This is a genomic window from Bacillus sp. (in: firmicutes) (genome assembly GCA_017656295.1).
In the GTDB taxonomy this organism is placed as follows: Bacteria; Bacillota; Bacilli; order Bacillales; family JACDOC01; genus JACDOC01.
Window position 1 is genome coordinate 57,672 of the sequence record JACDOC010000006.1, and the last position, 89,816, is coordinate 147,487.

An 89,816-nucleotide genomic window follows, 5' to 3' on the forward strand; every position below is an offset into this window, starting at 1 on the left:
TATCACATTGCATCAAGCCATTCAACAAACGTTGCAGGAAGCCGTTAAGCTTGGGGGAACAACCATTCGGACGTATAAGAATACCCAAGGAAAAATCGGTACGTTTCAAACTCGATTGTTAGCATACGGACGAGTCGGAGAGCAGTGTCAAAAGTGTGGCCGACCGATCGAAAAAATAAAAGTAGGGGGACGGGGAACTCATATTTGTACGTTTTGTCAACGATAAAAAGTTTGAACGTGGTCAAAGCTCCTTCCATATACTTTATATTGACATTTCATAGGAAGGGGCTTTTTCGATGACACCAATCGTTTCACTGATCATGTTGGCATTTGCCGTGAGCCTAGATAGCTTTAACGTTGGCCTAACGTACGGCATGAGAAACATGAAAATACCCCTAAAATCTGTATTAATCATTGCCCTTTGCTCCGTAGGCTCACTTTTAACGGGTATGTTTGTAGGGAAAATGATTGGTGCGTTTTTTTCGTCAGAAATAGCTGATCGAGTTGGCGGATTAATTCTTGTTTTTCTTGGACTTTGGGTACTGTATCAATTGATTCATCCGAACAACGATAAAGAGGAAAAAGAGCGTATATTATTGAATTTTGAAATTGCCTCCCTTGGCTTAGTGATTCACATTTTAAAAAAACCGTTATCTGCTGATATTGACCAATCCGGAACGATTACGGGCTTAGAAGCATTTCTACTAGGACTCGCTTTGTCCCTCGACGCTTTTGGAGCAGGCGTAGGTGCCGCCATGTTAGGTTTTTCCCCCTTATGGCTGGCGATTTATGTGAGTTGTATGAGCACATTATTTGTTTTAACGGGCCTCTCGATAGGTCGTACGGTATCTGAAATCGCGTGGATGAAGAAACTATCTTTTTTACCAGGTCTTTTATTAATTTTTCTAGGTCTTATTAAAATGTAGATATGTTTTAAGGAAGGATGGAGTAATGGTTTTGGTAATTGGTTTAACAGGTGGTATCGCAAGTGGAAAAAGCACGGTGTCCAATATGTTACGAAGTCGAGGATTTACGATTATTGATGCAGACATCACTGCACGGGAAGTGGTTCAAATAGGGGAACCAGCGTATAGAGAAATCGTTAATACATTTGGAAAAGACATTTTACTTGAAGATCAAACGATAAACCGTCAAAAATTAGGGGAAATTGTTTTTTCGGATCCTACTGAACGGGAGAAGTTAAATCGAATCGTCCATCCAGCTGTTCGAAAGCGAATGCTAGAGTTAAAGGAAGAGGCAATTCGAGAAGGCAAACAGACCGTAATATTTGATATTCCTTTATTGTTTGAAAGTAAACTTACTCATATGGTCGAAAAAACGATCGTTGTCTATGTTTCTCCAGATGTGCAGCTACGAAGATTGATGAAACGAAACAACTTCACGGAAGAAGAAGCGAAAGCTCGTATTTCAGCCCAATTACCATTAAAACAAAAGGCGGAATGGGCCGATGCCGTCATTTATAATGATGGATCATTAATTGAAACAGAACGGCAATTAGACCAAATCATTGCAGGATGGAAGTTAATACCATGATATTTCTGTAAAACCTGGCATAAGCCAGGTTTTTATTGCGTACAAGGAAAAAATGTATTACAACTTAAAATTCAGAATAATAAAAAAATAATAAATAAGCAAATTAATCATTACACATTTTTGAAAATATGTTATACTAATTACGACTGGAATACCTAAAAAGTATAACGTTAATATAGGGGGAAGCCGAAAATGAAGGCAAGAATTGCAATTAACGGCTTTGGTCGTATTGGAAGAATGGTTTTTCGTAAAGCAATTTTAGACGGAAATTTAGAAATTGTAGCTGTCAATGCCAGCTATCCAGCAGAAACGTTAGCCCATTTAATTAAGTATGACACAAATCATGGTAAGTTTGAGGCAGACGTTCAAGCAGATGAAAACGCCTTAATTGTAAATGGTCATAAAGTGAAATTGCTCAATCATCGTGACCCACGTGAATTACCATGGAAAGAGCTTGATATTGATATTGTCATTGAGGCGACAGGAAAATTTAATTCCCGTGACAAAGCGGTCTATCATTTACAAGCAGGAGCTAAAAAAGTGATTTTAACGGCACCTGGAAAAAATGAAGATGTAACCATTGTGATGGGAGTAAATGAAGACGTATTAGACGTGACCAAACACGATATTATTTCGAATGCATCTTGTACGACTAACTGTCTAGCTCCTGTAGCGAAAGTATTGGATGAGCAATTTGGCATTGTGAATGGTTTAATGACCACTGTTCATGCTTATACAAATGATCAGAAAAACATTGACAATCCACACAAAGATTTACGTCGTGCGCGTGCATGTGCTCAATCCATTATTCCGACAACTACTGGAGCAGCTAAAGCTTTATCAAAAGTTTTACCTCAATTAGAAGGCAAACTACATGGTATGGCGTTACGAGTCCCAACTCCAAATGTGTCCCTTGTGGACTTAGTTGTCGATTTAAAACGTGATGTAACGGTAGAGGAAGTAAATGAAGCATTTATTCAAGCTGCTGATAGTAAATTAAAAGGAATTTTACAATTTACGACCGAACCACTTGTTTCCATCGATTTTAATACAAATCCACATTCAGCGATTATCGATGGACTATCTACGATGGTTATGGAAGGTCGAAAAGTGAAAGTATTGGCATGGTACGACAACGAATGGGGTTATTCTTGTCGTGTCGTGGATTTAGCGAACTATGTGGCTGAACAAATGAAAACAGTTGTTCATGTAGGATAATTTATATTCACAGGTTAGATGATCTTTTCCCTAATAGCTTATTTCTGTCGATATTCTGTGTTCCTGATTATATATATGTTAGTAGGCTAATTATTTGGTAAGCTCAAATAATTAGCTTTTTTTTTCTTAAACGATGCAAGATGACAAAGTCTAAGATAACGAACCGAGAAAAATGAAGTGTTATTGATTTTTTTACTGATTTCAATTCGAAGAAAATTTCTAGAAAAAATTTAAAATCAATTATTGCAAAAAAAAATTAAACAAAGTATACTATGACTCGTGAACTTCTTAACTGTTTGTAATTGGGAAATAACTACTTAAAGGGTTAGGACCTCTTCGGACTAACTTTCCCCCGTGGTAGTTATGTTACAGGCAATCAATTTGAAATCTTTGATTAAAAAATATTAGATCAAAGGGGGAAGCGATCGATGGAAACAATGGGTCGTCACATAATTTCTGAACTTTGGGGTTGTGATTTTGACAAATTAAACGATATGGAACAAATTGAAAAAATCTTCGTTGATGCTGCTCTAAAATCTGGTGCGGAAATTCGCGAAGTAGCATTCCATAAGTTTGCTCCACAAGGTGTTAGTGGTGTTGTCATCATTTCAGAATCACATTTAACTATTCACAGTTTCCCAGAGCATGGATATGCAAGTATTGACGTGTACACTTGCGGCGATTTAGATCCAAATATTGCTGCTGACTATATCGCAGAAGCACTTGGAGCCCAAACACGTGAAACAATCGAAATTCCTCGTGGAATGGGTCCAATTCAAGCAAAAGAATCGAAAGTAAAAGCATTATAATGGAAAAGAGGTGTAGCAATACGCCTCTTTTTTTTGTTGTGCGCCCGGCATGGGTGTAATCTATAAAGTGAAAGTCCCGAACTGTGAAGGCAGAAGTAGCAGTTAGCTTAACGCAAAGGTGTCCGTGGCGACGCGGAATCTGAAGGAAGCGGGCGGCAAACTTCCGGCCTGAGGAACACGAACTTCATATAAGGCTAGGTATCACTGGGTGAGTTTGCAACAAAAGACAAAGCCCTAGTCGCCCTCTCCTACTCGATTACAGGAAGTTAAACTTGTGATTTTACGTCGTTTTTTATAAGATGAAATTATAAGATTGAATCGGAGCTGATGGTATGAAATGTCCTTCTTGTCAACATAATGGAACCCGTGTGGTGGATTCACGCCCTGTTGATGAAGGGAAATCGATACGGCGGCGACGTGAATGTGAAGAATGCGGGTATCGATTTACTACCTTCGAACGAGTGGAGGAATTACCATTAATTGTCGTAAAAAAAGAAGGTACGCGCGAAGAGTTTAGTCGGGAAAAAATTTTACGTGGTTTAATTAAAGCGTGTGAAAAACGGCCGGTAGCACTTCAACAATTAGAAGAAATTACGTTAGATATTGAAAAAGGGCTTCGGAATCAAGGGGTTACCGAGGTAAAAAGTGAAGTGATCGGAGAGCTCGTGATGGACCGTTTATCCAAAGTTGATGAAGTTGCTTACGTTCGTTTTGCTTCTGTTTATCGGCAGTTTAAAGACATTAACGTCTTTTTAGATGAACTGAAAGAATTAATAAAAAAGGAGCAATCTAATTAAGAGCTAGAGGCGAACTCTTAGCTCTTTTTTTCGACTGTCTTATTTTTTCGTAAGAAAGGTTGAAAGCAAATGTCATTATCTCATCATTGGAATGAAGTTCAGCCTGTCGATGTGTATCGAGTAAAAGTGAACGGTATTTTAACGGAATACGACCAAAAAGTGATTACGTATTTATATCAACCGCTCATTGGACCGATTTGCTTAAGTTTATACACAACCCTTTGGAGCGATGTACAAGTCCATACAATGTGGGGACGCGAATGGACTCATTACCATCTCATGAATATGATGAATGTAAGCTTAAAGGAAATCTATGAAGCCCGGTTAAAGTTAGAAGGAATTGGTTTGTTAAAAACGTTTGTCAAAGAAACAGAAGAACAAAGATTTTTTATTTATGAGTTGCAGCCACCATTAGATCCTGAACGATTTTTCTCAGACGGAATGCTTAACGTCTATTTGTATCAAAAAATTGGGCGAAACCATTTTATGAAGGTCAAATCACTGTTTTTAGCAGAAGATCTTCCACAACGAGAGTACGCCGATATTACCCGTTCCTTTCAAGATGTGTATACGTCTGAAAAAATGAGCAAAGTTGATGAAGAAGCATTAACATCCAGTCAAGCGGAACAAGGGACTATTTTTTTTGAGCGTAAAAAAGGAACCTCTCCTGCATTAGATGACCGTCACTTTGATTTTGATTTACTGTTGGCTGGACTAACCGAGGCGATGGTTCCACGCCGTTCCATCACTCCACGTGTGAAAGAGGCAATTATTAAGCTATCTTATTTATATCAAATCAATGCGATTGACATGAAAAACATCGTCTTAAGTTCGGTGAATGTTGATCAAACGATTGATATTGAAGCGCTTCGAAAAGCCGCCCGTGATTGGTATCAATTGCATCACGAAAACCAGCTACCGGAACTAGTTGACCGCGTACAACCGGTTGAGCATCGAACAGAAGCTACACCGAACACGGAGGAGGAACAGCTTATTTCTTATTTAGAAACAACCTCTCCTCGACAATTGTTAATTGACATATCAGGTGGTGCCACACCAGCAAAGTCCGAATTAAAAATTATTGAGGATGTCATGTTTCAACAAAAATTACTTCCTGGCGTTGTCAACGTATTAATTCATTATGTGATGCTGAAAACGGATATGAAACTCACGAAAGGGTATGTCGAAAAAATAGCGTCCCATTGGGCGCGAAAAAATATTCGAACGGTTCGGGAAGCGATGGAATTAGCAAAAAAAGAGCATCGACAATATTTAGATTGGGCGGAAGGGAAGAAAAATCATTCAACGAAACGAAAACCAGTCCGAACGGAAAAGCTACCGGACTGGTTTGTAGAAGAAAAGAATAGGAATACCCAAACCTCGTCAGAACCGGAACTTGATGACTTTGATTACGAAGCAGAAAAGCGTAAACTAGAAGAAGAGTTGCGGCGTCCAAAAAATTAGGGGGTGTAACCTTGGAGCGAATTAACGAAACCCTACAAAAATTGGCGAAAAACGAAAACTTTCAACAACGCTACCAATCCCTTAAACAAGAAATTCTGCAACATCCAGATATCATTGATTTTGTAGAAAAATATGAAAACGATCTAACATCCAGCATTCTGGAAAAAAGTTTGGTGAAGTTGTACGAATATATCTCACAAACGAAAGAATGTCGCCGGTGCGAAAGCTTAGAGTCGTGTGTGAACATGATGAAAGGCTATCAACCTGAACTGATCTTTAATGGGCGAACGATTGAATTACAGTATCAACGCTGTCCACAAAAAGTAGTGTACGATGAACGAAAAAAGACAGAAAAATTAATCCGGAGCATTTATGTTCCCAAAGACATTTTAGAGGCTTCCTTTAAAGAAATTGATTTAGAAGGCGTTTCCCGCTTAAAAGCCGTCAAGATGGCGAAAGAATTTTGCGATCAGTTCGAACCAGGTAAAAAGATGAAAGGACTGTATATTTGGGGACGCTTCGGTGTTGGGAAGTCATATTTGTTAGGAGCGATTGCCAATCGTTTAGCGGAAAAGCAAATTGCTTCGGTCATCGTTTACGTCCCTGAGTTTTTCCGTGAAATGAAACAATCGTTAAATGATATGTCGTTAAATGACAAATTAGATGCAATCAAGAAAGCACCAGTATTAATGTTAGATGATATTGGGGCTGAATCGATGTCTAGTTGGGTAAGAGATGATATTTTAGGAACTATTCTCCAATACCGAATGCTCGATCATCTCCCAACGTTCTTCTCTTCTAATTTTAATTTTGACGATTTAGAGCACCATTTAACTTATTCTCAAAGAGGGGAAGAGGAGCGTATAAAAGCGGCCCGTATTATGGAACGAATTAAATATTTAGCTCAGCCGATCCAGTTAGAAGGACCGAATCGTCGCTTTATGTAAGCCGATTCGGTTCATTATTTTTTGCTCACTTATTTCGGGGATAAGTGAAAAAATTCAGAAAGAAGTGAACAAACTCTTGAGGAAAGTGGACACATAACTATTAAAAGTGGACACACCCCCAGAGATAACTGGAGACTTTTTAGTAAAAGGCTATGTTATATGTCATTATTGATTTTTAGCAAGTTATTCACACGGCGGCGACTCCAGCGGGAACAAGAAGCCGCAAGACCCTTACTTGAGCGTAGCGAGGGAAGCGGCTTGCCCGCGAAAAGCGTCCGCCTACAGCGAAATGTATAAAAAAACAATGAAATTTACATTCAGCACAGATTGTTCATTTTATCTCCTTTTTTAGAAAACCTATTGAATTTTTTATAAAATACTTTTCTGTTGGCTTTTCACTTCTATTTTCTCCCTATTGTCCATATATATAAAGCAGGGATTTTGTAGAAGGGGGGAGCCGAAGGTTGGTAGAGATGGTTTTTTCTCGATATCAAGATGCTTTGCAGCTTCAAACATATATGGAAAGGGAGCATATTCCCACTACGATTCACGAAACGTTATTTCAACAAAAGCGAACATATGTCTTAAGCATTTCTTTTCATAAATATCAGCAAAAGAAAGTGGAGCTGGCTATCTATCAATTTCTTGTTGAGCAGAAACGAAAAGAATGGATCAAAGAAATTATCACTAATTGTTTTTATTTTAAAGAGGAAGAAGAAATCCGACATATTATGGATATTGTGTTTTCTATGTGGATGGACGAACGAGAAGAATTAACGAGCTTAATCGAGCGGGTCGATGAAACAAAACTTTTAATGGATGCCATTTCGACACTGTTTCAACAACAAGAACCGGTTGTTTTTTCTTCCTTTGTGAAGTTTCGACTGAAAAAATATTACAACCGACTTATAGAATATGTGGAAGTGGCCATTGATGAATACAAAATGGAACAAGAATATCAAATGTTTATTCAAATGTTGAGAGATTACTTAGTGGACCGAGAACCCCGGATGAGAGTGATTCATTTGTACAATGAGCAACATTGGCTCTTTTACGATGAAAATTATCAATTGCTGTCCAAAAAAGAAATTCATGATTGCGTCGATCGGAGGCTATTAACGAATCATCCTATATATATCGACTCGGCCACGATTGCACCCCTTTTATCAATGGCCCCCCTTCGTATATACGTATATACCGATGACCAAGAAGACGGCTTAATACGAACAATCCAAAACATTTTCGAAGAAAGGGTCTGTATTTTAAAGAAAGACGAATTTTGGGAACAATACGCCACGAATCGCATGAATGTCTCTGGAAATTAAACGTTCTGTCCCCTTGATTTTCTTATCTTAACCATCTATAATAACGTACATAAATATTCCATACGCTAGAGGTTATGATGAGGACAAGGGTATTCATTGGCGGTTTCCAGAGAGGGAAGCCTCGGCTGCAAGCTTCCTAACACGGCATGAATACTTACCACCTCTGAACTTCAACTGTGAACGCTGACATCTACTCTTCAGCTAGTAATAGTTGACGGGTGCTGCCGTTATCAGAACTGGAGGCATGTTGCTTTATGGGGAGCAATGTGTAAAGAAGGGTGGAACCACGGGTGTAACTATAACTCGTCCCTCGTTTTTAGAGGGGCGAGTTTTTTATTTTTTAATAATCAAAAAAAGGAGTGAGAACTGATGTCAGAAATGATTCAAATTACATTCCCTGATGGCGCAGTGAAGGAGTTTCCAAAAGGGACAACAACGGAAGAAATTGCAGCATCCATTAGCCCAGGGTTAAAGAAAAAAGCGATTGCCGGAAAAGTGAACGGTCGCTTACTAGATCTCCGTACACCGATTATGGAGGACGGTTCACTCGAAATTATTACACCTGATCGTGAAGAAGCGTTAGAAATTTTACGCCATAGTACAGCTCATTTAATGGCTCAAGCCATTAAGCGTTTATACAAAAACGTGAAACTTGGTGTCGGACCCGTTATTGAAGGTGGCTTTTACTACGATGTCGATTTAGAAGAATCGCTAACACCAGATGATTTGCCGAAAATCGAAAAAGAAATGAAGAAAATTGTGAAAGAAAATCTAGAAATCGTTCGTAAAGAAGTCACTCGCGAAGAGGCGAAAAAACTTTACGAGGAAATTGGTGATGAGTATAAATTGGAGCTTCTTGAAGCCATTCCTGAAGGCGAAACGGTCTCCATTTATGAACAAGGTGAATTTTTCGATTTATGCCGCGGCGTTCACGTTCCATCCACAGGCAAAATTAAAGAGTTTAAGTTGTTAAGCATTGCGGGAGCGTACTGGCGTGGAGATGCAAACAACAAAATGCTTCAACGTATTTACGGTACCGCATTTTTCAAAAAAGATGATTTAGAAAATCACTTAAAAATGTTGGAGGAAGCAAAAGAACGCGATCACCGTAAACTAGGTAAAGAGCTTAACTTATTTATGAACTCGCAAAAAGTAGGACAAGGATTACCGCTATGGCTTCCGAAAGGAGCTACGATTCGACGTATCATTGAACGTTATATTGTCGATAAAGAAGAAAGTATTGGTTATCAACACGTATATACTCCAGTTCTAGGTAGTGTCGAATTATACAAAACAAGCGGTCACTGGGATCATTACAAAGAAAATATGTTCCCGGTAATGGAAATGGACAATGAAGAACTTGTGTTACGTCCAATGAACTGTCCGCATCATATGATGATTTATAAAAACGGCATTCATAGTTACCGAGAGCTACCAATTCGTATTGCTGAACTTGGTACGATGCACCGTTACGAAATGTCTGGGGCATTAACGGGTCTCCAACGTGTTCGCGGCATGACATTAAACGATGCTCACATTTTCGCCCGTCCTGACCAAATTAAAGAGGAATTTAAACGAGTGGTTCAACTTATTATCGAAGTGTATAAAGATTTTAACTTAAGCGAATACTCGTTCCGATTATCGTATCGTGACCCAGAAGATAAAGAAAAATATTATGATGACGATGAAATGTGGAACAAAGCGCAAGGTATGTTAAAAGAAGCGATGGACGAACTTGGATTAGAGTATTACGAAGCGGAAGGCGAAGCAGCGTTCTACGGACCGAAATTAGACGTTCAAGTTCGTACAGCTCTTGGAAAAGATGAAACGTTATCAACTGTTCAATTAGACTTCTTGCTACCGGAACGATTTGATTTGACTTACATCGGTGAAGACGGTAAGCCGCATCGTCCAGTCGTTATTCACCGCGGTGTTGTGTCTACAATGGAACGTTTCGTCGCCTTCTTAATCGAAGAATATAAAGGAGCGTTCCCAACTTGGTTAGCACCAATTCAAGTACAAGTCATTCCGGTTTCACCTGAAGTGCATTATGACTATGCCAAACAAGTACAAGAAGCGCTTCAAAAAGAAGGAATTCGTGCGAATTTAGATGCTCGTGACGAAAAAATTGGTTACAAAATTCGCGAAGCACAAATTCAAAAAATTCCGTACATGCTCGTTGTAGGTGACAACGAAATTCAAGAAAAAGCGGTAAATGTCCGCAAATACGGTGAACAAAAATCCGAAACGGTTCCTTTCGAACAATTCTTAGCTTCGATTAAAGAAGAGGCGAAGAAATAAGGGGAAATTAACTAAATTAGTGGTTTCGATCGAATAAATGGCGGTAGGAAGGCCTTTTTCTTGAAAAAAGGCACTATCCTACCGTACTCTTGTACTGATATGGTGATAATTTGCACCTCTTTTCGCTTGTACAAATTGGTTATAAAAATTTTTAATAGGATATTGCCAACCGTTCTATACTATGGTATTATCTATTTTGTTGTATAAAAAATAGCTCTGTTGACAACTCCTTTAGTTTATGATATATTTTAGAAGGTCAAATTGAATACAGTTTGTGGAAAAGAAGAAGCACCCCGCTTCTCACCTGATTGACGCATAAAAGCTGTTGGCAGGTTTTTGATGTAATTCCATTGAAGTAGGAAGTATGTCATCAATGAAATGCGGGTGTGTTGTACCCGCATTTTTTTGTTGAATTAGCTTTTATGTGGCAAAGGAAGCGGAAAACAATACTTGACCCAAACCGTGTATTCGGAAAAAACGTGGAGGTGGCTAATTATTAGCAAAGATATGATCGTCAACGAGGGTATTCGTGCCCGCGAAGTTCGACTCATCGATCAAAATGGTGAGCAATTAGGAATTAAGTCACGTAACGAAGCATTAGAGATTGCAGCTAGAGTTAACCTAGACCTTGTTCTAGTAGCTCCTAATGCCAAACCTCCTGTTGCTCGGATTATGGACTATGGTAAGTACCGTTTCGAACAACAGAAGAAAGAAAAAGAAGCTCGCAAAAAGCAAAAAGTGATTAACGTCAAAGAAGTACGCTTAAGCCCAACGATTGAAGAGCATGACTTCAATACGAAGTTACGTAACGCTCGTAAGTTCCTTCAAAAAGGAGATAAAGTGAAAGCGACGATTCGCTTTAAAGGGCGTGCGATTACACACAAAGAAATCGGTCAACGCGTACTAGACCGTTTCGCTGAAGCTTGTGAAGATATCGGAACAATAGAGTCCAAACCAAAAATGGATGGACGTAGCATGTTCTTAGTTTTAGCACCAAAAAATGAAAAGTAATGTTTTGAGGAGGAATACCACATGCCAAAAATGAAAACTCACCGTGGCTCTGCCAAGCGTTTCAAAAAGACAGGTACTGGAAAATTAAAGCGTTCTCACGCTTACACTAGCCACCTTTTTGCAAACAAAACTCAAAAACAAAAACGTAAGCTTCGTAAAGGAACTCTTGTTTCTAAAGGTGACTTCAAACGTATCCGTCATATGTTAGACAACATTAAGTAATTCGAGATTCATATATTTTAGGAGGGAATTATTATGCCACGTGTAAAAGGCGGTACAGTTACTCGCAGACGTCGTAAAAAAGTTTTAAAATTAGCGAAAGGTTATTTCGGTTCTAAACATACATTATATAAAGTTGCTAACCAGCAAGTAATGAAATCTTTAATGTACGCTTACCGTGACCGTCGTCAGAAAAAACGCGACTTCCGTAAGCTTTGGATTGCACGTATCAATGCAGCTGCTCGTATGAACGGACTTTCTTACAGCCGTTTTATGCACGGTCTTAAACTAGCTGGTATCGAAGTTAACCGCAAAATGCTTGCTGATTTAGCTGTAAACGACGAAAAAGCATTTGCTGAATTAGCAAACGTTGCCAAAGCACAACTTCAAAAATAATTGATGCGACTCGGGGCTAACACATCGTTAGTCCCTTTTTTATATCTTATGAATCGGAGGGAAATTGACCGAATTTTTAATTGACTTACTCGTTTAAAATTAACGCTATAGCAGTGGAATTCCTTAGGAGGACCTATCATGAACGATTGGATTCTAATGTATCTAATTTTTATAAATAGTATAGGGTTTTTACTAATGGGCTGGGATAAGTGGAAAGCGCGCCTGCAGAAGTGGCGAGTGCAAGAAAAAAAGTTATGGTTAGTCGCTTTTTTAGGTGGAGCGATTGGTGCTTCAGTTGGTATGTATTTATTTCGACATAAAACGAAACATGCAACGTTTCGATACGGACTTCCAATCCTTTCCGTTGTAGAAGGAATCCTGTTTACGCTTTTTGTTTTGTCATAACAGCTCGGACGATTGTATATGTTGTAATAACGTGCCCAGCACGAAGAACATCCGAGAAAGGGCGTGATCGCCATCGACGGCCAATGGAGTGATCAATTGCTATTCTTTCTTTCCATCGTGCAGTCTTCCGGTTGGCTCGCACCAATTGTATTTATTTTATTCCATCTATTGCGGCAATTTCTTTTTATTCCGGTGGCTCTTGTTTGTATGGCTGGAGGAATTCTTTTTGGTAGCTTATTTGGAACGCTCTTTTCACTGATAGGATTAACGTTTGTGTCAATCATTTTTTATTTGGTTGTACGACATATGCCAACAACCGTCAATCGCCTGTTTCGCATGAAAGAAAAATGGTTCGGTCGTCACGCACAATTAACGGTCGGGCAAGTAGCGGTGTTGCGTCTAATTCCTTTTATTCATTATCACTTACTAAACGGCTGTTTATATGAACGAAAAAAAGATTTCCATTCCTTCGTGATGTCCTCGTTTCTCGCCAATATTCCGCTCGCTGTGTTTTATACCGTTTTTGGTCAATATATCCGCCAATTTTCCCTAACTATGATGGCATTACTATTCATTTCCTTCTTCGTTTTATTTATCGCTTTAAGAGAAAAAGTACGTGTGTGGACATTAAAAGAATTTCTTGAATCATCGTCTTCCTAATGGTGTAAAGGAATAGTTAAAGAAAAAATGAGAAAAGGAGCTGTCCGAAAAGTAGTATTTAATCCCGAAATCTAAAAAAAGCAAACCCAAAGAATGCTGTAAAATCAACATTCTTTGGGTTTTAATTTTGGCGGAATTTCAACTAAAATGGACTTTTTAGACAGCCCCTTTGTTATGACCGATGTTTTTGGAGGAGCTCTTTCACAGGGCTTTTCCAATCTATTTTTGCATTCGGATACGCCCGTTGAATTTCTCTTTCAAGAAATACAAAATCCTCATAGGTCAATCCTTTTAAGTCGTCCACTTTTTTCGGAAAAACAAAGATGGAAACGACGTCAAAGGCGTGTTCAGTTGTTCCTAAATACTTTTCCCCTTCAAATAACGCCCCTTTATAAGTGATGTGAAAATTTTTCCGAACATTATTTGGGTCATCGTAAAAATAAAACTTCTTTTGTTCGTAAGCTAGCTCTAATTTTCGCATCGGATGGGTAATAAATTTGATGCCACGGTACAAAAGATAAAGGATTGCTATAAAAAGTAGGAAAGGTAATAATCGAAGGAATAGTGCCATGTTAAAAACCTCCGAAAAAGTGCATGGTCCTTAGTTTTTATTTACTTTACGAATCAAATCAAAAAAAGTTTCATTCATTTGCTATAATTTTTTTTGAAGGAGGAGACAATGAATGAATGTTTCGGAATTATTTACAATGCAACAAGAACTTGACCGCTATATAGAAGAAGGTCATCAACTGGTAGAAAAAGACTTGTTTGATCAAAAAGTGTTAGCTCTACTTGTTGAAGTAAGTGAATTAGCGAATGAAACTAGATGTTTTAAATTTTGGAGTACAAAAGGCCCGTCTCCACAAGAGGTCATTTTAGAAGAATATGTGGATGGACTTCATTTTATATTGTCTTTAGGTATAGAAGTTGGTTTTCATCGTACGATGAAGGATGTCCCATCTTTTAAAGAAGCAGTGGAACCGGTGGAACAATTCCTTCGAGTATATGAGGCAATCCATCAATTCCGAAAAGAAAAGTGTTTGTCGGTATACGAGCATTTGTTAAGCGAATACTTGGCTCTAGGAAAAATCTATGGATTTACACCGGAAGGAATTTATAAGGCTTATGTGGCAAAAAATAAAGTAAATTTTCAACGCCAACAACAAGGGTATTAAAATTGTGAATTTTCACCTGATTTTGTATAATGAGACTGCAGAATAATTAGGGAGGCTAAATAATGGTGAAATTAGATGAGACGTTAATGATGCTCAAAGACTTAACCGATGCAAAAGGGATTCCGGGTAATGAAAAAGAAGTCAGAGATGTGATGAAAAAGTACATAGAGCCATTTGCCGATGAAGTTACAACGGATGGTTTAGGAAGCTTAATTGCTAAGAAAGTTGGTGATGAAAACGGACCGAAAATTATGGTGGCAGGCCACTTAGACGAAGTTGGTTTTATGGTTACGCATATCGATGACAAAGGTTTTTTACGATTTCAACCAGTAGGTGGTTGGTGGTCACAAGTCATGCTTGCCCAACGCGTGACGATTGTGACGAAAAAGGGTGACGTTACTGGTGTCATCGGTTCAAAACCACCTCACATTCTTCCGCCTGAAGCACGCAAAAAGCCGGTTGAAATTAAAGATATGTTCATCGATATCGGAGCTTCTAGCCGCGAAGAAGCGATGGAATGGGGCGTTCGACCGGGGGATATGGTTGTTCCGTACTTTGAATTTACGGTCATGAACAATGAGAAAATGCTGTTAGCCAAAGCATGGGATAACCGCATCGGTTGTGCCATTGCGATTGATGTGTTGAAAAACTTAAAAGACGAAAAACATCCGAATATCGTTTACGGTGTCGGTACCGCTCAGGAAGAAGTCGGACTTCGTGGTGCCAAAACATCTGCACACATGATTGAACCAGACATAGCGTTTGGTGTAGATGTCGGTATTGCAGGAGATACGCCTGGCGTAACAGAAAAAGAAGCATTAGGAAAAATGGGGAAAGGTCCGCAAATTATTTTATATGATGCGTCGATGGTCTCTCATAAAGGGTTACGCGACTTTGTCACAAGCGTTGCCGATGAATTAAACATTCCGTATCAATTCGATTCGCTTCCTGGGGGCGGAACGGACTCTGGAGCTATTCATCTAACAGCCAACGGTGTACCTGCGCTTTCTATCACAATTGCGACCCGTTACATCCATTCCCATGCAGCGATGTTACACCGTGACGATTACGAAAACACAGTAAAACTAATTACCGAAGTGATCAAACGTTTAGATGCGGATAAAGTCAAGGAGATTACGTTTGACTAATCTAAAAAGGCGGTGTAGAAACTAGTGGGGTTACTTGAGTAAAGAGGAAAAGTAAATATTAGGTCATTAGGAATTAAACTAACAATCAAATAATAATGCAAACAGCTATAGAAAAACGCTCGGAATGTGGATTTACCCCTGTCAAGTAGACAGTAGAAAAAAGCATCCTCTTCAGCTTTGGCAATGGTAGTTGGTATGCCTGGAGCTTGTCAAGGAAAGCACTTGACAAAGCTTCAGGCAACCAACTAAGTAGTCTGTAAGCTGAAGAAGGAGTCAATCTAATCATTATTGATTTCTTAGGCAACTTTAGCTCGATACGTTACTGGGCTAAGGTTGCCTAATTTTTTTTGAATTCTTTTATGATTATAATAGTAAATATATTTATCTACTGCTTAAATGACTTCCTCTGGGTTCTCGAATTTATTTAAATACATACACTCTGTCTTAAAATGGCTATAAAAGTTTTCTACACACGCATTGTCTAAACAATTGGCTTTTCTGGACATACTTTGAGTAATACCATTTAGTTTAAGGGCTTCGTGGTATTCGCGAGATGTATACTGATAACCCTGATCACTGTGTAGAATGGTTTTATCAGTCACATCTCTTTTTTTGTTTGCCTTTTTTAATGTTTCCATCACAAGTTCTAAATCATTTTTGTAACTGATTTTGTAAGCCACGATTTCTTTATTCCATAAATCACAGATGACGGATAGATATAAACGTTGATTGTTAAACATTAAATAGGTCACATCGGTAACCCAATTTTCATTTGGTTTTTCAGCAGTAAAGTTCCGGTTTAATACATTTGACACTACGATTCTTTCACTACCTTTACGATACTTCTGTTTTTTCTTGCGGATTTTTGCCTGTAGCTTCATTCCATTCATTAAACGGTAGATTCGTTTATGGTTAACCTTTATTTCATAATCCTCCCTAATGGTAGCTGTAATCCTTGGACATCCGTAAGTACCATTTGATTCTTTATAAACTTCAATTATATAATTTTTTATTACTTCGTCTTCCTGTTGCTTTGGAGTAATCGTATCTTTTCGTTTTAACCATTTATAATAACCACTTCTAGAGACTTCAGCCAATTCACATAGTAAGATCACTGGATATATGGTACTTAACTCATAAAGGAAAATGGAAAGTTTTTGTTAAAACAATTATATATTATGTGAAGGATTGTACTTAAACTAACAATGTGAAACCTTATTGTTATATAAACGTAATCAATTATAGACGAATACTTTTACAAAGAAAGGTCGATAACGATGCCGCAAAAAGTTAGAGACATAATGAAATATAGAAAAATTTCCTTAATGTGTTTATTTGCTTCTTTGTTTATTAGTACATTAAATCTTTATCTGTTCAAAACTAAGTTTTTAACTATTCTAGGCTTTTTACTAATGTTCATTTTTTTTATCATGTCTTTTATCTTATGGAGATGCCCAAAATGCAAAAAGAGACTGCCATTGCGATTTAATAAAGACACTGATGTTAATGATATATACCGTTGTCCTTATTGTCATACGAAGTTTTTAGATGGCTACATTATTGATTAATTAGAACTTTTACTTTTGGTAGAACTTTGTCTTTCACAATTCCCGCCAACAATTCGTTTTGCTCGTAAAGTATTGCAACTCTTAGTTACCCATGCCTCGTTTTATTTCACCACAGATGAATGAATGTTAATTCGTACTTCCATAGAAATCAAACAAGACCGGTATAGAGCCTAGTTTTGCTCGATGTACAACGATGTGTCGTGCACAAAGTCAGAAATACATTAAATAAAGTCAGAAAGAAAGACCAAATAGAAGTGGCAGAAGATTTAAAGCTCATTTATCGTGCCACGACAAAAGAAGCAGCGATACAAGCATTTCATGAATTCGAGAAAAAGTGGTCCAAAAAATACGCAAGAGAAGTACAATCATGGGAAAAAGATTTAGACGTTTTACTCACGTTTATGAAATATCCACTAAGCATACGAAGTGTCATATACACGACAAACGCGATCGAAAGAACCATTAAAGACATACGTAAACGACTAAAGACGATGAACAGTCTTTCAAGTATAGAAGCTGCGGAGAAAATCACGTACTTGACCATTCAAGACTATAACGAAAAATGGTCGAATAGAAAATTACGAGGTTTTTCAAACGCCTATCAAGCCCTACAAGAAATGTTCGAAGAAAGATACTAAAATTTGTAAGTATGTAAGGATATATGAAAGGACGTGCGTTTCCCACTAGGAGACTGAATATTCAGTCTTCTAGTGGGAAACAGATAAATGAATTTATTATCAAATAAAGCATAATCTGAGGATACTCTATAGAACCTTACACAAAATTCTTGAACGGTACCATTATTTCTCCCCCACTATACGTTGCTGAGATTATATTTCCTTGTTGTTTATTCAAAAAAAGTTTTTGATGAAACTTCTCCGTTAGCTGTATTTTCAATTAAAACAAACTTACGACCGTTATAATTGATCACAAATAACCCTCTTTCATTCTGAATTTTGAGTTATTTTACCACATGTTTTATCCTTTTTCAGCTATCAAATTTATTATCTTATGGTCAACTAATCTGCATTTTTGTTGAGGAAGAAATTTAACTAACTTAAACACGATTATCGTTGATTTAACAACAAAAAAAGCAAACCAAATCGTATGCGAATTGGTCTGCTTAATACAGTGTTATTTCGTATATTTACCCTATAAGTAAATCGGTGTAGAAACCAACTTCCTTTGATCCTATTGTTTTACCGCTTGTTCAAGCGTAGAAAGCATCATGTCTTTTTGCTGTTCCGTTGAATGGTTCCAGAGCGCTTCAAATAGAACTCCTAAACCCGGAAGCGTTTTTTCTTCCCCTTGCTGAATGGCATCCTCAATTGTGTCTTCTAGTTGTTCTTTTGTGTTGTTGGCTACATTTTGCATAATCGCATGCCGTAAATTTAAATCCATCTTAATTTCACCTCGCTATTATGTATTTCACATTTATTTTTTGCTAGTATTTCGTTTATTATGTATAAAGAAACGTTCAAAGCAAAGGAGAATTCGACTTGAAACGAATTGCATCAGTCAAAAACCCACAAGTGAAACAGTGGAAAAAGTTATTAACAAAAAAAGAGCGGGAAAAAACAGGCTGGTTTCTTATCGAAGGATTTCATTTAGTTGAAGAAGCATTAAATAGTGATATCCACATTGTGGAAATAATTGTAGAAGAGAATAAACAACTTCCGCCAAATTGGAATGTAGCGGACATTCCTATGACATTTGTAACCGAAGAAATTATGATAGCGATTAGCGATACGGAAACGCCACAAGGCATCGCGGCTGTTTGCCAACAATTCACAGAAAAAACGATCGACTGGGAAAATGCGAATGTCCTGTTAATTGACGCAGTACAAGACCCAGGAAATATAGGGACGATGATTCGGACAGCGGATGCAGCGGGGATCGATGCCGTTATCCTTGGAGAAGGGTGTGTTGATTTATATAATCCAAAAGTGATTCGTTCTACTCAAGGGTCGATATTTCATTTGCCGATTTTCAAAGGGAACTTATATGAGTGGATTGAAACGTTAAAAGAACATCATGTGCACATATACGGTACGTCGCTAGAGAACGGTGAAAATTACAAACTAGTGGAACCGAAACATCCATTTGCTCTTCTTGTCGGAAATGAAGGAAGTGGAGTGAGTAAAGATTTACTACAATTAACGTCAAAAAACTTGTACATTCCGATTTACGGAAAAGCGGAATCATTAAATGTGGCTATAGCGACAGGAATTTTACTTTATTATTTACGTGGATAAAGGTTGCATCGGATGAACGGTTTCCCTATAATATAAAAATAGTTAAATAAGGAAAACAACGATGATAGAGAAGAGTAGCTTGCCATTCGCCATCCAGGGAGAAAACGCCGTAGACTGGGAGCGTTTTTATGGTAGAAGCAAGTGAATTCACCTCTGGAGTTGACACTTGGACCATTCTAGTCAGAGCTAGAATGTAAAGGTGTTCCGGATACGTCCGTTATCTCAATGAAGTGAACAGCGTTTTTCGCTGTTAACAAGGGTGGTACCGCGATTTCACTCGTCCCTTACGCAGGGGCGAGTTTTTTATTTTTAATAAAGGAGGAAATGTCGATGAAAGAACGTTTACAAGAGCTACAACAAGAAGCGCTTGAAAAGATCAAGCAAGCAAGTGATTTAAAGGCGCTTAACGATGTTCGTGTTGCTTACCTTGGTAAAAAAGGCCCGATTACGGAAGTACTTCGCGGCATGGGAAAATTATCACCAGAAGAACGCCCAATCATGGGAGCACTTGTGAATGAAGTCCGGCAGACGATTCAATCCGCATTAGAAGAAAGACAAGTGAAACTAGAACAAGAAGAAATCGAGAAAAAATTAGCCTCTGAAGCCATTGATGTAACGCTTCCGGGTCGCCCTGTTCGAGTAGGAAATCATCATCCGCTTACGAGAGTCATTGAAGAAATTGAAGACTTATTTATTGGCATGGGGTATACCATTGCAGAAGGTCCAGAAGTGGAAAAAGACTACTACAACTTCGAAGCTTTAAACTTACCAAAAGGACATCCAGCCCGCGATATGCAAGATTCTTTCTATATTACGGGTGAAATTTTACTTCGCACGCATACATCACCGGTACAAGCGCGAACGATGGAAAAGCATGAAGGTCGTGGCCCGGTAAAAATCATTTGTCCGGGAAAAGTGTATCGTCGCGATAACGATGACGCTACCCACTCTCATCAATTTACCCAAATTGAAGGACTTGTGGTTGATGAAAACATTCGTATGAGCGACTTAAAAGGAACCCTTCAAGCGTTTGCGAAGAAAATGTTCGGGGAAGATCGTGAAATTCGCTTCCGCCCAAGCTTCTTCCCATTTACTGAACCATCTGTAGAAGTGGACGTATCCTGTTTTAACTGCGGTGGTCATGGCTGTAACGTATGTAAAGGAACCGGATGGATTGAAATTTTAGGTGCTGGTATGGTTCATCCGAACGTGTTAGAAATGGCCGGGTTTGATTCGAAAAAATATACTGGATTTGCGTTCGGTATGGGACCTGAGCGAATCGCTATGTTGAAATACGGCATTGATGATATTCGTCATTTCTATCAAAATGACATTCGTTTCTTACAACAATTTAATCGCGCGTAAAGGGAGGGAATATTACATGTTTGTATCATACAAATGGCTACAAGAATACGTAGATTTAACGGGGATTACGGCAAAAGAGCTTGCGGATAAAATTACCAAAAGTGGCATTGAGGTTGAAAGTGTCGAATTGTTAAATAAAGGAGCGAAAGGCGTAGTCGTTGGGCATGTACTCGAGCGTGAACAACACCCGAACGCTGATAAATTAAGTAAATGTTTAGTCGATATCGGTGAAGAAGAACCTGTGCAAATTATTTGTGGAGCGCCAAACGTTGCGAAAGGTCAAAAAGTAGCTGTCGCTAAAGTAGGAGCGGTTCTTCCAGGTAATTTTAAAATTAAGAAAGCAAAGCTTCGTGGGGAAGAATCACATGGGATGATTTGTTCCCTTCAAGAGTTGGGAATTGAATCTAAACTGGTTACGAAAGAATTTGCAGACGGTATTTTTGTTTTCCCAAGCGATGCACCGGTTGGGGCAGATGCATTAGAACAATTAAACTTAGATGATGAAGTGTTAGAATTAGGGTTAACACCAAACCGTGCGGATTGCTTAAGCATGATTGGGGTGGCCTATGAAGTAGCGGCCATTTTAGGTCGGGAAGTAAAATGGCCAAAAGTGGAGTTGCAAGAAACAAGCGAAAACGTAGAGGACTACATTTCAGTAAAAGTAGAAGCGACAGAAGATAATCCACTATATGCAGCGCGCATTGTAAAAAATGTCAAAATTGGTCCATCTCCGTTATGGATGCAAACAAGACTGATGGCTGCAGGTATTCGCCCGCATAACAATGTTGTCGATATTACAAACTACATTTTATTAGAGTACGGCCAACCATTACATGCATTCGACTACGATCGTCTCGGTTCCAAAGAAATTGTTGTACGTCGGGCAAAAACAGGTGAAAAAATTGTTACTCTTGATGAAGTGGAGCGCACGTTAACGGAAGAAAATCTTGTCATTACAAATGGTACAGAACCGGTCGCACTTGCTGGTGTCATGGGTGGAGCAAACTCCGAAGTACAAAACGATACGACAACGGTATTAATCGAATCGGCTTATTTCAAAAATACGACGGTACGTAAAGCGTCAAAAGACCATGGTTTACGTAGTGAGGCAAGTACACGGTTTGAAAAAGGCATTGACCCGGCACGCACAAAAGAAGCATTAGATCGTGCTGCTGCTTTAATGGCTCAATATGCAGGTGGAGAAATCATTCGTGGTGTCGCAGAAGTGGATCTGCTAGAACAAAAGGAAGTTGTTGTGACGATTACACTTGATCGAATTAACAGCGTATTAGGGACCAACATTTCAACAGAAGAAGTAAGCAGCATTTTATCGAACCTACAATTTGCTTTCACAGAAGATAACGGATTGTTTAAAATTACGGTACCTTCTCGCCGGCCAGATATCTCCATTCCAGAGGATATTATTGAAGAAGTAGCGAGATTGTACGGCTATGATCACTTACCAACCACATTACCTGTGGCAGAAACGCAGCCAGGAACATTAACTCCATATCAAGCAAAACGCCGGAAAGTGCGCCGCTATTTAGAACATGTGGGACTTTTCCAAGCGATTACGTATTCGTTAACAAGTGAAGAGAAAGCAACGAAATTTGCATTGGAAACAGCGGAGCCTATTCGTTTGGCAATGCCGATGAGTGAAGAGCGGAGTGTCCTTCGTCAAAGCTTAATTCCTCACTTGTTAGAAGTTGTTAGTTACAACCGAGCCCGTCAAATGGACAATGTGGCTGTGTATGAAACGGGAGCAGTTTACTTAGCAAAAGGAAACGATGAATTGCCAGAGGAAAAAGAACGATTAGCTGGTGTGATCACTGGTGTGTGGCATGCGCACTTATGGCAAGGTGAGAAAAAACCGGTAGACTTCTATGTCGTAAAAGGAATTTTAGATGGATTGTTCGATATGCTTGGATTACAGAATCGCATTGACTATACTCAAGCGAAACTTGATGGAATGCATCCAGGCCGTACGGCAGAGATTTTACTAGACGGAAAGGTGATCGGCTTTGTTGGACAGGTACACCCTCGAGTCCAAAAAGAAAATGATTTAAAAGAAACGTACGTCTTCGAGTTAGCGTTAACCGATGTATTACATGCTGAGGTCGAAGATATTCGTTACGCACCGATTCCACGCTTCCCGTCCATGACACGTGATGTTGCGTTTGTGGTGGATAAATGTGTCATTGCTGGAGACATCCAAAAAACGATTGTCAAGACAGGCGGCGAATTGTTAAAAGAAGTAACGATTTTCGACGTTTATGAAGGGGATCGTCTACCAGAAGGTAAAAAATCCATTGCCTTCTCTCTCCGTTACTTTGACCCTGAACGTACGTTAACTGACGAAGAAGTGACTGCTTTACATGAACAAGTGGTTCAAGCGGTAGAAGAGCAATTTGGGGCTACATTACGTGGGTAAACTTTCATTTAGTGAATGGAAAACTCATGAAAATAGAAACAGAACTTAAAACCAAAAGGCCAATTCATTAGAAATTGGCCTTTTGATTTATAAAAATAATTCAGTTAATAATTGTCAGAGAAGAATAAGGGGGGCTAGAAGTAGTATAGTGATAAAATTAGTCAATAATATTATTTCACAAGTCGCTTTGCTTTCTCGGTATTGGCAAAATGTAGTTTGCAATACATGCGTAATGCTTCTTCCCCTTGTTCCCGAAGAAGCCTAGCGGCCGCTTCGTCCACTTGTTTGCCAGCCCCCTTAGGTAAAGAAAATCCTGCTTTTTCACTCAAGCGATGCATCTCCTTTAAAAAGGCGTACCGAGCAATAATGGAGGAAGCAGCGACAGATAAATGGAGCTGTTCTGCCTTCATCCGAAAATGAACGTTCGTAGTAACAACCTCTTTTTGACCCTTTACATAAGAATAATATTTGTCTTGATCAATGAATTGGTCAATTAAAATTCCTTCTGGTTGTTCTGGCGCGATTTTTTTCAATAAATGGACGATTGCTTGGTTATGTAGAATAGCTTTCATTTTCGTTTGTGGATAACCTCGTTGTTGCAACGTATTATACTTTTCATTTGACAAAATTAATAAACTATATGGGACAATCGAGATAAGTTTTTTGGCGATTTGTACAATATAATCATCCGTTAAATGTTTCGAATCTTTGACACCTATTTGTTGTAAGATAGGGATTTGCTCTTTTTTTACATAAGACGCCACAACGGTTATTGGGCCAAAGTAATCACCGGTGCCTACTTCGTCGGACCCAATAAAAGAACGATGATAAAATGCGTCAGTAGCTGATGCATCTGTTCTCTCTTTGGTGATTGTTTCGTCCCATCTTTTTGCTTCCTTATCACCTAATGCTCCTTGAAACAATACTTTACCCGAACGATAGGCGGTGATGACACATTGTGGAAGCCTAGCGACAAACACACTACCCGGTGGAAGTTTAGAGGATAGATAATCTTTGTAAAATCGTTCCATTTCTTCAATCGTTTCTGACGATACGTGTAACACTTGATTAGACATAGGCATCTCCTTTTTCATGAGTTATTTCTAATATAGAGTTTTCTTCCCAATTTTGAAAGAAACATGTTATCATATTGTTTAGGATTTTTAGAAATGGAGGCTTTCAATTTGTCTGATGAGCAAAAGAACCGTATATCCGTTGACATTTATGGTCAAAACTACGTTATTGTTGGAGCGGAAAGCACTCATCACCTTCGGCTCGTCGCCTCACTTGTCGATGAAAAAATGCGCGAAATCAGTGAAAAAAACCCAACGTTAGATATTAGTAAACTTGCTGTATTAACGGCGGTGAATGCCGTTCATGATTATATTAAATTAAAAGAACAATACGAAGAATTACAAAAACAACTAAAACAAATAAAGGACTGAAGCAGTCATGTTAGATGTCGTCATTTTGTTATTACTATTGTTTGGATTTTTTATCGGTTTTCGTCGCGGATTTATTCTACAAACCATTCATATGGTTGGCTTTTTCGTTTCTTTTATCGTTGCTTACCTTTATTACGATGATTTAGCATCCATTCTTAAATTATGGGTTCCTTATCCGGTGATGGCAACCGATGGACCATTGCAAATGTTGTTTGCAAATGATCATATAGAAACTGCTTATTATCGAGCTATTGCCTTTGCCATCATTTTCTTTGTGTTTAAAATTTTGTTGCAAATCATCGGCTCGATGCTTGACTTCCTTGCCCATTTACCGATTTTAAAACAGGCAAACATATGGGCCGGAGGGATGCTCGGCTTATTAGAAGTGTATTTCATTTTGTTTATTGTATTATACATTGTTGCGTTAGTGCCAATTGAATCGATTCAAGCAACGCTGCAACAGTCAGTACTTGCTGAAGCCATGATTAAACACACTCCATTTATTTCCTCAATGGTGAAACAATGGTGGCTTGAATACGTTCCAATTCGTTGATCGGGGTGTCCCCGATTCTTTTTTTTCAAGCGGGACAGGAGGTAGTGATATGGTAACAAAAAAAGATGTGATTCGGCTTCTCGAACGTATTGCGTTATATATGGAATTAAAAGGTGAAAATCCGTTTAAAATATCCGCTTTCCGAAAAGCCGCGCAAAGTTTAGAAACCGATGCCCGAAGTTTAACAGAAATTACGGATTTTACGAAGTTACCAGGAATCGGGAAAGGAACGGCTGCTGTAATCCAAGAATACATCGAAACTGGTTCGTCTGAGGTGTTAGAAGGGTTACAAAAAGAGGTTCCAGAAGGATTGATTCCTCTGTTGCAATTACCTGGAGTCGGCGGGAAAAAATTGTCCAAGCTGTATCACGAGCTTGGGGTGATTGATGCTGAAACGTTAAAACAAGCGTGTGAAGAAGGAAAAGTTCAGAAGCTAGCTGGATTTGGTAAAAAAACGGAGGAAAAACTATTAGCTGCGCTGGAGCAATTTGGAAAGCGACCGGAACGTTTACCGATTGCCTTCATGTTACCAATTGTCGAAACATTGGAACGGAAACTTAAGCAATTCGACGGTATTGAGAAGTTTTCTCGAGCCGGGAGTATACGCCGGATAAAAGAAACGATTAAAGATATCGATTTTATCATCGCAACAAAAGAACCAGAAAAAGTTAAAGAACAACTTCTACAATTGGAGCGCATTAAAGAAGCAGTATCGAACGGTCCGACAAAAGTTTCGTTAACGTTTGCTTACGACTATGACGTTAATGTCGACTTTCGCCTCGTCGCACCGGAACAATTTGCGACTGCTCTTCACCATTTTACTGGATCGAAGGAACATAATGTTAGAATGAGACAACTTGCGAAAGAGCGTGGCGAGAAAATAAGCGAATACGGAGTAGAAGATATGAATACTGGACATATTCAAACGTTTTCTTCTGAAGAAGCTTTTTTCAACCATTTCTCTTTGCCATTCATTCCTCCAGAAATGAGAGAGTCCGGGGAGGAAATTGAACGAATTCTTGAACAACCGGCTTATCTTTCTTTATCCGATATTCGTGGAGATTTACACATGCACTCGACTTGGAGCGATGGGGCTCATTCGATCGAAGAAATGGTAGAAGCTTGTCGAAAACGAGGTTATCAGTATTTGGCCATTACTGATCATTCCCAATTTTTAAAAGTGGCGAGCGGTTTAACGAAAGAACGTTGGTACAAGCAACGGGAAGAAATACAACGGTTGAATGAAAAGTATGATGATATAACGATTTTAACGGGAATTGAAATGGATATTTTACCAGATGGGTCCTTAGACTTTGAGGATGACGTCATTCAAGAAATGGATGTAGTTATTGCTTCCATCCATTCTCATTTTCAACAACCCAAAGAGAAAATTATGGAACGGTTAAAAACTGCCCTTTCTTCCCAACATGTAGATATTATTGCCCATCCGACAGGACGTCTCATTGGACGAAGAGATGGTTATGATGTAAATATCGACTTACTCATTCAACTAGCCAAAGAAACGAATACGGCGTTAGAATTAAATGCGAATCCACATCGCCTTGATTTATGTGTAGAGCATTTACAAAAAGCGCAATATGCTGGAGTTAAAGTGGTGATAAACACCGATGCACATCATATTAATCATCTATCCTTCATGGAACTTGGCGTATCTGTCGGAAGAAAAGCATGGTTAAAGAAAGAAACGGTTCTAAATACGTACAATATAGACGAATTAAAGAATTTTCTAAAACGCCATGATGAACAGTAAGGGGGGACACGGAAACAATGAATGAACGACTTTTACACACATTAGAATTTGATAAAATACGTGAACAGCTGTTATCGTATGCTTCTTCAACACTTGGAGAAGAAAAGGTAAAACAATTAGTACCTTCTTCTTCGTTTGAAGAAGTCAAACGATGGCAAGATGAAACGGACGAAGGCGTCACTATATTACGTTTAAAAGGACATATGCCACTCGACGGCATTTACAACGTTCGACCATATGTCAAACGAGCACAAATTGGTGGAATGCTACACTCGATTGATTTAATGGAAATCGGAAGCACGATACAAGCCGCCCGTAGTGTAAAAAATTACATTGAAGGACTTATTGAAGAGGAGCACTCCCTTCCGTGCTTACATGAGGTTGTTCAGGCGATTCATCCACTTCCAGCTGTAGAGCAACGTATTAAACGGACGGTTGACGAAAATGGGGAGATTCTCGATTCGGCTAGCGACTTGTTGCGGCAACTGCGACAACAAATTCGTCAAACTGAAAGCCGTGTTAGAGAAAAGTTGGAAAGTATGATTCGTTCATCGAATGCGCAAAAAATGCTTTCCGACGCCATCATTACGATTCGTAACGACCGCTTCGTCATTCCGGTCAAACAAGAATATCGGAGTCATTATGGTGGAATCGTTCATGACCAATCGTCTTCGGGACAAACGTTATTTATTGAACCTGAGGCGATTGTATCTTTGAATAATCAATTGCGTGAAGTTCGGTTAAAGGAACAACAAGAAATTGAGCGTATTTTAATTGAGTTGTCTCAATTAGTCGGTGAACATGCGGAAGAAATTTTACGGATGGTAGATGCGTTAAGCAAAGTTGATTTTATTATGGCAAAAGCGCGTTTTGCTCGAGCAATGAAGGCATCGAAACCGGTGCTAAACGACGAAGGAATCATTCAATTATGGAAAGCGCGCCATCCGCTTTTACCTTACGAAGAGGCGGTACCGAACGACATTGAACTAGGAAAAGATTTTACAACTATAGTCATTACGGGTCCAAATACCGGAGGAAAAACGGTTACGTTAAAAACCATTGGTTTATGCACGCTAATGGCCCAAGCTGGTTTACAAATTCCCGCCCAAGACGGCTCGGAAATAGCAGTTTTTCAACATGTGTTTGCTGACATTGGGGACGAACAATCCATTGAACAGAGTTTAAGTACATTTTCTTCTCACATGGTGAATATTGTTGATATTTTAAAACAAGTAGATGACCAAAGTTTAGTTCTATTTGATGAACTAGGAGCAGGAACCGATCCACAGGAAGGGGCTGCACTAGCGATTTCCATTTTAGATGAAGTCACCCAGCGAGGGGCACGAGTGGTGGCGACAACGCATTATCCCGAATTGAAAGCGTATGGTTACAATCGATCAGGGGTTATGAACGCGAGCGTGGAATTTGATATCGATTCATTAAGTCCAACGTATAAATTGTTAATTGGTGTTCCTGGACGAAGCAATGCGTTTGAAATTTCGAAACGTCTCGGTTTGGATACGAATATCATTGAGCGAGCTCGCAATCATGTCAGCATCGAATCGAACAAGGTTGACAAGATGATTGCTTCTTTAGAAGAAAGTAAACGAAAAGCAGATGAAGAATGGAAAGAAATTAATGAGTTGTTAAAAGAAGCAGAAAAAATTCATAAAGATCTCAAGCAACAAATGATGGAATTTTACCGCCGGAAAGATGAATTATACGAAGAAGCAGAAAAAAAAGCGGAACAAATTGTTGAGAAAGCGAAAGAAGAAGCTGAAGCCGTCATCCGTGATTTACGGAAACTGCGCCTTGAAAAGAGGGCTGATATTAAAGAACATGAACTCATCGACGCCAGAAAACGATTAAAAGAAGCAATGCCAGTATTGGAAAAATCGAAACAAACGTTGGAAAAGAAAAAGAATCAACGCACTCTCCAACCTGGAGATGAAGTGAAAGTATTAAGCTTCGACCAAAAAGGGACGCTATTGGAACGAGTAAATGAGCACGAATGGCAAGTGCAAATCGGGATTATGAAAATGAAAGTGAATGAGTCGGATTTAGAGTTTATTAAGTCAAAACCAGCCGTTGAGACAACACCTTTAGCAACGGTGAAAGGAAAAGATTATCATGTTGGACTGGAACTTGATCTTCGTGGTGAGCGTTATGAAGACGCGTTAATCCAGGTAGAAAAATATATTGACGATGCCCTATTAGCTGGATATCCAAGAGTATCCATTATTCACGGAAAAGGAACCGGTGCACTCAGACAAGGAGTTCATCAATATTTAAAAAATCATGCTCGAGTAAAAGGTTTTCGCCTTGGCGACGCTGGGGAAGGCGGAAGCGGAGTGACTGTCGTGGAATTAAAATAGGTAAAAGGGGAACTAAACGATGAATCCATTTTGGGAAAATGAGTTTATCCAAACCGCAGGATATTATAGTGTAGTTATTTTATGTATGATTATCTTTTTGGCGATTTTTGAACTTGTCACCAAATATCGGAACTGGGAAGAAATTAAAAAAGGAAATATGGCGGTAGCCATGGCTACGGGTGGAAAAATTTTTGGCATTGCCAATATTTTTCGTCACTCCATTCAACAACACGATACCCTCTTTACGATGATTATGTGGGGAGTTTTTGGATTTGTTCTTTTATTAATCGGCTACTTTATTTATGAATTTTTAACCCCCAAATTTAAAATTGACGAAGAAATTGAACAGGACAACCGAGCGGTCGGGTTCATTTCAATGGTCATTTCCATTGGCCTATCTTACGTCATCGGAGCAGGAATATCATAAGGGGAGAACATAATGGAAAAATTAGCAAAAATTCTACTTGTATTGTGCGGATGCTTTTTTCTAATTGGTGTCATTTACTTAATATTTTTTGCATAGGTCAGCTTGCGAGAGCAAGCTGATTTTTTTATAGAAAGGCTCTACCCTGAAATAACTGTGGATAACTTTTGCTGTTATTTCATTTATCGATGTGCCAATTTTTATTGGCATGGTTGTCTGTTAAACGATACTGTTGATATTTATACATTACGCTTGTGGCAGACGCTTTCCGCGGGTAAGCAGCAAGCCGCTTCCCTCGCTACGCTCAAGTATGGGTCTTGCCTGTTTTGCTGTTCCCGCTGGTTCGCCGCCTTTCGCTTCAGTGAACAACTTGCTAAAAATCAACAATGAAATATAACATAGCCTATGGAAAAAATAACCCCTCACTGATTTAAATTGTATCGATGGTTTGGATATAATATAATTATGTTAAGAATATAAAAATTCTGAAAAAAGGAGGGGCCATATGGAAAGAAGACCTTGGTTACAGCATTATCCACCGGAGATACCTGCATCATTAGAATACGAAAATATTCCTTTACAAACTTTTTTAACAAGGGCAGCTGAACAATTTCCGCATCATGTTGCGATCCACTTTTTAGGAAAGGAATTAACGTATCATGAAGTGTATAATTCCGCTTTAAAACTGGCGAATTACTTAAAAAAGCTTGGTGTTGAAAAAGGTGACCGTGTAGCGATTATGCTTCCAAACTGTCCGCAGTCGGTGATTAGTTATTACGGTATTTTGTATGCAGGCGGAATTGTTGTGCAAACGAATCCGTTATATACGGAGCGGGAATTAGAATATCAAATGAACGATTCCGGAGCAAAAATAATCATTACACTCGACTTATTATTTCCGCGAGTGGCGAAAGTGATGCAAAGCTCCCCTTTAGAGCATGTAATTGTAACCGCTATCAAAGACTATTTACCATTTCCAAAAAACATCATTTACCCTTTTATACAAAAGAAACAGCAAGGAATATCTGTTCAAGTAGAGCCGAGTGCCCGACATCATCTGTTTGCCCGTATCATGAAAGAAGAAATCTCGCAACCGTTATCAATCTCCATCGATCCAGAAGAAGATTTAGCCCTTCTTCAATACACCGGTGGGACGACCGGATTTCCGAAAGGGGTTATGCTCACCCATAAAAACTTAGTAGCGAATGCGACGATGTGTGCTGCTTGGCTGTATAAGACGAAAAAAGGAAAAGAAGTCATTCTTGGCATCTTGCCATTTTTCCATGTATACGGTATGACGACGGTGCTTATTTTAGCAGTCATGCAAGGAAATAAAATGGTGTTGCTTCCAAAATTTGATGTAAAAACAACGTTAAAAACAATTCAAAAACAACGTCCTACATTGTTCCCGGGGGCCCCAACGATTTACATCGGCTTATTAAACCATCCGGATATCTCGAAATACAACTTATCTTCTATTGAAGCGTGTATTAGCGGTTCAGCCCCATTACCTGTAGAAGTACAGCAAAAATTTGAACAAGTAACCGGTGGAAATTTAGTCGAAGGATATGGATTAACAGAAACCTCTCCTGTAAGCCATGGGAATTTCATTTGGGAGAAAAAACGAAAAAAAGGTAGTATCGGTGTGCCATGGCCGGATACGGATGCTATGGTGATGTCTTTAGAAACAGGAGAACCATTACCTCCAAACGAAATTGGAGAAATTGCAATCAAAGGTCCACAAGTGATGAAAGGGTATTGGAATCGTCCAGAAGAGACGGCGCAAGTGTTAAAAGACGGTTGGTTATTAACTGGTGATCTAGGATATATGGATGAAGACGGATATTTTTATATCGTCGACCGGAAAAAAGACATGATTATTGCAGGTGGCTTTAATATTTATCCACGGGAAGTGGAGGAAGTGTTGTATGAACATCCTTCCATTCAAGAAGTCGTTGTTGTAGGGGTTCCAGACCCGTATCGGGGAGAAACTGTAAAAGCGTATGTCGTTTTAAAAGAAGGAAAAACGGTGTCGGAAGAGGAATTAGATCAATTTGCTCGCAAACATTTAGCTGCTTTTAAAGTACCACGTTTATATGAATTTCGAGACGAATTGCCAAAAACAGCTGTTGGTAAAATTTTACGACGAGCATTGGTAGAAGAAGAGAAAAAGAAAAATGAAGCGAGCGAGCGGCAAGCCTAACTCTTTTTGGTTCCCATTTTGAACGAGTTATTAGATTCTTCTTGACACTCGTACAGATGGGTTTTATCATTAAGATATGAATGAATAATCATTCATTTATTTCAGCAACTGTGGTAGGTGGACATGTTTGAAACGAAATAAACCAAAATACAAGCAAATTATCGATGCAGCCGTTGTTGTCATTGCAGAAAATGGATACCATCAATCGCAAGTGTCAAAAATTGCAAGAAAAGCAGGGGTTGCCGACGGTACGATCTACCTTTATTTTAAAAATAAAGAGGATATTTTAATTTCACTTTTTCGCGAAAAAATGGGGATGTTTATTGAAAAAGTAAATGAAGTTATAGCAGGAAAACAAACTGCAGCGGAGAAGTTATTAGTGATGATTGAAAATCATTTTAAAATTATGTCTGAAGATCGTCACTTAGCCATCGTTACGCAATTAGAGCTTCGACAGTCAAATAAAGATATTCGATTAAAAATTAACGAAGTACTTAAAGGTTATTTAAACGTGGTCGATCGTATTTTAAAAGAGGGAATCGAAAATAATGAATTCCGTCAAGATTTAGATATTCGTCTCGCTCGACAAATGATTTTTGGGACCATCGATGAAACCGTTACCACGTGGGTGATGAATGATCAAAAATATGATTTAACTGCATTAGCACCTGCTGTTCATAAGCTCATTATTTCTGGCTGTGGCGGTTCTTAAGACAAAGAGAAGGGGATGGGAATAGAACATGAGTTATTTAAAAATGACAACTGACGAACATGTTGCGATTATTACGATTTTACGTCCACCTGCAAATGCCCTTTCATCCGAATTAATTCGAGAGCTTTCTAGATTGTTAGATGACATTGAACAAAACGATGATGTTCGTGTCGTTTTATTGCATGGTGAAGGACGCTTTTTTTCAGCCGGAGCAGATATCAAAGAATTTACTGTTATTTCATCTGGGGAAGAGTTTGCTAGAAACGGACAACAAGTATTTGAACGGATGGAAAAATTTTCGAAACCGATTATTGCAGCCATTCACGGAGCTGCACTCGGTGGTGGCCTTGAGTTAGCAATGGCTTGTCATGTTCGATTTGTTAGCGAAAATGCCAAATTAGGCTTACCGGAACTACAATTAGGTATCATTCCAGGGTTTGCAGGGACGCAACGCCTTCCGCGATACGTTGGTTTGGCAAAAGCAGCGGAAATGTTATTTACAAGCGAACCGATTTCTGGAGTGGAAGCGGTTCAATGGGGCTTAGCCAACAAAGCGTTTCAAGAGGAAGAGTTGTTAGATGAAGCGAAAGCGTTTGCGAAAAAGGTTGCTAAGAAAAGCCCAATCTCACTAAAAGCGACGATTGAATTATTAAATTACGCGAAATCCTCTTCTTTTGCTGAAGGGGTTGAAAAAGAAGCCCAATTGTTTGGCGAAGTATTTGGTTCCGAAGATGCGAAGGAAGGCATCCAGGCCTTTTTAGAAAAACGTTCTCCACAATTTAAAGGAAAATAATTTTTTTCACATAAATTTTCTTAATCTTCCAAACGTAAAAAAAGTTTGGATAATATCGAAAATCGGGAGGTTTCGTTATGAACATCTATGTTCTTCTAAAAAGAACGTTTGATACGGAAGAAAAAATCACGATTTCAAATGGAGTAATTGTTGAAGATGGAGCAGAATTCATCATCAACCCTTACGATGAATACGCGGTTGAAGAAGCGATTCAGCTTCGTGACAAACATGGTGGTGAAGTAACAGTTGTGACGGTTGGAAATGAAGAAAGCGAAAAACAACTTCGAACTGCCTTAGCGATGGGGGCTGATAAAGCTGTACTTATTAACATTGAAGATGATGTGGAAGAAAGCGACCAATTTACAACAGCGAAAATTTTATACGAATATTTAAAAGATAAAGAAATCGATTTAATTCTTGCCGGGAATGTGGCGATTGACGGCGGCTCAGGCCAAGTTGGACCACGGGTGGCGGAATTGTTAGGCATTCCATATGTAACGACAATTACAAGCATTGATATTAATGGTAAAGAGGTTTCTATTATTCGGGATGTAGAAGGGGACTCCGAAGTGATTGAAACATCATTGCCACTTCTTGTAACGGCACAACAAGGGTTAAATGAACCTCGTTACCCTTCTCTACCAGGCATTATGAAGGCGAAGAAAAAGCCGCTCGAAGTATTAGAACTAGACGATTTAGATTTAGATGAAGACGATGTAGAAGCGAAAACGAAAACGGTTGAAATATTCTTACCGAAAGCAAAAGAAGCTGGAAAAATTTTAGAAGGTGAATTAGAAGACCAAGTAAAAGAGCTTGTACACCTTCTTCATACAGAAGCAAAAGTGATTTAATCGGGTGAAACTAAAAGCGCAGGAGGTAACACAATGGGAAAGAAAGTGTTAGTGTTAGGAGAGGTACGTGACGGATCATTACGTAACGTTTCATTTGAAGCGATTGCAGCCGCAAAAACGATTGCCGACGATGGAGAAGTTGTCGGCGTATTAATCGGAGATGCGGTTAAGTCATTAGGGCAAGAATTGATTCAATACGGAGCGGACCGGGTCGTTGTTGTCGAAGACGAGAAATTAAAGCAATATACTTCTGACGGATTTTCGCAAGCGGTGATGGCTGTAATTGATCAAGAAAAGCCTGAAGGAATTGTCTTTGGCCACACGGCACTCGGTAAGGATTTGTCTCCGAAGATTGCAAGTAAATTAGGCGTTGGGTTAATTTCAGATGCCGTTGCATTAGAAGTAGTAGACGGTGAAGTTGTTTTCACTCGCCCAATTTATTCCGGAAAAGCGTTCGAGAAAAAAGTAGTGAAAGATGGTCTTATTTTTGCGACGGTTCGTCCAAACAACATTACACCGCTCGAAAAAGACGAATCTCGTAGTGGGGATATCATTTCTATATCAGTGGAGATTAAAGATTTACGGACCATTATTAAAGAAGTTGTACGAAAAACGGCAGAAGGTGTTGATTTATCCGAAGCGAAAGTGATTGTCGCAGGTGGTCGTGGAGTAAAAAGCTCCGAAGGATTTGAGCCATTAAAAGAGCTAGCAAAAGTTTTAGGTGGAGCTGTTGGTGCTTCCCGTGGTGCTTGCGATGCAGACTATTGTGACTACTCGCTACAAATTGGACAAACAGGAAAAGTCGTTACTCCAGATTTGTACATTGCTTGTGGTATTTCAGGTGCAATTCAGCACTTAGCCGGAATGTCCAACTCAAAAGTCATTGTCGCGATTAATAAAGATCCAGAAGCAAACATTTTTAAAGTAGCTGATTACGGAATTGTCGGTGACTTATTTGAAGTTGTTCCGATGCTAACGGAAGAATTTAAAAAATTAAAAGTCGCCTCTTCCTAATTTACAAAGAGGGCTCATAAATGGAGCCCTCTTTTTTTGGGTTCCAAGAATCCGTCATTGTGCATACATAAAAAAATGTAGGGTAAATTACATTCGAGACAAATTGTTAGCATCTTAAGGTAATCAGTGGTATACTTTCCGTAGAATTTTTTAATGTAGGAGGTATTTTATAATGGCAATTGTACATGCGACTGATCAAAGCTTTACAACAGATACAAATCAAGGACTTGTTTTAGTGGACTTTTGGGCTCCATGGTGTGGACCTTGTAAAATGATTTCCCCTGTTCTTGATGAGATTGACGCAGAAATGGGCGATAAAGTAAAAGTCGTAAAAGTGAACGTAGATGAAAACCAAGAAACTGCAGGTAAATTTGGTGTCATGAGCATTCCTACCCTATTCGTAATGAAAGACGGTGAAGTGGTAGACAAAGTGATCGGTTACCAACCGAAAGAAGCATTAGTTGAATTATTAAACAAACATATGTAAGAAAATTAAACCCCCGATTGTTCGGGGGTTAATTTTTGTCTATTCCTTAAAAAAATTGTTTGACATTGAGAATCATTATCGATATAATAATCAAGGGAATGATAATCATTATCAACAACATATGTTATCGATACATAGGAGGCATTCAGTGATGAAAAAACGTGAGTTAAAACGAATTTTTATGAGCTTTATTGCGGCAAGTGCAGTATTAGCCGCTTGTAATGGTGAAGAACCAAGCAAACAAAATGAACCTACTGAACAAACTGAACAAGCTAACGAACATGAGCAAGCGCAGTCAGAAGAATCATTATCCATTGACCAAGAAGTAACGGCTTATAAAGAAATGAAAGCAGAATTAGAGAAAATGAAAGAAGGTCAAGAAGTTGATTGGGATTTTGTTTTAAATACGTACCAATCTGATCTTCAGCCAAATGTGAATGCGATAAATGGTGATCTTGACACAACGATTCAAGCAGCAATTTCTGCAGGAACAAATGGAAAAGTAGATGAAAACATTGCACGTCAATTAATTGATAAAGTGACACAATCTTATTTTTATCAAAAACAAAAAAGCTTACAAAAAGAAGCAGTAGCTCTAACGAATGAACAAAAATTCGAGGAAGCTAAGCATACATTCGAACAAATCAAACATTTAATCAATGAAGTATTTATTCCAACGGCTGAAAAGCGTGATAACTATTATGAATTACAAGGTGAAAGCAGCTTAGTCGAAAACATTCAAAACGGTGTTGCCCTACAAGAAGAAGCATTAGCAAATGAAAACGCGGATGACTTTGCAGTTTATTTACAAATAACGGATAAATCTATTTACAAAAGCTACTATTTAGCAGTTAATTCTTATGCTGAAAAGATTGCTAAAGGTATAGAAGAAGGAACAGACGAAGCAGAGTTAAAAATTATGCAAGCAGAAGCGTACGGATTCTATCAAGCGATTAAAGGTTCCCTTTCTTCTGGAGATGAAGAAGCAGCGATGAAGCTTGATGAATTGTTCTCTTTAGACAAAACTCAACCAAGTACTATTAATGCTGATGAAGTGAATAAACTATTTATCCGTGCAATTTCTGGGAAAGTTAAAGGTTATCACGGTAAAGTACCGGCTGCTCTTGATGAAGGTGTGATAACTGAAGCTCGTGTTGAAGCCCTTGAAGGAAATATGTTCTTAAAAATGTTAGAGATGCCGTTAAAGGACATACTAGGGGAAGAAAAAGCTCAAGAAGCTTTCCAACATGCAGAAGAGTGGTATAAAGCTGTTGAAGCAGGCTCTAAAGAAGAAGCAAACACACATAGCAAAGCCATTTTACAAATCGTAGATGAATTACTTTCTTAATGAAAAAGCCGCGATGTTGCGGCTTTTTTCATATGGAGAAAAGGCCGATAATGTGAGTTTCGGACAAATGTGCTACAATGGGCGAAGAGAACTGAAACAGGACGTGAACGAGCATGAAAGTACTTGTCACCGGAGGAGCAGGATTTATCGGTATGCATGTCGTACAACGACTCCTTCGAAAAGGTGTCGAGATGATTGTCATAGATTGCCTAGATTCTTATTACTCGGAAGAGCGGAAAAAACAACATTTACAGGTGATACGTAGTGTGTCACCGTTTCGTTTTTATCCTACGAATTTATTGAACCGTGAAGAAACTTTTCGTATCGTACAACAAGAGAAGCCAGATGTCGTGATTCACCTAGCTGCATTACCCGGGGTTAGTTATTCATTAAAAGAACCGTTACAATACGTGGACTATGATATCAAAGCAACCATCAACATATTGGAAGCGTCTGGGAAAGTTGGTGTCCGGCATGTAATTTTTTCCTCTTCTTCCTCTGTATATGGAAATTTAGGAGTTGTCGGTCCAAAGAAGGAAGAAGAAGCTAACGGTCACGTGATTTCCCCTTATGCAGCTGCGAAATGGGGAGCCGAATCGTTTTGTCACGTGTACGCGAACTTGTACCAATTTCGATTAACGATCTTACGTTTGTTTACGGTATATGGTCCTTGGGGACGCCCCGACATGGCCATTGCGAAATTTTTAAAGCAAATTCTTTCTGGTGAAAAGATTACATTGTTCGGAACGAGCCAAAAAAGAGATTTCACGTATATTGACGATGTCGTCAATGCTGTGGAAGCTGTGATGGACTATCAAGGAAATGAAACCGTGTTTAATATTGGAAATGGTCAACCGGTATCAATGACGGATGTTGTTCGTTTATTACAAATTCATTTTCCATCGATGATGGTTGAACAAATGGAAAAAAGAGCTGGGGATGTTCAGCAAACGTGGGCGAACATTGAAAAAGCACAACAACATTTGATGTACATGCCAAAAACAACGTTTCAAGAAGGATTGGAGAAGACCATTGAATGGGCTAAAGCAAATATACACTTACTGTAAAAAGCATTGGAAAAAAGGAATCGGGGGACTCATTCTTTTTGTCTTTATTTTTTATATTGTTCCTGACATTCAATGGGACCAGATTAGGGAAGCGATACGGACTGTGTTTCAACACCCCGTTTTTCTTCTAAGTGTTGTATTATTGTACGCATTTTCGTTTTATTTGAAAGCGTGGGCGTGGAAACTATTGCTTCCCGTCCCTGTTTCTTTTTTTACTTGTTTATACGGTTTATGGTATAGCTTGTTTTTCAATCACGTGCTACCAATCAAAGTAGGGGATGTCGTCCGATCGTATCTCCTTTATGAGCGAGAAGAACATGTCTCCTTAAAACAAGCACTTACAACCGTCATTTTTTTACGACTATTAGATTTATTATCGCTCTTTATCCTTGTTGGTGTCGGTATACTCATATTAGCTAAGAAAGTAGGAATCATCGTCTTTCTGATTGGAACAGGGATAGGCATATTGATTTTGCTCTTCTCAAAAAATATAAGAAAGTGGTTGGCAAGGTTTTCAAACTTGAAGATGTTTTGGTCTATTCGACATGCATGGAGCATTTTTGGTCTAACGTTTTTCAGTTGGATTTGTGAAGCGGGAATCGCTTTCTTTTCTATTTTTCTCGTATTGAACGAATGGTATCCTTTTCTATCAATTTGGGTGAATAGTTTTACGATTATCGGTCAATTATTTCAAATCACTCCAGGGGGATTTGGAAATTACGAAACGGTTATGGCCTTTAGTTTGTCCCGTATGGGGATAGGTTGGGAAGACGCCATTACGGTTGGTATCGTTAGTCATAGTATTAAATATGTGTTTTCATTTACAGTCGGTATCTGGGGATGGATTCGCTATCCACTTTCTTGGAAAACGGTCCATCAATGGATTCGAGGGAGGAAAAAGTCATGAAAAAAGCATCGCGTTTTGAAAAAATTGCCGCTCGTTGTTGGAATTTATTAAACGAAGGAAAGCCGTTTACGCCGATTTTTGTAACGGGCGTTATGGTGATTTTTCATTGGAAGGACTTATTCCAATCGGCTGAAATGCTAACCGGATTTCTGCTTACTTTACCTTTATTTGTCATTTATTATTTGTACGATTTTCCGTTATTTTTACGAAATTATCTTTGGATTCCGTTATTTTCGTTTTTAATTATTTGGGGTTATACGAACGTGTCGCTATTACTTTTAGGAATGGCTCTTTATTTTTTCTTTACCGTCTTTTTTTGGGGGACGTTATATTACCACTTACGAATCGGTACTTCGTGGTTAAACTTTACTCGATTTTGGAAGCTTGTGTTGAAAAATAGTGATTCAACGAGTGGAAACGCCCAAGAACAATTACCGAAAATTTTCCTATTACTTTCCGTATGGGACTATGGATATGAGGTCACAGCTCAAGGGGAACCATTATCGTTTGTGGGATTCATCTTTTTTTACGTAGCGATATTACTTTTCGCATGGGTGTTACACCATTATTTATTTGATTGGAAACCGACACCGTATACGTCATTCACGGAAAAGCCAACGGCTATCGATCAACCGAGTGTGCAAACAGAAAAAGTCGTTGTTATTGTGGTCGATGGAATGAGAAAAGATCGATTTGAGGCAGCTCATACTCCGTTTTTAGATCGTTTGAAACAAGAAGGAACCGAATTTACGAATATGGAAACGGTATATCCGGCACGAACGGTCGTCTGCTTTTCATCGATGTTTACAGGGACATATCCATTTGAACACGGCATTCGTTCAAATATGGTATGGAAATTAGGCATCAAAGTGGAAAGCATTTTCGATTCGTTACGAAAAGTCGGAAAAAAAGGGCGGTTACTAGGAATTGCTCATCTAGTGGATGCGATGGGCGAGGATGTGGAAACCGTGACAGCGGTAATGCATAATGATGTCGCGGATAAGAATATTATGAATAGAGCTCGCCAAATAGTTACCGAACAGAATCCTGATCTACTCGTTGTTCAATTAATTGGTACAGATCAAACTGGACATTCACGCGGAGTGTTTTACGATGAGTACTTACAAAAAATTAGTGAGGCAGACGAACTCATTCATGACTTTTATCATTGGTTGAACGAACGGTGGGGGGAAGAAAATATTACGTACATTATTTGCGCTGACCACGGTCAAGCAGATGGCATTGGTGGGCATGGCCATTTAGATGAAGGGGAACGCTATGTTCCGTTTATTATGTACGGACCAAGTATTCGTAAAGGCGTAAAGGTGGATAAAAAGCATAGTTTAGTTTCATTAGCTTCTACCATTTCTTATCTACTTGGCGCGCCGTTTCCTAGCCATGCAAGAGGTCCGGTATTAGTAGAGGCGTTTAAGAGAAAGGATGCAGCAAATGAAGAGGCAAACCGTAATCGTATTTTTACCCGCTTATAATGAAGAACAATCGATTGGGGATGTGATTCGTCGCATCCCTCGTCATATTCATCCGCTTGTGGATGTTAAAGTGTTAGTGATTGATGATGGATCGAAGGACCGAACCGTTGAAGTTGCAAAACAAGCTGGGGCCGACCGAATCGTGCAGTTGGAAACGAATCAAGGGTTAGGAGCTGCAGTTCGCCGTGGGCTGAAGGAGTGTTTATTTATGGGTGGTGACATTGGTGTGATGATTGACGCTGATGGGGAATATCCACCCGAGCAAATCCCTGACATACTTGATCCGATTTTTCGAGGAGAAGCCGATTATGTTATGGGATCCCGCTTTTTAGGGACCATTAAAGGGATGAAGCTCCATCGGCGGGTAGGCAATTATTGCTTTACGTTTTTACAATCGTTGTTGTTACGAACATGGATATACGATGGACAGTCGGGAATGAGAGCGTTTTCTAAGCAAGCGTTACAACATGGAGAAATTATACATGATTATAATTACGCCCAAGTGTTAACATTAAATCTTGTTCGAAAAGGATTTCGTGTAAAAGAAATCCCAATTCACTATCATGTCCGGACTACAGGAGAGTCTTTTATCAAATTTAAGGCGTATATAACGAATGTATTGCCAGCAGTTTGGAAAGAGATGCGCAGAAGGGTGGAAAAGGTACCGATTGATTCAAATGCGCATGTGATAACATTGGACGAAGAAAATTCAGATTTGTCACAGAAAGTACATTGACATCTTCGTTGATAATTATTATCATTATCAATGTAGGAGGATAGGAAAGATGCTAAAACGTTCAATTTTTTATATTTTAATATTAATATTCATTCTCAATCATATACTTCCAAGGTCGGCTTATGCATACTCCTATGGGAATCCAGGGGAAGAACCGATGGCAGAAGCCTATAAAGAGCTTGAAAAATATGTAGAGAATGACGATTGGCAAAGTGTAAAAACCGTTTATGAGACATACAAAAAAGAATTTGATTTATACTTTACGAACACTCAGCCAGACATTGAACAGGCGTTAGAGAAAAAAGATGCCGACCTTCTATTAAAAAGCTGGCAGGCTGCTATGCGCTTAAACATTGAGCGTCGCCTTCATTTTGCTCAAGAACAATTTGACGATTATGGTCAAGCAAAATTATTATTAGCGAAAGCACGTGGTACGTTTACGGTCCTTGAACCGATATTATTAGAACAAGGGAAAGAAGATGTGGTGAACGATATATATGCCGACTTTGATGTCGCTTTAGAAGCGCTTGGAAATCCAGGGCTTTTCGGAATAGGTAGTAAAGAAAGTGACCGGGATACATTTGACGAGCGCGTTAACGAAATTATTGAAACTTTACGACCTTTGTTCCCAATCGTCTCTGAAATGGATGATGATCGTCACTTAACAGAGGAAAACTTAGATTTTCTCAAAGGATTTGGGGAAGAAGGCTCATCGACGTTTTGGGTATATTTTACGGGAATTTTAGTTCTCGTGTTTATCGGTTTAATTGTTTGGAATAAACGACGTCAAAAGTCCTAATGGAACTTGAAAAGGTGGGAAGAATGTATGGACTTTCAAGCGTTTCTCATCACGTTACGTGAATCGTTAGAAGCAATTTTAATTGTGGGACTCATTTTATCTTATTTAACACGTTTAAATGCAGATAGATATAAAAAATGGGTATTTGTCGGAGTCTTTTTAGCATTGCTTACCAGTTTTTTAGTTGCTTTATTGTTTCAAGTCGTGTTCACAGGGTTTGCTAGTTTCGGTTCGGAAATTTATTTAAAAGTGTCCATTATGTTTGCTTCTGTTTTTTTACTCTCTCACATGGTGCTATGGATGAAAAAGCAATCTAAGGGCATAAACACCGAAATGGAGAAAAAAATTAACGCGGCTCTTACCGCAGGTAGTATTTCTGCCATGATTATTCACTCGTACTTAATTGTTGTTCGAGAAGGAGTCGAAACGGTCTTTTTCTTCGCAGCGATTAGCGGTGGAGAAGTAACGAAAGTCTTTCAAAGCTTTGGAGCGTTAAGTGGTTTGTTAATGGCCTTAATTTTAGGATATTTATTTTTCTCCGGTACGATGAGATTTTCATTAAAAACATTCTTTAATGTGACTGGCTTACTCATTATGTTTATTGCGGCTGGATTACTTGTCCAAGGAATTGGTATTTTGCAAGACTTGGGCGTTATGGGATCGTTCTATACAAACGCAGATGGGCGACCGAAACCAGTGTACAACATCATTGAGTTTATGCCAGAGCACGTCCAAGATGAAATGCATTATGAGCGGGATACTGGAAAAGAAGTGCTGATTAGTGGCCAAGTAGGATTATTTATGAGCGCTATGTTTGGCTATAGCCATAACCCATCTTTAGAGCAGTTACTCGCTTATTGGTTATATTTCCTATTTGTTCTTTTATGGATGAAACTCATTAATGATGGTAAAATAAAAAATCCAATGACAGTTCTGGCCAACCTCAAAAAAAATACGAAAGAAAATAATCAAAAAGAAATGAAAAACATTGATTCAATTAATGTTTAAAGCTAGTTCCCTCTTTTCAAAAAGACTCGCAACCTGTTGCGGGTCTTTTCTTCACGAAAAAAATGTTAAAGGATAGATGATCATGCGCACGAATGGTGTCCTATGGTGGGTGGTCACTGGCTTACTTGGTTTTTTATTTTTTTGGCGTCTTCAATATTTAGATCACCTTCCTTCCACATGGGATGAAGTGGATTATACGCTAGGGATCAACGAATATGATGTGCTATCGATGCAACCGCATTTTCCAGGGTATCCGTTTTTTATTCTTGGGGGGATGCTCTTTTCACGTTTGGTAAATACCCCTTCGGAAGGATTAGCACTGTTTAATTGGTTTGTCTTGTTAACAGCGTCCTTTCCGATTTATCGCCTGTCGTGCCATTACCTTCCTCCTTTTCCTTCATTTGTTGTAATGACGGTTACCCAATCTCTCAGCTATAGTTGGATTGTCGCAGCACAGCCGATGTCGGACGGAGCAGCACTTGGCGTCCTTTGGTGGTATATTTACTCCTTGTTACAGGCATACCAATCGACTACTTCGTATCAACGATTGTTACCGATTCTCTTTTTTTCTTTATTAATGGGAATACGCCTATCGTATGCGCCATTTGGTATTGGACTCGTATGGTTATGGATGCAAGATGCCAAGCAAAGAAAAAATGGAATGTTGATGTCTATTAGCCTCTTTATCCTAGGTCAAATGTTGTGGGTTGTTCCAGTGGTGAAAAATGTCGGTGGAATTTATTCCCTCCTCTCGATTGGTAGTAGTTTTATTCACGGCCATTTTAACGAATGGGGCCGCGGGAATCCAACCGAATCGTTGTTATTTGGAGAACGGATGTTTCGCTACTTTATTTCCAATTGGTTATGGGAAGGTTTTTCATCCCACTCAACTTGGCTTCTTATTTTTCATATTGTTGTCATTCTTATTTTTTTAGGTGATTTTTTTCGAAAAGGTCGACGCATCCGAATGCCATTTTTGTTGCTTATCATGATCATCACTTATGGATGTTGGTCTTTTTTTGGACAAAACATCGAAAAAACAAGGCATTTACTTCCGCTTCTTTCGTTAACGTATTGGTGGTTATGTTTGCATATTGTTTCCAAACGTATAATTGGATACATTCTTATCGTTACCTTAATGTTAGGACAAATGTCCGTTGGCGAGTATTGGTTAAACGAGCAAAAACATGAAGTACCACCAGTGGTGCAAGCATATGAATACCTTACGTCTCTTGAAGGTGATATAGTCGTTTATACATGGGAAGAAACGCGTGTGTTTGACTATATGAAGGCGCCATTTCATCATAAAAGGTTACAGTCTTTTAATTCATTTCTGCACGACATAAAAGGTAAAGAAAAAGAAAGGATCATCTTAACGAATAAAGTACTTGAGGGTTTTGTTACCCAAGGTATCGACGTGAATGGTAAAGTAAAGAAGATGAAAGCATTTGAAACTGACCCTATTTTAGACCCTGTATATCATTATATTGTTTTGTACGAATGGGTACCTGGAGGTGAGGACGATGAATGAACGATTAAAGCAGAAGCTAGCCCTTCTTCCTGACCAACCTGGATGTTATTTAATGAAAGATCGGCAAGGGATTATCATCTATGTCGGAAAAGCGAAAGTGTTAAAAAATCGTGTCCGTTCGTACTTTACCGGTAGTCATGATGCAAAAACACAACGGCTCGTCAATGAAATTGAAGACTTTGAATATATCGTTACTTCGTCCGATATTGAGGCTTTAATTTTGGAAATGAACTTAATCAAAAAGTATGATCCTAAATATAACGTTATGTTAAAGGACGATAAAAGCTACCCTTATATTAAATTGACAAATGAAAAACATCCGCGCTTAATAACGACTCGTAAAGTAAAAAAAGATGGAGGAAAATATTTTGGACCTTATCCAAATGCTGGGGCAGCCAACGAAACGAAAAAGCTACTCGACCGCTTGTATCCGTTAAGAAAATGTTCGAATTTACCGGATCGCGTATGTTTGTATTATCATTTGGGGCAATGTTTAGCCCCATGTGTGAAACCGGTCGAGAGTGAGGAATATAAACGTATTACGGATGAAATTACCCGCTTTTTAAATGGTGGTTACAAAGAAATAAAAGAGCAGCTACAACAAAAAATGTACGAAGCATCGGAGCAATTGGAATTTGAGCGGGCGAAAGAATACCGAGACCAAATCGCTCATATTGAAGCGGTGATGGAAAAACAAAAAATAACAATGAATGATTTTACCGATCGCGATGTATTTGGATTTGCCGTTGATAAAGGATGGATGTGTGTCCAAGTCTTTTTTGTTCGTGGGGGAAAACTGATTCAACGGGATGTATCTATGTTTCCGATTTACGATGAACCAGAGGAAGAATTTTTAACGTTTCTCGGGCAATTTTATTCACGTGCCCATCATATCAAACCAAAAGAGATCTTTTTGCCGCAAACTGTGGATGGAGAGCTAGCTAGTAGACTGTTAGATGTAAAAGTTGTCAAACCGAAGCGGGGACAAAAGAAAGAACTCGTTGATTTAGCAACAAAAAACGCTGAAATTTCGTTAAAAGAGAAATTTTCTCTAATTGAACGGGATGAAGAGCGAACCATTAAAGCAGTAGAACGGCTCGGAGAACAGTTAAACATCTATACACCCCATCGCATCGAGGCGTTTGATAATTCTAACATTCAAGGTACGGATGCCGTATCAGCGATGGTCGTATTTATTGATGGACGTCCAGCGAAAAAAGAATATCGGAAATATAAAATTAAAACGGTAAAAGGACCAGATGATTATGATTCGATGCGCGAAGTGATTCGTAGAAGGTATCAGCGTGTATTAAAAGAGGGACTTCCTTTACCCGACTTAATCGTCATCGATGGAGGAAAAGGACAGGTAGAAGCGGCCCGGGATGTGTTGACGAACGAATTAAATTTATCCATTCCGGTGGCTGGACTAGTAAAAGATGAGAAGCATCGTACATCTGACGTCATTTTCGGAGAACCGCTAGAAGTTGTCCCATTAGATCGAAACAGTCAAGAATTTTATTTATTGCAGCGTATTCAAGACGAGGTTCATCGATTTGCGATTTCCTTTCACCGACAGCTGCGTGGAAAAACGTCGTTTCAATCCAAATTAGATGAAATCCCTGGAATAGGATCAAAGCGGAAAAAACTGTTATTACGTCACTTCGGCTCACTGAAAAAAATGAAGGAAGCTACCGTAGAAGATTTTGTACAAATTGGTATTCCTCATAACGTAGCAAAAAACCTATTTGATGAACTTCAAAAAATGAATTGATTAAATATTTTTTTATGTGTTATAATGATGAAAATTTTATAAAGGGAACAGTGAAGATAGAGGTGCGAACTTCAAGAGTAGAAGCATGGAGAAGAATGAGCTTCGAGGAAATGCTTTGAAAGGGGAGTTCGCCGAAGTGGAAAAAGACTCATTTCTTTTTCTGCTGGTTCTGCGTTTAAGAAATGTAGGACTGTCAAGATGGTATCATCTTGGAGAGCTATCTCACTTGTGTTTTCATTATTATCGTTTTTGTTAGGAAGCACAGGTAGGAGAATAGTTCTCTTACCTGTTTTTGTTTTATTTTAAAGTAAATGAAAGAAGGGATTGTGTATGGGAATCATCGTACAAAAATTTGGTGGTACGTCTGTAGGTTCAACGGAACGAATTCGTCATGTCGCTCAAAGGGTAATTGAAGAGAAGGAACGGGGCAATGACGTTGTCGTCGTAGTGTCAGCGATGGGAAAAACAACCGATCAATTAGTTTCCTTAGCTAAGGAAATTAGTACATATCCAAATAAGCGAGAATTGGATATGCTCCTTTCAACAGGTGAACAAGTAACCATTGCTTTGTTAACGATGGCTCTTCATGAGTTAGGGTACAAAGCCGTTTCGTATACCGGTTGGCAAGCAGGAATTCAAACGGAAGCGGTTCACGGAAACGCAAGAATTACTCATATTACAACAGAACCCATCCTCAACGCCTTGAATGAAGGAAATATTGTCGTCGTTGCTGGATTTCAAGGTATCACTTCTGAAGGGGCGATTACGACATTAGGTCGGGGAGGTTCGGATACGACTGCTGTTGCCTTAGCCGCTAGTTTATCTGCTGAACGATGCGATATTTACACCGACGTAACGGGAGTATATACATCTGATCCAAGGTATGTGAAAGCAGCTCGCCAGTTAAAAGCGATATCTTATGACGAAATGTTAGAGCTGGCGAATTTAGGAGCAGGGGTTCTTCATCCACGAGCCGTCGAGTTTGCGAAAAATTATCGTGTACCATTGACGGTTCGCTCAAGTATGGAACAAGTTGACGGAACATATATCGAGGAGGTAAATACGATGGAATCGAATTTAATTGTACGTGGAGTAGCTTTTGAAAAAGAAATTACAAGAATAACCGTTCATGGACTAACGAACCAAATAACCTCTCTTTCATCCATTTTTACAACATTGGCCAATCACCATATCAATGTCGACATCATTATTCAAGTGCAAACGGATGAAAATACAACGAACCTTTCTTTCTCAGTAAAAGACGAAGACGTGAGAGAAACGTTGGCAGTATTGAATGAACATCAATCTTCATTAGGATTTGAAAAAATGGAAGCGGAAAGTGGATTAGCGAAAGTATCTATTGTCGGTTCAGGAATGATTTCTAACCCTGGTGTAGCCGCCAAAATGTTTGATGTTTTAGCCCAAAACGGCATTCAAATTAAAATGGTTTCGACATCTGAAATAAAAGTTTCCGTCGTAGTAGATCAGAAGGAAATGATACGTGCAGCCGAGATTTTACATGAAGCATTCGGTCTGGATAAAGTAGAAGAAACAATAGCCGCTTTATAACAAAGAAAGCTGACATCCTCGCTTAAAAGCGGTGGAATGTCAGCTCCTTAACGATACTCAATCATCCGTTACATCTTTTCGGTCCCAACGAACGGTAAAACGGACTTTTTGCTTACTCAATAATTTTTCTTCAAAGGTTTCAGCAATGGCTTTTTTTTGCGATTGAATTTGTTGGGCGAGAAATCCAGCTTCAATTTTAAAACTGTTTTCTTTGTTGATTTCTAAACGACGTTTGACAATAGACCCGGATAGCTCAAATAATAACTCATCTTTTTTTTCATAAATAATGGACAACTGTCCCCAGCCGGCTTCTTCAAAAAACGTTACTATTTCTTCAATGGACGTTAATGGAAACTTTCGAGCGATATTTTTGCCAGCCCAATATAAAATGCCGTCAGCTTCTTGTCCTAATAAATCTGGTAAAACAAAATCTCTTATTAATTCATAACCAAAAACAGGTAATTGTTCTTCATGGATGTGTTTCATTTCATTTGAGCTCATTCAATGTTTCCCCTCTTTCTATCCTAATAAATTATAAACGGTTTTGCTAGTTTATGATAGTGGGAAGTAAATGATTAAGTTCATACATTATTTGACAATAGTTAAATGAAAATGGTTTGTAATTTAAAAAAATTTGAAAATATAGTCGAATTCATGTATACGTTTTCTTGACGCTTCCAACTGATGGGAGTAAAATGAACATGTCACATTATTGTTAAAAAATTTGAAACGGTGCAACTGGAGGAAAGGAGCAGTCGTTGCCAGTTTCATCTTAAGGGGGGTAATTCATGGCTGGAAATCGTGAATTTTACAATCGTAGGTTGCATTCATTGCTAGGTGTAATTCCAGTAGGGGTGTTTTTAACGCAACACTTAGTAGTGAACCACTTTGCTACGCGTGGTGAAGAAGCTTTTAACGAAGCTGCTCATTTCATGGAAAGTCTTCCATTTCGCTATGCATTAGAAATTTTCGTTATTTTCTTACCACTTTTATATCATGCGGTCTATGGTTTATACATTGCCTTTACCGCAAAAAACAATATCGGTAATTACGGATTTTTCCGTAACTGGATGTTCTTCTTACAACGTATTACAGGCGTTATTACATTAATTTTTGTTACATGGCACGTTTGGGAGACTCGCGTAGCAGCAGCGTTTGGACAAGATGTAAACTTTGAAATGATGGAAAACATTTTATCGACCCCAGGGATGATAGCATTTTATGTAGTTGGAGTTGTTTCAACTGTTTTCCATTTTGCAAATGGATTATGGTCATTCTTAGTTAGCTGGGGAATCACTATTTCTCCTCGTTCCCAAATGATTGCTACATATGTTACATTAGGTATTTTCATAGCTTTATCTTGGGTAGGAATTCGCGCTATCTTCGCATTTGTATGATAGATTATCGGTTTTGATGCAATTCGGACTTTCGTTGGAAAAGGAGTGAGTCACGGATGAAAAAAGGCAAAGTCATCGTCGTCGGTGGCGGATTAGCTGGCTTGATGGCAACAATTAAAATTGCAGAAACAGGAACGCCGGTCGAGTTGTTCTCATTAGTACCTGTAAAGCGTTCTCACTCTGTATGTGCACAAGGTGGAATTAACGGTGCAGTGAACACAAAAGGGGAAGGAGACTCTCCTTGGGAGCACTTTGACGATACCGTATACGGTGGGGATTTCTTAGCAAACCAACCTCCAGTAAAAGCAATGTGTGAAGCAGCCCCTGGTATCATTCATCTATTAGACCGTATGGGAGTTATGTTTAACCGTACTCCAGAAGGATTGCTCGATTTCCGTCGCTTCGGAGGTACCCAACACCACCGGACGGCGTATGCTGGGGCAACAACAGGTCAACAGCTTCTTTACGCACTAGATGAACAAGTTCGTCGTCATGAAGTGGCTGGTCTTGTTACAAAGTATGAAGGGTGGGAATTTTTAGGCGTTGTTCTTGATGACGCTGGAGTTACTCGTGGTATTGTTGCGCAAAACTTAACCAATATGGAAATTCATTCGTTCCCAGCTGATGCGGTTATTATGGCGACTGGTGGACCTGGTATTATTTTCGGTAAATCAACGAATTCGGTTATTAATACTGGTTCAGCAGCTTCTATTGTATATCAGCAAGGAGCGTACTACGCTAACGGTGAGTTTATCCAAATTCACCCAACAGCCATTCCAGGGGACGACAAACTTCGTCTCATGAGTGAGTCTGCTCGTGGTGAAGGTGGTCGTGTTTGGACATACAAAGACGGAAAGCCATGGTATTTCTTAGAGGAAAAATATCCTGCTTACGGAAACCTCGTACCGCGTGATATTGCGACACGTGAAATTTTCCATGTATGTGTAGACTTAAAGCTGGGTATTAACGGGGAAAACATGGTTTATCTTGACCTATCCCATAAAGATCCAAAAGAATTAGATGTTAAGCTTGGTGGAATTATTGAAATTTATGAAAAGTTTATGGGGGATGACCCACGAAAAGTGCCGATGAAAATCTTCCCAGCTGTTCATTATTCAATGGGTGGATTATGGGTTGACTACGATCAACAAACGAATATTCCAGGATTGTTCGCAGCCGGTGAATGTGATTATTCACAACATGGAGCTAACCGTCTAGGAGCAAACTCCTTACTTTCTGCCATTTACGGTGGTATGGTCGCTGGACCGAAAGCTGTAGAGTATATTCGTGGTCTTGAGAAAAGTGCAGATGCTATGCCTTCTTCTCTATATGATACGTATCGTAAACATGAAGAAGAAAAATGGAACCAAGTTCTTTCATTAGATGGTAACGAAAATGCTTACTTGTTACATAAAGAGCTTGGTGAATGGATGACAGATAACGTAACGGTTGTTCGTTACAATGACAAACTATTAAAAACGGATGAAAAAATTCAAGAATTAATGGAGCGTTGGGAAAACATCAACATCAACGACACTGCAAAATGGAGTAACCAAGGTGCTACGTTTACACGTCAATTAAAGAATATGCTTCATTTAGCACGTGTAATTACAATTGGTGCTTACAATCGTAATGAAAGTCGTGGTGCTCATTATAAACCAGAATTCCCTGACAGAAACGACGAGGAATGGTTAAAAACAACAATGGCTAAGTTCAACCCAGAGAAAAACGCACCAGAATTCCATTACGAAGATGTTGACGTTTCACTCATTCCTCCTCGGAAACGTGACTATACTAAAAAGAAAGGGGAAAAGTAATGATGAGTGAGAAAAAGACTGTCCGTTTTATCATTACTCGTCAAGACAATCCGGACTCAGCCCCTTATGAAGAGGAGTTTGAAATTCCTTATCGTCCTAATATGAATGTTATTTCCGCATTAATGGAGATTCGCAGAAATCCAGTTAATGCGAAAGGGGAAAAAACAACACCAGTCACATGGGATATGAACTGTTTAGAAGAAGTTTGTGGTGCATGTTCCATGGTCATTAATGGGAAGCCAAGACAATCTTGTACAGCGCTTGTTGATCAATTAGAGCAACCAATTCGTTTAGAACCAATGCGTACGTTTCCGGTGATTCGTGATTTGCAAGTAGATCGTAGTCGAATGTTTGATTCGTTAAAGAAAGTAAAAGCATGGATTCCAATCGACGGTACGTACGACTTAGGACCAGGTCCGCGTATGCCAGAGAAAAAACGTCAATGGGCGTACGAATTATCTAAATGCATGACCTGTGGGGTATGTTTAGAAGCTTGTCCAAACGTAAACAGTAAATCCAACTTTATTGGACCAGCCCCTCTTTCGCAAGTTCGTTTATTCAATGCGCATCCAACTGGTGCAATGAATAAAGATGAACGCTTGGAAGCAATTATGGGTGATGGCGGTCTAGCAAACTGCGGTAACTCACAAAACTGCGTGCAATCATGTCCAAAAGGAATTCCATTAACGACTTCGATTGCTGCACTGAACCGCGAAACGACGTTCCATATGTTCCGTAAATTTTTCGGAAGCGATTATACCGTGTAAAAAAGAGCCGGGAGTATTCTCGGTTCTTTTTTTGTTTGTTCGATGCGTTAAATGAACCAAGTGCCAAATGCTTTTGTTGTTAAAAATAGTACCTTTTTTGATAAAAAGAGGATATAATAATAAGAAAAGAATGAATATTCATTCATTTTGGAGGGAGTCTATGAAACAAATTTCGTACATTCCTAACTTTGAAGAATGGAGAAAAGAATTTCAATTTTTTCATCGTGTCAAAGTTCGCTTCTCGGAAACAGATTTGTTTGGTCATTTAAATAACACCGTCCCGTTTGTTTATTTTGAAGACGCACGTATCGAGTTTTTTAAGCATCTTGGCTTTTTGAATCGTTGGTTAGACCCCGATATTGAAGAAATGCCTGTCGTTGCCGACCTACAATGCGATTTTCACAGACAAGTGTATTTTGATGAACAGTTGCGCATTTATGTAAAAGTCGCTAAGGTAGGTACCTCATCAATTGATCTACATTATTTAGGGACAAAAGAAGATGGAACGGTTTGTTTTACTGGAAGGGGAACGATTGTTCAAATTTCACGACGTACAGGGAAGAGCGTCCCTTTAACTGCTAAAGAAAAAGAAAAATTTTTTCATGTAAATTCTGTCTCAGTGAAATAGGGAATTAGCACAATTTAAAGAAAAACCCTCAAATCGCCTTTACAGTAGTAACTTTCATTGCAAAGTTTTCATATGATAACGTGACGAAGACAATACCCATCCCGCGGTTCAAAGCTGTCGAAGGCAAGGAGGGTTATAATAGTTGAAGGACAATGAATACGCACACAAACCTTTACTAACAAAGAGAGAGAAAGAAGTTTTCGAACTGTTAGTTCAAGATAAAACGACTAAGGAAATAGCCAGTGAGTTGTTCATTAGCGAAAAAACGGTTCGGAATCATATTTCAAATGCAATGCAAAAGCTTGGGGTCAAGGGACGTTCACAAGCTGTCGTGGAACTTCTCCGTATGGGAGAATTAAAATTATAACATAAGCCGGCTTCTACTTTTTGGGAGCCGGTTTTGTTATTTAACATATTTTACGCAACTATTCTTGAAATTTTGTTCAAAAAAAGAGAAAATGACAAGTAGAAAGTTGGAGAGAAGGATGATATAGGAGTTGTTCGATGGTGGTAGAGCATAATCATGAGGTAGTAGCTGATATTGAAAAAGATTTACGCTACATAGCAGGGATTATTAAACAAAAGGGAAGAGAAATTTTAAGTCATTATAAAATTACACCACCCCAATTTGTGGCACTACAATGGCTTTTTGAAGAAGGAGATATGACAATTGGTGAATTATCCAATAAAATGTATTTAGCGTTCAGTACAACGACGGATTTAATCGATCGTATGGAAAAAAATGCATTAGTTAAACGGGTAAAAGATGAGAACGATCGTCGTGTTGTACGTATTCACCTTCTTGATGAAGGAGCAAGAATTATCGATGAAGTGATTAAAAAGCGACAAGGTTATTTAGCCGATATATTGAAGCATTTTTCTGAAGATCAAGTGACAAGTTTAAAAGAAAATTTAAGTAAACTACATCAAGAAATGAGAGAAGAATGAGGCGAGATGCTTGAAACAACCAATAGGAATTATTGATTCAGGTGTTGGCGGATTAACTGTCGCCAAAGAAGTGATGCGTCAATTACCAAACGAATCTATATTGTACGTGGGAGATACGGCAAGGTGTCCATACGGTCCACGCCCCGTACATGAAGTACAACGTTTTACTTGGCAAATGACCAATTACTTATTATCCAAGCAAATTAAAATGTTAATTATTGCTTGTAATACCGCTACAGCGGTTACCTTACACGAAATACGTTCCCGATTAACGATTCCAGTCATTGGTGTCATTCATCCCGGAGCGAGAACGGCTCTTAAAACAACGAAAAATGGTCATATAGGCGTCATCGGGACGGTAGGGACCATTCGGAGTAAGGCGTACGTACACGCGTTAAAAGAAATAAACAGAAATGTAAAAATCGTTTCGCTTCCTTGTCCAAAATTTGTTCCGCTAGTCGAAAGCGGTGAATATCAAGGTTCGATAGCTAAGAAAATTGTTGCAGAAACGTTAATGCCTTTAAAAGGAAGCTCCATTGATACGTTAATTTTAGGGTGTACTCACTACCCTTTACTGGGCCCATTAATCTCAAATTATATGGGACCGAACGTTAGTGTGATTAGCTCAGGGGAAGAAACCGCACGTGAAGCAAGTACGATTTTATCGTACCATGGCATGTTGAACGAAAGTGATGAACCACCAACGTACCAATTTTTTACCACAGGGTCAGCCCCTTTGTTTGCAAAGATTGCTACTGATTGGTTACACATTAACAATATTGATGTTACGACCATTCATTTAGGAAAGGATATCCGATCCTAAATGGATGGTTTTTTGTTTTTATCGTAATTGTCTTTTTTCGGTCTAATTTAATAAAAGGCTCGTATACATGTAGTACAAACAGTCTTAGGAGGGATGAGTATGTCCAAACAAGTGTCAACAATCATCCTAGTGCTTCTATTTTCATTAGTGGCATCAGGTTGTGGATTGTTCGGGGACCAAGAAAGTTTAGATCCACCACAGGACGTTTCCTATCTAGAAGAAGTCGATGAATTAGAATCATTAGATGAAGAAAGCAAAGCAAACGAAACAACCGAAGAAGAAACGTCGGCTACCGAAACGGTAATGACTGAACTATATTTGATTAATGAAGAAGGATTAGTCGTAGCTCAGACGCTTCCGTTACCCAAAACAGAAGGAGTGGCCGCCCAAGCGCTCGAATATTTAGTCGATGATGGACCTGTCATGAATATTTTACCAAATGGATTCCGTCCAGTATTACCTGCAGGGACTGAAATGAGTGTCGACGTTAAAGATGGAGTAGCAATTGTTGATTTTTCAAAAGAATTTCTGAACTATCATCCAGACGATGAAAAGCGAATTTTGCAGGCGATTACATGGACGTTAACCCAGTTTGATTCCATTGATAAAATTGAACTTCGGGTGAATGGCCAACCATTATCGGAAATGCCAGTGAATGGAACACCGATTTCTGAAGAAGGATTGAGCCGAAAAGACGGGATCAATTTAGATATTTCCGGTATTGTTGATATTACGAATACCAATCCGATTACTGTTTATTACCTTGCCCAAAATGGGGATCAATTCTATTATGTTCCTGTGACGAAACGAGTGGAGAGTGGAAAAGGTCACCTTGTAGAAGCAGTTGTTAAAGAACTAGTGAATGGGCCGCCGTTAACGACGAATTTGGTGACAATGTTTTTGCCTGATGTAAAGTTGGTGGAACAACCACAAATTCAAGATGGCACAGTAACGTTAAACTTCAATGAAGCGTTATTTGGTGGATTTGGTGAGCAAATCGTTTCTGAGCAATTACTCCATTCTCTTGTTCTTTCATTAACAGAAATCGAAGGAATTGAAAGTGTTGTTGTCACGGTGAATGGACAAGGGGATTTACTGACGGAAACAGGTAAATCGCTATCCGAACCTGTCAGCCGACCAGACACGGTCAATACCATTGGTCTTTAATTGATGATGACCTTAAAAAACGGGGACTTTTTCGAGTAAACTTTTGAAAAAGCGCTTAAGAAATTCATTTTTTTGATATACTATAATAGGGTGAAAAGAGGTTGGCCAATAGCCACCTCTTATTTCTTGTTAAATGAAGGAGGATTTTGTTCGTGCGTGTTGATGGTAGACAAACATTGGAATTACGACCGATACATATACAAGCCGATTTTTTAAAACATCCAGAAGGAAGTGTACTTATTACGGTTGGAGATACAAAAGTGATTTGTACAGCGAGTATTGATGACCGAGTGCCACCATTTATGCGTGGGGAAGGAAAAGGCTGGATTACGGCTGAATATTCCATGTTACCAAGAGCAACAGAGCAACGAAATGTTCGGGAATCTTCCAAAGGAAAAGTGTCCGGACGGACGATGGAGATTCAGCGCCTTATTGGTCGAGCGTTACGGGCGGTAGTTGATTTAGAAGCGATTGGTGAACGGACAGTTTGGATTGATTGTGATGTCATCCAAGCAGATGGCGGAACAAGAACGGCTTCGATTACAGGAGCATTCGTAGCCATGACGATGGCTCTTCATAAGCTACAAGAAGAAAAAGAATTAGAGAAATTTCCGATTAAGGACTATTTAGCCGCTACTAGTGTAGGGGTGTTAAAGGAATTAGGAGTCGTTTTAGACTTAAATTACGAAGAAGATAGTCAAGCAGAAGTAGATATGAATATCATAATGACGGGTGCAGGCGAATTTGTTGAATTACAAGGTACAGGCGAAGAAGCTACGTTTACGTTTGCTCAACTACAGCAAATGTTAGACGCCGCTCAACAAGGGATTAGCCAACTAATTCAAATTCAAAAAGAAACATTAGGAGACATTGCGGTAAAAATTGAGGAGAACAAAGCTAAGGAAGTGGAATAATCGTGGAAAAAGTCATTATTGCCACAGCCAATCGGGGGAAGGCCAAAGAATTTGAACAAATGTTCCAAGCGTATGGAATCGATATACTTACTTTATTAGATTTAGAAGAACCGATTGATATTCAGGAAACAGGGACGACGTTTGAAGAAAATGCGCTCATAAAAGCGAGGGAAGTAGCCACTCGCTTAAACATGCCGGTCATTGCGGATGATTCTGGACTTGAAGTGGATGCGTTGGACGGAAGACCTGGTGTTTACTCCGCAAGATATGCTGGAGAACAAAAAGACGATCAAGCAAACATTGAAAAAGTACTAAGGGAACTAAAAGGTGTGCCGTTTGAACAGCGGACCGCTCGCTTTCGTTGTGCACTAGCCGTAGTTTTTCCTTCAGGAGAAGAATTTACCGTCCATGGCACTTGTGAAGGATATATTACGGAGCAACCTAAGGGTACAAACGGCTTCGGCTATGATCCAATTTTTTATGTACCTGAAAAACAATGTACTATGGCTGAACTTCCATCAGAAATAAAAAATAAAATAAGCCATCGTGCGCATGCGTTACAGCAATTTAAAAAGCGAATGGACAAATGGTTTGGGGGAAAAGGCGAATGAAGGTTATTGTCGTCAGTGATAGTCATGGCTCAACAGAAACATTAACCGAAATTGCCGAACGGTATCAAAACGAAGTGGACGTCATGTTCCACTGTGGGGATTCTGAACTTTCAAAGGAGCATCCAGCGATTTCCCCATTCATTACAGTGAGAGGAAATTGTGATTTCGAAACAAGCTTTCCGAATGAGTTGATACATTCTATTAACGGGTGTAAATTTTTAGTAACTCATGGTCATCTTTATCAAATAAAGACGACGTTAATGAAGCTTTATTATCAAGCACAAGAACAAGGAGCTCACATTGTCTTATTTGGTCATTCGCATCAGTTAGGGGTTGAAAAAATTGGAAATCACATCTTTTTAAACCCTGGGAGCATTCTTCTTCCGAGAGGTCGAAAAGAAAGAACGTATGCGTTGATCGAAGGTGATCAAAACACGTTAACCATTCGCTTTTTCACCGATGATCACGAAGAACTAGGTGAGCTAAAAAGAAAATTTTCTTTAACATAAAGGAGGGAGCAGCTTCCCTCCTAAAATGATAAAAAATATATTGACGTTATGAAACAGAATTCATATAATAAATAATGTCTTGAACAATAAAAACTGTGTCCCAGTAGCTCAGCTGGATAGAGCAACGGCCTTCTAAGCCGTCGGTCGGGAGTTCGAATCTCTCCTGGGACGCCAGTTTAAAAAGCGCTATGTGACCAGTAAATCATTGCTGATTTACGGTGACGTAGCGTTTTTTATTTTGATTCCAATCGGTTAGTGAAATTTGAGAAAAATTAGAAAATACCAATTGATTTTTCAGAATAATTTGACTAAAATAAAAATATCGTTTATGTGAAATCGGTTTCATAGATAAGGAGAAATCGTGATCAGTTTTTCTCCTTTATATATGAAATCGATCTTACAAAAAACAATTGGGGGGATTGATGTGAGAAAATTTTTACCATTACTCGTCGTTTTTCTTCTTATGTTAGGTGCATGTAGTTCAACAACAAATCAAACAGATGAACAAACTTCACCGTCGAACACGAACGAAAATGAAGAAACAACTCAAAACGAGACAAATGAACAAGAAAAAGTAACGATTGTCTATGCACGTGGAAAAGATGCGACAAAAGCGACAGAAAAAATTATTGAAGCGTTTGAACAGAAGTTTCCTCATATTGAGGTTGAATTCCGAGAAATGCCTTCAGATACCGGTGCACAGCATGATGCTTATGTAACGATGTTAAATGCCCAATCAGACGAAATTGATGTGATGGATTTAGATGTAATTTGGCCAGCTGAATTTGCCCAAGCTGGTTATGTTCAACCACTTGACGTGTTTATTCAACGGGACGGAATTGACTTAAGCGAATATAACCAAGGGGCTTTAAGCGCAGCGAACTTTAATGGAAAACAATGGGCGATGCCTAAATTTATCGATGCGGGTCTATTATTCTATCGAAAAGACATTATTTCTGAAGATGAAGTGCCTAAAACATGGGATGAACTCATTGAAGCGGCGAAAAAATATCAAGGAGCAGAAGGAACGAAATTCGGTTACTTACTTCAAGCGAAACAATATGAAGGGTTAGTATGTAACGCTGTTGAATTCATCGCCTCTTATGGTGGTCAAATTATTAACGAAAAAGGTGAGGTAGTCGTCAATAGTCCAGAAACGATTAAAGGTCTTCAAAAATTAGTTGAAATTGCTAATTCTTCGTTTGTGCCTGATAATATTACAACTTTTACGGAGCCTGAATCACATACTGCTTTTATTGAAGGACAATCTCCGTTTATCCGTAACTGGCCATATCAATATGCTTTAGCAAACGATCCAGAACAATCAAAAATTGTAGATAAAGTTGGCGTAGCTCCCCTTCCTGCAGGAGACGCAGGATCAGCAGCGGCTCTTGGTGGATGGATGACCGCCATTAGCAAATTTTCCAAACATAAAGAAGAAGCTTGGGAATTTGTAAAATTCATGACTGGTCCTGAAGGTCAAAAAATTTCTGCTATCTACGGTGGATTAGCACCAACACTACCTAAACTATTCGAAGACGAAGAAATTTTAGAAGCGAATCCATTCTTTGCTAATGAGGGATTTGTTCAAGGGTTAAACGCAGCTGTTTCTCGTCCGGTGGCACCAAACTATCCGGAAATCTCTGATATTATTCAACGTCACGTTTCCATGGCGATTGCCGGACAAGAAACGGTGGAAGAAGCCGTACAAAATATGGAGAAAGAGATGAAAGAAAAATTGGAACTATAATCCGTTCCTCTTTATAGTCGCCAATTCCTTAGAAACATCCAATAGCATCAGGCTATTGGATGTTTCCACTAATGAAAGGAATGATCTAGGTGGTAAATAGTAAACGCTCTGAAAAGATATTTGCTTATTTACTTGTTGCTCCTTCTTTGTTACTCATCTTTCTGATCGCCATATGGCCTGTTATTCAATCGTTTTACTTTAGTCTTTTTGATCTCCGTTTAAACGATCCAACGAAATCAAGCATTCATTGGAATCATTCACTTGATCTCGAACAATATTTATCAAGTTACCCCTTTTTAATTTCGGCTCTTGACAATGAAATTAAGCAAGCAAGTGGTGAAACAAAATCATTACTTGAAGATGTACAACAACACTTACAAGATGTGGATCAAAAGATTCAAGAAGATCAAAAAGCAAAGGAAATGTATGACCGGGTGTATGATAAGGTGTTTAATTTGGAACCTGTACCAGAGGAAGAGCGGTTTATAACAATAGAAAAAGAGATAGCCATAGAATTTGATCAAGCGGTTCAACAAATACAGGAAAAGCTTCTCCCATTAGAGGGAAAAGAAATACTTCTTCAAGAAAAGCGGGTCATAGGATTAGCAACCTCTCTTCAAAATGTCGTAGTGAAGCCAAATTTTATTGGACTCAAACATTATAAAGATAATTTTCAAGACACTCGAATGTGGAAGGCTATTGGGGTCACAACGGTATTTACGGTGATATCGGTGGCAGTGGAGTTAGTCCTTGGACTAGGAATCGCATTGCTTATTAATAAAGCATTTTTTGGAAGAGGACTAGTTCGCGCGAGTATTTTAATTCCATGGGCGATTCCTACGGCTGTTTCCGCTTTAATGTGGCGTTATTTATATGATGGTCAAAATGGAATTGTAGCCAAATACTTTGAGGATATCGGCCTTGTGGAGCGAATGAGTGAGTTGTTAACAACAGGACTAGGAGCGATGTTTGCGGTCATTTTTGCCGACGTTTGGAAGACAACTCCGTATTTGGCGTTATTATTGTTAGCAGGACTACAAACGATACCAAATTCGCTTTATGAAGCGGCATCTATTGATGGGGCAAGTAAGTGGAAGCAGTTTGTCCATATTACGTTACCATTACTTAAACCTAGTATTCTCGTTGCCTTATTGTTCCGTACACTCGATGCGTTTCGAGTATTTGACTTGATTTATGTGTTAACAGGTGGCGGTCCCGCTAACTCAACCGAGACAATCACCATATTGGCGTATAAAGTGATGTTCTCGCAAACGAATTTTGGAGAAGGTTCTGCTTTATCAGTCGTTGTCTTTATTTGTGTCGCTATCATTTCTATTATTTATATTAAATTGTTAGGTGCTGACTTAGTGAGTGACACTGGCAAAAAATAAGAGGTGAAGTCAGGTGAAGAAAAAGGTTGGTCCCTTATTTTATTTATTTCTCATAGCCTTTGTCTTTTTCGTTATGTTTCCGTTTTTATGGATGTTGCTAAGCTCGGTTAAACCTTTAACAGAACTATTTGGCGAAAAAGCATTTAAATGGTTTACAGCACACCCAACACTTAAAAACTATCATTCTGTCTTTTTTAATTATCCGTTTATGAAGTATATGTGGAATAGCTTCGTCGTCTCTTCCATCACTACCGTTTATACAGTATTTGTCGCTTCCTTTGCCGCATACGCAATTGCGAGATTACATTTTAAAGGAAAATCAATCATTTTAGGAATTGTACTGTCGGTCTCGATGTTTCCACAAATCGCCACGATTTCTCCTATTTATATGTTTCTTAAAAATATGGGGTTAACGAATAGCTATTTAGGATTAATAATCCCGTATACAACCTTTGCGTTACCGTTATCCATTTGGTTGTTAGTAACGTTTTTTAGAAAAATTCCGAATGATTTAGAAGAAGCAGCGAAAATCGATGGTGCTTCCATGTTCCAAACGTATTGGCGGGTGATTTTACCATTAGCTATACCAGGAGTATTTACGACGGCCATCCTTGTATTTATAGCTGCTTGGAATGAGTTTCTTTTTGCTTTAACGATTAATACGGCGGATGATTATAAAACCGTTCCTGTTGGTATTGCGATGTTCCAAGGTCAGTACACCATACCGTGGGGAGAAATTGCAGCTGCAACAGTAGTAGTAACTGTACCGTTAGTCATCATGGTTCTTTTATTCCAACGTCGAATCGTTTCTGGATTAACTTCCGGTTCGGTAAAAGAATAATATTGTTGACTTCCCAAATGGAATCGTTAAGCAACCGTTGGTAGATCCGAAAGCATTACCAACGGTCCTTTTTCATTGGCTATGTTATATGTCATTGTTGATTATTAACAAGTTATTCACACGGCGGCCGACTCCAGCGGGAACAAGAAGCCGCAAGACCCTGGACCGAGCGTAGTGAGGGAAGCGGCTTGCGGCTTGCCCGTGGAAAGCGTCCGCCACAAGCGTAATGTATAAATATCAACAGTATCGTTTAACAGACTTTTCATTAAATGAATAAAAAAATGAAATTATAAAATACAAGTTGACGAACGAATGATAGTAGCCTATAATAATACATGTTTCAATTGCATGAATTAATTACGTCCCAGTAGCTCAGCTGGATAGAGCAACGGCCTTCTAAGCCGTCGGTCGGGAGTTCGAATCTCTCCTGGGACGCCAGTTGAAACATGAATACTACTTATACATATATTGATGCTTTTCCAAACGGAGAAGCATCTTTTTTTATAACATGAACTGCATTTTGTTTTTCAAAAACGACCATGATACACTATTATTGGATTACACGAAAAGGACGGATATATATGACGAAAGGACGCTCGAAGAACCGTTCAAACAAAATCATTCCCTTTCCAGGGTTAAAAGAGCGACTTCTTCAAATTGGGACGGAAAAGTTAGAGAACAAGGAAGTAGAGGAAGCGATTCGTCTATTAAAGCAAGCGAAGGACATCAAACCAGTTGATGAACAAATACAAATCGCGTATGTAATGGCACTTTTTGAAGGGAAATATTATGAGGAAGCTAAAGCGGAATGTAAAGATTTACTTCACCGTGGAGTGGACGACTACCTTCAAGTTGTAGAGCTTTATTTAATGATTTTAATCCAATTAAATGAATACGAAGAAGTTGTATCTACCATTCACGCTTTATTAGAAGAAGCGGACCTTTCAATGGAGCAACGGACGCATTTTTTTCATCTGTTACAGTTAAGTGAAAAAGTATGGAAGAATCGTCAACCGGATACAATGGTAAAAATTAATTCATTGATGCTTCATCAACAAGACGTCGTTGAACAAACAATGCAAATCGCCCAGTTAAAAGGTCAAAATTTAGAACCATATATCGAACAGTTAGAAAGTATGTTAAAGCAACCAGATGGGCATCCTTGGGTAAAAACGCTTATCTTACTATTATTAAAAGAACATCATTATAAAAAGGAAATGACTGTCACGAAATTTTCGAAAACAAAGCGCGTAATTCCGGTTGAACTTCCGGAATTTACCGAACAAGATTGGCTTCAACCGATTAGAATTGGTATTGAGCAACTGTATGAACATGAAAATCCTACTTTTTGTCAGGAATTATTGGCGATGCTGGAGAGGCATGGTTTTATCATGTTTCCATTTTCTTTATCACCAACCAAACCTGCTATTTGGATTGCTGCTTACGTATGGCTTGGGAATCAACTGTATGGAATCGAACTTTCAATTGAAACCATTACCGAGCAATTTCACATAAATGAATCTGAATTGAAACACGCGATTTCTTTTTTGCAACAACTAGAGGAGTGGATTGAGCCAACAAATTCACCGTCTAACTAGTTGAAAGAACGGTGTTGTATGTTATAATGAAATGGTTGTAATGTGTCTTTACAATTCATTTTCTTACAAATGACAAAGACTTGGCTTTCTTTACTTAGCAAGTCTAGTTACGTGTTTTTACACAAATACTAATTATAGATTGTTGGAGGGAAACGTGGTATGTCAGTTAAATGGGAAAAATTAGAGGAAAACCGTGGCGTTCTTACAGTTGAAGTTGACGCTGAAACGGTAAATAACGGTTTAGATCAAGCGTTCAAAAAGGTAGTTAAACAAGTTTCTATTCCGGGATTCCGTAAAGGGAAAGTTCCTCGTCCAATTTTTGAAAAACGTTTCGGTGTAGAAGCTCTATACCAAGATGCATTAGACTTCATTCTTCCAGAAGCATATGCAAAAGCAATCGAAGAAGTCGGCATTGAACCAGTTGATCGTCCAGAAATCGATGTAGAACAAATGGAAAAAGGTAAAGAACTTATTTTCAAAGCAACTGTTACAGTAAAGCCTGAAGTTAAGCTTGGTGAGTACAAAGGGTTAGAAGTTGAAAAAATGGACACAGAAGTAACTGATGAAGATGTAGAAAACGAATTAAAAACAATCCAACAACGTTATGCAGAGCTTGTTGTGAAAGAAGAAGGTACTGCTGAAAACGGCGATACAGTTGTCATTGACTTTGAAGGATTCGTTGATGGCGAAGCGTTTGAAGGCGGTAAAGCGGAAAACTATTCTCTTGAATTAGGTTCAGGTACATTTATTCCTGGATTTGAAGACCAATTAGTTGGTACAAAAGCTGGCGATGAAAAAGACGTTGAAGTAACATTCCCTGAAGAGTATCATGCGGCTGAACTTGCAGGCAAACCAGCGGTATTTAAAGTAAAAGTACATGAAGTAAAAACAAAACAACTTCCAGAATTAGATGATGAATTTGCGAAAGATGTAGATGAGGAAGTAGAAACATTAGCAGAACTGAAAGAAAAAATTAAAAATCGTTTAGTTGAAAGCAAAAAGAACGAAGCAGAACAAACACTACGTGACACACTTGTAGAAAAAGCAACAGAAAATGCAGAAATGAACGTTCCAGAAGTAATGATCGAAAACGAAATCGATCGCATGATGAACGAGTTTGAACAACGCCTGCAAATGCAAGGTATGAACTTAGAACTTTACTTCCAATTCTCTGGGCAAGATAAAGAGGCATTACGTGCACAAATGAAAGAAGATGCAGAAAAACGTGTTCGTACAAGCTTAACGCTTGAAGCGATTGCGAAAGCAGAAAACATTGAAGTAACAGATGCAGAAGTTGAAGAAGAAGTAAACAAAATGGCTGAGCTTTACAACATGTCTGCTGATAGCATTAAGAAAGCTCTTGGTAGCCTAGATGGCTTAAAAGCGGATCTACAAATTCGTAAAGCAGTTGAGTTTCTTGTAGAAAATAGCAAAACTGTTGCATAATATAAGTAACAAGATTTTTCAAACTAACGATTCAATCAATAGTTTCCTTGAACATTCTGATGATCCACAACAACAAGGCGCGAGTTTATTCGTGCCTTGTTTTATAAAATTTACATAAGTTGGACCGATGAGACATAATACATACTTAATCGTTTAATTTCCTTTTCGATATGGAAATATGATAAAATGCATTACATAAATATATCATTATGTTTGCACGTCGTGATTAGCTTCACATTACTTTGATTTTTAAGGGGTGACATTCATTGTTTAAGTTTAACGATGAAAAAGGACAATTAAAATGTTCTTTCTGTGGGAAAACACAAGACCAAGTCCGTAAGCTGGTTGCTGGACCAGGTGTATATATATGTGATGAGTGTATTGAACTTTGTACAGAAATTGTCGAGGAAGAATTAGGAACAGAAGAAGAAGTAGAGTTTAAAGATGTTCCAAAACCTCGCGAAATTCGTGAGATTTTAGATGAGTATGTAATCGGCCAAGATCAAGCGAAAAAGTCGTTAGCAGTGGCTGTTTATAACCATTACAAACGCATAAATTCCAACAGTAAAATTGATGATGTGGAATTAGCCAAAAGTAATATTTGTCTAATCGGACCAACTGGAAGTGGAAAAACGTTATTAGCTCAAACGTTAGCCCGCATTTTAAATGTACCATTCGCTATCGCAGATGCGACATCATTAACAGAAGCTGGTTATGTTGGTGAAGACGTCGAAAATATTTTGTTAAAACTTATTCAAGCAGCTGATTATGACGTGGAAAAAGCTGAGAAAGGGATAATTTACATTGATGAAATCGACAAAATTGCCCGTAAATCTGAAAATCCATCCATTACACGTGATGTATCTGGAGAAGGGGTACAACAAGCGTTACTTAAAATTTTAGAAGGTACGGTCGCTAGTGTTCCACCTCAAGGAGGAAGAAAGCACCCGCACCAAGAATTTATTCAAATCGATACGACGAACATATTATTTATTTGTGGTGGGGCGTTTGATGGTATTGAGCAAATTATTAAACGTCGGTTAGGGCAAAAAGTTATCGGATTTGGCTCCGATCCGAAACAAGGAGAAGTTGAAGAAAAAGAACTTCTTACAAAAGTAGTACCTGAAGACTTATTAAAATTCGGATTAATTCCTGAGTTTATCGGACGTCTTCCGGTAATTGCCAGTCTTGAACAATTAGATGAAGATGCGTTAGTTGAAATTTTAACGAAGCCGAAAAATGCCCTCGTTAAACAATATCAAAAAATGCTCGAATTAGATGGTGTAGAGTTAGAATTCGAAGAGGAGGCGCTCCGTGAGATTGCGAAAAAAGCGATTGAGCGGAAAACGGGTGCTCGTGGATTACGTTCCATTATCGAAAGTGTCATGTTAGATGTCATGTTTGAATTACCGTCCCGTGATGATATTAAAAAATGCATTATTACGAAAGAAACGATTACAGATCAGCATTCACCGAAACTTATTTTGGAAGATGGAACAGTTATTTCTGATACAGAAGAGACAAAAACAAGTGCATAAAACTTTGATATGCCCCTTTCTGTCCTATGAAGCAGAAAGGGTTTTTATTTAATTCGAATATTCCTCCCTACAAAACGTAAAAAATCGTTTATTCCTCCACAGGAAAGGAGATACTAGCAGTAATAAGAAAGATTGACAACGTGGAGGGAAAATGATGGGGTGGACAGGTATTGCTTTAATCATTCAGTTAGTTTTTGGCGTCATCATTGGGTTATACTTTTGGAATTTATTAAAAAACCAACGCATTCAAAAAGTATCCATTGATCGAGAATCGAAAAAGGAAATGGAACAATTACGAAAGATGCGGGCTATTTCCCTTACAGAACCGTTAGCTGAAAAAGTGCGACCAAAAACATTTGAAGATATTGTTGGTCAGAAAGATGGAATCAAATCATTAAAAGCAGCGCTTTGTGGACCTAACCCACAACACGTCATCATTTACGGACCACCAGGTGTAGGTAAAACAGCAGCTGCTCGCCTTGTGTTAGAAGAAGCGAAAAAAAATCCGAAATCACCTTTTCGACCTTCGTCAGTATTTGTTGAATTGGACGCAACTACTGCACGCTTTGATGAAAGAGGAATTGCCGACCCATTAATTGGTTCGGTGCACGACCCGATTTATCAAGGAGCTGGAGCGATGGGACAAGCAGGAATTCCTCAACCAAAACAAGGAGCGGTAACGAACGCCCATGGTGGAGTATTATTTATTGATGAAATCGGGGAGTTACATCCAATTCAAATGAATAAGTTATTAAAAGTGCTCGAAGATCGAAAAGTGTTTTTAGAAAGCGCCTACTATAGCGAAGAGAATACACAAATACCAACGTATATTCACGATATTTTTAAAAATGGACTCCCGGCTGATTTTCGGTTGATAGGAGCGACAACTCGAACACCGAATGAAATTCCACCTGCGATTCGGTCGCGCTGTATGGAAATCTTTTTTCGAGAACTTGACCAAGAGGAAGTTCAACAAGTGGCGAAAAAAGCAGCGGATAAAGTGCAGCTGGCCATTAGTGACCACGGGTTAGCCACCATTGCTTCCTATGCACGAAACGGTCGAGAAGCGGTAAATATGGTACAAATCGCTGCAGGCATAGCAATCAATGAGGATCGAACGTTCATTAAAGACGAAGACATTGAATGGATTATTCAATCGAGCCAACTGACCCCACGAATGGAGAAAAAAGTAGCGAATAATAAAAGGGTCGGCCTTGTGAACGGCCTTGCTGTAACAGGTCCGAATAGCGGCTCACTGCTTGAGATTGAAGTAAGTGTTATTCCATCTAAGGGAAAGGGATCAATAAATATTACCGGCATTGTGGAAGAAGAAAGTATCGGAAATGAAGGAAAATCCATTCGGAGAAAAAGCATGGCAAAGGGCTCTATAGAAAATGTATTAACTGTATTACGCTCCATCGGCGTACCTGCTGATCAATACGATATCCATGTTAATTTTCCAGGTGGTATTCCGGTCGATGGTCCTTCAGCTGGTATCGCAATGGCAACGGGGATTTATTCTGCCATTTACAACATTCCCATTAAACAAGGGTTAGCGATGACGGGAGAAATAAGCATTCATGGCTTTGTGAAACCTGTTGGAGGAATATACCAAAAGGTACGCGCAGCTAAGCGCTCTGGAGCAACAACCGTACTCATCCCTCATGAAAACATGCAAAAACTGTTACAAGAAATGAAAGATATTCACATTGTTCCAGTTATGCATATACGTGAAGTTTTTGAATGGGCGCTTGATCAGGAAGGCTCTATACCAATTGACGTACCAATCGTTTTCGAAAAGGAAGATCAAAATAAAAAATCTGTGTAGTCGATTTGGATTTCCAAATCGATTTTTCCTTTCATAAATAAAAATACACCGATTGATAATACTAACTTTTGAAGCAAAAATAGTAGACAAAAAACTTTTTTTTTGATTTAAAAAAATAGCAGGGGATTTCCGGTACACAGAATGGACAATAAATAATAAAATACGTTAGAATGAGAAGAAACTTCTAACAAAATTGGTATTCATGTCATTCAATTGTACATATGGTTGATTGTTTCATCATGGAGGTGTATACAATGAATTCAACGATAGAACGACCTATTCCCCTCCTTCCATTGCGAGGATTGCTCGTCTATCCTACGATGGTCCTGCACTTAGACGTTGGTCGTGAGCGTTCCGTTCAAGCGTTAGAGAAAGCGATGATGGATGACAACATCATTTTTTTAACCACGCAAAAGGATGTAGCTATCGACGAACCAACGGAAGATGATTTGTATCGGATGGGAACATTAACGAAAGTAAAACAAATGTTAAAGCTTCCAAACGGTACCATTCGTGTATTAGTTGAAGGAATGAAGCGAGCGGAAATTGTGGAATTTTTTGATGAAGGATCGTATTTTGCCGCCACGTTAAAAACATACGAAGATCCAGCGACAGCGGACGTCGAAGAAAAGGCGCTCATGCGGACTGTCTTAGACTATTTTGAACAATACATAAAATTGTCCAAAAAGATATCCGCTGAAACATTTGCAACTGTATCCGATATGGAAGAGCCAGGGCGTCTCGCTGATATTGTGTCATCCCACTTGCCGTTAAAGTTAAAAGAAAAACAAGAAATTTTAGAGACGATTGATATTAAAGAACGGTTAAATCGTGTGATTGAAATTATTCATAATGAAAAAGAGGTGCTCCATCTAGAAAAGAAAATCAGTCAGCGTGTCAAACGAGCGATGGAGCGAACACAAAAAGAGTATTATTTGCGTGAACAAATGAAAGCGATCCAAAAAGAGCTAGGGGAAAAAGAGGGAAAGACAGGCGAAATTGCTGAACTGACTGAAAAAATCGAGCAAGCAGGCATGCCTGAGCATGTGAAAAAAACAGCAATGAAAGAGCTGGAACGTTATGAGAAAGTACCGAGCAATTCAGCTGAAAGTGCAGTTATTCGAAATTATATCGATTGGCTTTTAGCTCTTCCTTGGTCAAAAGCAACAAAAGACGACTTAAATCTGCAAAAAGCGGAACGTATTTTAAACCGAGACCATTATGGACTTGATAAAGTAAAAGAACGAGTATTGGAATATTTAGCTGTTCAACAGTTAACAAAATCGTTAAAAGGGCCGATTTTATGCTTAGCTGGTCCACCAGGGGTCGGTAAAACGAGCTTAGCCCGTTCCATTGCAGAATCGCTTGGTCGCAAGTTTGTCCGTATTTCCCTCGGGGGCGTTCGAGATGAGTCGGAAATCCGTGGGCATCGACGTACATATGTCGGCGCGATGCCAGGACGGATCATCCAAGGAATGAAAAAAGCAGGAACGATTAATCCGGTATTTTTACTCGATGAGATAGATAAAATGTCTAGCGATTTCCGAGGAGATCCATCGGCCGCTTTATTGGAAGTATTAGATCCAGAACAAAACGCCACATTTAGTGATCATTATATTGAAGAAACGTATGATTTATCTAAAGTCATGTTTATCGCAACGGCTAACGACTTATCTACGATACCAGGGCCGTTACGAGATCGCATGGAGATTATCACTATTCCTGGTTATACCGAAATAGAAAAAATTCACATTGCGAAAAATCATTTGTTACCAAAACAAATTAAAGAACATGGTTTAACAAAAGGGCAGCTACAAGTCCGAGACGAAGCGTTAAAAAATATTGTTCGTTATTACACGCGAGAAGCTGGCGTCCGTGGACTGGAGCGGCAAATTGCTACCATTTGCCGTAAAACCGCTAAAATTATTGTTAGCGGTGAAAAAAAGCGTGTCGTGGTAACTGAAAAGCAGCTAAAGCAATTGCTAGGTAAAGAAAAATTCCGTTACGGACAAGCAGAATTGACCGATCAAGTAGGTGTGGCAACAGGATTAGCTTATACCGCGTTTGGTGGAGATACGTTACAAATTGAAGTTTCCTTGACTCCAGGGAAAGGAAAGCTCGTATTGACTGGTAAATTAGGAGACGTTATGAAAGAATCTGCACAAACGGCGTTTAGTTACGTTCGTTCGAAAGCAAAAGAATGGAACATTGAAGAAGACTTCCATGAAAAATATGATATTCATATTCACGTGCCTGAAGGAGCTGTTCCAAAAGACGGTCCTTCTGCTGGTATTACGATTGCTACCGCTCTATTTTCGGCGTTAACGAATCGACCGGTAAAGAAAGATGTCGGCATGACCGGTGAAATCACTCTTCGTGGTCGCGTATTGCCGATTGGTGGGGTTAAAGAAAAAACGTTAAGTGCGCATCGAGCCGGATTAAAGACGGTTATTTTACCTCAAGAAAACGAAAAAGATATAGATGATATTCCTTCGAGTGTACGAAAAGATCTTCACTTTGTGTTAGTTTCCCATGTCGATGAAGTGCTTCAAACAGCATTAAGGGGGGAGACTGGTGAAGGTACATGATGCTCATTTAGTTATCAGTGCTGTCAAACAAGAACAATATCCTGAAGGGAATTTGCCTGAATTTGCATTAGCAGGAAGGTCAAACGTTGGAAAGTCATCCTTCATTAATAAAATGATCAATCGAAAAAATTTAGCACGTACATCTTCTAAGCCGGGGAAAACGCAAACATTAAATTTTTATAACATCAATGACCAATTGCACTTTGTCGACGTTCCTGGATATGGGTTCGCGAAAGTATCGAAAAAAGAACGTGAAGCATGGGGAAAGATGATTGAAACGTACTTAACGACACGGGAACAATTAAGAGCGGTAATTCTTATTGTGGATTTACGTCATCCACCGACAAGCGACGATTGTATGATGTACGACTTTTTAAAGCATTACGAAATCCCAACCATTGTCATTGCGACAAAAGCGGATAAAATTCCTAAAGGCAAGTGGCAAAAACATGTAAAAATAACAAAAGAGACGCTTCATTTAGATCCAGAAGACGATTTAGTCATCTTTTCGTCTGAAACTGGACAAGGAAAAGATGAAGCTTGGAAGTGTATTCTTAAATATATGAATTAATAACAGGGCCTCGTCCCTGTTATTTTTTTTAGAAAAAAATGTTTAATTTGGTTTTAATGTGGAATGTACATAATAAGAAGGTGTGTTCAAACATAACTTTTGGGACGAATAGTCTATGAATCTAGCGCATACTTCTTATGTAAGGAAAAAAATACGAGAGGGAGGATGGTGGGTAACAAATGAAAAAATTTCAATGGTTGATAGGTTTCATTTTTGCAGGAATGCTAGTTGGTTGTAGCAATGAGGTAACGACGTCTGATGGTATGAAATTGGTTGAAGAAGGAAAGTTTACGTTTGCTGCCTCTGGAGAATATGCCCCATTTAGTACAACAAATCCAGACGGAACGATGTCGGGATTTGATATTGAAGTCGGCGAAGTTGTAGCAAAAGAATTAGGATTAGAGCCTGTTCAGAAAAAATTTAAATTTTCTTCGATTGTTGAAGGTGTGAAATCTGGACGCTTTGATGCGGCGATAGCTAGTCACACGATCACGGAAAACCGTAAAAAAAATGTGAATTTCTCTACCCCATATTATTATTCAGGACCTCAAATCTTTACCCGCCCAGATAGTAAGATTGAATCCCTTGATGATTTAACTGGAAAAGAAGTTGCTGTTTCCAAAGGGTCTACATATGCAAAACAAGCGGAGCAAGTGACGGACAATGTAATTTTATATGATAGTGATGTCACTGCCTTAGAGGCATTAAGTCAAGGAAAGCACGATGCGGTGATTACTGATTTTATTACTGGAAAAGAAGCGATTGGGAAAGGATTAACAATCGTCGGAAAAGAGATATTAGGTCGTAGTGAACAAGCAATCGCCGTGGCGAAAGACAATAAAGTACTTCTTAAAAAAATTAACAAAGCACTCGAGAAGCTACGTGAGGATGGGACATTAAAGAAGATTAGTGAAAAATATTTTGGGGAAGACATCACGACCCTATCTTCTGAATAAAACTTTTGTTTCCACCACGGGAGGCGCATATGGAATTTATTCAATTATTGCTGGAGACATCACCAATTTTCTGGAAAGGATTAAAGCTTACCTTTTATCTAACCATCGTGTCGATAGGGATCGCGATGATCATTGGTTTAATTTTTGCCTTGTTTAAAATTTCACAAATTCAGGTCTTAGAAAAACTAGCTGACGTATATATTTTTATTGTGCGTGGGACACCGCTTATTGTTCAAATTTTCATCTTTTATTTTGGGCTGACGGAATTAAACTTTTCAGCCATTTGGTCGGTAATTTTAGGCCTTGCATTCCATAATGGGGCGTATATGGCTGAAATTTACCGCGGAGCCATTCAATCGATTGACCGCGGACAAATGGAGGCGGGGCGTTCTCTAGGAATGTCCCTCTCTTTAACGATGAGACGGATCATTTTGCCACAAGCGTTTCGCCGAGCGTTACCGCCACTTGGAAACCAATTTATTATTGCTCTAAAGGATTCCTCGCTCGCCTCATTTATCGGTGTATTTGAATTATTTGGTGTAGCCACGACTTTAGGATCCAATGAATTTGATTATATGACCTATTTATTAATTGTCTCTATCTATTATTTATTGCTTGTATTTATTTTTTCTTCTATTGTGAAATTGCTTGAAAAGAGAATGGCGGTGAGTGATGCATGAATGGACAAAAGAAAATAGTGATGGTGCAAATAGATGGGCTTGATAAATCATATAATGATTTTAAAGTCCTCAATAATATTTCACTGACTGTCCATAAAAGGGAAGTGGTTTGTTTAATCGGAGCGAGCGGTTCCGGAAAAAGTACGTTGCTTAGATGCATGAACTTTTTAGAAGAAAAAGACCGCGGTGATATTTGGATTGATGGAGATAAAATTGAAAAGGATACACACAATTTAAACGATATTCGGGCACAAGTAGGGATGGTCTTTCAACATTTTCATCTCTTTCCTCATTTATCGGTGTTAGAAAATATAATAGAAGCTCCCATCCATGTATTAGGAAAAAAAAAGCAGCAAGCCGTAAAAGAGGCGGAGCAGTTATTAATGAAAGTTGGTTTAATAGATAAAAAGAACTCATATCCATCCGTTTTATCTGGGGGACAAAAACAACGTGTGGCCATTGCACGGGCGCTTGCAATGAATCCGAAAATCATGTTGTTTGATGAGCCGACCTCGGCGTTAGACCCTGAACTCGTTGGTGAAGTTTTGCAAACAATGAAGCAACTCGCCAAAGAAGGGATGACGATGATCATTGTTACCCATGAAATAGGCTTTGCACGTGAGGTAGCTGATCAAGTTGTTTATATGGACGAAGGAAAAATTGTCGAGATTGGACCACCGAGCGAAGTTTTTGAACGTCCGAAAGAGGAACGAACTCGTTTGTTTCTAGAAAAAGTACTATAAGAAAAAGATGCGCTTATATTGCGCATCTTTTATTTCTTTTTGAAGAATAGTAAGTATATACCTAATATGATGAAGAAGATAGGCCAAAGCTTCCAAACAGAGTCAAACGTCGTTCGGATCGCTCCAAGCAAACTTGTTAACTGGTCATAAAACAGGAGAAGGATGGCGACAAATAAAATGAGCACGCCATAACCAAGACCGCTTCCAGTTCGTATGGATAATAACAGTAATCCAAGGGCAATAATAAGTAAAAAAATCCCGATATGATCCGGCCAAATAGAAAATTTATGGACAACGTGAAAATGAATACCAAATCCTGTGAAGATGATCCCAGGGAGTACAAAATTGGAACTTTTAGGTGAAGTACTTTGCGCTAAAAAGGCGATTCCAACGATGATTAAAATGGTTGGCCATGACAGCCATGGTCGTGCGAAAACCCAATTCACTTGTTGAAAAAATACATAACACCCAAAACCTAAAAAAATTATTCCTAGAAATATCCGTTGATCTTTCATCATATCCTCCGTTCATTTGAACTTACTTGAATCTTCATCTATTTTTTGATACTGTACAATAGAATGGTTGTGTCGACTTTTGTTATTATTTATATGTTTTGTTTCATTTACATGTTACCATAGGATTCATGAACTGTTCACAATTTTTTCAAGGGCTTGAAGTAATGAGTGTTATAATATAACTATCTAGGGCATAAAGGAACAAAAGGGGGTTTTATGCCATGCATATTATCGTCGTAGGGTTAAACTATAAAACTGCCCCTGTTGAAATAAGAGAGCGGTTATCGTTTAATGAGGCTGATTTAGGAAAGGCGATGAGCTCGCTTCAACATAAAAAAAGTATTTTAGAAAATGTCATAGTTTCAACGTGTAACCGGACGGAAGTGTATGCTGTTGTTGATCAATTACACACAGGCCGGTATTACATTAAAGAGTTTTTAGCGGAATGGTTTCATATAGAGCAAGAAGAGTTTTCTCCGTACTTATTTATTTACGAACAAGATGGAGCGGTAGAGCATTTATTTAAAGTGACGTGCGGCTTGAACTCTATGGTATTAGGAGAAACGCAAATTTTAGGGCAAGTAAAAAAGAGTTTTCTGATCGGACAAGAAGTACAGTCGACTGGAACCATTTTTAATCAATTATTTAAGCAAGCGGTGACATTTGCTAAACGCGCTCACTCAGAAACAGAGATCGGTGCGAATGCTGTTTCCGTTAGCTATGCGGCTGTTGAATTGGCTAAGAAAATCTTTGGACATTTGAATAATAAACGAGTGCTTATTTTAGGTGCCGGAAAAATGGGTGAACTAGCGATTGAAAATTTATACGGAAACGGTGCTTCAAACGTCACAGTCATTAACCGAACATATGAAAAAGCGGAAAGTTTAGCGAAACGCTTTGATGGACAAGCGAAACCATTAAAAGAGCTACAATGTGCTTTAGTGGAAGCAGATATTTTAATAAGCTCCACAGGAGCAAAAGAGTATGTTATTACGAAAGAAATGATGGTGTACGTTGAGCGAATGAGAAAAGGACGCCCGTTATTTATGGTTGATATTGCTGTCCCAAGAGATTTAGATCCGTCAATTAGTGACCTTGAGAGCGTATTTCTTTATGATATTGACGATTTAGAAGGCATTGTAGAAGCGAACTTAGCAGAACGGAAAAAAGCAGCAGAAAAAATTATGTTAATGATTGAAAAAGAGCTTGTGGAGTTTAACGAGTGGTTGCATATGCTCGGCGTTGTTCCGGTGATATCAGCACTTCGCCAAAAAGCGTTAGCCATTCAACAAGCGACGATGGAGAGCATCGAACGAAAAATTCCTTCGTTAACAGAGCGCGAAAAGAAAGTATTAAATAAACATACGAAAAGCATTATTAATCAATTGTTAAAAGACCCTATTTTGCAAGTGAAAGAATTTGCCGCACATCCTGATGCAGAAGTAAAGTTGGAAATTTTTAAACAAATTTTTAATATCGAAGCAGAAGTCGAAAAGATCGAGCAAAAATCGACAAGTGAAGCAAAAGAAATGAATGTTCAACCGTCCTTTTAATAGTAAAGGAGATTTATCTATATGTTTGAAGTAAGCATTGCTAAGCTTCACGGAATAATGATTTTTATTTACGCTGTTAGTATTTTACTTTATTTTTTTGATTTCCTTCAGCAAAACCGGAAGGCGAATCGCATCGCCTTCTGGTCATTAACGATTGTTTGGATATTACAAACAATCTTTTTATTTCTTTATATTCTTGAAACAAAAAGATTTCCCATCCTCACGTTATCGGAGGGGCTTTATTTTTATGCATGGGTTTTAGTCACATTATCGATTATTATTAATCGCCTGTTGCAAATGGATTTTACCGTGTTTTTTACGAATTTACTAGGATTTTCTATCATGGTGATTCATACATTTGCTCCATTGACCATTCAATCTGAAGCAATGGCTGAACAACTTGTGTCCGAGTTATTGTTTATTCATATAACGATGGCGATTTTATCATATGGGGCTTTTTCTTTATCGTTTGTATTTTCGCTTTTATATTTAATTCAATACAAATTGTTGAAAGAGAAAAAATGGGGACAGCGGCTATGGCGAATTGGAGATTTGTCACAGCTAGAAAAAATGTCATATGTTTTAAACGCAATTGGTGTGCCAATGCTTCTATTAAGCCTCATATTGGGGTTAGAATGGGCATCTTTAAATCTCACTTCGTTTCGATGGTATGACCCCAAAATTATCGGTTCGTTCGTTTTATTATTTCTTTATAGTATGTTTTTATATCTCCGCATCCGAAAAGAGATGTACGGAAAGTCCTTAGCTTTTTGGAACGTTGCCGCTTTTTTAATTGTACTAATCAATTTCTTTTTAACGAGCAGTTTGTCATCATTCCATTTTTGGTATATGTAGAGGTTATAGGAGGCGCTTATGAGAAAAATTGTTGTTGGGTCAAGAAGGAGTAAATTAGCGTTAACGCAAACGAAATGGGTGATTGATCAATTAAAACAACTTGGGGTTCCGTTTGAGTTTGAAATAAAAGAAATTGTGACAAAAGGGGACCGCATTTTAGATATCACCTTATCAAAAGTAGGCGGAAAAGGTCTTTTTGTTAAAGAAATTGAACAAGCGATGCTCAATAAAGAAATCGATATGGCAGTACATAGTATGAAAGATATGCCAGCTGTTCTGCCAGACGGTTTAATGATTGGTTGTGTCCCAAAACGAGAAGATCCACGCGATGTTCTTATTTCTAAAAGAAATGTTCCACTTCGTGATCTTTCAAAAGGTGCGGTGATTGGTACGAGCAGCTTACGTCGAAGCGCACAACTCCTGTCATTTCGTCCGGACTTAAACATTAAATGGATTCGAGGGAATATTGACACTCGACTAGCCAAACTAGAAACGGAAGAATACGATGGGATCATTTTAGCAGCTGCGGGCTTATCTCGAATGGGCTGGTCCGATGAGGTCATAACGGAGTACTTACATGAAGATATTTGCTTACCAGCTGTTGGACAAGGAGCTCTCGCGATTGAATGTCGTGAAGATGATGAAGAGCTTCTTCGTGAACTACAACGCTTAAACTGTCGTTATACAGCTTCTACTGTGATGGCCGAACGTACTTTTCTTCATCGCTTAGAAGGTGGATGTCAAGTACCGATTGCCGGTTATGCCACGATGAATAAAGGAAATGACATCATCTTAACGGGAATGGTCGGAACCCCGGATGGCCGAACCATTCTAAAAGACCAAGCGATTGGGAAAGACCCAGTAGCAGTCGGAGAAGCGTTAGCAAAAAAATTAATGGACCTCGGTGCAAAGAAAATGATTGACGCAGTGAAGGAGGACCTTGAACGGTCATGAAAAGTACTCCCTCTCTACAAGGGAAAACGGTTGTAATTACTAGGGCAAAAAAACAATCAAAAGAAATGAAACAGCTCATTGAACAACATGGTGGCACGGCCATTGAAATGCCTATGATTGATTTTCGTTTACGTAAGGAAGGGTACGAAATTTCCTCCCTTTTCGACTATGATTGGATTTTTTTTACAAGTGTCAATAGTGTCCGTTTTTTTTGGGAGCTTCTTCAACAACATGAGATTCCGATTTCTTCCTTACGATGTCGATTTGGGGCCGTGGGGGAAAAAACAAAACGGGCTTTAGAAAAAAAAGGAGTTTCAGTTGATTTTTTTCCAACGAAATTTACAGGTGAAGAGTTCGGAACCCAATTCGTACACTCTGCTTTTACTGGAAAACGAATCTTAATTCCAAAAGGACAATTAGCGAGTGATGTGTTAGCGGCAACCTTACGAAAATTTGACTATCATGTAGATGAGTGGATTATTTATGAAACATTTTTACCAACTGAAAGCAATCATTTGATGGATCCGTCTGTGTTGAAGGATGTAGATGTCATCACTTTTACGAGCCCATCAACTGTCCGGCATTTTTTTCAGCTGTTAGAGCAGCAACATCTACTTCACTTCGTCAAGAAATGGTTGATTGCTTGTATCGGCCCAGTAACGGCTTCCGAAGTAAAAAACCACGGCTATGACGTACATATTTGTCCAGAAACGTATACTGTTCCAGATTTAATCAAAAGTATTAACGAATGGTATAAGATGAGGAGGAATTAGTAATGGAGATTCAATTTGATCGTCACCGTCGATTACGGCAGTCTGACGCAATGCGTGCATTAGTACGTGAAACCTACTTACGTGTGGAAGATCTCATTTATCCTATTTTTGTTGTTGAAGGGAAAAAGAAAAAGAATCCGGTTGCCTCTATGCCAGGGGTTTACCAACTTTCGCTTGATTATTTACGAGAAGAGATGGATGAAGTTGTCTCATTAGGTATCCAGTCAGTTATCGTATTTGGAGTTCCATTAGAAAAAGACGAATATGGAAAACAGGCATACCACGACCATGGTATTGTGCAGGAAGCGATTCGCTTTATTAAAAAAGAATATCCACAAATTGTCGTTGTAGCCGATACATGTCTTTGCCAATATACGAGCCATGGCCATTGTGGAATTGTCGAGAATGGAAAAGTTTTAAATGATCCAACATTAAATCTTCTTGCCCAAACAGCTGTTAGTCAAGCGAAGGCGGGTGCTGATATTATTGCACCATCGAATATGATGGACGGGTTTGTGGCCGCCATTCGCAAAGGATTAGATGAAGCCGGATTTGAACATGTCCCGATTATGTCGTATGCGGTTAAATACGCTTCGAGCTTTTACGGACCGTTCCGTGATGCAGCACACAGTTCACCACAATTTGGTGATCGCAAAACGTATCAAATGGATCCAGCAAACCGTCGAGAAGCTCTACGTGAAGCTCGTTCTGACGTAAAAGAAGGGGCGGACTTTTTAATGGTAAAACCAGCGCTTTCGTATTTAGATATTATTCGTGATTTGAAAAACGAATTTGATTTACCAATCGTTGCTTATAACGTGAGTGGTGAATATTCGATGATTAAGGCAGCTGCACAAAACGGTTGGATTGACGAAAAAGCGGTTGTTTTAGAAATGTTAACAAGTATGAAACGAGCAGGAACGGATTTAATTATTACGTATTTCGCAAAAGATGTCGCTCGTTGGTTAAAAGAACAATAATCATTCAAGGAGGTTCTCCGTTCATGGCCCGATACGAACATTCAAAAGCAGCTTATCAAGAAGCCGTACGCTTAATGCCAGGTGGGGTGAATAGTCCAGTACGTGCCTTTAAATCGGTCAAGATGGATCCGATTTTTATGGCTGAAGGAAAAGGTTCCAAAATCTACGATATTGATGGAAATGAATACATTGACTACGTATTATCATGGGGTCCACTTATTTTAGGGCATGCGAACGATGAAGTAGTAGCTGCTATTAAAAAAGTAGCGGAAAAAGGAACAAGCTTTGGTGCACCTACGTTAATTGAAAATGAATTGGCGAAATTAGTGATTGAACGCGTACCATCAATTGAAATTGTCCGTATGGTATCTTCAGGTACGGAAGCTACGATGAGTGCGTTACGATTAGCACGTGGATATACGGGACGTAACAAAATTATTAAATTCGAAGGGTGCTATCATGGGCATGGCGACTCGTTGTTAATAAAAGCAGGTTCTGGAGTAGCGACGCTCGGTTTACCAGATAGTCCAGGCGTACCTGAAGGAGTCGCGATGAATACCATTACGGTGCCGTATAATGATTTAGAAAGCGTCCAATATGCGTTTGAACAATATGGTGACGACATTGCCGGTGTCATTGTTGAGCCGGTTGCAGGAAATATGGGAGTTGTCCCTCCGTTACCAGGATTCCTTGAAGGATTACGAGAAATCACCAATGAATACGGAGCCTTGTTAATTTTTGACGAAGTCATGACGGGATTCCGAGTCGGCTATAATTGTGCACAAGGATATTTCGGTATCACCCCTGATATCACTTGCCTAGGAAAAGTCATTGGCGGAGGTTTACCAGTTGGTGCTTACGGCGGTAAAGCAGAAATTATGGAAAAAATCGCCCCAAGCGGACCAATATATCAGGCTGGAACGTTATCTGGAAACCCGCTAGCGATGACTGCTGGCTATGAAACGTTACGCCAACTAACTCCGAAAACTTATAAAGAATTTGAACGAAAAGCGGATAAGTTAGAGGAAGGATTAAAGAAGGCAGCAGAAACGTATGGCATTCCACATACGATTAATCGCGCTGGTTCAATGATTGGATTCTTCTTTACCAATGAAGAAGTCATTAATTACGAAACAGCGAAATCATCTGACTTAAACATGTTTGCAACCTACTATCAATACATGGCAGAAGAAGGGATTTTTCTTCCTCCATCCCAATTTGAAGGATTGTTCCTATCAACAGCTCATACCGATGAAGACATTGAAAAAACGATTCGTGCTGCGGAAAAAGCCTTCCAAAAAATTCGCGGTTTAGATTGATCATGCTGAAATCGTACTCGATTTCAGCTTTTTTTTATGGCCGAATTCCTGAACTATCAAACATCCGTTCTTGATTCATAAATTATTCAATGGATTCATAAATTTAATAACGACAGAGTAATTTTTTGAGGATGAGAGGAGGAATTTCGTTGACACATGAACATGGCTTGCGATTTTCCATTGAAGAATCCGTTTGGTTTCAAAACGGACAGGAAGTCGCCGAGTTAATGACGATATCGTTAGATCCCAATATAACGATTAAAGAAGATGAGCAATTTGTATATGTAAAAGGAGTATTAGAACTATCTGGTGAATATATCGCCTGTGAAGAGAAGATTGATGAGGAAGAGTCCAAATCCTATCCGTCCTACAAATTTGTTCGTCATGTTGAGCAAAAGGAAGATGGAGTTCATCTCTTTTCCCATTCCTTACCGATTGATATCACCATTCCTACCTCAAGAATTGGGCAAATTGAAGACGTTGACGTCATTATTGATACGTTTGATTATGTCCTTCCAGAGAAAGCATGCTTACAATTAACAGCTAATGTCACGATAACGGGGATTCAAGAAGAAAGCACTTCCCAAAACGTCGAATATGAATTGGCGTATCGTTCAAGCGCACTAGATGTAAGTGAAAGTACGACTGAGGAAGTAGAAGGGAAGGATCAAGATTACGACGACACACTTTTTGATACGTTCGAAGGAGAAGCAAAAAAACAGCCTGAACATTCATATGGTGAACATCCATTCTCTATTCCGATTCAATATAATGATACCTATCCGTCCTTAACACCATTAGATGGAGAGGAAGAAAAACGTCAAGAAAGTGAGCAGGCACGATATCATCATGCTTTCGATGAACCGTACCCATTAGAATCATCTAGTTCAAAAACGTTAAGTTTCGACGAATCTAGTAACGCCCCACCTTCTGAATCTTACGCAGAGCAGGTACATGATTATTCGTATGACCAACCACATGTAAATGATTCACAAGAAGATGAATTGTTAACAGAGTATGAGTCTTTCTCGGAAGATGAGTCATCATCATCCGAATCTTTTGAGGAAGAGCCAGTACAACAAAAGAAAAAGAAAAAAAAGAAAAGCGATGGCATTTCGTTAACTGAGTTTTTTGCTAGAAAAGAAGAGGAAACATCGGCTCGGTTAAAGGTTTGTATTGTTCAAGGAGGAGAAACAATTGAGGAGTTAGCTGAACGCTACCAAATTAGCGTGCAACAGCTTTTGCGAGTAAACCATTTAGAGTCAACACAAGGTGTTTATGAAGGGCAAGTACTGTATATACCGACTTCGGTAACCATAAATAAATAAGCTTAACTTTAAATGTCTATGAGAACAGTTTGAGCTAGTAAGCTAGCTCTACTGTTTTCTTTTTCTCATATCTTTGATTGACTTTACAACTTAGTGAGGGATTTCGTATGGGAGGGAATCAAGAACAAGTTAAAGAAATCTTAGCATCTTATCGTATCGAACCGAACTTTATTGAATCGTATGGGAAAGTATTTAAAATCTACTCTATGAAAGGGACGTTTGCGTTAAAACGAATGAAGGCAAAACATGGAATGGATTTTATTCGGCATGTACAAACGTTATATCAAATGGGGTTTAATCGAATCGTCCCAATCTATCCAACGGTTGATGGAAGGTATGCAGTATTAAAAGATCAACATTTATATTATTTAATGCCTTGGTTACCGAATGATGTGAAAGAAGACCGGACAGAACGTTTCCGGGAAATGTTTCGTCAATTGGCTCGCATGCATCTAATTTCGTCAAAGGAAATCACGTTAAAAGAAAATGAACGTCAAGCCCATTATGAAAAAATGACGGAAACGTGGAAAAAAGAACAAGAAGCATTACAAGAAATGATTGAACGGTGTGAAAGTAAAACGTACATGTCTCCGTTCGAACTTTATTTCTGTATGTATTATCACGAAATCACGTTAGCGTATCAATACGCCATTAGAAAATTAGAAGAGTGGTACGAAGAAACGAAAGAAGAAAAGAAAACGCGGGTTGTCATTACGCACGGAAAAGTATCACCAGAGCATTTTTTATTTGACGAAAATGGTTATGGTTTTTTTACAAACTACGAGCGGGCGAAAATGACAACGCCAATTCATGATTTACTGCCATTTATAGCACGGTTGCTCAAAACATATCCCAAACAGCATGAAGAATGCATCGATTGGATATACACGTATTGGCACCACTTTCCATTCAAAAAAGATGAATTTCTGCTATTTCAAAGTTATTTAGCCCATCCTGGACATATGTATCGTCTTTCTCAAGACTATTTTAATCGTCCGAAAAAACAGAGCGAATTACGTTCGGTCGCTAAATTACAACAATCTTACTGGTTATTAAAGAATACAGAATATGTGTCTATACGAATGGATGAAATTGAAAAATCAAAGGTTGAGCAACAAAAAGAAGCCCAAACCACTTCGCAAAGTGAGTAAGGGCTTTTTTAAATCCATTCATAATGAAAAGCAATAGCTAAAAGGATTAACAAGGCTAGCAAAAACACATCAAATGAAGTTGGGAAGAATAGCGTCCGAATACCTTGGAACACAACAAGAGGATAAATAAATTGCTGCATGACATTCCGTACATTTTTTAACCAAGGAGGCCATTTATAAGGGTTATATCTGCGCATCAAGCTTCCTCCTTCTTTTAACAAATATATACTATATATGTATGACTACCTATTTAAAATCGTGTGAAAAAAATAAGGAACACAAAAAAGGCTTGTATATATTTAATTTTTTCGGAAATAATTATTGACGAAAGTCAACTGTTTTCGATACGATAAAATCAAAGCATACATAAACAGCAACGATTGGGAAGAGTACAATAGGTAAGGCTTTCAGAGAGGGAAATCAGTAGCTGAGAGATTTCCTAAGCTAAACTATTGGAAGGTCGCCCATGAGCTGCTTCTGTGAACGACGAACAACGTTTAGTAATGGAAGCCGGTGAGTAGCCGTTATGTAATGAAGTGCCAAGCAAGACTAGGTTTGCTTGGAAAAAAGGTGGTACCGCGAAGCTTCTCCTTTCGTCCTTTTGACGTAAGGAGTTTTTTTATTTTCATAGAAAGTTAAAGGAGGAGTTTGATGGAAACGAAAGAAATTTCGATGCCTACGAAATACGATCCGAAGTCCATTGAAAAGGGTCGTTATGAATGGTGGTTAAACGGCAAATTTTTTGAAGCAAAAGATGATCCGGATAAAGAACCGTATACAATTGTTATTCCACCACCGAACGTAACTGGAAAACTTCATTTAGGTCATGCGTGGGATACGACGTTACAAGATATTATTACTCGCATGAAACGTATGCAAGGATACGATGTGCTCTGGCTTCCAGGAATGGACCATGCAGGAATTGCTACTCAAGCGAAAGTAGAAGAAAAATTGCGTAACGAAGGAAAATCTCGTTACGATTTAGGACGGGAGAAGTTTGTTGAAGAAACGTGGAAATGGAAAGAAGAGTACGCTGACCATATTCGTAAGCAATGGGCCAAACTTGGACTAGGCCTCGATTACTCTCGTGAACGTTTCACGTTAGATGAAGGACTTTCAAAAGCGGTTCGGGAAGTGTTCGTTTCACTTTATAAAAAAGGATTAATTTATCGTGGAGAATACATTATTAACTGGGACCCAGTAACGAAAACCGCTTTATCCGACATTGAAGTTATTTACAAGGACGTACAAGGTTCCCTTTATCATATGAAATATCCGTTAGCTGACGGTTCAGGTTATATTGAAGTGGCAACTACTCGTCCAGAAACGATGCTCGGAGACACAGCTGTCGCTGTTCATCCTGAAGACGAGCGTTATAAACATTTAATTGGCAAAACGGTCATTTTACCAATTGTTGGTCGTGAAATCCCGATTATTGCTGACGAATACGTCGATATGGAATTCGGTTCTGGTGCAGTAAAAATTACACCAGCCCATGACCCGAACGACTTTGAAATTGGTAACCGTCACAATTTACCTCGTATTTTAGTGATGAACGAAGATGGTACGATGAATGACGAAGCGGGGCCATATAAGGGACTTGACCGTTTTGAGTGCCGCAAACAAATTGTAAAAGATCTTCAAGAGCAAGGAGTACTCTTTAAAATCGAAGAACATTTACATTCAGTCGGACACTCTGAACGAAGCGGTGCGGTCGTCGAACCTTACCTATCTACTCAATGGTTCGTAAAGATGAAGCCGTTAGCCGAAGCGGCAATTGAACTTCAAAAAACGGAAAACAAAGTACAGTTCGTTCCAGAACGCTTTGAGAAAACATATTTACATTGGTTAGAAGATATTCGAGACTGGTGTATTTCACGACAATTATGGTGGGGGCATCGTATCCCGGCTTGGTATCACAAAGAAACGGGTGAAGTATATGTCGATCATGAACCACCAAAAGACATCGAAAATTGGGAACAAGACCCAGACGTTCTTGATACGTGGTTTAGTTCTGCCCTTTGGCCATTCTCGACCATGGGTTGGCCGGATGAATCTGCTGACGATTATCAACGGTATTATCCAACGAATTGTTTAGTCACAGGGTATGACATTATTTTCTTCTGGGTATCACGGATGATTTTCCAAGGAATTGAATTTACGGGTCAACGTCCATTTAAAGACGTACTAATCCATGGACTTGTCCGCGATGCGCAAGGACGAAAAATGAGCAAGTCATTAGGTAACGGTGTCGACCCAATGGATGTTATTGATCAATACGGTGCGGACTCGTTACGTTACTTCTTAGCAACAGGTAGCTCGCCTGGTCAAGACTTACGTTTCAGCATGGAAAAAGTGGAAGCGATATGGAACTTTGCAAATAAAATTTGGAATGCGTCTAGATTTGCACTTATGAATATGGGTGGCTTGACGTACGATGAAATTGATTTAACCGGTAAAAAATCCGTTGCAGATGAATGGATTTTAACCCGCCTAAATGAAACGATTGAAACGGTAACAAAGCTAGCAGAAAAATACGAGTTCGGTGAGGTAGGCCGTGCCCTATACAACTTCATTTGGGACGATTTATGTGACTGGTACATTGAGATGGCGAAACTTCCTCTTTACGGAGATGATGAGGAAGCGAAAAAGACTACACGTTCTGTCTTAGCCTTTGTCCTAGATCATACGATGCGACTGCTTCATCCATTTATGCCATTTATTACAGAAGAAATTTGGCAAAACTTACCTCATCAAGGAGAGTCCATTACCGTTGCGCCATGGCCTAAGGTCGATCCAAGCCTTACAAACGTAGATGCAGCAAACGAAATGAAATTATTAGTGGATATTATTCGCTCGGTCCGTAACATTCGTGCAGAAGTAAATACGCCGATGAGCAAACCAATTCAACTGATGATTAAGGCGAAAGATGAACACGTATTACGTCAGCTTGAGAAAAATAAAGCGTATATTGAGCGATTCTGTAATCCGAGTGATTTAACAATCGCTACTACCCTTGAAGCACCTGATAAAGCGATGACGGCTGTTGTGTCTGGCGCTGAATTGTTCTTACCACTCGAAGGGCTTATAAACATCGAAGAAGAAATTGCTCGTCTAGAAAAAGAACTTGAAAAATGGAACAAAGAAGTTGAACGAGTTCAAAAGAAATTAGCAAATGAAAACTTCTTGAAAAAAGCACCGGAAAAAATTGTAGCCGAAGAGCGAGCAAAAGAAAAAGATTACTTAGAAAAGAAAGCAGCAGTTGAAGCTCGTATTAAAGAACTAAAAGGAGAATAAATCAGAGAAGAAAACGAATCGGTTTCCCGGTTCGTTTTCTTCTAGATTGTTATAAAATAGGAAATAGAACAATCGACCGTTTGGAGGTATGCTTAATGGTACATACTTACGAAGAAGCTCGACAATGGGTTCATAGTCGCTTAACATTAGGAATAAAACCAGGGTTAGAACGAATGCATTGGTTAATGGAACGGTTAGGTCATCCCGAGCGGTTGTTAAAAGTAATCCACGTTGGAGGAACCAATGGTAAAGGCTCAACGGTGACTTATATTCGCTCGATTTTAGAAGAAGCGGACTATCAAGTTGGAACATTTACTTCCCCTTATGTGGAACGGTTTAATGAACGCATTAGCATTAATGGAGAGCCGATTTCTGATAAGGAACTTATTCAACTTGTAAATGTGCTAATTCCGTTAGTCGAACAACTCGAACAAAGCGAATTAGGGGGACCTTCCGAATTTGAAGTGATTACGGCGATGGCCCTTTATTATTTTGCTAAAGTTCGACCAGTAGATATTGTTGTGATGGAAGTTGGTCTTGGCGGGCGACTTGATTCAACGAATGTTGTCCATCCAATTGTTACAGTAATCACAACTATAGGAATGGATCATGTTCAATTACTTGGCGACACCGTCGAACAAATAGCGGCTGAAAAAGCAGGAATTATAAAAAGCGGAGTGCCAGTTGTTACAGCTGTAAACCAACTGGAAGCGCTTCACATCATTCGTGAAACGGCTAAGTCTCGGAAAGCTTCCATTTATGAATTAGGAAAACAGTTTCAAATCACGAAATCGAGCTCTGAATGGGATGGAGAACATTTTACGTTTGAATCGCTCTTCAAGACATTTCCATCCGTTGAACTCCGCATGCTAGGAAAACACCAACAACAAAATGCCGCTGTTGCCTTAATGACAGCATTGCTTTTACGTACGTACTATTCCTTTTTAATTGAAGAGGAACATTTTTATAACGGCCTAAAAAAGGCATTTTGGCCAGGTCGATTTGAAGTTATTCAACAAGAGCCTGCGATTATTTTAGATGGGGCTCACAATCCGGAAGGGATGAAAGCATTAAAAGAAACGGTGAACCAACGTTATAAAGGGAAAAATGTCACTGTTTTATGTGCGATATTGGAAGATAAAAAAATGTCGGACATGGTGAAGGAGTTAGATGAGTTCGCGACTGAACTTGTTTTTACGACGTTTGAATTGCGAAAGGTATGTGACCCTACTCGTTTACAAGAGGTATCTAAATGTGTAAATAAAAGAGTGGAATTGGATTGGAAAGAGTATGTTTCTAATAAAATATCTCAAATGACGTCAGATGATGTCCTAATCATTACCGGTTCCCTTTATTTCATCTCCCAATTAAAACCATATTTGTTACAGAGGGTAAAGATGTAAGATGACAAACATCTTTACCTTTGATAAAATATTCTAAAAAATGTGATGATAATTGGGGGAAGGGAGGGGATACGTTGGGCGTTAAACCGAAAGTTGCCAGCATTTTTTTGGTCATGTGGGTCATCCTGGTACCAGTAGGGATGTATATTACGTTTTTGTTATTCCCCCCGACGATTCATAACTGGTTAGATGCTGTATCGCTCTTTTTACTTTCAGCTACAGCAGCTATTTTTCCGATTATTATTAACGGAACCCCGATATTTCTTGCTCAATGGGTGACGTTGGCAGCTTTTTTGTCATACGGACTATTTTTTGAAATGGTGATGATGCAATTAACGGTGTTGTTGTTAATGTTCCGCTTACGAGTTGGAATAAATGAATTACACCGATACGCGATCAATTCCATTATGTTTTTCTTTTCTTCTCTATTAAGCGGTCTTCTCTTTTATGCGCTTGGTGGAGCAGAAGAATCGATATCGATAACGAAGCTATTTCTGTTAATCGTCTGTTATGGATTATCTTACTTTTTATTAAATCATTCCTTCTTAACGTTATTTTTTAGAGCTTTAGGGATTAAAAGAAGTTTAATAAGTGAAGATGTCCTTTGGGAAGCGTTAATTGTCACCATTATTGTCCCATTAGGTATGTCCCTTTATTATTTGTTTGAATCCATGGGATGGATAGCGACGTTACTTTTAGGTATTCCGATGTTAAGTGCTTCCTTAGTCCTAAAACTCTACAATTCAAGTGAAAAATTAAATGCATCATTGCAACAAGTAGTTGATATTGGGCATCAGTTAACTGAAAAATTGTTTGTTAACGAAGTTCTTGACATTTTTATTCAAAAAATTTCGCAAACTCTCCCTGTTGAATATGCATATATATTAGATGTAAATCAAAACGAACTTGTGGTGATTCGCCGCGTTGAAAAAGGTGAATTAAAGTCAAACGATATCCCTCCGATAAAACAAAATGAAGGTATTGTTGGACAAGTTTGGGCGACAAAAAAAGCGGTTAATTATTCTACACGTTTAGAATGGAAAGAGGTCGTTCAAGGATACATGCCTGAACATGTGGAAAGTGTGTTATCCGTTCCTATTATGCGAGCCAATAAAGTCGTTGGCGTCTTGCTTCTAGCCTCAACGAAAAAGCGAGCTTACAGTAAGTACCATCTTATGATTGCTGACATCTTGTGTTCTTATTTGGCGGTTGCCATTGAAAATGCTCGACATTATGAACATACAAAACGCGATAGTGAAATTTGTCCATTAACGAAAGCATATAACTATCGTTATCTTGAACGTCTACTAAATGATGAGTTTACGAAACTGAAATATCGGAAACGTTCTTCGTTGTCGTTAATCATTTTGGATATCGATCATTTTAAAGCTGTCAATGATACATATGGTCATGAAGCTGGAAATGAAATATTATGTACTTTAGCTGAACGACTCAAAAACCTCATCGGTGATGAAGGAGTAGTCGTTCGGTATGGTGGTGAAGAATTTATCATCTATTTACCGGAAAAAGAAAAAGAAGAAGCGCTCTCTTTGGCTGAAAAGGTTCGGGAACATATCGCGAATTCCCCATTTGTCATCTATAACAATTTATCGAAAGAACGAAATCGAGTCATTATACGAATAACTGCAAGCATTGGTTTGGCCACTGCACCAGATGATGCAAGCGATTATTTAACATTAATTCGTCACGCCGACCGTGCAATGTACATTGGAGCTAAAAAAGCCGGTCGAAACAAAGTCGCTACTTATGTGAAATAACAATGGTAGGACACAATTCACCTTCGTGTGAATTGTGTTTTTTAATTAGGTTTTGTTAAACATTAGTGTGGAAATTTGACCAAAAGAAAAGGACCAATTTTTCTTAGTCCTTTTGAATGTCTTGTTAAACTAACGCTCTCCAAAGTTGTTTAAAAATCAAGAAAGAATATTTCTATTACTTACTTTAGGAACAGGATAAACGTTGAAGTAGCTAAACCAACATAAATCCAGATTGAATTATCTTTTATGCATGTAACATACTTTTTCATTATCAAGCTCCCCCATTACCATTATATATTACAGACTCGATTATATCGGTCCATCCCTAATATAATTCCACTAAAATACTCTGGTAGTTAAAGAAGAAAAATTATTTTATCGTTTTCAGAGAATTTTATTTCAATTTAATGTTAACAATACAGTATGAGTAAAATTATTGTGGGCAAAATTTAACCCCCTCATTTGTTGAGGGAACGTTAGAACGCTCAACAAATGAG

85 protein-coding genes, 2 tRNA genes, 1 pseudogene and 3 other annotated features (1 of these 91 only partly in view) are annotated in these 89,816 nt (G+C 38.8%); of the genes and pseudogenes, 79 read left to right on the top strand and 9 right to left on the bottom strand.

Translation table 11 applies throughout. From position 1 onward, the window contains the following. From mutM to H0Z31_07405, 16 genes are all read left to right on the top strand, one after another. Positions 1–226 carry the 3' end of a DNA-formamidopyrimidine glycosylase gene (gene mutM, locus H0Z31_07330; protein MBO8177249.1) on the top strand. It extends 596 nt beyond the left edge of the window, so 226 of the gene's 822 nt are visible here — the last part of the coding sequence; the start codon falls outside the window, past its left edge; its stop codon occupies positions 224–226. A 70-nt stretch (positions 227–296) separates the two neighbouring features. Further along, the gene (gene ytaF, locus H0Z31_07335) at positions 297–926 is read left to right on the top strand and encodes a sporulation membrane protein YtaF (GenBank protein ID MBO8177250.1); all 630 of its coding nucleotides are present in this window, start codon (positions 297–299) and stop codon (positions 924–926) included. 25 nt (positions 927–951) lie between these two features. After that, positions 952–1,554 carry a dephospho-CoA kinase gene (locus H0Z31_07340; GenBank protein ID MBO8177251.1) on the top strand — a complete coding sequence of 201 codons (603 nt, stop codon included), beginning with the start codon at positions 952–954 and terminating at the stop codon, positions 1,552–1,554. A 192-nt stretch (positions 1,555–1,746) separates the two neighbouring features. Continuing rightward, positions 1,747–2,772 (top strand): glyceraldehyde-3-phosphate dehydrogenase, encoded by a 1,026-nt coding sequence (locus tag H0Z31_07345; GenBank protein MBO8177252.1) that lies wholly within the window; start codon positions 1,747–1,749, stop codon positions 2,770–2,772. Positions 2,773–3,200: 428 nt separating this feature from the next. Then, positions 3,201–3,581: an S-adenosylmethionine decarboxylase proenzyme gene (locus H0Z31_07350; protein ID MBO8177253.1), complete on the top strand. Its 381-nt coding sequence runs from the start codon at positions 3,201–3,203 to the stop codon at positions 3,579–3,581. Between the two features lie 332 nt (positions 3,582–3,913). Further along, positions 3,914–4,378 (top strand): transcriptional regulator NrdR, encoded by a 465-nt coding sequence (gene nrdR / locus H0Z31_07355; protein ID MBO8177254.1) that lies wholly within the window; start codon positions 3,914–3,916, stop codon positions 4,376–4,378. Between the two features lie 69 nt (positions 4,379–4,447). Further along, positions 4,448–5,842 (top strand): DnaD domain protein, encoded by a 1,395-nt coding sequence (locus tag H0Z31_07360; protein ID MBO8177255.1) that lies wholly within the window; start codon positions 4,448–4,450, stop codon positions 5,840–5,842. 11 nt (positions 5,843–5,853) lie between these two features. Next, positions 5,854–6,789, top strand: a complete 936-nt coding sequence (dnaI, locus tag H0Z31_07365) for a primosomal protein DnaI (GenBank protein ID MBO8177256.1) — start codon at positions 5,854–5,856, stop codon at positions 6,787–6,789. 159 nt (positions 6,790–6,948) lie between these two features. Continuing rightward, positions 6,949–7,086, top strand: a complete 138-nt coding sequence (locus H0Z31_07370) for a hypothetical protein (GenBank protein MBO8177257.1) — start codon at positions 6,949–6,951, stop codon at positions 7,084–7,086. Positions 7,087–7,253: 167 nt separating this feature from the next. Further along, positions 7,254–8,114: a putative sporulation protein YtxC gene (ytxC, locus tag H0Z31_07375; protein MBO8177258.1), complete on the top strand. Its 861-nt coding sequence runs from the start codon at positions 7,254–7,256 to the stop codon at positions 8,112–8,114. Between the two features lie 369 nt (positions 8,115–8,483). Then, positions 8,484–10,415: a threonine--tRNA ligase gene (thrS, locus tag H0Z31_07380; GenBank protein MBO8177259.1), complete on the top strand. Its 1,932-nt coding sequence runs from the start codon at positions 8,484–8,486 to the stop codon at positions 10,413–10,415. 274 nt (positions 10,416–10,689) lie between these two features. After that, positions 10,690–10,828, top strand: a sequence feature (ribosomal protein L20 leader region). A gap of 79 nt (positions 10,829–10,907) precedes the next feature. After that, positions 10,908–11,426: a translation initiation factor IF-3 gene (gene infC, locus H0Z31_07385; GenBank protein ID MBO8177260.1), complete on the top strand. Its 519-nt coding sequence runs from the start codon at positions 10,908–10,910 to the stop codon at positions 11,424–11,426. 21 nt (positions 11,427–11,447) lie between these two features. After that, positions 11,448–11,648, top strand: coding sequence for a 50S ribosomal protein L35 (gene rpmI, locus H0Z31_07390; GenBank protein MBO8177261.1), 201 nt, complete (start codon positions 11,448–11,450; stop codon positions 11,646–11,648). Between the two features lie 33 nt (positions 11,649–11,681). Next, positions 11,682–12,041, top strand: coding sequence for a 50S ribosomal protein L20 (gene rplT, locus H0Z31_07395; protein ID MBO8177262.1), 360 nt, complete (start codon positions 11,682–11,684; stop codon positions 12,039–12,041). A gap of 138 nt (positions 12,042–12,179) precedes the next feature. Next, on the top strand, positions 12,180–12,446 hold the full coding sequence (locus H0Z31_07400; GenBank protein MBO8177263.1) for a DUF1294 domain-containing protein: 267 nt from the start codon (positions 12,180–12,182) through the stop codon (positions 12,444–12,446). Between the two features lie 72 nt (positions 12,447–12,518). Further along, a complete protein-coding gene (locus tag H0Z31_07405; GenBank protein ID MBO8177264.1) occupies positions 12,519–13,106 on the top strand; it encodes a TVP38/TMEM64 family protein in 588 nt (195 codons plus the stop codon). A 172-nt stretch (positions 13,107–13,278) separates the two neighbouring features. Here H0Z31_07405 and H0Z31_07410 read toward each other — a convergent pair whose 3' ends face one another. Further along, positions 13,279–13,677 (bottom strand): sigma-w pathway protein ysdB, encoded by a 399-nt coding sequence (locus H0Z31_07410; protein MBO8177265.1) that lies wholly within the window; start codon positions 13,675–13,677, stop codon positions 13,279–13,281. Positions 13,678–13,789: 112 nt separating this feature from the next. Here H0Z31_07410 and H0Z31_07415 point away from each other — a divergent pair, with 112 nt between their 5' ends. Then, the gene (locus H0Z31_07415) at positions 13,790–14,281 is read left to right on the top strand and encodes a dUTP diphosphatase (protein ID MBO8177266.1); all 492 of its coding nucleotides are present in this window, start codon (positions 13,790–13,792) and stop codon (positions 14,279–14,281) included. A gap of 62 nt (positions 14,282–14,343) precedes the next feature. After that, entirely contained in the window at positions 14,344–15,429 is a 1,086-nt protein-coding gene (locus H0Z31_07420) for a M42 family metallopeptidase (GenBank protein MBO8177267.1), read from the top strand. Positions 15,430–15,725: 296 nt separating this feature from the next. Here H0Z31_07420 and H0Z31_07425 read toward each other — a convergent pair whose 3' ends face one another. After that, positions 15,726–15,806: an IS3 family transposase gene (locus H0Z31_07425; GenBank protein MBO8177268.1), complete on the bottom strand. Its 81-nt coding sequence runs from the start codon at positions 15,804–15,806 to the stop codon at positions 15,726–15,728. 15 nt (positions 15,807–15,821) lie between these two features. Continuing rightward, positions 15,822–16,544 carry an IS3 family transposase gene (locus H0Z31_07430; GenBank protein ID MBO8177269.1) on the bottom strand — a complete coding sequence of 241 codons (723 nt, stop codon included), beginning with the start codon at positions 16,542–16,544 and terminating at the stop codon, positions 15,822–15,824. Positions 16,545–17,179: 635 nt separating this feature from the next. On the opposite strand from H0Z31_07430, the pseudogene H0Z31_07435 reads away from it, so the two are divergent. Further along, positions 17,180–17,635 (top strand): annotated as a pseudogene (locus H0Z31_07435) (transposase). A gap of 553 nt (positions 17,636–18,188) precedes the next feature. Here the strand turns inward: H0Z31_07435 and sspI are convergent. Further along, the gene (gene sspI, locus H0Z31_07440) at positions 18,189–18,398 is read right to left on the bottom strand and encodes a small acid-soluble spore protein SspI (protein ID MBO8177270.1); all 210 of its coding nucleotides are present in this window, start codon (positions 18,396–18,398) and stop codon (positions 18,189–18,191) included. A gap of 98 nt (positions 18,399–18,496) precedes the next feature. Between sspI and H0Z31_07445 the strand changes: the two genes are divergently transcribed. From H0Z31_07445 to H0Z31_07455, 3 genes are all read left to right on the top strand, one after another. Further along, positions 18,497–19,252, top strand: a complete 756-nt coding sequence (locus H0Z31_07445) for an RNA methyltransferase (GenBank protein MBO8177271.1) — start codon at positions 18,497–18,499, stop codon at positions 19,250–19,252. Positions 19,253–19,304: 52 nt separating this feature from the next. Further along, positions 19,305–19,540: a binding site (T-box leader), on the top strand. 42 nt (positions 19,541–19,582) lie between these two features. Beyond that, on the top strand, positions 19,583–20,617 hold the full coding sequence (gene pheS, locus H0Z31_07450; protein MBO8177272.1) for a phenylalanine--tRNA ligase subunit alpha: 1,035 nt from the start codon (positions 19,583–19,585) through the stop codon (positions 20,615–20,617). 16 nt (positions 20,618–20,633) lie between these two features. After that, positions 20,634–23,048, top strand: coding sequence for a phenylalanine--tRNA ligase subunit beta (locus tag H0Z31_07455; GenBank protein MBO8177273.1), 2,415 nt, complete (start codon positions 20,634–20,636; stop codon positions 23,046–23,048). A gap of 170 nt (positions 23,049–23,218) precedes the next feature. Here H0Z31_07455 and H0Z31_07460 read toward each other — a convergent pair whose 3' ends face one another. Continuing rightward, positions 23,219–24,124: a ribonuclease HIII gene (locus H0Z31_07460; GenBank protein MBO8177274.1), complete on the bottom strand. Its 906-nt coding sequence runs from the start codon at positions 24,122–24,124 to the stop codon at positions 23,219–23,221. 108 nt (positions 24,125–24,232) lie between these two features. Here H0Z31_07460 and zapA point away from each other — a divergent pair, with 108 nt between their 5' ends. Genes zapA through H0Z31_07485 form a run of 5 tightly spaced genes read left to right on the top strand, consistent with a single transcriptional unit; the run spans position 24,233 to position 29,619 of the window. Then, a complete protein-coding gene (gene zapA / locus H0Z31_07465) occupies positions 24,233–24,493 on the top strand; it encodes a cell division protein ZapA (protein ID MBO8177275.1) in 261 nt (86 codons plus the stop codon). 7 nt (positions 24,494–24,500) lie between these two features. Then, the gene (locus H0Z31_07470; protein MBO8177276.1) at positions 24,501–25,046 is read left to right on the top strand and encodes a CvpA family protein; all 546 of its coding nucleotides are present in this window, start codon (positions 24,501–24,503) and stop codon (positions 25,044–25,046) included. Between the two features lie 49 nt (positions 25,047–25,095). Beyond that, positions 25,096–26,817 (top strand): DNA polymerase/3'-5' exonuclease PolX, encoded by a 1,722-nt coding sequence (polX, locus tag H0Z31_07475; protein MBO8177277.1) that lies wholly within the window; start codon positions 25,096–25,098, stop codon positions 26,815–26,817. A gap of 17 nt (positions 26,818–26,834) precedes the next feature. Further along, positions 26,835–29,192 (top strand): endonuclease MutS2, encoded by a 2,358-nt coding sequence (locus H0Z31_07480; protein ID MBO8177278.1) that lies wholly within the window; start codon positions 26,835–26,837, stop codon positions 29,190–29,192. Between the two features lie 19 nt (positions 29,193–29,211). Then, entirely contained in the window at positions 29,212–29,619 is a 408-nt protein-coding gene (locus tag H0Z31_07485) for a DUF350 domain-containing protein (protein ID MBO8177279.1), read from the top strand. A gap of 243 nt (positions 29,620–29,862) precedes the next feature. On the opposite strand, the gene H0Z31_07490 is transcribed toward H0Z31_07485, so the two are convergent. Next, positions 29,863–30,003, bottom strand: a complete 141-nt coding sequence (locus tag H0Z31_07490; protein MBO8177280.1) for a hypothetical protein — start codon at positions 30,001–30,003, stop codon at positions 29,863–29,865. Between the two features lie 118 nt (positions 30,004–30,121). Between H0Z31_07490 and H0Z31_07495 the strand changes: the two genes are divergently transcribed. From H0Z31_07495 to H0Z31_07570, 16 genes are all read left to right on the top strand, one after another. Next, positions 30,122–31,819, top strand: coding sequence for a long-chain-fatty-acid--CoA ligase (locus tag H0Z31_07495; GenBank protein MBO8177281.1), 1,698 nt, complete (start codon positions 30,122–30,124; stop codon positions 31,817–31,819). A 127-nt stretch (positions 31,820–31,946) separates the two neighbouring features. Further along, the gene (locus tag H0Z31_07500; GenBank protein MBO8177282.1) at positions 31,947–32,531 is read left to right on the top strand and encodes a TetR/AcrR family transcriptional regulator; all 585 of its coding nucleotides are present in this window, start codon (positions 31,947–31,949) and stop codon (positions 32,529–32,531) included. 28 nt (positions 32,532–32,559) lie between these two features. Continuing rightward, positions 32,560–33,324: an enoyl-CoA hydratase gene (locus tag H0Z31_07505; GenBank protein ID MBO8177283.1), complete on the top strand. Its 765-nt coding sequence runs from the start codon at positions 32,560–32,562 to the stop codon at positions 33,322–33,324. Between the two features lie 77 nt (positions 33,325–33,401). Continuing rightward, the gene (locus H0Z31_07510; GenBank protein ID MBO8177284.1) at positions 33,402–34,175 is read left to right on the top strand and encodes an electron transfer flavoprotein subunit beta/FixA family protein; all 774 of its coding nucleotides are present in this window, start codon (positions 33,402–33,404) and stop codon (positions 34,173–34,175) included. A gap of 33 nt (positions 34,176–34,208) precedes the next feature. Beyond that, positions 34,209–35,189: an electron transfer flavoprotein subunit alpha/FixB family protein gene (locus H0Z31_07515; GenBank protein ID MBO8177285.1), complete on the top strand. Its 981-nt coding sequence runs from the start codon at positions 34,209–34,211 to the stop codon at positions 35,187–35,189. Between the two features lie 172 nt (positions 35,190–35,361). After that, positions 35,362–35,676 (top strand): thioredoxin, encoded by a 315-nt coding sequence (gene trxA / locus H0Z31_07520; protein ID MBO8177286.1) that lies wholly within the window; start codon positions 35,362–35,364, stop codon positions 35,674–35,676. A 151-nt stretch (positions 35,677–35,827) separates the two neighbouring features. Continuing rightward, complete coding sequence (locus tag H0Z31_07525) at positions 35,828–37,024, top strand: hypothetical protein (protein ID MBO8177287.1); 1,197 nt, start codon at positions 35,828–35,830, stop codon at positions 37,022–37,024. Between the two features lie 113 nt (positions 37,025–37,137). After that, positions 37,138–38,091, top strand: a complete 954-nt coding sequence (locus H0Z31_07530; protein ID MBO8177288.1) for an NAD-dependent epimerase/dehydratase family protein — start codon at positions 37,138–37,140, stop codon at positions 38,089–38,091. Beyond that, positions 38,057–38,998 carry a flippase-like domain-containing protein gene (locus H0Z31_07535; GenBank protein ID MBO8177289.1) on the top strand — a complete coding sequence of 314 codons (942 nt, stop codon included), beginning with the start codon at positions 38,057–38,059 and terminating at the stop codon, positions 38,996–38,998. The genes H0Z31_07530 and H0Z31_07535 overlap by 35 nt, the downstream gene beginning before the upstream one ends. Then, positions 38,995–40,488 carry an alkaline phosphatase family protein gene (locus H0Z31_07540; GenBank protein MBO8177290.1) on the top strand — a complete coding sequence of 498 codons (1,494 nt, stop codon included), beginning with the start codon at positions 38,995–38,997 and terminating at the stop codon, positions 40,486–40,488. Before H0Z31_07535 ends, H0Z31_07540 begins: the two co-directional genes overlap by 4 nt. After that, a complete protein-coding gene (locus H0Z31_07545; GenBank protein ID MBO8177291.1) occupies positions 40,448–41,224 on the top strand; it encodes a glycosyltransferase family 2 protein in 777 nt (258 codons plus the stop codon). Before H0Z31_07540 ends, H0Z31_07545 begins: the two co-directional genes overlap by 41 nt. A 49-nt stretch (positions 41,225–41,273) precedes the next feature. Then, on the top strand, positions 41,274–42,023 hold the full coding sequence (locus tag H0Z31_07550) for a hypothetical protein (protein MBO8177292.1): 750 nt from the start codon (positions 41,274–41,276) through the stop codon (positions 42,021–42,023). Positions 42,024–42,050: 27 nt separating this feature from the next. Next, on the top strand, positions 42,051–43,031 hold the full coding sequence (locus H0Z31_07555) for an FTR1 family protein (GenBank protein ID MBO8177293.1): 981 nt from the start codon (positions 42,051–42,053) through the stop codon (positions 43,029–43,031). An 82-nt stretch (positions 43,032–43,113) separates the two neighbouring features. Beyond that, entirely contained in the window at positions 43,114–44,562 is a 1,449-nt protein-coding gene (locus tag H0Z31_07560) for a hypothetical protein (GenBank protein ID MBO8177294.1), read from the top strand. Then, positions 44,555–46,333, top strand: coding sequence for an excinuclease ABC subunit UvrC (uvrC, locus tag H0Z31_07565; GenBank protein ID MBO8177295.1), 1,779 nt, complete (start codon positions 44,555–44,557; stop codon positions 46,331–46,333). The genes H0Z31_07560 and uvrC overlap by 8 nt, the downstream gene beginning before the upstream one ends. Positions 46,334–46,663: 330 nt before the next feature. After that, positions 46,664–47,902 (top strand): aspartate kinase, encoded by a 1,239-nt coding sequence (locus H0Z31_07570; protein ID MBO8177296.1) that lies wholly within the window; start codon positions 46,664–46,666, stop codon positions 47,900–47,902. A gap of 57 nt (positions 47,903–47,959) precedes the next feature. Here the strand turns inward: H0Z31_07570 and H0Z31_07575 are convergent, their stop codons facing one another. Further along, positions 47,960–48,403 carry a YslB family protein gene (locus H0Z31_07575; protein ID MBO8177297.1) on the bottom strand — a complete coding sequence of 148 codons (444 nt, stop codon included), beginning with the start codon at positions 48,401–48,403 and terminating at the stop codon, positions 47,960–47,962. A gap of 287 nt (positions 48,404–48,690) precedes the next feature. On the opposite strand from H0Z31_07575, the gene H0Z31_07580 reads away from it, so the two are divergent. The 25 genes from H0Z31_07580 to H0Z31_07700 all read left to right on the top strand — a co-directional run bounded on the left by H0Z31_07580 (position 48,691) and on the right by H0Z31_07700 (position 73,413). Further along, entirely contained in the window at positions 48,691–49,299 is a 609-nt protein-coding gene (locus H0Z31_07580; protein ID MBO8177298.1) for a succinate dehydrogenase cytochrome b558 subunit, read from the top strand. Positions 49,300–49,355: 56 nt separating this feature from the next. Further along, the gene (gene sdhA / locus H0Z31_07585; GenBank protein MBO8177299.1) at positions 49,356–51,116 is read left to right on the top strand and encodes a succinate dehydrogenase flavoprotein subunit; all 1,761 of its coding nucleotides are present in this window, start codon (positions 49,356–49,358) and stop codon (positions 51,114–51,116) included. A 2-nt stretch (positions 51,117–51,118) separates the two neighbouring features. Then, complete coding sequence (gene sdhB / locus H0Z31_07590) at positions 51,119–51,883, top strand: succinate dehydrogenase iron-sulfur subunit (protein ID MBO8177300.1); 765 nt, start codon at positions 51,119–51,121, stop codon at positions 51,881–51,883. A 160-nt stretch (positions 51,884–52,043) separates the two neighbouring features. Further along, complete coding sequence (locus H0Z31_07595) at positions 52,044–52,511, top strand: acyl-CoA thioesterase (protein MBO8177301.1); 468 nt, start codon at positions 52,044–52,046, stop codon at positions 52,509–52,511. 142 nt (positions 52,512–52,653) lie between these two features. Next, positions 52,654–52,878 (top strand): response regulator transcription factor, encoded by a 225-nt coding sequence (locus H0Z31_07600; protein ID MBO8177302.1) that lies wholly within the window; start codon positions 52,654–52,656, stop codon positions 52,876–52,878. 137 nt (positions 52,879–53,015) lie between these two features. After that, on the top strand, positions 53,016–53,459 hold the full coding sequence (locus H0Z31_07605; protein ID MBO8177303.1) for a MarR family transcriptional regulator: 444 nt from the start codon (positions 53,016–53,018) through the stop codon (positions 53,457–53,459). 10 nt (positions 53,460–53,469) lie between these two features. Next, positions 53,470–54,282 (top strand): glutamate racemase, encoded by an 813-nt coding sequence (gene racE / locus H0Z31_07610; protein MBO8177304.1) that lies wholly within the window; start codon positions 53,470–53,472, stop codon positions 54,280–54,282. 93 nt (positions 54,283–54,375) lie between these two features. Further along, positions 54,376–55,449, top strand: a complete 1,074-nt coding sequence (locus H0Z31_07615; GenBank protein MBO8177305.1) for a GerMN domain-containing protein — start codon at positions 54,376–54,378, stop codon at positions 55,447–55,449. A 152-nt stretch (positions 55,450–55,601) separates the two neighbouring features. Beyond that, entirely contained in the window at positions 55,602–56,363 is a 762-nt protein-coding gene (gene rph / locus H0Z31_07620) for a ribonuclease PH (GenBank protein MBO8177306.1), read from the top strand. Positions 56,364–56,365: 2 nt separating this feature from the next. Then, the gene (locus H0Z31_07625; GenBank protein MBO8177307.1) at positions 56,366–56,974 is read left to right on the top strand and encodes an XTP/dITP diphosphatase; all 609 of its coding nucleotides are present in this window, start codon (positions 56,366–56,368) and stop codon (positions 56,972–56,974) included. After that, a complete protein-coding gene (locus tag H0Z31_07630; protein MBO8177308.1) occupies positions 56,971–57,483 on the top strand; it encodes a metallophosphoesterase in 513 nt (170 codons plus the stop codon). Before H0Z31_07625 ends, H0Z31_07630 begins: the two co-directional genes overlap by 4 nt. A 97-nt stretch (positions 57,484–57,580) precedes the next feature. After that, positions 57,581–57,657: transfer RNA gene (locus H0Z31_07635), tRNA-Arg, on the top strand. A gap of 289 nt (positions 57,658–57,946) precedes the next feature. Then, positions 57,947–59,233 (top strand): ABC transporter substrate-binding protein, encoded by a 1,287-nt coding sequence (locus H0Z31_07640; protein MBO8177309.1) that lies wholly within the window; start codon positions 57,947–57,949, stop codon positions 59,231–59,233. Between the two features lie 89 nt (positions 59,234–59,322). Next, positions 59,323–60,624: an ABC transporter permease subunit gene (locus H0Z31_07645; GenBank protein ID MBO8177310.1), complete on the top strand. Its 1,302-nt coding sequence runs from the start codon at positions 59,323–59,325 to the stop codon at positions 60,622–60,624. 13 nt (positions 60,625–60,637) lie between these two features. Further along, positions 60,638–61,465 (top strand): carbohydrate ABC transporter permease, encoded by an 828-nt coding sequence (locus H0Z31_07650; protein MBO8177311.1) that lies wholly within the window; start codon positions 60,638–60,640, stop codon positions 61,463–61,465. Positions 61,466–61,826: 361 nt separating this feature from the next. Next, positions 61,827–61,903: transfer RNA gene (locus tag H0Z31_07655), tRNA-Arg, on the top strand. A gap of 143 nt (positions 61,904–62,046) precedes the next feature. After that, positions 62,047–63,063 (top strand): tetratricopeptide repeat protein, encoded by a 1,017-nt coding sequence (locus H0Z31_07660; GenBank protein ID MBO8177312.1) that lies wholly within the window; start codon positions 62,047–62,049, stop codon positions 63,061–63,063. A 159-nt stretch (positions 63,064–63,222) separates the two neighbouring features. After that, positions 63,223–64,509 carry a trigger factor gene (locus H0Z31_07665; GenBank protein MBO8177313.1) on the top strand — a complete coding sequence of 429 codons (1,287 nt, stop codon included), beginning with the start codon at positions 63,223–63,225 and terminating at the stop codon, positions 64,507–64,509. A gap of 266 nt (positions 64,510–64,775) precedes the next feature. Beyond that, complete coding sequence (clpX, locus tag H0Z31_07670) at positions 64,776–66,047, top strand: ATP-dependent protease ATP-binding subunit ClpX (protein MBO8177314.1); 1,272 nt, start codon at positions 64,776–64,778, stop codon at positions 66,045–66,047. Positions 66,048–66,201: 154 nt separating this feature from the next. Beyond that, the gene (gene lonB, locus H0Z31_07675; protein MBO8177315.1) at positions 66,202–67,875 is read left to right on the top strand and encodes an ATP-dependent protease LonB; all 1,674 of its coding nucleotides are present in this window, start codon (positions 66,202–66,204) and stop codon (positions 67,873–67,875) included. 254 nt (positions 67,876–68,129) lie between these two features. Then, positions 68,130–70,463, top strand: coding sequence for an endopeptidase La (gene lon, locus H0Z31_07680; protein MBO8177316.1), 2,334 nt, complete (start codon positions 68,130–68,132; stop codon positions 70,461–70,463). Then, positions 70,450–71,034, top strand: coding sequence for a YihA family ribosome biogenesis GTP-binding protein (locus H0Z31_07685; GenBank protein MBO8177317.1), 585 nt, complete (start codon positions 70,450–70,452; stop codon positions 71,032–71,034). Before lon ends, H0Z31_07685 begins: the two co-directional genes overlap by 14 nt. Positions 71,035–71,213: 179 nt before the next feature. After that, positions 71,214–71,990 (top strand): transporter substrate-binding domain-containing protein, encoded by a 777-nt coding sequence (locus H0Z31_07690; GenBank protein MBO8177318.1) that lies wholly within the window; start codon positions 71,214–71,216, stop codon positions 71,988–71,990. 29 nt (positions 71,991–72,019) lie between these two features. Beyond that, positions 72,020–72,670: an amino acid ABC transporter permease gene (locus H0Z31_07695; protein ID MBO8177319.1), complete on the top strand. Its 651-nt coding sequence runs from the start codon at positions 72,020–72,022 to the stop codon at positions 72,668–72,670. A gap of 20 nt (positions 72,671–72,690) precedes the next feature. Beyond that, entirely contained in the window at positions 72,691–73,413 is a 723-nt protein-coding gene (locus H0Z31_07700) for an amino acid ABC transporter ATP-binding protein (protein ID MBO8177320.1), read from the top strand. A gap of 29 nt (positions 73,414–73,442) precedes the next feature. Here H0Z31_07700 and H0Z31_07705 read toward each other — a convergent pair whose 3' ends face one another. Further along, a complete protein-coding gene (locus H0Z31_07705; GenBank protein MBO8177321.1) occupies positions 73,443–73,928 on the bottom strand; it encodes a hypothetical protein in 486 nt (161 codons plus the stop codon). A 221-nt stretch (positions 73,929–74,149) separates the two neighbouring features. On the opposite strand from H0Z31_07705, the gene H0Z31_07710 reads away from it, so the two are divergent. From H0Z31_07710 to ysxE, 8 genes are all read left to right on the top strand, one after another. Next, entirely contained in the window at positions 74,150–75,481 is a 1,332-nt protein-coding gene (locus H0Z31_07710; GenBank protein MBO8177322.1) for a glutamyl-tRNA reductase, read from the top strand. A gap of 21 nt (positions 75,482–75,502) precedes the next feature. Continuing rightward, complete coding sequence (ccsA, locus tag H0Z31_07715; GenBank protein MBO8177323.1) at positions 75,503–76,336, top strand: cytochrome c biogenesis protein CcsA; 834 nt, start codon at positions 75,503–75,505, stop codon at positions 76,334–76,336. An 18-nt stretch (positions 76,337–76,354) separates the two neighbouring features. Beyond that, the gene (gene hemC, locus H0Z31_07720) at positions 76,355–77,290 is read left to right on the top strand and encodes a hydroxymethylbilane synthase (protein MBO8177324.1); all 936 of its coding nucleotides are present in this window, start codon (positions 76,355–76,357) and stop codon (positions 77,288–77,290) included. Beyond that, positions 77,287–78,063, top strand: coding sequence for a uroporphyrinogen-III synthase (locus H0Z31_07725; protein ID MBO8177325.1), 777 nt, complete (start codon positions 77,287–77,289; stop codon positions 78,061–78,063). Before hemC ends, H0Z31_07725 begins: the two co-directional genes overlap by 4 nt. A 2-nt stretch (positions 78,064–78,065) precedes the next feature. Continuing rightward, positions 78,066–79,043 carry a porphobilinogen synthase gene (hemB, locus tag H0Z31_07730; protein ID MBO8177326.1) on the top strand — a complete coding sequence of 326 codons (978 nt, stop codon included), beginning with the start codon at positions 78,066–78,068 and terminating at the stop codon, positions 79,041–79,043. A 23-nt stretch (positions 79,044–79,066) separates the two neighbouring features. After that, on the top strand, positions 79,067–80,362 hold the full coding sequence (gene hemL / locus H0Z31_07735; protein ID MBO8177327.1) for a glutamate-1-semialdehyde 2,1-aminomutase: 1,296 nt from the start codon (positions 79,067–79,069) through the stop codon (positions 80,360–80,362). 149 nt (positions 80,363–80,511) lie between these two features. Then, positions 80,512–81,690: a stage VI sporulation protein D gene (gene spoVID, locus H0Z31_07740; protein ID MBO8177328.1), complete on the top strand. Its 1,179-nt coding sequence runs from the start codon at positions 80,512–80,514 to the stop codon at positions 81,688–81,690. Between the two features lie 107 nt (positions 81,691–81,797). Further along, on the top strand, positions 81,798–82,841 hold the full coding sequence (gene ysxE, locus H0Z31_07745) for a spore coat protein YsxE (GenBank protein MBO8177329.1): 1,044 nt from the start codon (positions 81,798–81,800) through the stop codon (positions 82,839–82,841). Positions 82,842–82,849: 8 nt separating this feature from the next. Here ysxE and H0Z31_07750 read toward each other — a convergent pair whose 3' ends face one another. Continuing rightward, on the bottom strand, positions 82,850–83,038 hold the full coding sequence (locus tag H0Z31_07750) for a hypothetical protein (protein MBO8177330.1): 189 nt from the start codon (positions 83,036–83,038) through the stop codon (positions 82,850–82,852). A 170-nt stretch (positions 83,039–83,208) separates the two neighbouring features. After that, positions 83,209–83,445, top strand: a binding site (T-box leader). 47 nt (positions 83,446–83,492) lie between these two features. Here H0Z31_07750 and H0Z31_07755 point away from each other — a divergent pair. The 3 genes from H0Z31_07755 to H0Z31_07765 all read left to right on the top strand — a co-directional run bounded on the left by H0Z31_07755 (position 83,493) and on the right by H0Z31_07765 (position 89,319). Further along, a complete protein-coding gene (locus H0Z31_07755; GenBank protein ID MBO8177331.1) occupies positions 83,493–86,138 on the top strand; it encodes a valine--tRNA ligase in 2,646 nt (881 codons plus the stop codon). A 95-nt stretch (positions 86,139–86,233) separates the two neighbouring features. Continuing rightward, positions 86,234–87,541, top strand: a complete 1,308-nt coding sequence (locus H0Z31_07760) for a bifunctional folylpolyglutamate synthase/dihydrofolate synthase (protein MBO8177332.1) — start codon at positions 86,234–86,236, stop codon at positions 87,539–87,541. Between the two features lie 113 nt (positions 87,542–87,654). Further along, positions 87,655–89,319 (top strand): GGDEF domain-containing protein, encoded by a 1,665-nt coding sequence (locus H0Z31_07765; protein ID MBO8177333.1) that lies wholly within the window; start codon positions 87,655–87,657, stop codon positions 89,317–89,319. Positions 89,320–89,816: the final 497 nt, after the last annotated feature.

Excerpts from the sequence above, each read along its gene's own strand:
- ytaF (MBO8177250.1), top strand. The coding sequence starts at position 297 with ATGACACCAATCGTTTCACTGATCATGTTGGCATTTGCCGTGAGCCTA.
- H0Z31_07340 (MBO8177251.1), top strand. The coding sequence starts at position 952 with ATGGTTTTGGTAATTGGTTTAACAGGTGGTATCGCAAGTGGAAAAAGC.
- H0Z31_07345 (MBO8177252.1), top strand. The coding sequence starts at position 1,747 with ATGAAGGCAAGAATTGCAATTAACGGCTTTGGTCGTATTGGAAGAATG.
- H0Z31_07350 (MBO8177253.1), top strand. The coding sequence starts at position 3,201 with ATGGAAACAATGGGTCGTCACATAATTTCTGAACTTTGGGGTTGTGAT.
- nrdR (MBO8177254.1), top strand. The coding sequence starts at position 3,914 with ATGAAATGTCCTTCTTGTCAACATAATGGAACCCGTGTGGTGGATTCA.
- H0Z31_07360 (MBO8177255.1), top strand. The coding sequence starts at position 4,448 with ATGTCATTATCTCATCATTGGAATGAAGTTCAGCCTGTCGATGTGTAT.
- H0Z31_07370 (MBO8177257.1), top strand. The coding sequence starts at position 6,949 with ATGTCATTATTGATTTTTAGCAAGTTATTCACACGGCGGCGACTCCAG.
- thrS (MBO8177259.1), top strand. The coding sequence starts at position 8,484 with ATGTCAGAAATGATTCAAATTACATTCCCTGATGGCGCAGTGAAGGAG.
- rpmI (MBO8177261.1), top strand. The coding sequence starts at position 11,448 with ATGCCAAAAATGAAAACTCACCGTGGCTCTGCCAAGCGTTTCAAAAAG.
- rplT (MBO8177262.1), top strand. The coding sequence starts at position 11,682 with ATGCCACGTGTAAAAGGCGGTACAGTTACTCGCAGACGTCGTAAAAAA.
- H0Z31_07400 (MBO8177263.1), top strand. The coding sequence starts at position 12,180 with ATGAACGATTGGATTCTAATGTATCTAATTTTTATAAATAGTATAGGG.
- H0Z31_07410 (MBO8177265.1), bottom strand. The coding sequence starts at position 13,677 with ATGGCACTATTCCTTCGATTATTACCTTTCCTACTTTTTATAGCAATC.
- H0Z31_07415 (MBO8177266.1), top strand. The coding sequence starts at position 13,790 with ATGAATGTTTCGGAATTATTTACAATGCAACAAGAACTTGACCGCTAT.
- H0Z31_07420 (MBO8177267.1), top strand. The coding sequence starts at position 14,344 with ATGGTGAAATTAGATGAGACGTTAATGATGCTCAAAGACTTAACCGAT.
- sspI (MBO8177270.1), bottom strand. The coding sequence starts at position 18,398 with ATGGATTTAAATTTACGGCATGCGATTATGCAAAATGTAGCCAACAAC.
- pheS (MBO8177272.1), top strand. The coding sequence starts at position 19,583 with ATGAAAGAACGTTTACAAGAGCTACAACAAGAAGCGCTTGAAAAGATC.
- H0Z31_07455 (MBO8177273.1), top strand. The coding sequence starts at position 20,634 with ATGTTTGTATCATACAAATGGCTACAAGAATACGTAGATTTAACGGGG.
- H0Z31_07460 (MBO8177274.1), bottom strand. The coding sequence starts at position 24,124 with ATGTCTAATCAAGTGTTACACGTATCGTCAGAAACGATTGAAGAAATG.
- H0Z31_07470 (MBO8177276.1), top strand. The coding sequence starts at position 24,501 with ATGTTAGATGTCGTCATTTTGTTATTACTATTGTTTGGATTTTTTATC.
- polX (MBO8177277.1), top strand. The coding sequence starts at position 25,096 with ATGGTAACAAAAAAAGATGTGATTCGGCTTCTCGAACGTATTGCGTTA.
- H0Z31_07480 (MBO8177278.1), top strand. The coding sequence starts at position 26,835 with ATGAATGAACGACTTTTACACACATTAGAATTTGATAAAATACGTGAA.
- H0Z31_07485 (MBO8177279.1), top strand. The coding sequence starts at position 29,212 with ATGAATCCATTTTGGGAAAATGAGTTTATCCAAACCGCAGGATATTAT.
- H0Z31_07495 (MBO8177281.1), top strand. The coding sequence starts at position 30,122 with ATGGAAAGAAGACCTTGGTTACAGCATTATCCACCGGAGATACCTGCA.
- H0Z31_07505 (MBO8177283.1), top strand. The coding sequence starts at position 32,560 with ATGAGTTATTTAAAAATGACAACTGACGAACATGTTGCGATTATTACG.
- H0Z31_07510 (MBO8177284.1), top strand. The coding sequence starts at position 33,402 with ATGAACATCTATGTTCTTCTAAAAAGAACGTTTGATACGGAAGAAAAA.
- H0Z31_07515 (MBO8177285.1), top strand. The coding sequence starts at position 34,209 with ATGGGAAAGAAAGTGTTAGTGTTAGGAGAGGTACGTGACGGATCATTA.
- trxA (MBO8177286.1), top strand. The coding sequence starts at position 35,362 with ATGGCAATTGTACATGCGACTGATCAAAGCTTTACAACAGATACAAAT.
- H0Z31_07525 (MBO8177287.1), top strand. The coding sequence starts at position 35,828 with ATGAAAAAACGTGAGTTAAAACGAATTTTTATGAGCTTTATTGCGGCA.
- H0Z31_07530 (MBO8177288.1), top strand. The coding sequence starts at position 37,138 with ATGAAAGTACTTGTCACCGGAGGAGCAGGATTTATCGGTATGCATGTC.
- H0Z31_07540 (MBO8177290.1), top strand. The coding sequence starts at position 38,995 with ATGAAAAAAGCATCGCGTTTTGAAAAAATTGCCGCTCGTTGTTGGAAT.
- H0Z31_07545 (MBO8177291.1), top strand. The coding sequence starts at position 40,448 with ATGAAGAGGCAAACCGTAATCGTATTTTTACCCGCTTATAATGAAGAA.
- H0Z31_07550 (MBO8177292.1), top strand. The coding sequence starts at position 41,274 with ATGCTAAAACGTTCAATTTTTTATATTTTAATATTAATATTCATTCTC.
- H0Z31_07555 (MBO8177293.1), top strand. The coding sequence starts at position 42,051 with ATGGACTTTCAAGCGTTTCTCATCACGTTACGTGAATCGTTAGAAGCA.
- H0Z31_07560 (MBO8177294.1), top strand. The coding sequence starts at position 43,114 with ATGCGCACGAATGGTGTCCTATGGTGGGTGGTCACTGGCTTACTTGGT.
- uvrC (MBO8177295.1), top strand. The coding sequence starts at position 44,555 with ATGAATGAACGATTAAAGCAGAAGCTAGCCCTTCTTCCTGACCAACCT.
- H0Z31_07570 (MBO8177296.1), top strand. The coding sequence starts at position 46,664 with ATGGGAATCATCGTACAAAAATTTGGTGGTACGTCTGTAGGTTCAACG.
- H0Z31_07575 (MBO8177297.1), bottom strand. The coding sequence starts at position 48,403 with ATGAGCTCAAATGAAATGAAACACATCCATGAAGAACAATTACCTGTT.
- H0Z31_07580 (MBO8177298.1), top strand. The coding sequence starts at position 48,691 with ATGGCTGGAAATCGTGAATTTTACAATCGTAGGTTGCATTCATTGCTA.
- sdhA (MBO8177299.1), top strand. The coding sequence starts at position 49,356 with ATGAAAAAAGGCAAAGTCATCGTCGTCGGTGGCGGATTAGCTGGCTTG.
- sdhB (MBO8177300.1), top strand. The coding sequence starts at position 51,119 with ATGAGTGAGAAAAAGACTGTCCGTTTTATCATTACTCGTCAAGACAAT.
- H0Z31_07595 (MBO8177301.1), top strand. The coding sequence starts at position 52,044 with ATGAAACAAATTTCGTACATTCCTAACTTTGAAGAATGGAGAAAAGAA.
- H0Z31_07605 (MBO8177303.1), top strand. The coding sequence starts at position 53,016 with ATGGTGGTAGAGCATAATCATGAGGTAGTAGCTGATATTGAAAAAGAT.
- H0Z31_07615 (MBO8177305.1), top strand. The coding sequence starts at position 54,376 with ATGAGTATGTCCAAACAAGTGTCAACAATCATCCTAGTGCTTCTATTT.
- H0Z31_07630 (MBO8177308.1), top strand. The coding sequence starts at position 56,971 with ATGAAGGTTATTGTCGTCAGTGATAGTCATGGCTCAACAGAAACATTA.
- H0Z31_07640 (MBO8177309.1), top strand. The coding sequence starts at position 57,947 with ATGTTAGGTGCATGTAGTTCAACAACAAATCAAACAGATGAACAAACT.
- H0Z31_07660 (MBO8177312.1), top strand. The coding sequence starts at position 62,047 with ATGACGAAAGGACGCTCGAAGAACCGTTCAAACAAAATCATTCCCTTT.
- H0Z31_07665 (MBO8177313.1), top strand. The coding sequence starts at position 63,223 with ATGTCAGTTAAATGGGAAAAATTAGAGGAAAACCGTGGCGTTCTTACA.
- lonB (MBO8177315.1), top strand. The coding sequence starts at position 66,202 with ATGGGGTGGACAGGTATTGCTTTAATCATTCAGTTAGTTTTTGGCGTC.
- lon (MBO8177316.1), top strand. The coding sequence starts at position 68,130 with ATGAATTCAACGATAGAACGACCTATTCCCCTCCTTCCATTGCGAGGA.
- H0Z31_07690 (MBO8177318.1), top strand. The coding sequence starts at position 71,214 with ATGAAAAAATTTCAATGGTTGATAGGTTTCATTTTTGCAGGAATGCTA.
- H0Z31_07695 (MBO8177319.1), top strand. The coding sequence starts at position 72,020 with ATGGAATTTATTCAATTATTGCTGGAGACATCACCAATTTTCTGGAAA.
- H0Z31_07700 (MBO8177320.1), top strand. The coding sequence starts at position 72,691 with ATGGTGCAAATAGATGGGCTTGATAAATCATATAATGATTTTAAAGTC.
- H0Z31_07705 (MBO8177321.1), bottom strand. The coding sequence starts at position 73,928 with ATGAAAGATCAACGGATATTTCTAGGAATAATTTTTTTAGGTTTTGGG.
- H0Z31_07710 (MBO8177322.1), top strand. The coding sequence starts at position 74,150 with ATGCATATTATCGTCGTAGGGTTAAACTATAAAACTGCCCCTGTTGAA.
- ccsA (MBO8177323.1), top strand. The coding sequence starts at position 75,503 with ATGTTTGAAGTAAGCATTGCTAAGCTTCACGGAATAATGATTTTTATT.
- hemC (MBO8177324.1), top strand. The coding sequence starts at position 76,355 with ATGAGAAAAATTGTTGTTGGGTCAAGAAGGAGTAAATTAGCGTTAACG.
- H0Z31_07725 (MBO8177325.1), top strand. The coding sequence starts at position 77,287 with ATGAAAAGTACTCCCTCTCTACAAGGGAAAACGGTTGTAATTACTAGG.
- hemB (MBO8177326.1), top strand. The coding sequence starts at position 78,066 with ATGGAGATTCAATTTGATCGTCACCGTCGATTACGGCAGTCTGACGCA.
- hemL (MBO8177327.1), top strand. The coding sequence starts at position 79,067 with ATGGCCCGATACGAACATTCAAAAGCAGCTTATCAAGAAGCCGTACGC.
- ysxE (MBO8177329.1), top strand. The coding sequence starts at position 81,798 with ATGGGAGGGAATCAAGAACAAGTTAAAGAAATCTTAGCATCTTATCGT.
- H0Z31_07750 (MBO8177330.1), bottom strand. The coding sequence starts at position 83,038 with ATGCGCAGATATAACCCTTATAAATGGCCTCCTTGGTTAAAAAATGTA.
- H0Z31_07755 (MBO8177331.1), top strand. The coding sequence starts at position 83,493 with ATGGAAACGAAAGAAATTTCGATGCCTACGAAATACGATCCGAAGTCC.
- H0Z31_07760 (MBO8177332.1), top strand. The coding sequence starts at position 86,234 with ATGGTACATACTTACGAAGAAGCTCGACAATGGGTTCATAGTCGCTTA.
- H0Z31_07765 (MBO8177333.1), top strand. The coding sequence starts at position 87,655 with ATGTGGGTCATCCTGGTACCAGTAGGGATGTATATTACGTTTTTGTTA.